Source organism: Nocardioides sp. Root240 (assembly GCF_001428825.1).
GTDB lineage: Bacteria > Actinomycetota > Actinomycetes > Propionibacteriales > Nocardioidaceae > Nocardioides.
Window position 1 is genome coordinate 567,790 of the sequence record NZ_LMIT01000010.1, and the last position, 115,343, is coordinate 683,132.

The window sequence follows — 115,343 nt, forward strand, 5'->3', positions numbered from 1 at the left end:
ACTTGCGGTCGGCGAGGACTGCGGTGGCCTGCTCCTGGTCGAAGGTGGTCTCCTCCGTCACGACGCGGGCCGGGACCTCTTCGCCGTCGATGACCTTCTTGGCCAGGTCCATCAGCTGGTCGCCGAGGAGCGGGTTGCACTCGACGATGAAGTTGATCTTGCCCTCGGACAGCGCGGTCATCCCGTCCTTCACGGCGTCGACCGTGATGATCTTGATGTCCTTGCCGGGCTCGAGGCCCGCGGCCTCGATCGCCTCGATGGCACCCAGGCCCATGTCGTCGTTGTGGGCGAAGACGACGTCGATGCCCTTCTCCGAGTTGAGGAACGACTCCATGACCTGCTTGCCGCCGTCGCGCGTGAAGTCGCCGGTCTGCGACTTGCTGATCGCGATCTTCGAGTCGGACTTGATCGCGTCGGCGAAGCCCTCCGCACGGTCGATCGCCGGAGCTGCGCCGGTGGTGCCCTCGAGCTGGACGACGTTGATGTCACCGTCACCGTCGACGTCGGCGTCGGCCGCGTTCTCGACCAGCCACTCGCCGGCCTTCTTGCCCTCCTCCACGAAGTCCGAGCCGAGGAAGGTCTTGTAGAGCGAGGTGTCCTCGCTGTCCACGGCGCGGTCGGTCAGGATGACCGGGATGTTCGCGGCCTTGGCCTCCTGCAGGACGGCGTCCCAGCCGGTCTCGACGACCGGGCTGAACGCGATGACGTCCACCTTCTGCTGGATGTAGGACCGGATCGCCTGGATCTGGTTCTCCTGCTTCTGCTGGGCATCGGAGAACTTCAGCTCGATGCCCGCTGCCTTGGCCGACGCCTTGATCGAGTCGGTGTTCGCGGTCCGCCAACCGCTCTCAGCACCCACCTGGGCGAAGCCCATCACGATCTTGCCGTCGTCACTCCCCTTGGAACCGGAGTCGTCGCTGCCGCACGCGGCGAGCGCCGCTGCACACATGAGGACCGCGCTGGCGGCGGTCACGGTCTTCTTCACCACTGGGTATTCCTCCACAGTCCGTCGGGCTTGTCCGCCCTGTGACCGGTGTCACTGGTGAAGAGTGTGAGCGCTAACATTCTGTGGCGTCAAGAGGTTCAGGACCACGAATCCAAAGAAATGTGAACGCTCACCTTCGAACCCACGGAAACCCCACCGGATCTCGAAGGACGTCCCCCGAAAGGCACCACCGTGACCACGCTGCTGCGCACCGAGCGCGCCCGCCGCGGCCTCCGGGCCACCGACCTCGCCGAGGAGATCGGGGTCCACCCGATGTCGATCCTGCGCTGGGAACGACGCGAGCGGCTGCCCGGACCGGTCCACATCCACGCCCTCGCACGGGTGCTCGAGCTCGAGCCCGCACGGGTGGCCGGGTTCTTCGACGACGCACGCTCCTCCGTCCCCGCCCCGGCCACGGAGGTCGGGCACCGGGGGCAGGCGCTGCGCGACCTGAGGTGGCGGGCCGGCGCAACGGCCGCGGGAATCGCGCGCCGGCTCGACCTGCCCGTCTCGACGGTCTACAACTGGGAGGCCGGCCGGGCCCGGATCCCGGCCGCCCGCATCGAGGGCCTCGCCGAGGTCCTCGGCCTGTCCGCCGAGACGCTCGTCGCCCGCCTGGCGGCGCCCGCGACCGGGATCGGCCGCCCCGACCTGCCGATGAGCCCGTTGCGTCGGCTGCGCCACCGCGCCCGGCTCAGCCAGGCCCGCGCGGCGGCGGCGGCCGGCGTCGACCGCCATGCCCTCGGCGCCTGGGAGCGCGGCGCGGGCAGTCCCCCGCTCGCAGCGCTGCGCCACCTCTCCCGCACGTACGGCGTCCCGGTGTCCCACGTCGCCCGCGCCGCCGGCACCGAGCCGCCCCACCTGCTCGACCGCGGCCGCTGGCGCCCCGGCGACCTGCCGGCCGTGATCCGGACCCTCCGCGAGTGGGCGGGCCTCACCCAGGGCCAGCTCGCCGACCGGTGCGCGTGCAGCACCGCCGCGGTCCGCACCTGGGAGTCCGGCCGAGTCGTCCCCAGCGCCCGGATGCGCACCCGGCTCGAGCGGGCCTTCCGCCTGCCCTCGGGGACCCTCGACGCCGCCCTCTGACGCCGCCGAAGTGTTAGTTCGTGCACGCCGAAGTGTTAGTTCGTGCGCGTCCAAGTGTTAGTGGGTGCACGTCGAGGTGCCAGCAGAACTGCCNNCCGTTTCGGCGGTCAGGGGAGGGCGGAGAAGAGCCAGGCCATGCGGTTGACGTAGGTGTCGCCGGGTCGGAGGACGGCGGAGGGCCAGTCGGGGCCGGGGACGTGGTTCGGGGAGTCGGGGGCGAGCTGGGGCTCGAGACAGAGGCCGTCGCCCTGGCGGAGCAGGCGGCCGGTGCGGTCGAGGGAGGTGCCGGCGAGGAAGTTGCCGGTGTAGACCTGCAGGCCGGGCTGGTCGGACCAGAGCTCCATCCGGGTCCGGGTGGCGGGGCCGTCGAGGACGGCGACGCGGCGCCAGCCCTCGCCGTCGAGGACGAGGTTGTGGTCGATGCCGCGGGCGTCGACGACCTGGGGGTGACGGGTGCGGATCGGGTCACCGAGGGGGGTCGGGTGCCGGAGGTCGAACGGCGTCCCGTCGACGGGTGCGTGCTCGCCGACGGGGATCGCGGCGGCGTCCACAGGGGTGTAGCGCGACGCGTCGACGTGCAGCAGGTGGTCGTCGATGGTGCCGGTGCCGTGCAGGTTGAGGTACACGTGGCTGGTCAGGTTGACGACCGTCGCGGCGGTGGTGGTGGCGGTCAGCTCGAGGTGGACGCCCTCCCCCTCCACCCGGTACGACGCCCGCACGGTCAGCTCGCCCGGGTACCCCGCGTCGCCGTCGGGGCTCACCAGCTGGAAGGTCACGGCGTCCTCGGCCTGCGCGACGACGTCCCACGTGCGCGTGTGGAACCCGGCGGGACCACCGTGCAGGTGGTGGCCACGATCGTTCTCCGGCACCTGGTGGTCGGCTCCGTCGAGCGACCAGCGACCGTGCGCGATGCGGTTGGCGTAGCGGCCCACGACGCTGCCGATGTAGTCGGTCGAGGCGCGCACGGCGTCCCCGTCGGCGAGGCCGAGGGCGACGTCGCGGCGCACGCCGTCGCCGCCGGTCACGACCAGGCGCTGGATGGTGGCACCGACCGGGAGCAGGTGCAGCTCCGGGCCGGGGGCGCGGCCGACGACGACCACGGGCGAGGCATTCTCCGTCACGATGTTAACGCTAACATCCAGCCGCTCGTCAGCGCGTGCGGTTCTTGCCCGTCGATCCGCGCACGAGCATCACCGGCTGCGCGAGCTCGGCCGCCGGACGGTCCTCGCCGCCGAGTGCACGGACCGCGAGCTCGACGGCACGCCGCCCCAGCTCGGGGAAGTCCTGGGCCACGGTGGTCAACGCCGGCCAGTAGTAGCCACCCTCCGGCACGTTGTCGAAGCCCACGACGCTGACGTCGTTGGGCACGGCCCGGGCGGCCTCGTGCAGCGCCCTGAGGACGCCGAGCGCCATCGAGTCGTTGGCGACGAAGATCGCCGAGAGGTCGCGGTCCTTCGCGAGTCGCTGGCCGGCGTCGTAGCCACTGGCCGCCGACCAGTCGCCGGGCAGCTCCGGCCCGGGCAGCAGGCCGCGCGCCTCGTGGGCCTGGCGCCAGCCCTCACGGCGCTGCTCGGCCTCGGTCCAGTCGCGCGGACCGCTGACGTGGGCGACGGCGTGGTGCCCGAGGTCGAGCAGGTGGTCGGTCGCCAGCCGGGCGCCGGCGACCTGGTCGATGCCCGCAGCCATCGCCTCACCGGGGCTGACGCCCTGGGCGAGCACGACGGGGATCGGCAGGGACAGGCCGCGCACGAGATGGTGCGCGTCGCGGTGGGCGACGGCGACGACGAGGGCCTCGACGGCCTGGTCGAGCAACCGGTCGACCGCGCGCTGCAGCGCCTCCTCGGTGAGGTCCAGGACCCCGACCACGGCGACGTCGTAGCCGGCCTCGCGGCCGGCCTCCTGGACGGCCTCCGCGATCATGCTCGGGCCGTAGAGCGCCAGGTGCGCCGACACCATGCCGATCCGGCCGGAGCGGTTGGTCACCAGCAGACGCGCGGCTGCGTTGCGGCGGTAACCGAGCTCCCGGATCGCCGCGTTGACCCGCGTGCGGGTGTCCTCGCGGACGAGCGGCGAGTCGTTGAGCACCCGCGACACCGTCTGGTGCGAGACACCGGCCAGCGCGGCGACGTCCGCCATGCTCGGCGAACGCCGCTTCCCGTTGTCCCGCTGCCCGCGCTCCACCGCCATGGCGGCCACCCTAGTGCCGCGTCCCGGCAGTTCTGGGCGCTTCGCGCACACACAGCACGCACCTCGCGGCGTTGCCGACGCTTGCGAGACGACCCGGTATGGCTGCGCGCCGGCGCCTTGCGATGCACGCACCGTGCGCACGCCAACCATCCAAGAACTTCCGGGACGCGACCCTGGATCAGCGGCCAGCCGCCACGGCGGAAACTTGTTGAGCGCTCACACAACCTGTGTGACTACCGGACGGTCACCACCCGCTTCGCACCGGAGCCCGCAGCCACCGGGGACGACGCCGTCGTCGCCTGGACCGACCAGGTGCCCCGGGCCAGCCTCGGCAGTCGCCAGGTCACCCTGCCGCTCGCCGGCACCACCACGCTCGCCCGCCGGACCACCTTGCCAGCGCGGCTGAGGACCAGGCCGAGCTTGCCCACAGCGACGCCGGACGGGCTGGTCGCGACCCGGACGGTCGCCACCGCACCGCGGCCCGCGCGGTCAGGCGCCTTGAGCACCAGGCTCGTCGAGGACCTCGCCCGGGTCAGGGTGACCGGCACCTGGTCCTCGCCGACGCGGTGGGTCGCGTCGCCGTCGTACCGGATGACGATCGTGTGGGCGCCGAGGCCGGAGAGACGGCCCGTGTCGACGACGATCCGGGCCCGCCCGTCGGCCAGGTTGGCCGAGGCGAGCACGGTGCCGCCGGCGATCGCCCGGACGCTTCCGGTCGCCACCCCGTCGGGCGTGCTGACCCGCACCGAGATCGGCAGGTCGGTTCCGAAGGCGAGCTTGTCCGCCGCGGCGAGCGCCACCACCGCGGTCGGCGACAGCTCGTCGCCGAGCGCCGGCACGACCAGCGTGTTGGCCTGCTCCTCGGAGCCGGCCCGGTCGACCGCGCGGTACTCGATGTCGACCGCGTCGTCGCCGACGGCGAACGGGGCGGCGTACGTCGCCCAGGTCCCACCGTCGAGGCGGTACTGGACGGCGCCCACTCCGGACGTGGCGTCGGCCGCCCGCACGGTGACCGTGCGGCCCACCCGGGAGGCGCGGCTGACCGGCGCCTCGGTGTCGACCTTGACCGAGCCGGTCACGACCGCCGAGGTGTTCCCGGTGACGTCGTGGGCGCGGGCGCGGACCTCGTGGACGCCGTCGCCGGTCACGGGGAAGGACGCCGTGGTCTCGTCGACCGACACCCAGGACCCGCCGTCGACCGAGTAGTCGACGCTGTCGACGCCCGTGTCGTCGGTGGCGGTGACCGACACGGCGGCCGGCGAGGAGACCCACCAGCCGTCGTCGCCGTCGGCCGCGGACGAGACCGCCACGACCGGGTCGGCCGCGTCGGTGACGGTCACGGTGGCGACCGGGTGGTCGGCGGAACCGCTGGCGACGGTGCCGTTGACGGTGAACGTCCCGGCGACGCCGTACGACGCCGGGGCGATCGCGTCCCACTCGACGGCGACCTGGCCGGTCGAGCCGTCCCCGAAGGTCGCGGAGACCTTGGCGGGCAGCGTCGGAGCCGTGCCCACGCGGGTGGTGGCGTTCACATCGTCGACCGACTCGACCAGCAGCTCCGGCTGGTAGCCGGCGCGCAGGGTGTCGAGCTCGGCCTGGGTGACCGGCAGGACGGTGCCGTGGCGCGGGCTGCTCGGCAGGTCGGCCGTGGGGACCGAGGTCCAGCTGCCCGATGCGATGTCGTCGGTGGTGAAGGCGAGATAGCCCTGGCCACCGTGGTAGCTCGGCTGGTCGATGAAGAGGTACCAGCGGTCCGGGTCCTCGTTGTCGCGGAACACCGTCGGGCCCTCACCGCCGGTGAACGTGCCACCCCAGGGGTTGGCCTGGCCGTAGCCGACCTTCTCCTTGACGAGCTGCCAACCGGGCGTCGAGCTGGTGGTCGGCAGCGAGCCGGTCACGGTTGCACGGAGGTCCGTGGACCGCTCCTGGCGCGGGATCATGTAGGCCTCGTCCTTCACCAGCCGGTAGAAGGTGCTGCCGTCCTTGACGATCGTCGCGTCGATCATGCCCTTGCCCGCGCCGCGCTTGACGTTGATCCAGGGCTGGGGCGCGGAGAAGGTCACGAAGTCGCGGGTGGTCGCGTACATCATCTGCTGGTACTGCGTACCGATGTCGCGGCCCGAGGAGTCGGTGGTCGGGTACAGGGCGGAGGCCCAGTACACGACGTACTCGCCGGCCGCCTCGTCGTAGAAGGCCTCCGGCGCCCAGGTGTTGCCGGCGAAGTCGGACGACACCTTCACGTGGCGCTGGTTTCCCCAGTGCACGAGGTCGGTCGACTCCCAGACCTCGAGGTACTTGCTGCCGGTCTCCTGTGCGGTGCCGAAGTCACCACCGCCGTAGATCTTGAGGTCCGTGGCGAGCAGGTAGAAGCGGTCCCCCTCGTGCGAGCGGATCACGAACGGGTCGCGCAGGCCCTTCTCACCGAAGGTCGACGCCAGCACGGGAGCGCCGTCGTTGAGCTCGTCGTAGTCGAGCGGGTCGTTGCCACGGCTCGCGCCGAGGTAGATCTTCTCGCCGTCATCAGTGCTCTCACCGGCGAAGTACGCGAACGCGTAGCCCTCGTAGTCCGGTGCCTCCGGTGCGGGCTGGACCCGCACGACGACGTCACGCGTCGCGGTCGCCACGCCCTTGTGAGCGGTCACGGTCAGCGTCACGTCGACCGCCGTCCCGCCGTACGCCGGGCGCGTGACCTCGCCCGTCGGCGTCACCACGCCAGGAGCGTACGACGCCCACGACAGGGTCGATCCGTGTAGGCCCGAGGTCGGCAGGGTCAGGTTGCCGCGGACGTCGTCGGCGTGGACCAGCGCCACGGCTGCGACGGCCTCCTGCGCCTTGCCCGCGTCGTCGAGCTCCTCGGGGAGCACGGTGACGTCGAACGTCCGGGTCCGTGTCTCGGCGCCCCGCACGATCGTGGCGGTCAGGGTGACGGCCGCGGAGGGGCTGCCGTACGCAGGGCGGGCGACGACGCCGCTGGTGCTGACGCGCGCCGGGTCGCTGCTGCTCCAGGTGACCGACGTGGTGGTGGACGCGCCGGCCGCCGGCAGCGCCAGGTTGCCGACCACGGCGCTGGTGTCGCCGAGGGTCAGCGCGGCGGCGTCGGCGTCGATCACCGGGTCGACCACGTCGCCGGCCAGCTCGGCCGACTCGGTGGCGGTCAGGACCCTGTCGTAGAGCCGGAAGTCGCGCAGCCTGCCCTTGAAGGACAGGTCGCCGGCGTATGCCGAGCGGCCGAGCTGGTTGAGGGTGGTCGTGCCGTCGGGCGTCCCGAGCAGCGACGGCTTGGTCGTCAGGTTGGTGTTGGAGGCCACCAGGACGCCGTCCTCGTAGAGCCTCGCCGAGCCCGGCGCACCGACGACGCCGCCCGTGATCGTGTAGGTCACGTGCTTCCACACGCCCGCCTGCAGCTTGGTCGGCCGGGACGTGCTCTGCTCGCTGGAGTAGGCGGCCTCGGCGATCGTCGAGCGGTAGCGCCCGCTCGAGTCGTTGGTCGTGAACAGGTAGCCCGTGCCGTTCGGGAAGACCGCCGAGTTGCCGAGGTTGTACATGAACCAGTTGCCCGACAGCGTCGGGTCGACCCAGACGTCGAAGTCGACGGTCAGGTCGTCGACGCCGGCCAGCAGGTTGTCGGGCAGCTTGATGTAGCTGCCCGAGCTGTTGGACCCACCGGAGAACGTGAAGCCCTCCCCCGCGTTCCATGCTGCCGTGCCGTTGACCGTGCCGTTGCGACCGTGGCCGGACGAGTCGGCGGCGACCGTGCCGCTGGCCTCGTCCAGCTTCCACCAACCGATCAGGCCGGTGTCGAGCCCTGTGTCCTCGGCGTGCGCGACGGGTGCGGGCCCGGTGGCCGCCGCCGCGAGGCCCACGGCGGCGGCCAGCCCGGCGACCACGAGCCGCCGGATCGGGTGGGTTGTCGTCAGGTTCATGCTGCTGGTCCTCACGGGATCCGCACCGTGGTGCGCGTCGTGGACGGGTCAACGGTCGTCGAGCCGGCGTAGCGGGCGACCACGACGTGGCTGCCCTTCGGGAGGCGGGGCAGGCGCACCTGCCCGCGACCGCCGGACAGGCGCACGGTCCGGGTCAGGACGGTGCGGCCGCCGCGCTGGACGAGCACGGCCACCGTCCCCGCCACCGGTACGGCGGCCTGGACCCGCACGGTCACCAGGGGCATCCGCGTCGCGGCCTTCGTCACCGACAGGCCGGTCGTCGAGGACGCCTTCACGACGGTGATCGCGACGGTGTCGGACGAACCCGTGTGTGCGGCGTCGCCGGCGTACTCGACCGTCAGCATGTGGGAGCCCCGGCCCAGCTTGGAGGTCGCGACCTTCAGCGTGGCCCGGCCCGACGCCAGGGTCGCGCTGGCGAGCAGCGTGCTCCCCCGGCGCAGCACGACCGGACCGGTCGGCGTCGTACCGGCCCCGGACACGCTGACCCGCACCGACACGGTGGCGCCGAGCCGGACCGTCGACGAGGCGACGGTGGCCGCGGTGGTCGAGGCCTCCAGGGCGCCGACCGCGGGGATGTCGAGGCGACCGGCGTCCTCGGCGTTGCCGAACACGTCGGTGGAGCGGAACTCCAGCACGTGCGCGGCTCCGTCGGCGACGACCGGCTGGTCGTACGACGACCAGGCAGCACCGTCGAGGCGGTACTCCGTGCCGCCCTCGGCCACACCGGCCCCGGAGTCGACGGCCGTCAGCGTCACACTGCGCGCGGCCGTGGAGAAGGACGCCTTGGTGACCGGGGCCGCCGCGTCGACGCCGACGGTCAGCGGGCGGACCTCGCCGACATTGCCGGAGGTGTCGACCGCACGGACCGCGAGCTCGTGGCTGCCGTCGCCGGCGACCTCGACGTCCGCCTCGTCGCCGTCGACCTCGTGCCACGCACCGCCGTCGAGCGACCACTCGAGATGGTCGACACCACGGTTGTCGCTCGCCGCGACGTGCACGGACGCGGGGTCGCGGTACCAGCCGCGGACACCGCCACCGGATACCGACAGGTCGTCGACAACAGGCGGGACCGCGTCGGTGGTGTGCATCCGGAGGAAGGTGACCGAGGAGGCCGGGAACTCGTACTCGAAGTCGCTCGAGAGTCCGGAGACCTGCCGCGCCTTCGGCCAGATCAGCTGGGGGTTGGCCTTCGTGTTGGTCGAGCCGAGCGACGGCGCGCTCAGCGTGGTCACCGTGCCGGTGGGCTCGATGCCGGCGTCGGCCACGTGGACCTGCGTCCGGACCGGGCTGGTGGCAGTGTTGACCACCTTGGCGACGAGGTCGCCGGTGGCGTCGTCCTTGGTGACCACCTGGAACAGCTGCTCGCTGGTGTCGACCTGGTCGTAGGTCAGCTTCAGCACACCGTCCTGGTAGAGCCGGATCGTCGTGCCGTCGACCTCGATCTTGAGGTGGTACGTCGTACCGGTGGTGACGCTGTCACCCTCGAGCGCGACGACCTCGCTCGCGCTGCCGCCGTCGGCCCGCTGGAGGACGGAGCGACTGTTGCCCCAGCCGCCGATGTTCCACCAGTAGAAGTTGTTGGCGCCGGTCGCACCGAAGCCGACGAGGAAGCCCTCGGCGCCGGACAGCTTGGTCGCGTCGAGCTCGAGCGTGTAGTTGCTCCAGCCCTTGTCGTAGGCACCCGTGATGATCGAGCGGGCGTCGGTCGTGCTGGTCGAGGACTGCACGTAGCGACCACCGCTCACCGCCCAGGAGCCGGCCTGGGAGGACCACTTCGAGGCGTCGGAGAAGTTGTCGCTGAACAGCGTCTCGCCGGTCGCGTCGTTCGTGACCGACACGTTGTCGTAGGCCGCGCTGGTGTTCCAGGTCGACAGGAAGACGCCGCCCTTCACGTCCTGAGGGTCGTTCACGGAGCCGTCGAAGGTGCTCGGGACGACGCGGTCGCCCACGTTGTTGCCGAACATCTTCTGCACCTGCCAGTCGGCCGACTCCCACGACTCGTCGTTGTCGAACCAGATCGCGTCCGGCGACCACTGCACGTGGTTCTCGTTCGCGAGCAGCGGCGCGTACGACGCCAGCCGCACGACGTCGCCGTTGCGCTGGAGGCCCGTCATGTAGGCCGCCTCGACGAGCGCGTTGTTGAAGGTGTTCCCCTGGCTGGCGTACTCACCGAGGAAGACGCCCGGGCCCTCGCGGTCGTAGTCGTCGTACCGGTGGGTGTTGTCGGTGAACCACGACGGCGCGTTGTAGTAGTGCTCGTCGACGAGGTCGACCTTCTGCGCGCGGTTGAAGCTCCACAGGGTGTCGAAGCGCGTGCCGGTGTCGTCGGGGCCCGAGTTCGAGATGATCGTGATGTCCGGGTACGCCGCCTCGACGGCCGCCTTGAACTTCGGGAAGTTCGCCTCGAAGGTCGTCGTGTTCTCCTCGTTGCCGAGGCCGATCATCTCGAGGTCGAAGGGTGCGGGGTGGCCGAGGCCGGCGCGGACCGCGCCCCACTCGGTGTCGACGCTGCCGTTGGCGAACTCGATGAGGTCGACGGTGTCCTGGACCCAGCGGTCGATCGACGCCTGGTCCCTCATCTCGGGGATGGTGCTGCCGCAGCCGTTGGCGCCGACCGACAGGACCGGCAGCGGCTCGGCACCGAGGTCCTCGGCGAGCTCGAAGTACTCGAGGTAGCCGATGCCGTAGGTCTGGTTGTAGCCCCAGAAGTTCTTGTTGGTCGGGCGTTCCTCGACCGGACCGATGGTCTCCTTCCACTGGTACGTGCGCTGCCGGTCGACGTAGCCGCTCTCCTCGTAGGACTTGAACGTGCCCACGTTGGTGACGCAGCCGCCGGGGAAGCGGACGAAGCCGGGATCCATCGCGGCGACCCGCTCGGCGAGGTCCTTGCGCAGCACGGTGCGGCCGTTGACCGGGCCGACCCAGGTGTCGCGCGGCATCACGGAGACCATGTCGACCGCCAGCGTCGACGCAGCGCCCGCCAGGACGGCGATCCGGGCGTTGTTGCTCGTCGCGGAGGCGGTGATCGGCACCTGCACCTGCTGCCAGGTGTCGTTGCCGGCGACCTGCACCGAGCCGGAGCCCAGCGCGGTCGCGCCGTCCGCGCTCTCGAGGCGGACGGTGAGCGACTGGGCCGTCGTGGTGCGCACCCAGACCGAGGCGTCGTACAGGTCACCGCTCCTGACGGCGACGCCGTCGAAGCCCGCGTTGACCACGCCGTCACCGGCGGCCGCGGCCACCAGCCGGAGGTAGTTGCGGTTCATGGCGTTGAGGCGGCCGCCGTCGTCGACGACGGCCGCGCTGGACGCGCCGCCGCTGCGGTTCGCCAGGCTCCACGCGGTCATCGCGTTGTAGGACCCGTTGTCGGTGCTGTTGAACTCGAACGAGCGGTTGCGCACCAGCTCGGCGTAGATGCCGCCGTCCGCGGCGTAGTTGATGTCCTCGAAGAAGATGCCGAACATGTCGGGGTTCAGCTCGGCGCCCGACCCGTCCGCGTCGATGTCGAGGGTCGCCGTGGTGTCCTCGACCTCTGTCAGGACGAAGCGCACCGCGTCGGCCTCGCTGCCGGCCACGAGGTGGCCATCGCCGTCGACCGCGACGTGGTCGGCGCCGTCCGCCGCACCGTCGATGCGTACGACGACCTTGCCGCCGCCCGCGTCGGTGATCCGCAGCGGCGTCGGGTCTGCGGCGCCGTCGCCGACGGTGAGCTCACCGCCCACGACGACGACCGCGCCCGCGCCCGTCACCAGGCCGAGCGCTCCGCCGCCGAGGTCGGTCGCCTGCAGGCGCATGCTCGACGTGGGCTGGTCGGCCGAGAGCGCGAGGGCGTCGCCGTCCCGCACCAGGTACGGCGACGCGTGGTCCGCCTGCAGCGTGAAGCTGCCGGCCGGCGCCACGTCGGCGCCCCGCGCGTGGGTGATCTCGAAGGAGTCGAACGCCGCCTCGGTCGTGGTCCCGTCCTGGGCAGCAAGGGCGTAGAGGCCCACCTGCGTGGTGTCGAAGGAGACCGTGGTGGTCGCGGCGACGACCCAGCTCGCCCCGTCGAGGTAGCTGGTCGTGATGGTGTCGCCGGTGCGCTGCAGGCGAAGGGTCTCGCCCGTCGACGCCGGCCGGTCGGCGAACGCCACCGCACCGAAGGTCGCACCGGACTCGCGGTCGGTCTCGACCGCGATGCCGGACGGCGAGAGCGAGCCGACGTAGGTGAGGCCGGCGCGGACGTAGTTGTCCATGTCCTGCCAGGCGATCAGGCCGGCACCCTGGTAGACCTTCGTGACCGGCGCCGAGAGCTTCGCCGTCGCGGTGAAGTCACCGGCCGGGACGTCGAGCATGACGACGTTCTTCGCGGTGTTGTTGCTCTGCCACGTGTCGCCGGGCTGCCCGCTGAGGTGCAGGGCGCCGGCGCTGACCGAGAGCGCGGCGGGCTCCGGATTGACGACGTCCCAACGTCCACCCAGGGCGCTTCCGTCGAACGCGTCGGACCACGTCACCGTGTCCGCGGCCGAGGCCGGCGCGGGGGTGAGGCCGAGTCCGGCAGTGCTCGCCAGCAGGCCGGCGAGGAGGGAGAGGGAGGCGGCGGCCGCTCGGGTTCCGCCCCGCCGTCGCGAGCGTCGCGATGCGCGTGCGATGCCAAGGCGCCGGCGCGTGGCCAGACTGGGCGTCTCGCGAGCGACGGCAACGCAGCCAGCGTGCGTGCAGCGCGGCGCGCAGCAGGCGGGGAGGGACTCGAGGGGACGCCGAGCGGCGGTCCTGCGACGGCGGCCGGGGCGGGGCTGGGGTGATGTGACGGGCGACACAGAGAGATTGTTAGCGCTAACATCCGTGCCGCGTCAAGAGTCTCGCTCGGACTTTCCTCGACCTTTGTCGCGCCTGTGAGACGGGGTTGACGGCGTCCGTGACCGCAGTCACACTCCTGTGTTAGCGCTCACACACGGAGGAACGATGCCCCACCCATCGACGGCCCTGCGCCGTCTTCCCGCCCTGCTGGCACTGGCCCTGATCGGGTCGCTGCTCCTGCTCGTCCCGATGGCCCGACCGGCCGCCGCCGCCGACGTGACCGACGGCCTGGTGCTCCGCTACGACCTCGACCAGGTCAGCGGCTCGACCGTCACCGACAGCTCCGGGCACGGTCGTGACGGCACGCTCGTCGACGGCACCTGGGCTGACGGATCGCTCACGCTCGACGGCGTCAACGACCACGTGAAGCTGCCCAACAACGTCGTCAACGGGCTCGACGCGATCACCGTCCACCTCGACGTCCTCGTCGAGTCGAGCCAGGCCACGCCCTTCTTCCTCTGGGGCCTCGGCAACGCGGCGACGTCCAGCACCGGGACGGGCTACCTGTTCGCCAGTGGCAACGCCTTCCGTGCGGGCATCACCACGGGCAACTGGTCGGGCGAGAAGGTCACGTCCCGCGCCAGCGGGGGCAACCTGGCGCGCGGCGTGTGGAAGTCGGTGACCTACACCCAGACCGGCACGACGGGCACCCTCTTCGAGGACGGCGTCCAGGTCGGCCAGAACACCGCCGTGACGGTGAAGCCGGGCGATCTCGGCGGGGGCACGACCGTGAAGAACCTGCTCGGTGAGTCCAGCTACGACACCGACAACAGCCTCAAGGGCAAGATCCGCAACTTCCGCATCTACGACCGTGCGCTGACGGCCGGGGAGGTCGCCCAGATCTCGCTCACCGACGCCAACCGGGTCGCGTCCGACCAGGCCGGCCTGAGCCTCGGCGACCTGTCCGCCGTGTCCGGCAACCTGACGCTGCCGACCGCCGGTGCCTTCGGCTCGACCATTGCGTGGGCCTCCTCCGACACCAGTGTGATCGCCACCAACGGCGCGGTCACCCGTCCCGGCGCCGGCGAGGGACCGGCCGAGGTGACGCTGACCGCCACCCTGACACGGGGCGGTGAGACGGCCACCCGCACGTTCATCGCGACCGTGACCCCTGACGACAGCGACCAGGCGAAGGCCGAGGCAGCCGCGGCAGCGATCGCCCTGGTCCACCCGGACGACGTCCGCGGCAGCCTGACCCTGCCGACCACCGGCAGCAACGCCGCCACCGTCACGTGGGCGAGCAACCAGCCCGCCGTGGTGGCGCCCGACGGCGTGGTCCACCGCCCGGCGCACGGTGCCGGCGACACCACCGTCACCCTGACCGCGACCGTCACCGTCGGCTCCGCCACGGCGACCCGCGCGATCGAGCTGACCGTGCGGGAGCTGCCGGCGGCAGCGCCGTACACCGGCTACGCGTTCAGCTACTTCACCGGCAACTCGATCGCCGGCGAGAAGATCTACTTCGCGGCCAGTCGCGGCAACAACGCGCTCAAGTGGGACGAGCTCAACGGCGGCCAGCCCGCGCTCGAGTCCACGATGGGCGAGATGGGCCTGCGCGACCCGTTCCTGATCCGCTCCCCCGAGGGCGACCGGTTCTACCTCATCGCCACCGACCTCTCGATCGGCCGCAACGGGGACTGGGACCGCTCACAGCGCACCGGCAGCCGCTACCTCGAGGTCTGGGAGTCGACCGACCTGAAGAGCTGGTCCGCGCAGCGGCACGTGCTCGTCTCCCCGCCGACCGCCGGCAACACCTGGGCACCCGAGGCCTACTGGGACGAGGACCTCGACCAGTTCGTGGTCTTCTGGGCCTCGAAGCTCTACGCCGAGAGCGACACCAACCACACCGGCAGCACCTACAACCGGATGCTCTACGCGACGACCCGCGACTTCGTGACCTTCAGCGAGGCCAGGATCTGGCAGGACCGCGGCGAGTCCCGCATCGACTCCACGGTCATCAAGGACGACGGCCACTACTACCGGTTCACCAAGGACGAGGGCGGGGGCGGCACCGGCTGCTCCGACATCATCCAGGAGACCGCGGACGAGCTGACCGCCGTCGACCTGCCGGGCAACCCGGCCTGGACCATGCAGGACTCCTGCATCGGCAAGAACGCCGGCACCTCCGCGGTCGAGGGCCCCTCGATCTTCAAGGCCAACCCGGGTGACACCTCGGGCAGCGCCTACTACCTCTTCGTCGACGAGTACGGCGGCCGTGGCTACATCCCGCTCGGCACCGACGACCTCGATGCTCCCGACTGGCAGGTCCCGGCGACCTACGACCTCCCCGGCAGCCCGCGCCACGGCACGGTGATCCCGGTGACCCAGGCCGAGCTCGACAGCCTGCGCGCCGACCTGCCCGCCCCGCCGACCCCGGTCGAGGCGAACGCGGACGGCCTGGTCGCGCACTACGCACTCGACGAGACCACCGGCACGACGGCCGCGGACTCCTCCGGCCACGGGTACGACGGCACCGTCTCCGGCGACACGACGTGGGCCGACGGCGGGCTGACCCTCGGTGGCACCAACGGCCACGTGAAGCTGCCCGACAACATCATGGCCGGCCTCGGCGCGATCACCGTGTCGACCGAGGTCTGGGTCGACCCGACGCAGCCCACGCCGTACTTCGTCTGGGGCCTCGGCAACACCGACGGCTCGGGCACCGGCAACGGCTACCTGTTCACGACGGGCAACAACGCGTACCGGACCTCGATCGCGAGCGGCAGCTGGACGACCGAGCAGACGGTGACCGCCGGCTCCGCCCTGGGCCGCGGCGCGTGGAAGACGCTCACCTACACGCTGCAGGACGGCACCGCGACGCTGTACCTCGACGGGGTGAAGGTCGGCACGAAGACCGGCGTCACCATCAAGCCCGGCGACATCGGCGACGGGCGCACGACGGCCAACTACATCGGCCGCTCGGTCTACACCGCCGACAAGTACCTCAAGGGCAGGGTGCGGGACTTCCGGCTCTACAACCGGGCCCTCACGGGCTCCGAGGTGCGCGACCTGGCGGCCGACCCGACCGCGATCCTGGGCGTCACCCTCGACTCCCTCAAGGTCCCCGCGATCATCGACGCGGCCAGCTCCACGGTGACCCTGCCGGTCACGCCCGGCACCGACCGCACGGCCCTCGACCCGACGTACGACGTGAAGGCCGGCTCGACCCTCGACGTCGAGGGTCCCGCCGACTACGCCACGCCACGCACCGTCACGGTGACGGCTCCGGGCGGTGCGACGCGGACCTGGACCGTGCGCGCGGTGGAGATGAGGTCGCCGGTCCTGCCGGGCCTCTACGCCGACCCGAACATCGCGGTCTTCGACGGGGTCTACTACCTCTACGCCACCACCGACGGCGTCGCCGGCTGGGGAGGCAAGGACTTCTACGTCTGGACGTCGACGGACCTGGTCGATTGGGAGCGCTCACAGCAGCCCTTCCTCACCCTCGACGGCGCCAACGGCAACGTGCCGTGGGCCTCGGGCAACGCGTGGGCGCCGACGATCATCGAGCGGAACGGGAAGTTCTACTTCTACTTCTCCGGCCACAACCCGACCTACAACCGCAAGACGATCGGTGTCGCGGTCGCGGACAGCCCGAAGGGTCCGTTCACGGCCCAACCGACCGCGATGATCCTGAACAACGAGTCGGTCACCTCCGGCCAGGCCATCGACCCGGCAGCCTTCGAGGACCCGGCGACCGGCAAGTTCTACCTGTTCTGGGGCAACGGATCACCGGTGTACGCCGAGCTGTCCGACGACATGCTGTCCATCAAGCCGGACACGATCCACGCGATCAGCGGGCTGACCAGCTTCCGCGAGGGCTCGTTCGTCAACTACCGCGACGGGACCTACCACCTGACGTACTCGATCGACGACACCGGCTCGACGGAGTACCGGGTCGGCTACGCGACCGCCACCAGCATCGACGGCCCGTGGACCTACCGCGGCGTCATCCTGCAGAAGGACGCGTCGCAGGGCATCCTCGGCACCGGCCACAGCTCGATCGTGAACGTGCCCGGCACGGACGACTGGTACATCGCCTACCACCGCTTTGCGATCCCTGGCGGCGACGGAACCCACCGGGAGACCACGATCGACCGGCTCACCTTCGGTGAGGACGGCCTGATGCAGACGGTCACCCCGACCCTCACCAGCGTCGACCCGCTCGAGGATCCGGAGCCCCCGGTGGTCGCGCCGGTCAACACGGTGAAGCCGGCGATCACCGGCACCGCGCAGGTCGGTCGCAGGCTGACCGCCTCGACCGGGACGTGGGACCGGGCCGGCCTGGGCTTCACCTACCGCTGGCTGCGCGACGGCACGGTGATCGCGGGAGCCACCTCGGCGGCGTACGTCGCCCGTGGGGTCGACGCCGGCCACCGGCTGTCCGTCGAGGTGACCGCGAAGCCCGCCACCGGGCCGACCGGCACGGCGACGTCGCTCCCGACCAGGGCGGTGGCCAGGGCCGGCGCGGGCGTGCGGCTCAGGCTGTCCGACATGACCCCGAAGGCCCGCCAGCGACTGGTCCTGCGGATCACGGTCACCTCCGTGCCCGCCGGCACCACCGCGACCGGCAGGGTCACCGTGCTGGTCGACGGCCGCCGGGTGTCCGTGCCGACCCTGCGAGCCGGCGTCGCGACGGTGACGCTGCGGCTGGCGAGGGGAAACCACACGATCCGCGCGTCGTACGGCGGCTCGTCCTCGGTCGCAGGAGGTTCGGCGCTCCTGCGCGTGAAGGTCCGCCGCTAGGTCGTCCCACCTGGCGCGTCTTGAGGACGTCATGCGAAGTGGTCGCTCGGGCGACCGGTTCGCATGACGTCCTTCTTCGTTGCTGGCCCGGGCCCGGCCAGTTGCCGCCGGGTGCAGACCGAGCGTTCGCGGCGTCGGCTCCGAATCACTGGTACGCCCACCGCGGGCGCGACACCTACAGCAGTGGAGTGACGCCATGGAACCCAACGCAGCCGCCCGGCCCGTCCGGAAGCACCTCACCCCTCCCGTGGCGCTCGCCCGGGCCGTCGTCAGGGCGGCGGGCCCGTCGGAGGCGACCGGTGCTCACCGGTCCACCGGCAACGGGGTCCGGGTCCACGCGATCTGGTTCGCCGCGCTGTCGCTGGCCGCGCTCCTCGCCGTCCTCGCGGCGGCAGCCCTGGCCACCCTGCGCTGATCGGCACGCCTGCCGGTCCCGAGAAGGACAGCCGCGCCCCACGCGACCGCGCCGCCCACGAGCAGGCCTCCCAGGACGTCGCTCGGGTAGTGCCGGCCGAGCAGGACACGGTCCGCGCCCACCAGGGCGACGACCAGGACAGCAGCCACCGAAGCGACGCGGACCACGAGCGGCCGCCACCCCCGCTGCCGGGCCACCGCGGCCGTCGCGAGCACGAGGGAGAGGACCAGTGCCGTGGTGCCGGACGTGTGGCCGGACGGGAATGCCGGACTGTGCAGCAGGTGCGCGGTCACCTGCCACGGCGGCCGCGGGCGATCCACGAGCGTCTTCAGCGCGCTGGTGAGCACGACCGTCGCGGGGGTGGTGAGCGCTACCAACGCCGCGGCACGCCGCACGCGGAGCGCCAGGAGCACCGCCGCCACGACGGCCGCGCAGGCGACGAGCGGGCGCTGTCCGAGGACGACCTCGACCGCGTGCAGGAAGGGCACCAGCCCGTGGTCGACCGCCCACTCCGACGCGGGACGACCGAGCCGGTCGAGCCGGTCGAGGCTCATCCGAGCGCCCCGAGCAGGTGGTCGAGAGCGCCGGACTCCTCCTGCTGGTCCGGCGACGGCGCGCGGACGGCGCTGAGGACGGCGTCGATCTCGTGGTCGACGTAGGTCCAGGTGACGCAGTCCTTCGCGACCAGGCGCGACTCCGCGTCGTCCCACGCCGTCTCGAGGTCGGTCGCGCGGGATGCCGCCCCGGCCTGGTCGCCGGCCCCGACGAGGGCGCGGGTGTCCTTCGAGATCGTGCGGAAGCTCGCCACGTCACCGGCCGGGAATGCCGAGATGTCGGGGTTGCCGCTGTCCGAGCAGGTCGGCGCGGCCCCCTCCTCGGCAGCCAGGGCGTCGGTGTGCGGCTGCGCGTTCGCCCAGGTGAGCAGGCCGAAGGTCGCGATCGCGGTCGCGGCGAGGACCGCCAGCGAGACCCGCTCGCGGCGCGGCGTGCCCGTCGACACCGTGGTGGTCGCGGTCTCCTCGGTGATCACGTCGGCGCGGGAGACCGACAGGTAGACCACGGCCGCGAGGATCGCGCCGAGGAAGAGCAGGCTGGTACCGAGCGTGCCGAGCCCGAGGCCCTGCTCGTCGGAGGGAGAGGCGAGCCAGTCGCCGATGTTGGCGCCGAGCGGGCGAGTCAGGATGTAGGCCAGCCAGAAGGCGAGGACCGGGTCGGCGCCGTACCGCCACACGGCGGCCACGACCGCGATCAGGGTGAGCGGCAACAGCACGGACTGGCCGGGCGCCCAACCGGTCAGCTCGAGGGTCCAGTCACCCGTGGCCGTGCCGAGGGCGAAGGTCACCAGGACGGCGAGCCAGTACCAGGCCTCGCGCGGGGTGGTCACGATGCTGTGGATCGAAAGGGTCCGCTCGCGGGCGTACCAGGCGCCGAACACCGCGGCGAGCAGCGCTGCGAACACCGTGGTGCTGATCCAGAGCGGCACGCCGAGCTGGTCGGTCAGGATGTCGGTGTAGAGCGTGCCCGTCACGCTGACCACCACCACCGTCAGCCAGTACACCGCCGGGACGTAGGCGCGCAGGCGCATCTGGACACCCAGCACCACCGCGAACACGACGGTGAACAGCACCGCGGTGGGGACCAGGCCGAAGCCGAGTGTCTCGTTGACGTAGTCCGCGAAGCTCTCACCGACGGTCGTGCACAGGATCTTGATGATCCAGAACCAGACGGTGACCTCGGGCACCTTGTTGAGCAGCTGCCGCGGCAGCGCGCGGCGCTGCGGAGTCGGAGAGGTCGTCATGGGTCCGAGGATCGGCTGGCGAACCTGACAGGGACCTGACCATGCCCGCTACGGGGTGGGGAGCACGATCTCGACGCGGGTGCTGAGCGGGCCGTCGGCGACGGTCACGTCGCCACCCGTGCTGCGGGCGATCCGGCGCGAGAGCGGCAGCCCGAGGCCGGCGCCGTCGCCCGTCGTACGACCGGGCTCGAAGACGCGCTCCCGGTCGTCGGCCCCGATGCCCGGGCCGTCGTCGTCGACGCGTACCGCCACGAACCCGGTCCGGTACGGCGCCGCCGACACCACCACGCGCCCGGCGACCGCGCGGGCGTTGTCGAGCACCGGACCGAGGGCGCGCGCGGCCAGGCCGACCGGGAGCAGCAGCCGGAGCTCCGGGTCGACGTCGACCTCGACCGCCGTCCCGTCCGGGGATCCGAGTGCCTCGCCGATCGCGTCGACCAGCCGGCAGGAACCCGACAGCGCCGAGGCCGACGCGGTCCGGGCGAGCTCGAGCAGGCTCTCGATGGCGGCACCCATCCGGCGCGCGGCACCGGCGATCTCCTCCGCCTTCTCCCGGCCCGCGGCGGACAGTCCGGGGTCGAGCAGCAGCAGGTCGGCATTGAGCTGGACGGCGGTCAGCGGCGTGCGGAGCTCGTGGGCGAGCTCGGACGTGAGGCGCTGCTCGGACCGGATCGCATGCGCGACGCGTCCCAGCAACCGGTCGAGGGTGCGGCCCAGGGAAGCCAGCTCGTTGCGACCGGGGCCGGGATCGAAGCGCGATGCCAGGTCGTGCTCGCTCCAGTCGTCGGCGGCCCGCGTCATCGCGACGACGGGAGCCAGCGCCCGCCGGCTCACCCAGAACGCGAGTCCTGCCGCCAGCAGGACCATCAGCCCGCCGGCACCGACGCAGACCAGCACCGCCAGCCGCTCGCCCCGTTCGTACGGCGCCTGCCGCTCCGTCACCACCACCACACCTGCGGCACCGTCGGACGTCGTGAAGGGCTCCGCCCGGATCCGCGACTCGTCCCCGTCCCCAGTCCGCTCCACCGTTCGGACCCTCCGGGTCGTCGACAGGTCCGCGTAGGCATCGCGCTGGGAGGCCGGCGGACTGCCCGCTGCGAGGCGACCGGTGACGTCGTAGACCGCGACACCGGCGTCGAGCCGCTCCTCGGGCACGACGAGCGAGCCGCCCGGGCCGGCGGACGCCGACCCGATCACGGCCTCGGTGCGGTCCTCCAGCACCGTGTCGAGGCTGTGCGTCGTGGCGCGCTCGAGGACCAGCTGGACGACGATCGTCAGCACCACGGCGGCCAGCGCGGTCACCGCGGCGGTGAGCACGACCAGCTGCGTGCGGAAGGAGCCGCCACGTGCGGGCAGTCCCCCGGTCACGACGGGGCGTCCGTGCGGAGTCCCAGCCGGTAGCCCACGCCGCGCACCGTCTCGACCGACGCCGGGGCGTCCGCCTCGACGAGCTTGGCGCGCACCCGGCGCATCAACGAGTCCACGGTGTTGTCGCTCACCATCGCGCCGTCCGGCCAGGCCGCGGCGACGACCGCGGCGCGCCGCACCACCTCCCCGGGGCGTGCCGCGACGGCCGCCAGCATCCGGAACTCGGTCGGCGACAACGGCACCTCACCGCCGTCGGTGCGCAAGGTGTGCGTCGCGGGGTCCAGCACCAGGCCGCTGTCGTCGCGCTGGACCGCGAGCTGGCGACCGCGGCGACCGAGCACCGCGATCCGGGCGAGCAGCTCCTTCACGTCGAACGGCTTCGCGACGTAGTCGTCCCCGCCCGCGCTGAAGCCGGCCAGCCGGTCGTGGACCGCGCCGAGCGCGGTCAGGAAGAGCACCGGTGCCGCCTGGCCCTGCGCCTTCAGCGCCTGGCACACGTCGCGTCCGTCGGCGTCGGGCAGCCCGACGTCCATGACGATCACGTCGAGGTCGGCCGCCGCACCGAACAGGCGCAGCGCCTCGGCCCCGGTGTGAGCGATCACAGCCTCGTGTCCCGCATACCCGAGGGCGCTGCGGAGCGCCCGGCGCAGCGCCGGATCGTCCTCGCAGATCCCCACCCTCAGGTCCATCCCGGCCATCATGCCGGGTGGATCGTCACCAGCGCGGGTGGATCGCCTCACGGAGGTCGCGGTCGTAGATCGCCCGCACGCCGTCGAGGAAGTCCGCCGGCAGCGCACCGACCAGGCCCGCGGCCGCGTTGGCCTCCGCCTGCGCGACGCTGCGCGCGCCGGGGATGACCGTGGTGACGCCGGGCTGCTGCCAGCACCACGCGATCGCGGCCTGGGCCGGCGTGACGTCGCCACCGAAGGTGGCGTCCACGAGCCGCGTGAAGTCCGCGGCCGCCGCGATCCCGGTGCGGTAGTCGACCCCTGAGAAGGTCTCACCCACGTCGAAGGCGCTGCCGTCGCGGTTGTAGCTGCGGTGGTCGTCGGCGGCGAAGACGGTCGACTCGTCGTACCGGCCCGACAGGAGGCCGGACGCCAGCGGGACCCGCGCGATGATCGCCGTCTCGGCGGCCGCAGCGGCGGGGAGCACCTCGTCGAGCGGCTTGAGGCGGAAGGCGTTGAGGATGATCTGCACGGACTGCACGCCCGGGCGCGCGATCGCGGACAGCGCCTGGGCGCACGTCTCGACGCTGACGCCGTACGCCGCGATCACGCCGTCGGCGACGAGCGTGTCCAGCGCGTCGTAGGTCGCGTCGTCGTCGATGACCTCCGACGGCGGGCAGTGCAGCTGCACCAGGTCGATCGTGTCGACTCCGAGGTTGCGGCGCGAGCGGTCGAGCCAGGCGCGGAAGTTGTCGAGCACGTAGCTCGCGGGCACCTGCTCGGCCCGGCGGCCCATCTTGGTGACGGCGGTGAAGCCGGCCCCCTCGTCATCGGCGTGGTCGGCGAGGAAGCGGCCGACGATCTGCTCGCTGCGGCCGTCGCCGTAGACGTCGGCCGTGTCGTAGAAGGTCACGCCGGCCTCGGCAGAGGCCTCGAGCACCGCGCGGGCGTCGGCCTCGCTGACGTCGCCCCAGTCGGCGCCGAGCTGCCAGGTGCCGAGTCCGACGACGGAGGCCGCGCGGCCGGTGCGGCCGAAGGTTCGCTGTTCCATGGGTCCTTCCAGTGGGGGTGTCCGCGCCGTCAGGCGCGGGAACGGGACGCCAGCCGGCTGTCGACGGCGGCGGGGCTGAGGACGGCCTCGAGCGCGAGGGCGGCGCAGCCCACGAGGCCCGCCTTGTCGCCGTACGTCGCCGGGAGGAACTGCAGCTCACGTGTCGCGAGCGCGGAGGCACGGGCGTAGACGGCCTCGCGCACACCGGCGGCGTAGACGTCGTAGGCACCGGCCATGTCCCCGCCGAGCACGACCGCGCGCGGGTTGAGCAGGTTGATCGCGACCGCGAGCAGCTCGCCGACCTGGCGGCCACTCTCGCGCAGCATGTGCTTGGCCTCGGGGTCGCCACTCAGCGCCTGGGCGACGAGGTCGCGGATGTGGTCGACCGTTCGGCCCTCCTCGCGCAGCCGCGCGACGAGCGCCCAGCCGGCGGCGAGGGTCTCCAGGCAGCCGACGTCGCCGCAACGGCACGGCCGCCCGGCCGCCTCGGGGACCTTGGTGTGGCCGAGGTCGCCCGCACCCCCGCGGGCGCCGCTGACGATCCGTCCGTCGGCGAGCACGCCGAGACCGATGCCGGTCGACGCCTTGACGACGAGCAGGTCGCGGATCTCCTTCGCGTGGCCGAGGAACTCCGAGCGGGCCATGGTGTCGGCGTCGTTGGCGAGGAGGAGCGGGGCGTCCGCCACCCCCTCGAGGTACGGCGCCAGCGGCACCCCGTCCCAGCCCGCCATCACCGGGGTGTCGACGCTGACGCCGCGGCCGGGGTCGACGACACCGGGCAGCGAGATGCCGATCCCCAGCACGGGCGGCAGGTCGGGGCTCATCAGTGCGCGCAGGTGCTCGGCCACGCCGGGCATCACCTCGTCGGGCCCGGCACCGATCTCGTGGTCGACCGCCGACGACGACAGCTCGGTGCCACCGAGGTCGAAGACCGCGACCTGGGAGCGCGAGCGCCCGATCGCGGCGGCGAGCACGATGCCGGCGTCGGTGTTGAACACGAGGCTGCCGGGTGGGCGGCCGCCGGTGGAGGCGAGCTCGGCACCGAGCAGGAGCAGGCCACCCTCGGTGAGGGCGTTCACACGGGCCACCACCGCGGTGCGCGACAGCCCGGTCAGCGTGCGCAGGTCGGCGCGGGTGGAGGCGCGCCCGCTGCGGAGCAGCGCCAGGAGGTCGCCGGCGGTCGCGGACTCCCGCACCACAGGGGGAACCCGCACGTCGACCATGACGCGGAGTCTAAGCCCCGCCACTTCAGTCCGAAAAGTACCTAAGCAGGGCTTCCGAAGAACAGGGTTACGCACTACCGTTCTCGTTGTGAGCGCGAACATTCCCGACCTGGCTCTCCCGGCCTGCGACTTCACCGTCTTCGGCGGCACGGGCGACCTCGCCCTCCGCAAGCTGCTGCCGGGCCTCTACGAGCGCGAGCGGCAGCGCCAGCTGCACCCCGACACCCGGATCGTCGGCGTCTCCCGCCACGACCTGGACGACGCCGCCTACCGCGACCTGGTCACCCACGCGCTGTTCGAGCACGTGCCCGAGGACCACCTCGAGGCCGGCGCCGTGCACCGGCTGACCAGCCGCCTCCACCACCTCGCCCTCGACGCCCGGTCCGGCGAGGACTGGCACCGGCTCCACGGCCTGCTCAAGGACCACCCGGACCGCCTCGCGCGTGCCGAGGCCCACGACTCCACCCGCGTCTTCTACCTCGCCGTCGCCTCCGAGCTGTTCGGCCCGATCTGCGACCGGCTCGACGACCTCGGTCTCGTCGACGCGGAGAGCCGCGTGGTCCTCGAGAAGCCGATCGGCTCCGACCTCGCGTCCTCGCGGGTCGTCAACGACGCCGTCGGCCGGGTGTTCGAGGAGCGGCAGATCTACCGGATCGACCACTACCTCGGGAAGGAGAGCGTGCAGAACCTGCTCGTCACGCGGTTCGCCAACACCTTCCTCGAGCCGATCTGGAACTCCCGCTGGGTCGACCACGTGCAGATCACCGTGTCCGAGACGCTCGGTGTCGGCGGTCGCGGCGGCTACTACGACCAGGCCGGCGCGATGCGCGACATGGTGCAGAACCACCTGCTGCAGATGCTCTGCCTGGTCGCGATGGAGCCGCCGACGTACGTCGGCGGCGACCCCGTCCGCGACGAGAAGCTCAAGGTCCTGCGAGCGCTCACACCGCTGACCGGGGCGGACGTGGACCGGTTCACCGTGCGCGGCCAGTACACGTCGTACGGCGAGGAGATCGGCCACCCCAGCACGACCGAGACCTTCGTGGCCCTGCGCGCCGAGGTCCAGAACTGGCGCTGGGCCGGCGTGCCCTTCTACCTGCGCACCGGCAAGCGGCTCGCCCGCAAGGAGTCGACGATCGAGATCGTCTTCAAGGAGCCGCCGCACGCGATGTTCCCGCACAGCGAGGGCGTCACCACGCCCAACCGGCTCACCGTCCGGATGCAGCCCGACGAGGGCATGCAGCTGCACCTGACCGCCAAGCACCCCGGCCCGGGCGGCATCCGCCTGCACCCCGCCTCGCTCGACCTCAGCTACGCCGACGCCTTCGACGAGCGCAGCCCCGACGCCTACGAGCGCCTGCTGATGGACGTCATGCGCGGCATCCCGACCCTTTTCATGCGCCGCGACGAGGTCGAGGCCGCGTGGGCGTGGGTCGAGCCGATCCTCGACCGGTGGGACGAGGCCGGCGTCGAGCCGGTCCGCTACCACCCCGGAACCCCTGGCCCCGCCGCCGCGACGAAGTTGATCACGCGCGAGGGCCGCACCTGGCAGGAGAGCACCGATGCCTGAGATCCCCCTCCACCCCGTTCTCGCCGACGTGACCCGTCGGCTGACCGAGCGCAGCGCCGCGACCCGTACGGCGTACCTCGCTCGTGTGCGTGAGGCGGCCACGCGCGGACCCGCGCGCGGCCGCCTCGCGTGCGCCAACCTGGCGCACGGCTTCGCCGCGTCCGAGGGCCCCGAGAAGGTCGAGCTGGCCCGCGGCCAGAAGCCGAACCTCGCGATCGTCACCAGCTACAACGACATGCTCTCGGCCCACCAGCCCTACGGCGAGTACCCGCCGGTCCTCAAGGACGCGGTCATCCGCGCCGGCGGGCTGGCGCAGGTCGCCGGCGGGGTGCCGGCGATGTGCGACGGCGTGACGCAGGGCCGCGACGGCATGCAGCTCTCGCTCTACAGCCGCGACGTGATCGCGATGTCGACCGCGATCGCCCTCTCCCACGACATGTTCGACGGCGCGCTGCTGCTCGGCGTCTGCGACAAGATCGTTCCCGGCCTGCTGATCGGAGCGCTCTCGTTCGGCCACCTCCCGGCCGTGTGGGTGCCCGCCGGGCCGATGGCCTCGGGTCTGCCCAACAAGGAGAAGGCCCGCGTCCGGCAGCTCTTCGCCGAGGGCAAGGTCGGCCGTGAGGAGCTGCTCGAGGCCGAGTCGGCGTCGTACCACTCGAAGGGCACGTGCACCTTCTACGGCACCGCCAACTCCAACCAGCTGCTGATGGAGGTGATGGGCCTGCACCTGCCGGGCTCGTCCTTCGTCAACCCCGACAACCCGCTGCGCGACGCGCTCACCCGCGAGGCCGCGGCCGTCGCCGTGCGCCGCACCCAGCAGTACGACGCCAGCCCGGCGCTCGGCGAGATGGTCGACGAGAAGGTCATCCTCAACGCCTGCGTCGCGCTGCTCGCGAGCGGTGGGTCGACCAACCACACACTGCACCTGGTCGCGATCGCCCGCGCCGCCGGCGTCCTGCTGACCTGGGACGACCTGGCGGACCTGTCGGCCGTCGTACCCCTGCTGGCGCGGGTGTACCCGAACGGCGCCGCCGACGTGAACCACTTCCACGCCGCCGGCGGCATCGGCTACCTCGTCCGCACCCTGCTCGACGCCGGGCTGCTGCACGAGGACGTCGAGACGATCGTCGGGCACGGCCTGCGCCGCTACACCGAGGAGCCGGTGCTCATCGACGGTGAGCTGACCTGGCGGCCCGGTCCGGCGCAGAGCCTCGACCTCGACGTCCTGCGTCCGGCCACCGACCCGTTCTCCGCGGACGGCGGGGTCAAGGTCGTGCGCGGTCCGCTCGGCACCGGCGTCGTGAAGACCTCGGCGGTCGCGCCCGAGCACCGCTTCGTGTCCGCGCCGGCCATGGTGTTCGACGACCAGCACGACTTCCTGCTCGCGTTCGCGGACGGCAAGCTCGACGGGATCGACCTGGTCGCGGTGATCCGCTACCAGGGTCCGGCCGCCAACGGGATGCCCGAGCTCCACAAGCTCACGCCGGCGCTCGGCGTCCTGCAGGACCGCGGCCAGAAGGTCGCGATCGTGACCGACGGCCGGATGTCCGGCGCGTCGGGCAAGGTCCCCGCGGCGATCCACGTGACCCCCGAGGCCGCGCTCGGCGGTGCGCTCGCGCGGGTCCGCGACGGCGATCTGGTCACGCTCGACGCCGACGCCGGCACGCTGAGCATCGAGGCCGACCTCGCCCACCGCGAGCCCACCGGCGCCGCCCCCTCCGGCGCGGCCTGGGCCGGCACCGGCCGCGAGCTGTTCGCCGCCTTCCGCGCGACCGTCGGCCCCGCCGACGAGGGCGCGTCCATCTTCCCGATGCCCGCCGCTGCTGCCGACCTGGAGGCACCCCTTGTCCGCTCCTGAGCCCGTCGGGGCCGTCGGTTCCGTCCTCGACGTCGTCCCCGTCATGCCGGTCGTCGTGATCGACGACCTCGCCACCGCGGTGCCGCTGGCCCGGGCACTGGTCGACGGCGGGCTGCCCGCGATCGAGCTGACCCTGCGCACCGCCGTCGCCCTGGACGCGCTGCGCGCCATCGCCGCCGAGGTGCCGGAGATCGTGCTCGGCGCGGGCACGATCACCACCCCCGCGCAGGCCGCGGCCGCGGTCGAGGCGGGCGCACGCTTCCTCGTCTCCCCCGGCACCACGCCGGCGCTGCTCGAGGCGATGCTCGAGACCGGCGTGCCCTTCCTCCCCGGCACGTCCACCGTGTCCGAGGTGATGACGGTGCTCGACGCGGGACTCACGGAGATGAAGTTCTTCCCGGCCGAGGCGGCCGGCGGGGCGCCGTACCTGAAGTCGGTGGCGGGTCCCCTCCCCCAGGCCCGCTTCTGCCCGACCGGCGGCATCACCCCCGCCTCGGCGCCCGGCTACCTCGCCCTGCCCAACGTGGGCTGCGTCGGTGGCTCGTGGCTGACGCCCGCCGACGCGGTCGCGTCCGGCGACTGGGAGCGGATCAGCAAGCTCGCTGCAGAGGCTGCCGCCCTCCGCTGACCGCCGCCGCGTCGTACCGGGCGGTGCGCCCGGTACGACGCCGGGCTCAGCGGTTGGCCGTCCGGGCGGTCGACCTCGGCAGCACGTAGGTCACCGCGGCACTGCCGGTCGGCGCGTACAGCGCGTTGATGCTGCCGCCGTAGGTGTAGCTGCCGGCTCCGGTCTCCTTGGCCACCAGCGAGATCGTGTGGGAACCCTTGGCCACCTTCACCGTCACCGTCGCGGAGCCGTTCTCACCGTGGTTCTCGCTGTTCTCGCTGCCGTACTGCAGGCGCCGGTAGTCACCGGTGTTGATGATCTTGCCGTCGACCTTGATCGTGTAGAAGAGGCTGCCCAGGCCCGCGCCGCTCGCCAGGTCCTCGGCGTACAGGTCACCGGTCACCTGCAGGTAGCCCGCGCGGGGCACGGAGACGGCCCGGCTGACGATCGGCGTCCACTCGGTGGCGGTGAACGGGCCCTTCGGGGTGGTACTCGTCTTGCCCCAGGCGCGGCTCTCGTCGAGCAGGTCGGCCGCAGTGAGGCTGTTGTTGCGGATGTCGGCGCCGGTGACGGTGCCGTCCTTGATCTTGGCGCCGGTGATCAGACCGCCGGCGACGGCGCCGCCGGTGCCGACCGCGAGCATGCCGACGGCGACCGCGGCGACGGCAAAGGGGGACAGGCCGGTACGCCGGCGTGAGGAGTCAGACATGGTGGGACCTCCGAGGGGGGATCGGGTGTTGGGGGACACCTGACGCTGCACCCGCCGGGTCGCTCGCCGCTGGACTTCGACGATTTCTTTAACTTGCGCCCGTCCCGGCCGATGAGGGCGACCCGGCGCGACGGCCCAGCAGGGCGAGCAGCTCGACCAGCGGCGGCGCGCCCTCCGGGACGGGCAGCGGGTCTCCGAACGCAGGCGCCCGGCCGGCCGCGGCCTCCGGCGTCGAGAACGGCCGGGCGAAGCCCAGGCAGGCCTCGACGTCCGCGTCGGTGACCTCGTAGGGCACCCCGAGCGCGGTGGCGAGGTCCCAGCCGTGCACGACGACCTCGTTGAGCGCGACCGCGGCGGCGACCGGGCCCGGCAGGTCGACACCGCCGGCGGCGGTCATGCCGTCGTACGCCGCCGGGGAGCGCCAGGCCTCGGCCAGCTCGGCCAGGCTCGCGGTGGTCCGCTCGCGCCAGCCCGGCTCCAGGCGGGACGCGTCCCCGCTGCCACCCTGCGCCGACCCGGGCGCCGGCTCCTTGCGGGCGGCGCCGACGAAGGCGACGGCGAGGCCGCCGACGTGCTCGACGAGGTCGCCGACGGTGTACTCCGTGCAGGGCGTCGGCAGGACGAGCTGCGCGTCGGTCACCGAGGCGACCAGGTCGGCCAGGGTCGAGGTGGCAGGTCCGAGATCGAGGGTCGTCATGTCAGGTACCGACCAGCGCCGGGCGGCGTACTCATCGGCCCCGCCGCGGTGGTCCCGGGTCGCCCCGGACTATCGCCGATGGGTGGCGAAGAAGGCGTCGAGCAGCGCCACCGAGTCGTCGGCCAGCACGCCCGCGAGGACCTCGGGCCGGTGGTTCAGCCGACGATCGCGGACGACGTCCCACAGGGACCCCACGGCCCCCGCCTTCTCGTCGTAGGCCCCGAAGACGACGCGGTCCACCCGCGACTGGACGGCGGCGCCGGCGCACATGGTGCACGGCTCGAGGGTCACGACGAGGGTGCAGCCGGTCAGCCGCCACTCGCCGCGGACGTGCGCGGCGGCGCGCAGCGCCACGACCTCGGCGTGGCCGACGGGGTCGCCGTCCTGCTCCCGGACGTTGCGGCCGGTGGCGATGACGCGAAACTCCTCGTCGAGCACCACCGCCCCGATCGGTACGTCGCCGAGGCGACCTGCCTCGCGGGCGTGCTCGAGCGCCTCCCGCATCGCGGGAAGCCAGCGGGTCTCCGCGCTCACGCGGAGGTCAGGCCGACCACGTCGTCGAAGAGCTCACCGAAGCCCATCCCGCGGGCGATCTCGGAGAGCATCTCGTCGGGGTACAGCTCGTCGTCGTCGAGGATCTCGGCGAGGAACATCGCGTCCACCCCGAGGTCGCTGAGCAGCTCGAGGTCGCCGGCGGGCTCGGGGTCGTCCTCGTCGTCGACCACGGGCAGGCCGAGGTGGTCGACGACCTCCGCGGCCAGCTCCCACTCGGTGGCGGCGCTGATGTCGGAGAGCATCACGCGGGTCTGCTGGCCGGAGACGCGGACCACGACGAAGAAGTCCTCCTCGACCGCGACCAGGCCGACGACACCGCCGTCACCGGGGAACCGGCGCAGCGCGGAGACGAGCGTCTCGACGTCGGTGGCGTGGTCGGGCGTCAGCTCGGCGACCTGCCACACGCCCTCCTCGCGGTAGGCGGCGAGGGCGAAGTCGACCGATTCGGTGGTGGGGCCGGCTGCGGACATGCGTCAAGCGTGACACGGGAACCCCCACGGGGCCAGAGGAATTGCGACCGCCCCTCCGCACACCGCCCGAGGTTTCGCCAGCAGGCGTCACCGCAGGCGCAACCTCTAAGGTTCTGCCATGCGCACCCTGGTCGTGGACCACCCCCTCGTCGCCCACAAGCTGACCGTCCTCCGCAACCAGGAGACGGACTCGCCCACCTTCCGCTCCCTCGCGGACGAGCTGGTCACCCTGCTGGCCTACGAGGCGACCCGCGACGTGCGTGTCGAGGAGTGCGACATCGTCACGCCGGTCGCGCCGACGACCGGGGTCCGGCTCGCGTCGCCGCGGCCGCTCGTCGTCCCCATCCTGCGGGCGGGGCTCGGCATGCTCGACGGCATGATGCGGCTGCTCCCGACGGCCGAGGTCGGCTTCCTCGGCATGGTCCGCAACGAGGAGACGCTCGAGGCGGTGACCTACGCCGAGCGGCTGCCCGAGGACCTCACCGGCCGGCAGTGCTACGTCGTCGACCCGATGCTCGCGACCGGCGGCACCCTCGCCGCGGCGATCCGCTTCCTCGTCGACCGCGGCGCCGACCACATCACCGCCGTCTGCCTGCTCGCCGCGCCCGAGGGCTGCGCGCGGCTGGAGCAGGACCTCGCCGACCTCGACATCCCCGTGACGGTCGTCACGGCGGCGATGGACGAGCGACTCAACGAGAAGGGCTACATCGTCCCGGGCCTGGGCGACGCGGGCGACCGGCTCTACGGCGTCGCCGGCTGAACCCCGGCCCCGAGCCGGTCCGCTGCGGGGAACCAGGGACCGAATTGGAACGTTCACGGGCGACAAGGATCGGCGACGTAGACGTACGTCACACATAAGACGGGGTCCGTGAACCGGTGAGGTCTGTGTAGTTTGACCAGCGCTGTGCCCACGTCCGGGCACCTTGTTTTGTCCACCAACGCTGGAGGCTCGATGCTCATCGGCATCCCGCGCGAGTCGAAACCGGGCGAGACCCTGGTAGCGGCAACCGCCAAGACCGTATCCCAACTGACCAACCTCGGTTACGACGTGATCGTCGAGTCGGGTGCCGGCGTCCACGCCGACCAGCCCGACAGCGCCTTCATGGAGGCCGGCGTGCGCGTTGGTACGCCGGAGGAGGTGTGGGCCGCCGACGTCGTCGTCAAGGTCAACGCCCCGTCCGACGAGGAGATCGGGCGCCTCCGGCAGGGCGCCACGATCATCTCGATGATGGCTCCTGGCCGCAGCCCCGAGCTGCTCGAGAAGCTCCAGGCGCAGGGCGTCACCGCCCTCGCGATGGACGCCGTCCCGCGGATCTCGCGCGCGCAGTCGATGGACGTGCTGTCCTCGATGGCGAACGTCGCCGGCTACCGCGCCGTCGTCGAGTCGGCCCACGAGTTCGGCCGCATGTTCACCGGCCAGGTCACCGCTGCCGGCAAGATCCCGCCGGCGCGCGTCTTCGTCGTGGGTGCCGGTGTCGCCGGACTCGCCGCGATCGGTGCGGCGTCCGCGATGGGCGCCATCGTGCGCGCGTTCGACGTACGCCCCGAGGTCGCCGAGCAGGTCGAGTCGATGGGCGCGCAGTTCGTCCACGTCGACATGGAGCAGGAGGTCTCCTCCGACGGCTACGCCAAGGAGATGTCCGAGGCCCAGGTCGCCGCGACCGCCGCGATGTACGACGAGGAGGCGCGTGCCGCCGACATCGTCATCACCACCGCGCTGATCCCGGGACGCCCGGCCCCGTCGCTGCTCACCGCGGAGACCGTGGCCGGCATGAGGAACGGCTCGGTCATCGTCGACATGGCGGCCGCCAACGGCGGCAACGCCGCCGGCACCGTGGCCGACCAGAAGGTCGTCACCGACAACGGCGTGACGATCCTCGGCTACACCGACCTCGCCGGCCGCCTCGCGGCCCAGACGTCGCAGCTCTACGGCACGAACATCGTCAACCTGCTCAAGCTGCTGACCCCGGAGAAGGACGGCAACCTCGGCCTCGACTTCGAGGACGTCGTCCAGCGCGGCATCACCGTCGTCGACGGGAGGAGCGAGTCGGCCCAGATCACCTGGCCGCCGCCGGCCGTGCAGGTCTCGGCCGCCCCGGCCGCCGCTGCCCCGGCTGCCGCCGCGGCCGCGGAGCCGAAGGCTCCGATGTCCGCGGGCACCAAGGTCGGCCTGGTGCTCGGTGCGATCGGCCTGTTCTGGCTGGTCAACGCCCTCGCCCCGACCGACGAGCTGCGTCGGCACTTCACCGTGCTGATGCTGTCGATCGTGATCGGCTACTACGTCATCGGCAAGGTCGCGCACGCGCTGCACACGCCGCTGATGTCGGTCACCAACGCCATCTCCGGCGTCGTGGTCGTGGGCGCGCTGCTGCAGGTCGCGGCTGGCGACGACCTCGTGCTGGGGCTGTCGTTGGTGGCGATCCTGCTCGCCTCCATCAACGTGTTCGGCGGCTTCGCGGTCACCCGCCGCATGCTCGCAATGTTCAGCAAGGGAGCCTGATCCATGGACATCGACTCCATCACCGGCGCGGCGTACATCGTCGCTGCCCTGCTGTTCATCCTGTCGCTGGCGGGCCTGTCGAAGCACGAGACCGCGAAGAGCGGCCTGACCTTCGGCATCGTCGGCATGGCCGTCGCGCTCGTCGCCACCATCGTCGGCGTCATCGACGTCAGCGAGTTCCTCGACAACCGCGCCCTCGTCATCATCCTGATGCTGGCCGCGGTCGGCGTCGGCGGTGCGATCGGCCTGTGGCGCGCGAAGATCGTCGAGATGACGGGCATGCCCGAGCTCATCGCGATGCTGCACTCGTTCGTCGGTCTCGCGGCCGTCGCGATCGGCTGGAACGGCCACGTCCTGGGCTCGCACGAGTCGATGGACAGCCTCGTGAACATCCACGAGGCCGAGGTCGCGATCGGCATCTTCATCGGTGCGGTCACCTTCACCGGCTCGATCGTCGCCAACCTCAAGCTCTCGGCGAGGATGAACTCCGCCCCGCTGATGCTGCCGGGCAAGAACTTCATCAACGTCGGCTCGCTGGTGCTGTTCGCGATCCTCACGGGCGTCTACGTCTCGATGGACACCTACGACAACACCTCGGCCGACATCCTGCTCGGTGTCATCACCCTGCTGGCGCTCGCGCTCGGCTGGCACCTGGTCGCCTCGATCGGTGGCGGCGACATGCCCGTCGTCGTGTCGATGCTCAACTCGTACTCCGGTTGGGCCGCGGCCGCGTCGGGCTTCCTGCTCAACAACGACCTGCTGATCGTGACCGGCGCCCTCGTCGGGTCCTCCGGTGCCTACCTGTCCTACATCATGTGCAAGGCGATGAACCGCTCGTTCATCTCCGTCATCGCTGGTGGCTTCGGCATCGCCGCCCCCGCGGGCGACGACAAGGACTACGGCGAGCACCGCGAGATCCAGGCCGACGCCGTCGCCGAGCTGCTGTCCAACGCCAGCTCGGTGGTCATCACGCCGGGCTATGGCATGGCCGTGGCGCAGGCGCAGTACCCCGTCGCCGACCTGACCGCGAAGCTGCGGGCCAAGGGCATCGACGTCCGCTTCGGCATCCACCCCGTCGCGGGTCGCCTCCCGGGCCACATGAACGTGCTGCTCGCCGAGGCCAAGGTGCCCTACGACATCGTGCTCGAGATGGACGAGATCAACGACGACTTCCCGGAGACCGACGTCGTCCTGGTCATCGGCGCCAACGACACGGTCAACCCGGCCGCATCCGAGGACCCGACCTCCCCGATCGCCGGCATGCCGGTGCTCGAGGTCTGGAACGCCAAGGACGTCATCGTCTTCAAGCGGTCGATGGCCGCCGGCTACGCCGGTGTCCAGAACCCGCTGTTCTTCCGCGAGAACAGCCAGATGCTGTTCGGTGACGCGAAGGACCGGGTCGAGGACATCGTTCGCGCCCTCGGCTGACGTTCGTACGACGAAGGGCCGGCTCCGCTGCTGCGGGGCCGGCCCTTCGGCGTGTCAGGAGAGGACGATCTCCGCGAGCGTCTCGTAGCGCGGCGAGCGCCGGGGGCCCTCACCGAGGTGGGACGCGATCACCTCGACGGACCGCAGCGGCCACGCGGGGCCGGCGTAGGTGTCGAGGAGGCGCACCCAGCTGGTCATCTCGGTCGGCCGGCCGCCGGTGCGCGCGACGGTGACGTGCGGCCGGAAGCGCTGGCCGTCGACCTCGATCCCGCAGACGACCGCGGCGTTGCGCGCCCGGACCGACGCCGTGGCCAGCACGTCGGCACCGGTCACGCCGGTGGCGAGGACCCGCCCCTCGGCCACGTTCGGGAACACCACCGCGCCGGCCAGGGAGAGCTCCGCGGAGGGGAGGTCGTCGAGGGACTCGGCAAGGCGGTCGACGTAGTCGTCGACGCGGAGCTCGGCGACCTGGGCCATGAACGCGAGCGTGACGTGCAGCTGCTCGGGTCGGGTCCAGCGGAACTCCCCGGCCGCGCGCCGCGGCTCGAGGAAGGCATCGAGGTGCTCGACGGCGTCAGCGGGCGGCACGACGGCCGCGAAGACGCGCATCAGACCTGGGTGCCGACCAGCTGGCCGATGCCGTGGGTGACCGCCATCGCGAGCAGCCCGCCGAGGACGTTGCGCAGCACCGCCATCCGCGGCGAGCCGTAGCCGAACCGGGCGCTCGCCCAGCCGGTGAGCGCCAGCGCGGCGACGACCGCGGTGACGGTGACCGCGACGCGGAGGTCCTGCGACGCGAGCAGGATCGTCAGCAGCGGCAGCAGGGCGCCGAGTGTGAACGACAACATCGACGCGAAGGCGGCATTCCACGGGTTCGTCAGGTCGTCGGGGTCGATGCCGAGCTCGACCTCGGCGTGGGCCGCGAGGGCGTCCTTCTCGGTCAGCTGCTTGGCGACCTCGAGGGCGAGGTCGGGCTCGAGCCCCTTGTCGACGTAGAGGCCGGCCAGCTCCGCGAGCTCGTCCTCCGGGTCCTCGCGCAGCTCGCGCCGCTCCTTGGCCAGCAGCGCCTCCTCGGAGTCACGCTGGGTGCTGACGGAGACGTACTCGCCCGCCCCCATGCTCATCGCGCCCGCGGCGAGGCCGGCGATGCCCGCGATCAGGATGGCCGTGCGGTCGGTCGTCGCACCGGCGACGCCGAGCACGATGCCGGCCGTCGACACGATGCCGTCGTTGGCCCCGAGCACTCCGGCCCGCAACCAGTTGAGCCGGTTGTTCAGCCCTTCCTGGTGGGGCTCGTCGTCGTGGGGCCCGATCGCCTCCCCTGCCGTTCCTGCATCCATGTCAGCGCTCACACGACCATGATCCCCGATCGACGGATCCTCATGCGAGGGGGATTCCGGGACGGTGTCAGATGACGCCCGTCCGGACGGCGTGCACGACCACCTCGATCGACGTGTCCACGCCGACCTCGTCGGCGAGGGCACGGAGCCGGCGACGCACGGTGCGCTCGGACAGGTCGAGCCGGCGGCCGACGACCTCGATGGTCAGGCCGGCGGCAGTGAGGCGCAGGATCTCGACGTCGACCGACTCGGGCACCCAGTGGGCGTCCGAGCAGGTCGCGCGCCGACAGCTCATGCCGGCTCGTCCACCACGATCACGTGCAGGTGGCGGGGCCCGTGGACGCCCTCGACCCGGTCGAGCTCGATGTCCGAGGTCGCGCTGGGGCCGCTGACCCAGGTCAGCGGACGACGGGGGTCGAGCAGCGGGAAGGCGTCGGGTACGTCCGCGACGACCTGGTCGGCGTACACGACGCAGACGTGGCGGTCCGGCACCAGCGTGAGCGCGCGACGCCCCTGGTCGGGCTCGTGGTCGAGCACGATGGTGCCGGTCTCCGCGATGCCGACCCGGCAGCAGGTGACGACGGCGTCGACGGCGTCGAGCTCGGCGGCCGAGAGCCCGGCGTCCCGCACCGGAGCGGTGATGCCGGCGAGGACGGCGTCCGGCAGTCCGTCGGGCACGACGACGCGGGCGCCCTCGGGGAGGGCGGCAGCAACGGCCGCGGCGAGCCCGTCGGGCGGGCAGTGCACGACGACGGCACGGTAGTCGGCGACCCGCTCCGCGAAGTGGTCGACCAGGCCGACGGAGGCGGGGGCGGCCGCACCGGGCGGCGCGACGACGGGGGTCGTGACGGGCTCGACGCCCTGCAGGGCGGACCGGACCCGACCGAGGATCTCGTCCCTGGCGGAGGCTCGCGGCGCTCGCACCTCACCCATCGCAACGCCCTCCGTCCGTGCGCTTCCACCAGTCCCGGAAGGACTCGGCCGGCGGGACCGGCAGGTCCCGGGCGTCGGTCCAGGCACCACCCGGACCGGGCAGCCGTCCGAGCGACGTCCGGCCTCGCCGGCGCAGGACCCGCCCCGCCACGGAGGAGAGTCGCTCGGCGCGGTCGAGCCGGCGCGCGTCGGCGAACGCCCAGGCGGCGCCGCGGAAGGCGACCGCCTCCGGCTTCGGGACCCGGTCGTCGCGGTGGCTGTCGACGACCTTCGAGCGCAGGTGCACCAGCACCTCGGGGATGTCGATGCGGACCGGGCAGGCCTCGAAGCAGGCGCCGCAGAGCGAGGAGGCGTACGGCAGCGAGTCGGTCTGCGGGTCACCCGTGCCCTTGAGCAGCGGGTTGAGGATCGCGCCGATCGGGCCCGGGTAGACCGATCCGTAGGCGTGCCCGCCGGTGCGCTCGTAGACCGGGCACACGTTGAGGCAGGCCGAGCAGCGGATGCAGCGCAGCGCCTGCCGGCCCACCTCGTCGGCGAGGGCGCGGGTGCGGCCGTTGTCGAGCAGCACGACGTGCACCTCCTGCGGCCCGTCGCCGGGCGTGATGCCGGTCCAGGTGGAGGTGTAGGGGTTCATCCGCTCGCCGGTCGAGGAGCGCGGCAGCAGGCGGAGCAACGGGTCGAGCTCGGCCCACGTGGGGACGACCTTCTCGATGCCGACGATGCTGACCAGCACCTCGGGCAGCGTCAGGCACATCCGGCCGTTGCCCTCGGACTCGACGACCACGAGGGTGCCGGAGTCGGCGACGGCGAAGTTCGCGCCGGACACGGCCATCCTCGCGCGCAGGAACTTCTCGCGCAGGTGCTCGCGCGCGGCCCCGGCGAGGACCGCCGGCTCGTCGGTCAGGTCGTCGGGCGCGGGCCGGCCGACCTGGCCCATGCGGCGGCGGAAGACGTCGCGGATCTCCGCACGGTTGCGGTGGATCGCCGGCACCAGGATATGGCTGGGCAGGTCTCCGCCGAGCTGGACGATCAGCTCCGCGAGGTCGGTCTCCCACGCCGCGATGCCCGACGCCTCGAGGGCCTCGTTGAGGCCGATCTCCTGCGTGACCATCGACTTGACCTTCACGACCTCGTCGACCGCGTGGGCACGGGCGACGTCGATGACGATCCGGTTGGCCTCCTCGGCGTCGCGGGCCCAGTGGACGACGGCACCGCGGGCCGTCAGCGACTCCTCCAGCTGCACGAGCTGGGCGTCGAGGCCGAGCAGGGCCCGCTCCTTGACGGCCGCACCGGCGAGGCGCAGCTCCTCCCAGTTCTCGACCTCGGCGACGACCGCGGCCCGCTTGCCGCGGATCACACCCGTCGCGTGGGCGAGGTTGTGGCGCAGCTGCGTGTCGGCGAGCGCGGCACGGGCCGCCTCCGGGAATCTCGGCATCCCGACGAACGTGTGGGGAGTGCTCATGCCGGTTGCTCCTCCGTCGAGGCCAGGATCTCGGCGAGGTGCATGACCCGGACGCCCGAGCGCCCCCGGTCGAGTACGCCGCCGATGTGCATCAGGCACGAGTTGTCACCGGCGACGAGGACCTCTGCGCCGGTCTCGCGGACGTGGCGCGCCTTGTCGGAGCCCATCGCCACGGAGGTGTCGGAGTTCTTCAGCGCGAAGGTGCCGCCGAAACCGCAGCACTCCTCGGCCTTCGGCAGGTCGACGAGCCGCAGCCCGCGGACGTTCTCGAGCAGCTGCCGCGGACGGTCGCCGACGCCGAGCATCCGCAGCGAGTGGCAGGTCGGGTGGTAGGTCACCGAGTGCGGGAAGTAGGCACCCACGTCGGTGCGGCCGAGCACGTCGACGATGAACTCCGTGAGCTCGTGGGTCCGCGGCGAGGTCTCCGCGACCGCGGCGGCCAGTCCCGCGTCACCGGACCGCGCGGCGACCAGCTGGTGCTGGTGGCGCGCCGAGCCGGCGCAGGAGCCGGACGGGGTGACGATCGCGTCGTACCCCTCGAAGGCTCGGACGAAGGACCGCACCGCCGGGACCGCCTCGTCGAGGTAGCCGGTGTTGACCATCGGCTGCCCGCAGCAGGTCTGCGCCTGCGGGAAGTCGACCTCGACACCGAGCCGGCGCAGCAGTCGCACGACGGCCTGCCCCGTGCCCGGGAACATCGCGTCGTTGACGCAGGTGACCATCAGTGCGACGCGCATCAGTGGTCCTCTCTGGAAGTCGTGCGTAGGTGCTCCGTGCCTCGGGTGCGTGCATGGCAAGGCGGCGGAGCGAAGTCGTACCTCGTCGTCCCACGAGCGACGCCAACGCCGCCAGGTGCGTGCCCGAGGTGCAGAGCACCCGCAGGACTTCCAGAGAGGACCACTAGGCCATCATCCTCGCCTCGTCCGGCAGCGGGTCCATCAGTTCGGGACCACCGTCTCCACGTAGGGCACCAGCCGCACCGGGCCGACCAGGCCGTAGCTCTGCCGGGTCGCGACGCCGTAGACCGACGGGGTCACGGTGCGGAGCCGGTTGAGCAGTGTCGAGGCCACCTCCACCTCGATCACGTTCGCACCGGGCACCAGGGCGTGGCCGAGGTCGACGACCGCGTCCATCGGGTCGCACGGCGGCAGCAGCTCGCCGTTGACCCGGACCCGGAAGGTGTCGTTGACCTCGCCGAGCTCCAGGTAGGCGCCGTCGTCGCCGGTCCAGTCCGCGCCGAGGTCGACGGTCGTGCGGTAGCGACCGATGCCGGAGACGTCCTCGAGGCCGCTGACCTTCGACCACGCCTGCGGCGACGGGAGGTCGAGGGTGACGACTTCCTTGGCCGTCGCCAGGTCCTTCGGGTCGGCCGGGTTCGCGGGCTTCCAGTCCTCGAGCTCCAGGCTCCACGCCGCCGGTACGACGGGCTGCCGGACCCGCGCGACGCTGACCCTGGCCGTGCGCCCGTCGGTCCGGGTGAGCTCGAAGGTGCCGGCGGTCGTGGTGCGCAGGGCGGCGTTCGCCCCCCGGGCCACGACGGTCTGGCCGGCCGTCGCGACGGGCAGCACCGCGCGGGCGACGCCCTTGCCCGGGGCGGCCAGCGCGACCACGGTCGACTGCCCGGGGACCAGGTCGACGCGGACGCGGACCCGGTCGCCGGAGCGTTCGAAGGCGGCGATGCGAGTGACCTCGCCGGTCCACGCGTCGAGCAGCCACGGCACGGCGTCGCGGTCGGTGGCGGTGAGCCACAGGTCCTGGTTGACGGCGTTGAGTCGCCGGTTCTCGGCGTGCCGGGCGTTGGCCAGGTAGTAGAGGTCGACGTCGCCGGTCACCCGGCGCACGTGCATCACGGTGGAGTCGGCGTGCTCGACGTCGCGGACCACGCCGAGCGCCGCGAGGGCGTTGCCGACCTCGGCCTCGACGACCGTGCGGGTGGTCGGCAGCGCGGCGATCTGTGCGACGAGGGCGCGCACCTCGGTCGTCGCCGCCGCGTCGTCCCTTCCGACGGGCGTCACCTGCGACCAGTCGCCGATCAGGACGATCGGCAGGCCCTTGCGACCGAGCGCCAGCAGCCGCCTCGCCCCGTCGATGTCCATCGTCACCGCGTTGCTCCGCAACGAGTCCGGGCCGACGACGACGGCCTTGTAGGCCGGTCCGTCGGGCGCGAGCCGGCCCCGGGCGAAGTCGACGCCGTCGAGCGCGAGCAGCGAGGCGCTGACGAAGGAGTGCGACCAGCCGAGCTTGGTGCCGTTGTTGGTGATCCACTGCGGGCCGATGCCGGTCGAGGCCCAGCCCTTGTGCCGCCAGAACGCGACGTCGTACTTGGGCGCACCGGTCTGCAGGACCAGCTGGGTCCGGGCGAGGTACGCCGCGATGCCGGGCACGTGCTCCCACTGCGGGGTGCGCGGCCCCCACGCCTCGCCGAAGCCGATCGCGTTGTTGTAGTACGGCGAGAAGGCGGCGAAGCCCGGCCAGGTGACGTCCGGCGCCTGGGCGTAGGGGAAGCCGTGCACCTGCAGGTGGTTGACGCCCGCGGCATAGATGCTGTTGATCGTGAAGAGCGCCTGGTTCTGCGCGGTCGGGCTGACGGTGTTGGCGCCCCAGGTCGTGTTGTAGGCGGCGCCGTTGTAGCAGATCGCCTCGCAGGACAGCACCTTGTGACCGGCCAGGTCGCGGCCCGAGGCCATGATCCGGTAGTCGTCGAGGTTCTTGAACCCGAGCGACTCGGTCTCCGGTACGTCGACGACGGCGGAGTGCTGCATGGTGTCGGTCTCCAGCCCGTAGGGCTGGATCCGGATCCCCATGCCGAGGGTGCGGGCGAACTCCTGCATCGGGCGGAGGTGCTCGTCGCGGTAGAGGTCGGACAGGACGATGTTGTAGTCGTCGCGGACCTCGTTGGTGCGCAGGTTGTCGGCGGTCGCGGGGTTCGCCGCGGCCAGCGAGAACTGGTACTTCTCCTTCTTCTCCAGCACGAACGGGAGGAACGGGCGCAGGTCGTAGCCGTGCCTGGCCTCGAACACGTCGAGGAAGTCGCGGGTCCAGATGGTCGCCTCGGTCTCGATCTCCAGGGAGTCCTCGAAGAGGTACCCGCCGGCAGCCCGGAGCAGCGCGCGCAGCTCGCCGTCCAGGATCCGGTCCTGCCACAGGTCGATGACCTTCTGGGCGCCCCGGCTGCTGAAGTGGTCGACGACGTAGGCCCGCGGCGAGGTGTGCGGGCCGGCCTCGGGCTCCTGGCCCGAGCCCCGCTGCCAGGTGGCGAGCAGCACCCAGGTGGCATCCGCCGGCTCGGCGGGCGCGGTCCAGGTGAGGTGCTCGCCGTCGGCCCCTCCCACGTGGTCGCCCAGGTCGGTGTACGACGCCGGGTCGAGGATGGTGCTGGTGACGACGCCCTTGCTGTCCTTCACGTAGCCCGTCACCCGGTGCGCCTGCACCGTGACCAGCTCGGCGCGGGTCACCGCGGACGCGGGCTCGACGACCGGCTCGGGCAGCGCGGCGTCGTACGTCGCACCGGCGGCGAGGACGGCCTGGCCGTGCACCAGCTCGGTGCAGGCGGCGTCGTCGTCGGGCGTGATCGTCGGGACCGCGGCGGGCCAGGACGGGCCGACGGTGAGGTCGACGCGCACGCCGCGCTTCGCCGCCTGGGCGAGGGCCGCCTTGACGCCGGCCACCCAGGGCGCCGTGCCCCACCCGCTGGTGGCGACGTCGATGTCGATGTCGCGGGCACGCAGGCTGTGCGTCACGTCGGCCACCTCGAGCACGCCGAATCCGGCGTCGGCGACCTGGTCGACCTCGCGGGCGATCTCGACCGGGTCGACCAGACCGTGCGGCCACCACCAGCGGAAGCCAGCGGCCGTGGCGGCGCCCGGCTTGCGGAAGGCCTTCACCAGGTCGTCGGGCAGGCCGGCCGATCCGGGCGCGGCCTGGGCGGCGGGGACGACCGCGGCGGTGCCGGCGGCACCCACGACGGCGGCCGTGCCGAGGGTGGCGGCAGCGGCGCCGAAGAGGGCGCGGCGGTTGAGGCGGGGAGCGGGGAGGTCGGTCATGGTGGGCCTTCCGGGCGAGGTGGGAGGGGTGGAAGGAGCGGGTTCAGCGGAGGGCGCGGGCCTCCGCGGCGTCCCAGTCGATCCCGTCGCGCGGCTCGAAGCGGCGCACGTCGTACGAACGCCGGACGAGGTCGCGCATCGCCGGCAGGTCGGGCAGGTCGGCCCCCAGCGCACGGCCCTGGACGAGGACGTTGCCGAGGGCGGCGGCCTCGACCGGGCCGGCGAGGACCGGCAGCCCGCACGCGTCGGCGGTGAGCTGACAGAGGACCTCGTTCTGCGACCCGCCGCCGACCACGTGGACCACCTCGGGCGACGTACCAGCGAGGGCAGCGGCCGAGCGGACGTGGCGGCGGTAGGCGACCGCGAGGCTGTCGACGATGCAGCGGGTGATCGCGACGGGCGAGTGCGGGACGACCTCGCCCGCCTCGGCGGCCAGCGCGGCGATCCGCTCGGGCATGGGGTCGGCGGCGGTGCTGGGGAACAGCAGCCGCGGGTCGTTGATGTCGACCACCGTGCGCAGCGGCTCGAACTCCGACGCGGCCGCGATCAGCGAGCGCAGCTCGACGTCCTTGTAGCGCCGCTCGCTCCACGAGCGCAGTGACTCCGAGAGGACCCAGAGGCCCATCACGTTCTTGAGGAAGCGGACCGTGCCGTCGACGCCGATCTCGTTGGTGAAGTCGGCGAGCCGCGCCTCCTCGGTCAGCACCGGCTGGTCGAGCTCGAGGCCGACCAGGGACCAGGTGCCGGAGGAGATGTAGGCGAAGTCCTTCGCCTCGGCCGGGACACCGACGACCGCCGAGGCGGTGTCGTGCGAGCCGACCGCGACCACGGGTACGTCGGCCGCGACGCCGAGCTCGTGGGCGACGTCGGGCAGCAGCGGCCCGAGCAGGGAGCCGGGATCCCGCAGGGGAGGGAGGATCCCCCAGGGGAGCCCGAGCTCCCGGCACAGGTCGACCGCCCAGGTGCCCGAGCGGACGTCGTACAGCTGGGTGGTCGAGGCGTTGGTGCGCTCGGCACCGACCACGCCGGTGAGCCAGTACCCGAGCAGGTCGGGCAGCAGCAGCATCGTCTCCGCCGACTCGAGCGCGGCCGAGCCGCGGGCGGCGACCAGCTGGTAGAGCGTGTTGAACGGCAGCTGCTGGATGCCGGTGGTGCCGTAGAGAGCGGCCGCACCGACCTCCGCGACGACCTTGTCGGCGACGCCGTCGACGCGGGCGTCCCGGTGGCTGAAGACCTGGCCGAGGAGCTGGCCGTCGCGGTCGAGCAGGCCGTGGTCGATCGCCCACGAGTCGATCCCGACGCCGTGCAGCGGTCCGGTCCGGGCCACCTCGCCGATGCCCCGGAGCACCTCGCGGTGGATGCCGAGGACGTCCCAGAACAGCGAGCCCCGCACCCGCACCGCCCCGTTGGGGAAGCGGTGCATCTCGTTGATCTCGACGCGCTCGCCGCTGATCCGGCCGGACATGACCCGACCGGAGGTCGCGCCGAGGTCGACGGCGGCGACCCGGACCGCGCCGCTCATCGCAGGAAGGCGGCGGCCACCCCGGCGTCGACCGGGATGTGCAGGCCGGTGGTGTGGGACAGCTCGTCGGTGCAGAGCACGAAGACGGCGTTGGCGATGTTCTCCGGCAGCACCTCACGCTTGAGGATCGTGCGCTGGGCGTAGAACTTGCCCAGGTCCTTCTCCTCGACGCCGTAGACCGCGGCGCGGTTGGCGCCCCAGCCGCTGGCGAAGATGCCGGAGCCGGCGACCACGCCGTCGGGGTTCACGCCGTTGACCTTGATGCCGTGCTCGCCGAGCTCGGCCGCGAGCAGCCGGACCTGGTGGGCCTGGTCGGCCTTCGCGGCGCCGTACGCGACGTTGTTGGGACCGGCGAAGATCGAGTTCTTGCTGGAGATGTAGACGATGTCGCCGCCCATCTGCTGCTCGATCATCACCTTCGCGGTCGCCTTGGCGACGAGGAAGGAGCCCTTCGCCATCACGTCGTGCTGGAGGTCCCAGTCCTTCTCGGTGGTCTCGAGCAGCGAGCGCGAGAGCGAGAGACCGGCGTTGTTGACGACCAGGTCGACCCCGCCGAAGGCGAGGACCGCGGCGTCGACGGCGGCCTGGACCGCGGCCTCGTCGCTGACGTCGACCTGGACGCCGACGGCGACGTCGGCGCCGCTTCCCAGAGAACCAGCAATGTCCGACGCGGCCTCCTGCGCCTTCTCCAGCGACAGGTCGGCGATGACGACGCACGCGCCCTCGGCGGCGAGCTTGGCCGCGGTGGCCTTGCCGATGCCGGACGCAGCGCCGGTGACGAACGCGACCCGGGTCGCGAGCGGCTTCGGCTTCGGCATCCGCTGGAGCTTGGCCTCCTCGAGCGCCCAGTACTCGATGCGGAACTTCTCCGCCTCGTCGATCGGGGCGTAGGTCGAGAGGCCCTCGGCGCCGCGCATCACGTTGATCGCGTTGACGTAGAACTCACCGGCCACGCGGGCGGTCTGCTTGTCCTTGCCGAAACTGAACATGCCGACGCCCGGCACCAGCACGATGAGCGGGTCCTTGCCGCGGATCGCGGGCGAGTCCGCGACGGCGTTGCGGTCGTAGTAGCCCTGGTAGTCCTCGCGGTAGGCCACGGCCAGCTCGTGCAGGCGCGCGATGCTGTCCTCGACGGAGGCGCTCGGAGGAAGGTCGAGCACCAGCGGCTTCACCTTGGTGCGCAGGAAGTGGTCCGGGCACGACGTGCCGAGCGCGGCCAGGCGCGGGTGCTCGCTGCTGGCGAGGAAGTCGAGGACGACGTCGGCATCGGTGAAGTGGCCGACCATCGGGCGGTCCGCACTGGCGATGCCGCGGATCGTCGGGGCCAGCGCGGCGGCACGGGCCCGGCGCTCGGCGTCCGGCAGGGCGGCGTACCCGTCGAGGGCGGGACCGAACGGCTCGGCCTTGCTGTGCGCGGCGACGTGGGCGGCGGCGGTGTCGATGATCCACAGCGAGTTGGCCTCGGCCTCCTCGCTGGTCTCGCCCCACGCGGTGATGCCGTGGCCACCGAGGATGCAGCCGATGGACTGCGGGTTCTGGGCCTTGATCTCGGCGATGTCGAGGCCGAGCTGGAAGCCGGGCCGGCGCCACGGGACCCAGACGACCTTGTCGCCGTAGATCTCCTTGGTCAGCGCCTCGCCGTCGGCGGCGGTCGCGATCGCGATGCCGGAGTCGGGGTGCAGGTGGTCGACGTGCGCGGCGTCGACGAGGCCGTGCATGGCGGTGTCGATCGACGGCGCGGCGCCGCCCTTGCCGTGCAGGCAGTAGTCGAACGCGGCGACCATCTCGTCCTCGCGCTCGACGCCCGGGTAGACGTCGACCAGGCTGCGCATCCGGTCGAGGCGGAGCACGGCGAGGCCGGACTCCTGCAGGGTGCCGAGGTCGCCACCGGATCCCTTGACCCAGAGGAGCTCGACGGGCTCACCGGTGACCGGGTCGGTCTCGGTGCCCTTCGCCGAGGTGTTGCCGCCCGCGTAGTTGGTGTTCTTGGGGTCGGCGCCGAGGCGGTTGGAGCGCGCGATCAGCGCGGCAGCGGCGGGGTTCGTCATCATCTTCCTCAGTTCCACGAGAGCTGGGTGCCGCCGACACGGGCGGCCTCGATCTGCGCCTGGTAGCCGGACTCGGCGTACGCCTTCATCGGGTCGCCGGGCAGTCCGCGCTCCTCGCGCCACGCGGCGAGGTCGCCGCGCACGTCGGTGTAGAAGGCGTCCATGAACACGGCGTTGGCGCCGAGCACGTCTCCGGACGACTGCGCGGCGTCGAGCGCCTCACGGTCGACGAGCAGCGCTCGCGCGGTCATCTCCTGCACGTTCAGCACGGAGCGGATCTGGCCGGGGATCTTGTCCTCGACGTTGTGGCACTGGTCGAGCATGAACGCGACGTCGCTGTCGGGGCCGTAGCCGCCGCCGCGGATCACCTCGAAGACGATGCGGAACAGCTGGAACGGGTCGGCCGCGCCGACGATCAGGTCGTCGTCGGCGTAGAAGCGCGAGTTGAAGTCGAACGAGCCGAGCTTCCCCAGGCGCAGCAGCTGCATCACGATGAACTCGATGTTGGTGCCGGGCGCGTGGTGGCCGGTGTCGAGGCAGACCACGGCCCGCTCGCCGAGGGCGCTCACCTGGGCGTACGACGTACCCCAGTCCGGGACGTCGGTGTGGTAGAACGCCGGCTCGAAGAACTTGTACTCGAGGACGAGCCGCTGCTCCTCGCCGATCCGGTCGTAGATCGCGGACAGCGACTCGGCCAGCCGGTCCTGGCGGCCGCGGAGGTCGGCCTGGCCGGGGTAGTTGCTGCCCTCGGCGAGCCAGATCTTCAGGTCGCGCGAACCGGTCGCGTGCATGATGTCGATGCACTCGAAGTGGTGGTCGATGGCCTTCTGGCGGACCTTCGGGTCGACATGGGTCAGGGCGCCGAACTTGTAGTCGTCGTCCTGGAAGGTGTTGGAGTTGATGGTCCCGAGCTCGACGCCCTGCTCGCCGGCGTAGGCGCGGAGCGCGGCGTAGTCGTCGACCTCGTCCCACGGGATGTGGAGGGCGACCTTCGGCGCGAGGCCGGTGAACCGGTGCACGGTGGCGGCGTCGGCGATCTTCTCCTCGACCGAGCGCGGGGTCCCCGCGCTGCCGAAGACCTTGAAGCGGGTGCCGGAGTTGCCGAACGCCCAGGAGGGGAGCTCGATGGCCTGGCCCTCGAGCCGGGCCGCGATGGCGGCGAAGCCAGTCTGGCTTGTCATGATCAGTTGCCTTCGGAAGAGACGCGAGCGAGCTGGTCGTCGAGGTGGAAGACCTCGTTGAGGGCGACGAAACCCTCGTCGGGTGCGCCCTCGAGCTGGGTGAAGTACGGCGCCATCTCGGCCTGCCACCGGGCGTTGACCTCGGTGGCGGCCATGGCTGCCTGGGCGGCGACCAGGTCGTCGGACTCGACGTACCCGATCAGCAGCCCGTCCTCCCGCAGGAACAGGGAGTAGTTGCGCCAGCCCGTCTCCTCGAGTGCGGCGAGCATGTCCGGCCAGACGGCACGGTGGCGCTCGGCGTACTCCTCCATCCGGTCAGGACGGACCTGGAGACTGAAGCAGTAGCGGGGCATGGGTGAGCCTCCTTCCTGTTCCTGCGAGTGGTGATTGGTGGAGTGGTGCGGACGGATCCGCGGCGCTGACGACTGGGTTTCGAGACGGGATCCGGCTGGCCCTCACTTCGTTCGGGCCTGCCGGTCCCTCCTCAACCTGATCGGCTATTCAGGTCCTCGCTTCGCTCGGACCTGACCGATCAGAAGTCGAAGTCGTCGATGTTCTCGGCGTTGAAGCGGTACGGGTCGCCCAGCAGGACGGAGCCGTTCTCGCCGACGGTGAACTCACCGAGGTCGCCGGCGGTGAACTTGTCGCCCTCGGCGCCGGTGATGTCGCCGTCGACGAGCGCCTTGGTGGCGTACGCCGCGAGGTAGCCCAGGTCGGCCGGGTTCCAGAGCGCGAACTCCTTGACGGTGCCGTCCTTGACGTAGTCACGCATCTGGTTCGGGGTGCCGAGACCGGTCAGGAAGACCTTGCCCTTCGACTTCGAGGTCGAGAGGTAGCGCGCAGCGGCGGAGATGCCGACCGTGGTGGGCGAGATGATGCCCTTCAGGTTCGGGTGGTCGGCGAGCAGCGCGGCGGTCTTGTCGAACGACGTCTGGTCGTCGTCGTCGCCGTAGACGGTGTCGACGAGCTTGATGTCCGGGTGGCTCTTGAGCTCCTCCTCCATCAGCTTGATCCAGGCGTTCTGGTTGGTCGCGTTGGCCGCGGCGGAGAGGATCGCGATCTCGCCGGCGTCACCGATCTGCTCGGCGATCATGTCGACCTGGACCTTGGCGATGCCCTCGGACGTGGCCTGGTTGATGAACAGGTCGCGGCACTCGGCGTCGGTGTCGGAGTCGAAGGTGACGACCTTCGTGCCGGCGTCGCGAGCAGCGTCCAGCGAGTCGCAGAGCGCCGTCGGGTCGTTGGCCGAGACGACGAGGCCCTTGATGCCCTGGGCGGCGGCGGTGTCGATGAAGCTGACCTGCGCGTCGGGACCGGCCGTGTCGGGGCCGACCTCGTCGTAGGTGCCACCGAACTCCTTGACCGCCTTCTCGCCACCGGCGTCGCTGGTGTCGAAGTAGGGGTTGCCCAGGTTCTTGGGGAGGAAGGTCACGGTGATGTCGCCACCGTCGCCGCCGCCCGAGCCGTTGTCGTCGCTACCGCAGGCGGCGAGGCCGAGGGAGGCGACCAGCGCCAGCGCGGCGCCGGCGGCAAACCGCTTGGAGTTGATCCTCATTGACTTACCTTTCGGGTTTCGTCGCCGGTTGCCGGCGTCTGTGGTGCGGTCGTGGAGGCCGCAGCCCGCCGCGGGATCAAGGCCCGGATACGCGGCAGGAAGTTGGAGGCGATCACCGAGCCGACCAGCAGGAGGCCGATGATGATCTGGATGACCTCGGAGCCCTGGCCGTCGAGCTGGAGCGCCGAGTTGAGAACGGCGATGAGGAGCACGCCGGCGACGACGCCGTGCAGGGCCCCGCGGCCGCCGAAGATGGAGACACCGCCGAGCAGCACGCCCGCGATGACCTTGAGCTCGAAGCCGTTGCCGGTGTCGGTGGCCACGGAGTTCGACTTCAGCGCGACGTAGACGCCGGCGAAGGCGGCGACCGCGCCGCTGAGCGTGAACAGGACCAGTTTCGTCCGCGCTACGTTGACGCCGGAGAAGTGCGCGGCCTCGTCGCTCAGGCCGATCTCGAAGACGCCCCGGCCGAAGCTGGTGAAGTGCAGCAGCAGCGCGAAGAGCACGACCAGGACCGCGATCGGGATCAGGATGTTGGGGTACTGCGACGTGCCGATCCGCTCGGTGGGCCAGTCCTGCCAGCCCTCCGGGAAACCGGAGATCCGCTTGTCCTGGATCAGGCCCTCGGCGAGACCGCGGTAGAGCGCGAGGCTGCCGATCGTGACGGCCAGCGACGGCAGCCCGACGTAGGCGACGAAGAAGCCGTTGAGCGCTCCCAGCAGGGCACCGACGAGGATCGCGACCAACGCGGCCAGGGGCAGCGAGAGGTCGTGCTCGACGACGAGGACGCCGGTGATGGCAGCGCTCGCACCGAGCGTGCTGGCGACGGAGAGGTCGATCTCGCCGGTGATGATGATCAGCGTCATGGGCAGCGCCATCAGCAGGATCGGCGCGTACTCCTTGCTGAGGTTGAAGATCGTCAGCGGGCCGTCGAAGAAGGGCACGTTGCCCATCGCGTAGAGGTAGACGGCGACCAGGCCGACGATCACCGCGGCCTCCCGGTTGAGCAGCAGGCGGGCGGCGAGGTTGCGGGAGTACGCCGGGTAGGTGCGGGCCTCCGTGGCAGTGGCCGTGCTCATGCGTGGTCCCTCGCTTCCACGAGCTTGTGCGTACGTCGGATGCTCAGCACGCGGTCCAGAACGATCGAGCCGATGATCAGCGCCCCGACGACGGCGCCCTGCCAGAACTCGCTGATGCCGAGGATCGGGAGCGCCCGGTTGATGGTGACGAGCAGGAAGGCGCCGATGGCCGCGCCCCAGACGGTGCCGCTGCCGCCGAAGATGGCGACCCCGCCGATGACGACGGCGGCGACGGCCTGGAGCTCGATGCCGGAGCCGGTCCCGGAGAACGCGGTGGCGTAGCGCGCGGCCGAGAACACCCCGGCCAGGCCGGCGAGCGCACCGCAGAGGACGAACGCGCCGAGGACGCGGCGGCCGGACGGCAGGCCGTAGAGGTCGGCGGCGTCGGGGTCGGACCCGATCGCGTAGAGCTCGCGACCACCGCGGGCGGTGTGGAGGTAGTAGCCGACCAGGGCGACCACGACCAGCGCGATGATCGTCAGCACCGGGATCGTCAGCACCTGCTGGTTGCCCAGCTTCTCGAAGTGGGCCGGGTAGTCGCCGGCCGTCATCCGGTCGCTGCCGACCTCGTGGGTCAGCGCACCACGCAGGACGTACATCGTGCCGAGCGTGATCACGAGCGCCGGCACCTTGAAGACGGTGACGAGCAGGCCGTTGAGCGCGCCGACCACGGCGCCGAGCGCGAGGCCGGCGGCGAAGACCACGAGGACCGAGGTCTCGGGGTTGCTCACGAAGATCTTGCCGGTGGCGTAGGCCGTGATGCCGAGCGTGGAGCCGACGGACAGGTCGACGTTGCGGGTGACCACGACGACCATCTGGCCGACCGCGAGCAGCAGCAGGATCGACGGTGCCAGCAGCGTGTCGCGCCAGCCGTCCGCGCTGAACACGAAGGAGCTGCGGCGCGTGGTGGCGACGACCAGGATCAGCGCCAGCACGATGACGATGGCCAGCTCGCGCGAGCGGAGCAGGGTCTGCACGACGCGGGTGGCGGCGCTCTCCTGCGACGGGTGGAGGGTGGCGGTGCTCATGAGACCGGCTCCTTGGTGGGCGGGGCGGTCGGGGCCGACCGGGTCGCGGCGGCCATGACGTTCTCGGGGGTGGCGTCCTCGCGGGCGATGTCGGCGGTGAGCCGGCCCTCGCACACGACCAGGACGCGGTCGGCCATCCCGAGCACCTCGGGCAGCTCGGAGGAGATCATCAAGATCGCGAGGCCCTGGCCGGCCAGGTCGGACAGCAGGCGGTGGACCTCGGCCTTGGTGCCGACGTCGATGCCGCGGGTCGGCTCGTCGATGATCAGCAGCTTCGGGTCGGTCGCGAGCCACTTGGCGATGACGACCTTCTGCTGGTTGCCGCCGCTCATCGTGGCGGCGCGCATGTCGAGGGCGCTGGTCTTCACCTGCAGCCGGGAGGCCCAGGGCGCGGAGGCCTTGTTCTCGGCGGCGGCGGTCAGCAGGCCGCCCTTGGCCAGTCCGCCGCGGATGACCGAGGCGATGTTCCGGGCGACCGAGCCCTCGATGACCAGGCCCTGCTGGCGGCGGTCCTCGGGGACGAAGGCCATGCCGGCACGGATCGCGGCGCGGGGCTGCTTCTTCGGGACGGCCTTGCCGTGGAGCGTGACCCGGCCCTCGTCGTACCCGTCGACGCCGAAGACGGCCCGGGCGATCTCGCTGCGGCCGGCGCCCACGAGGCCCGCCAGGCCGACGATCTCGCCGGCGCGGACCTGGAAGGAGATGTCGTGGAACTCGCCCGTGGACCCGAGGCCCTGGATGTCGAGGACGACGTCGCCGATCGCGGCCGGCGTCTTCGGGAAGAGCTCGGCGACCTCGCGGCCGACCATCCTCGAGACGATCTCGGCCTCGGTGGTCTCGGCGACGAGGTGGGTGGAGACGTAGGCACCGTCGCGCATCACGGTCACCGTGTCGCAGAGGTCGAAGACCTCGTCGAAGCGGTGCGAGATGAAGACCAGCGCGCGACCCTCGTCGCGCAGGCTGCGGGCGACGGCGAAGAGCCGCGCGACCTCGTTGCCGCTGAGGGCCGCGGTGGGCTCGTCCATCACGAGCAGCTTGGCGTCGAGCGAGATGGCCTTGGCGATCTCGATGAGCTGCTGGTCGGCGATGGAGAGTCCGTTGGCGACCCGGCGCGGGTCGATCGTGACGCCGAGGCGGGCGAACAGGGCGTTCGACTCGTCGTACATCCGGGTGCGGTCGATGCGGCGGCCACGGCCCAGCGGGTGCCGGCCCATGAAGATGTTCTCGGCGACAGACAGGTCCGGGAAGAGGGTCGGCTCCTGGTAGATCACGGCGACGCCGGCGGACTTGGAGTCGGCGGTCGAGCCGAAGTCGACGTCCTCGCCCAGCAGGCGGAAGACGCCCGAGTCGCGGCGGTGCACGCCGGCGACGATCTTGACCAGGGTCGACTTGCCCGCGCCGTTCTCGCCGACCAGCGCGTGGATCGAGCCCGGCGCCACCTCGAGCGTGCCGGAACGCAGCGCCGCGACGGCGCCGAAGGACTTCGCGACGCTTCGCAGCTCGAGGGTCGGCGCGGTGCGCCCCTCGGTGCCGGTTGCTGTCGTCATCTCACTCCTCAAGCTCTTGACATCGGCGATTGAAAGGTTTCAATAGCGGATAGCAGGACGGTAGGTGACTGCCGTCACAAGCGTCAAGACATCCACCGAAACTTTCTTGAAACGAATCAAATCCACAGGTTCGGGTGCCCTGCGGTCCTAGTGTCGTGTCCCAGGAGTTGTTGGATGGTTGGCGTGCGCATGGTGCGTGCATCGCAAGGCGCCGGCGCGCAGCCACACCAGGTCGTCTCGCAAGCGTCGGCAACGCCGCGAGGTGCGTGCTGTGGGTGCGCGAAGCGCCCAAGAACTCCTGGGACGCGGCACTAGGGTGACTCCACACGGAAGGAGGGACAGGTGTCCACCATCGCGAACGCCCGATCGGGCGAGCAGGGGCGCAGCGTCTCGGTCAAGGACGTCGCGTCCGCGGCCGGCGTCTCGGTCGGCACGGTCTCCAACGTCCTCAACCGGCCCGACAAGGTCTCCCCCGCCACCCTCGCCCACGTCCAGCAGGTGATCGGCGACCTCGGCTTCATCCGCAACGACGCCGCCCGCCAGCTGCGCGCCGGCACCAACCGCGCCGTCGGCATGGTCGTCCTCGACGTCCGCAACCCCTTCTTCACCGACGTCGCCCGCGGTGTCGAGCTGCGCCTCGGCGAGCACGGGCGCCCGCTCATCCTCGGCAGCTCCGGCCAGGACGCCGGCCGCGAGTCGACCTACCTCGACCTGTTCGAGGAGCAGCGCGTCAGCGGGCTGCTCATCTCCCCCGTCGGCAAGGTGCTGCCCCGGCTGCGCCGCCTGCGCGAGCGGGGTACGGCGGTCGTGGTCGTCGATCGTCGTACCGGATCACGGGAGTTCTCCTCCGTCGCCGTCGACGACGTCCGCGGCGGCCGGATCGCCGCCACCCACCTGATCGAGGCCGGCCGCAGGCGCATCGCGTTCATCGGCGGCCCCCAGGGCCTGACCCAGATCAAGCACCGTCTCCGCGGCGCCGAGGCGGTCGTCGCCGAGCACCCCGGCACCGTGCTGCGCTTCGTCGAGACCGGCACCATGGACGCCGATGCCGGCCGCCGGGGCGCGGAGTCCCTGCTGGCACTGCCGGCGCGGGAGCGGCCGGACGCGATCTTCGCGGCCAACGACCTGGTCGCACTCGGGGTGCTCCAGGCACTCACCCTCGCCGGGGTCCGGGTGCCCGACGACGTCGCCATCCTCGGCTACGACGACATCGACTTCGCCGCGTCCGCCGCCATCCCGCTCAGCTCGGTGCGCCAGCCGCGCGAGGAGATGGGCTCGGTCGCCACCGACCTGTTGCTGGGGGCGATGGAGGACCCCGCCGCGCAGGTCCGGGACATCGTGCTCGAGCCCGAGCTCGTCGTACGACGGTCGACGACGGGCTGATCTGCCCGGGGGGGTCGCTGACGGTTTCTTGCGGTTGGTGACGGTTGCAACCGTCACCAAGCGCAGGGATCCCCGCCTAGGCGGGGATCCCTGCGCTTGGTTCGAGAAGGTGACTCAGAGGCCGAGGTCGCGGCCGATGAGCTCCTTCATGATCTCGTTGGAGCCGGCCCAGATCTTCGTGACGCGGGCGTCGCGCCAGGCGCGGGCGACGCGGTACTCGTTCATGAAGCCGTAGCCGCCGTGGAGCTGCACGCAGTGGTCGAGGACCTCCGACTGCACCTGCGAGGAGAACCACTTCGCCTTGGCCGCGTCGATCGCGGTGAGCGTCTTCTGCGAGTGGTTGAGGACGCACTTGTCGATGTACGCCTCGGCCGCCTCGATGCGGGTGACCAGGTCGGCCAGCAGGAACTTGTTGTGCTGGAAGGTGCCGATCGGGGCGCCGAAGGCCTGGCGCTCCTTGGCGTACTGGATCGTCTCCTCGAGGATCTGCTTGGCGTGGGCGATGTTGGCGACCGCACAGCCCAGGCGCTCCTGCGGGAGCTTCTGCATCATGTGGATGAAGCCCATGTTGAGCTCGCCGATGATCTCGGCGTCGGTGAGCCGGACGTTCTCGAAGAACAGCTCGGCGGTGTCCGACTCCTCCATGCCGACCTTGTCGAGCTTGCGGCCACGCGAGAAGCCCTCGGCGGTCGCCTCGATGCCGAACAGGGTGATGCCCTTCGGACCCTTCTCGGGGTCGGTCCGCACAGCGGTGACGAACAGGTCGCCCGAGTAGCCGTTGGTGATGAAGGTCTTGGAGCCGTTGATGACCCACGAGTCACCGTCACGCACGGCCGTGGTCTTCAGCGCGGCGAGGTCCGAGCCGCCGCCGGGCTCGGTCATGCCGATGCCGAGCACGATCTCGCCGGACGCGACGCCCGGGAGCCAGCGCTGCTTCTGCTCCTCGGTGCCGAGCTCGACGATGTACGGCGCCGTGATGTCGGCGTGGATGCCGTGGCAGGTGGGGTACGCGGCGCCGACCTTGGCCAGCTCCTCCTGCAGCACCGCGTTGAACCGGAAGTCGCCGGCGTCGGCGCCGCCGTACTCCTCGGGGATGCACAGGCCGAGCAGGCCCTGCTTGCCGGCGTCGAGCCAGAACTCGCGCGGCAGCGCCTTGGCCTTGATGTGCTCCTCGGTGTGCGGCAGCACGGATCGGTCCACGAACTCCTTGACGGATGCGCGGAAAGCCTCGTGGTCCTCGTCGTAGATCTCACGCTTCATGACGCGGACTCTACTCGCGGGTCACATGCGCGGTCGTTGTCGTCGCGCACAAGAAAACCCGCCGCGGCGTTGGTCGCCGCGCCGCGGTGTGAGCGCTCTCAGGCCGCGGCCGGCTCGAACTTCCTCGGCATCACCAGGCCGGCGACGACGAGCGCCAGCGAGGCGATCAGGACTCCGACGAACACGGCGTGCAGCGCCGGGTCCAGGACGGCGACCGGCAGCGCGTCCAGGTCGGCGTCGCCCGCGTGGTGCCCACCGCCGAGACGGGACGCGACGACGCCGTTGGCGACCGCACCGAACAGCGCGACGCCGATCGCGCTGCCCACCGAGCGCGCGAACATGTTCGTGGCGGTGGCGACGCCGCGGTGGTGCCACGGCACCGCGGACTGGGCCGCGACGATGCCCGGGCTGGCGACGTACCCCAGCCCCAGGCCGAGCACCAGGCAGCCGAGCGCCATGAGCCAGACCGGGCTGCCGGGACCGACGAGCGCGATGATCGTGGTGCCGGCGAGCCCGAACAGGGAGCCCGCGAGCAGGCAGGGGCGGAAGCCCCAGCGGACGTAGACCCGGCCGGCCGTGCTCGCGGCGATCGGCCAGCCGATGGCCAGCGCCGCGACGGCGAGGCCGGCGACGACCGCCCCGGCGCCGAGGACGCGCTGGGCGTAGACGGGGACGTACGACGTCACGCCGAGCATCAGCATGCCGACGATGAGAGCGCCCACATTGGCGGAGTTCAGGACCCGGTGGCGGAACACCCACAGGGGCAGCACCGGGTCCGCCACGCGCTGCTCGACGGCGACGAAGGCGGCCAGCAGGACCGCCGCCGCGGCGAAGATGCCGACGCCGGCGGGCGACCACCAGGCCCAGCGGAGGCCGCCCTCGAGCAGGCCGAGCAGCAGGAGGACGGCGGCCCCGGCGAGCAGCACCGCGCCGGTCACGTCGATCGGCCGCCGCTCGGTCTGGGCAGCGCGGGCGTCACCGGCCGCCGTCTCGTGGAAGCGCCGGGCCAGGACGACGGCTGCGAGCGCTCCCAACGGCACGTTGATCCAGAAGATCCAGCGCCACGACAGCTGCTCGGAGAAGATCCCGCCCAACGTCGGACCGACGACGGCGGCCGTCGCCCACACGCCCGCGACGTAGCTCTGCGCGACGGCGCGCTCCGCGACGGAGTAGATGTCGCCCATGATCGTCACGCCCGCCGGCTGGATCGCCCCGGCGCCGAGGCCTTGGACGGCCCGGAACACGATCAACGCGGTCATGCTCCATGAGAGCGCGCACAACACCGACCCGAGCACGAACAGCCCGATCCCGAGCAGCATCAGCGGCTTGCGGCCGAAGACGTCGGCGAGCTTGCCGTAGATCGGCGTGGTCACCGCCTGCGCCAGCAGGTACGTCGAGAACAGCCACGGGAACTGGGTGAACCCGCCGAGGTCCTCCACCACCGCGGGCACGGCGGTCGCGAGGATCGTCGTGTCGATCGCGACCAGGGCGGTGCTGAGCATCACCGAGGCGAGGATCGGACCACGGTCGCTCCGCAGCCCGACGCTGGCACGGGTGATGGGCGCAGCGGTCGGGGAGGTCACGTGTCCCTGCAACTGCCGGTCCGGGCGGGGCATTCCCGAGACCGATGGCCACGGAATCACTAGCGTGTTCCCGTGACGGAGCACCGACTCGTCGAGAGGGAGACGAGCCTGGCCACCGCGCGGTCCCGGGTCGCCGGGCTGCGCGCGGGCACGGGCGGCGCGCTCTGCCTGGTCGCGCCCGCCGGGGCGGGGAAGACCGCCCTGCTGGGAGCGATCCTCGAGGACACCGGGCCGGTGCGCGTGCTGTGGGCGACCGCGGGAGAGCTCGAGGCGCACGCGCCGTACGGCGTCGTCCGGCAGCTGTTCTCGCGCGCACTGGCCGGCCTGACGACGGCGCAGCTGGAGGCGATCGCGCACGGGGCTGCCCGTCCCGCGGTCGACCTGGTGCTGCACCGGCCGGGGGCGGAGCCCGTCGACCAGTCGGTGATGCTCAACAGCCTGTACTGGCTGCTCGACGGGCTCACCGCCGAGGGGCCGCTCGTCCTCGCCGTCGACGACGCGCACTGGGCCGACGACGCGTCACTGCTGTTCCTGCAGCACCTGCTCGCCCGGCTCGAGGACCTGCCGGTGCTGCAGGTCGTGGCGGCCCGCGACGTGCTGCCGGACCGCCGGCGGCCGGCGCTGGCCGCGGTGCTGGCGGACACCCGCGCCGTACGACTCGACGTCGCGCCGCTCAGCCCGAACGGCGTGCGGGCCTGCCTCGCCGAGCGCTGGGGCGCCGAGGCCGACGACGCCGTGGTTGCCGCCTGCGCAGAAGTGACCGGCGGCAACCCGTTCCTGGTGGTGGCCCTCGGCGACCTCCTCGCCGCCCGCCCCGGTACGACGACCGCCGATGCCGTGCGCACCCTCGTCCCCGGCTCGGTCGTGGACACCGTGATCCAGCGCCTCAGCGCCCTCCCGCCCGCGGAGCAGTCCCTGGCGCGAGCGCTCGCCGCCCTGGACTCCGCACCGCTGCGGACCGCCGCGGCGCTGGCGGACCTGGACGTCGCCTCCGCCGGGGACGCGGCCGACGCCCTGCGCGACGCGGGCCTGCTCGCCACGGACGGGCCACTCGCCTTCCGGCACGCGCTGCTGCGGTCCGCGGTCAGCACCAGCACCGCGCCGGCCGCACGCGACCGGCTGCACCGTCGGGCCGCACGGATCCTGGCTGAGGAGGACGTGCACGCCGCGGCGGGCCACCTGCTCGAGGTCGAGGGCGTCGGCGACGCCTGGGCCGTCGGCCTGCTCCACACGGCGGCGCTGACCGCCTTCGGCCAGGGCGCACCACACGTGGCCGTCGACCTGCTGCGGCGGGCGGTCGCAGAGCCGCCGCCCGCCGCGGACCTGCCCGCCCTGCTGGTCGCCCTCGGGNCGGAGCTGCACGCCGGCGACCCGGCGGCCGTGATCACGCTGGAACGGGCGGGCCAGGGCGTGTCCGACCCCGTCCTGCGGGCGCAGTGCGGGCTGGCCCTCGCGGCGGCCTACCACGTGGCCGGCTTCTACGACCGCACCGTGCCCCTCCTCGCGGACGCCCTCGAGGGCCTCGGCCCCGAGCACGGGGACCTGCGCCTGGTGACCGAGGCGATGCTGGTGGCCGCCGCGCTCACGGTCCCGGCTGCGGTGGCCGACGCGCGTGCCCGGCTCGCCGCCCACGGCCACCTCGCCGGCGACACCCCCGGCGAACGGCTGCTCCTCATCCAGCAGGCGTCGGTGTCGAACGCTTCCAGCGCACCCATCGCCGAGGCCGGCGAGCTGGCCCGCCGCGCGATCGGCGACGGCCTGACACCCGAGCAGACGGCGAGCCCGTTCGACTGGACGATCGCCCGGACCCACCTCGCCTGCTCCGGCGCGTACGCGGCCACGGCCGACCTCTGCGCCCGCGGGCTCGAGCACGCCGCCCGTGAGGGCTCCGTGCCGCTGTACGCCGCCGCGTCGGTCACCCGCGGCTGGGCGCACCTGTGGGCCGGACGCGTCGACGACAGCCTCACCGACTTCGACGAGGCACTGCTGCAGGCCGATGTCGTCCCCGGCGGCCAGGTGCTGCGGCTGCTCGCGGCGGCCGGACGGGCGGAGGGACTGCTCGCCCAGGGCCTGCAGGCCGAGGCGGAGGCGGCCGTCGACGACGTCCCGGACGCGGTGGCGAAGGACCCCTCCAACGCGACCGGCATCCACCTGCTCCGGGCCCGCGGCCTGGTCCGGGCCGCGGCCGGCCGCCACGACGAGGCACTGGCCTCGTTCGAGGCCTGCGCCGAGCGACTGGCAGCGCTCGACATGGACTCCCCCACGTGGTGCGACTGGCGCGCGCCGACCGCCGAGAGTCTCTGGGCCCTGGGCCGGGTCGACGAGGCGTGGGCAGTGGCCCGGGACGGTCTCGAGGTGGCCGAGCGGAAGGCGGCCGCGGGCGTGCTCGGTCACGCGCTGCGGACGATCGGCGAGATCGCGGGCGCGGGGGGCCTCGACGACCTGCGCCGCTCCGTCGCCGTCCTCGAGGCCTCGGAGGCGCGCCTGCAGGAGGCACGGTCCCGGGTCGCACTCGGCTCGGCACTACGTCGTACCGGACAGCGGGCGGAGGGACGCGAGCAGCTGCGGATCGGCCGGGAGCTCGCGCACCGGCTCGGGGCGCACGCCCTCACCGAGCGCGCGAGCGCCGAGCTCGCCCTCGCCGGCGGCCGGGTCGCGCGGATCGACGTGACCGGGGTGGCAGCGCTCACATCGGCCGAGCGACGGGTCTGCGAGCTCGCGGCCGGCGGCCTGCGGAACCGCGACATCGCGCAACGGCTGTTCGTCACGACGAAGACCGTCGAGGTTCACCTGTCCCGCGCGTACCGCAAGCTGGGCGTCGGCCGGGACGAGCTGGCCACCGCGCTCGGCTCGTAGGATCCGGCCATGGCCGCCCACGACACCCGCATGCTGCTGCTGGGTGCCGTCGCGCTCTTCGAGCCGGTCAACGGCTACCAGATCCGCCGCGAGCTGCTGTCGTGGAGCGTCGACGACTGGGCCAACCTGCAGCCGGGCTCGATCTACAACGGCCTCGCCACCCTGACCCGGCAGGGCCGGCTGGTCCGCCACGACCTCGAGGACGGCGGCCGCGAGGTCGCGGTCTACGAGCTGACCGAGTCCGGCCGGGCCGAGCTCGAGCGCCTGGTGACCGCGGGGCTCGAGGACGTCGGGGTGGTCGACCGGAAGGGCTTCAGCGCCGCCTTCGGCCTGCTGCCGCTGGTGCCCCACGAGCACGCCCTCCGTTCCCTGGTACGACGACGCGTGGCCCTCGAGCAGCTCGTCGCCCGCCTCGCCGACCCCGGCGGCCCCGCGGAGGCGCCGCCGCACGCGCTGCGGGGCGTCGTCCTCTGGCTGGACCTGGCCGTGGCCGAGCTGGCCTGGCTGCGCGAGACGATCGAGCTGATGAAGTCCGGCAGCCTCCGCCTCGACAGCAGCACGTGGGTCCCGCCCGCCGACGACCCCGGCTGGCAGATGAACGCCGACCGCGAGCGCTACCGGACGCTGCTCGGTCGCTGACCCGCGCCCACCGGACCGATGAATGTCGGCGGCCGGTGCTGTCGTACTCCGCGGGGCCGAGATGCGTTTGACAACGCCGTGTTCAAGTTTGAATACTGGCGCTGTTCAACCTTGACCACAGGGAGACCGACATGATCCGAGCACGAGGACTCGTGCAGACCTTCCACACCGGGCAGGGCAAGCAGAAGCGCGAGGTGCCCGCGGTCCGTGGCGTCGACCTCGACGTCGCGGAGGGCGAGGTGGTCGGCTTCCTCGGGCCCAACGGCGCGGGCAAGACGACCACGCTGCGCATGCTGACCACCCTGCTCAGGCCGACGGCGGGCACTGCCACGGTCGCAGGCTTCGACGTCGCGACCCAGCCCGTCGACGTACGACGCAGCATCGGCTACTGCTCCCAGGTCGGCTCGACCTTCTCCGGCGCCTACGCCGGTGACGAGGTCGTCGACCACGGGATGCTCTACGGGATGTCGAAGAAGGCCGCCGTCGCCAAGGGACACGAGCTGTTCGACAAGCTCCAGCTCGACGGACTCTGGAAGCGGATGCCGAAGAACATGTCGGGCGGGCAGAAGCGCCGCCTCGACATCGCGATGGCACTGATCCACTCACCGTCACTGGTGTTCCTCGACGAGCCGACGACCGGCCTCGACCCACAGGCGCGGATCAACCTGTGGCAGCACATCGCGGACCTGCGGTCCAAGGAGGGTGCGACGGTCTTCCTGACCACGCACTACCTCGACGAGGCCGACGCGCTCGCCGACCGGATCGTGATCATCGACCAGGGCACGATCGTGGCCAGCGACACCGCCGACAACCTCAAGGCCGCCGTCGCCGGCGACCTGGTCGACCTCGAGGTGACCACCGACGAGCAGGTCGCGGTCGCCCGCGACAAGCTCGCCTCGATCAGCCAGGACGTCGAGGTCGACGGCCACCACGTCCGCGGCCGGGTGGCCCGTGCCGGCAAGGCCGTGCCCGGCCTGCTCCGCGACCTGGACGGCTCCGGCGTCGCGCTCGAGTCGATCGAGGTCGTCCGGCCCACGCTCGACGACGTCTTCCTCACCCTCACCGGCCGGTCCCTGCGCGACGCGGAGGCGGCGGCCGAGGCCGCTGCCGCCCCCGCCGACATCGCCGACACCGCCGACACCGCGCGCACGACGACCGAAGGAGCCTGACCGTGACCACGTTCCTCCGCGAGTCGTGGATCGTCTTCAACCGCCAGCTGCGGATGAACCTGCGCAACCCCGCGTGGGTGATCATCGGGATGCTGCAGCCGGTCCTCTACCTGCTGCTGTTCGGGCCGCTGCTCAAGCCGGTCATCGCCCAGCTCGGGGGCAACCAGTACACGTGGTTCGTCCCCGGCATGCTGGTGCAGCTCGGCATCTTCGGCGCCTTCTTCGCCGGCTTCTCGCTGATCGGCGAGTGGCGCGAGGGCGTCATCGAGGCGGAGCGGGTCACCCCGGCCCACCGCTCGGCGCTGCTGTTCGGCCGGCTCTACCGCGACCTGCTGCAGCTGTTCGTGCAGGCGGTCATCCTCGTCGTGCTCGGCCTGGTGCTCGGCATGGACGCCTCGATCGGCGGCATCGTGGTCGGTGTCGCGCTCACCCTGCTTCTCGGCGGCGCCTGCGCCGCGGCGTCCAACGCGCTCGCCCTCACGGTCAAGAGCGAGGACGTGATGGCGCCGGTCATCAACGTCGTGATGATGCCGGTCCTGCTGCTCAGCGGCATCCTGCTCCCGATGAGCTTCGGCGCGGGCTGGCTCGAGCGGCTGAGCGACTTCATGCCGATCAAGCACGTCGTCGACGCGGTCCGCGGGGCGTTCTTCGGCGACTTCGACGGCTCCATGCTGTGGGGCGTCGGTTGGACGTTCGTGCTGTTCGGGCTCGCGGTCTGGTGGGGGACGGCGGTCTTCCGCAAGGAGAACGCCTGACACGCGGGCCGAGGAGAGGAGAGGGGCGCCGGGCCCGAGGCCACCGGGTGAGACCCCCCAGACCGGTCCCCGGTCAGTCGTCCACGTTCTCCGGCGGCGATCGGCGGGCGCGGCGCACCTCTCGCAACGGACCACTTCCCCCACGGTGCGGTCCGTGCCCCATTGTCGTGACCTGACCGGCTGCGTGGAACCAGTGAAATCGAGGACCTTCCGCCTGGTGTGACCGAACTCCCGCGCCGCCGGGCATTTGCCTCTAGATTCGCTGGAATGGGGCCACGGAGACCGGTCGCGCGCTCGTTCGGCGCCTCCGTCGAACGAGGCCTGCACCTGTCCATCGGCATGGTGATCCTCACCAAGACGCTGGTGTTCGCGGCCCAGTTCGGCAGCTGGGACCGGTCCGACCCGGTCGAGCTGCTGCTCGCGGGACTCGTCATCGGGTGTGTGGGTACGGCGGCGGTGCGCTGCCTCGCGAGCGTGCCGACCGGCTTCGACGTCTTCCTGTGCACGGTCGCGCTGGTCGGTGGATCGCTCATGCCACGCGACCACGTGCCGCTGTCGGGTGCCGCTGACTCGCCGATCATCCACCTGGTCGAGCCGATGCTCATGGTGATCGCCGTACGGCGGCACCGCGCCGTCGTACCGATGCTGCTGCTGGCCGGGCTCTTCGTCGGGCTGCGCTGGGCGACGGGTGACACCGAGGGCCTGCGGTACGGCGCCCAGGAGGTGGTGCTGATCTGCGGCACCGCGTTCGCGGCGCTCTACCTGGTCACCCAGATGCGGCGGGCGTCGGCGCGGGCCGAGGAGGTCATCGCGACCAACCGCGAGGTGCACCGCGCCCACCTGTCGGTCGCGGAGCTGGACACCGCCGCCTTCCTGCACGACGACCTGGTCCCCACCCTGCTGGCCGTCGGCAGCATGCCGGGCTCGCCCGACACCCGCAGCGCGGCCGCCTCGGCGCTGGCCCGGCTGACCGGGCCCTCCCACGGCGAGGACGTGTCGGACGTGGTGGCCGCCCTGCGCGCCGCGGCCGGCCGGGAGATGCTCGACGTCGAGGTCGTGGTCAAGGGCCCTCGCACGCACCTGCCCGAGGCGGTCCGCGAGGCGATGGTCGGTGCCGCCACCGAGGCGCTGCGGAACGTGGCCCGGCACAGCGGCCAGCGCCACGCCACCCTCACCGTCGTGCGACGCCCGACCGGCCTGCGCATCCGGATCGAGGACCCCGGCACCGGCTTCTCCGGCAAGCCCGGGGTCGGCATGCGGGTCGCGATCATCGGCCGGGTCGAGTCGATCGGCGGCACCGCGCGCGTCGACGGCATTGCCAGCGGCACCGTGGTCGAGCTGGTGTGGCGGGCGCGGATCGTGTCCCGCCTGCTGGGCCTCGCCCCCGAGCACGACCGCCTGATCCGCGCCGCGGTGATCGACCCGGGCCGGGTGGCCCGGCACGCGTGCGCGGTGCTGGCCGCCGGCTACCTCGCGACGGCCGCGCTGCTGACGCTCGACATCCCTCCGCAGCCGTGGCTCTACGCCGGGGCCGCGCTCATCGTGGCGATGGTGCTGGTGCTGACCGTGGCGATGTCCCGGGGACCGGTGCACCCGGTGGTGCTGCTGGTCGTCGCCGTCGTACCGCCCGGGGTGTTGGCGCTCACACTGCCGTCGGTGTCCGCCGAGGGGATGGGAGGTGCGGAGTCCTGGATCATCGAGTTCAGCACGCTGCCGGCGCTCGCGCTGGCCTGGGTGGTCTCGGTCCGGATGGTGCTGCTCCTCCTGCTGCCGAACGCCGTCGTGATCACGTTGGTGGCGCTCGACGTCGGAGCGCCGGCCGCCGACCTGCCGCACATCCTGTTCGTGCAGCCGCTCAACGCGATGTTCGTCGCGGTCATCGTCTCGGTCTGCCGCCGTGCGGGACGCGTGCTCACCGAGCCGGCCGCCCCCGAGGTCACCGCGCGGGCGGCGGCGGTGCTGTCCGCGCTCGGGCCGACCCTGCGCCCCGTGGTCGTCGCGCTGCGCGCGGTGGGCGCCCCGGACGCGCCGACCGAGCCGTCACCGACCCGGCTGGCCCAGGCCGTCCGCGACTGCCTCTACCTGCCGGGGCCCGGCCACGAGGCGCTGCGCACCGAGCTCGACATGCTGCGGCGAGCCGGTGTTCGCGTTCACACCATCCTCGCCGAGTCGCCACCGGCGACCCGGACCCTCGCGGCCGCGCTGGGGGCGGTGCGCGGCACCGGCATCCAGGAGGTGACGATCTCCGGGACCTCCGAGGAGGTCACGATCGTGGCCGTCCCGGGGCCGGCGCCGGAGGTCGCCGAACGACTGCCGCGCCTGCTGCCGGTGGCGTGGCAGGTGACGGCCGAGCCCGAGGCGAGCGTGCTCTCCGGCCCGCCCGACCTCGCCACCCTCATTCGTCGAGGTGGCCGTCAGCCCGTGCGCGGCTGATGAGCCCGTGCACGTTGCCGATGTCGACGCCGCCCTCGCGGTAGGCCTTGGCCGCGCGCGACAGGTGCTCGCGGACGGTGACCTCGCTGATGCCGAGCTGGCGGGCGACGAGCCGGTACGGCAGCCCGGTGCTCACCGCCTGGAGGATCTCGATCTGCCGCTCCGACAGCCGGGTCGACAACGACGCGTCGGTGAGCAGCGCGGCGGCCACCTGGCCCGAGCACGCGAGCTCGCCGGCCAGTGCCTCGCGGATCGACCGGGCGATCTGCTCGACGGGGTCGACCTTCAGCACGAGTCCCGCGGCGCCGGCGGCGATCGCCCGTCGTACCGGGACGGGCTTCTCCTCCGCCGTGAACAGCAGCACGACCATGCCCTTGTCGACCAGCTTGGCGACGGACTCCTCGGCCGCCGCCTGGCCCGGCATGTGCAGGTCGAGCAGGACGACGTCGAGCCCGTCGGGTGCCGCGGCGATCAGCGCGTCGGCCGAGTCCGCGATCGCGACGAGCTGCAGGTCGGGGGCGAACTGGGTCAGCGCCGCGCCCACACCGGAGAGCACCACCGGATGGTCATCGATGGCGCCGACCCTGATCACTGTCCCCACGAGAGCAGTATGTCCACCTGACAAGGGTCGTTCGGGTGGAATCGAGAGATTGCGACCCCTTCTCAGACTCCGGCGGGAACCCTGTCGACGGGGGCGGGGTCCTCGTCGGCCCCCTCCCGGAAGCCGTAGCGCTCCCACCAGCGGGCCAGCGGAGCGGGCGCCCACCAGTTCCAGCGCCCCAGCAGCTTCATCGTCGCGGGCACCAGGAGGGCCCGTACGACGGTCGCGTCGACCAGGATCGCGACCAGCATGCCGAGGCCGAGCATCTTCATGAACACCACGCCGCTGAGGCTGAAGGCGCCGATGACGACACCCAGCAGGAGGGCGGCGCTGGTGATGATCCGGCCGGTCTTCTGGACACCGGTCTGGACGGCGAGGTCGTTGTCGCCGGTGGCGTCCCACTGCTCGCGGACCCGGGAGAGCAGGAAGACCTCGTAGTCCATCGACAGGCCGAACAGCACCGCCAGCATCACGATCGGGTTGGTCAGGTCGAGGAAGCCCTGCGGGGTGAAGCCGAGCAGGTCGGCCAGGTGGCCGTCGCTGAAGATCCACGTCACCACGCCGAAGGAGGCGGTGATCGAGAAGGCGTTCATCAGCACCGCCTTCAGCGGCAGCACCACCGAGCCGAAGGCCAGGAACAGCAGCACCAGCATCACGCCGACCACGATCAGGCCCATCAGCGGCAGGTGGTCGCCGACGGACTCGGCGAGGTCGACGGTGTCCGCGGTCAGGCCTCCGACGAGCGCCTCCGCCCCGTCGGGGGCGTCGACGGCGCGCAGGTCGCGGACGACCTGCTGCGACGCGGACGACTGGCTGTTGCCCTCCCACGCCGCGCGCAGCAGCGTGGTGTCGCCCTCGGAGGCCACCGGACGGACGTCGACGACGCCGTCGACACCCTCCAGCGACCGGGTGTACGACGCCAGCGCGGTCTCGTCCGCGCCCTTCACCAGCACGTTGGCCGTCGACCGCTCGCCACCGAACTCGGTGTTGAGGCGCTCGGAGGCCTGGTGCGACGGGGTGTCGTCGGGCAGGACGCGGTAGTCGACGCTGCCCCACTTCACGCCGAGGAAGGGCGAGGCGACGACGAGCAGCAGGGCGACCACGCCGAGCGCGACCATGACCGGGCGGCGCATCACCGCGCGGGCCAGCCGGGCCCACGCGCCGTGGTCGCTCTCGACCCCGCCGGCGCGCTGCAGGAACGGGATCCGGAGCGAGTCGATGCGCTTGCCGAGCAGCGCCAGCGTGGCGGGCAGGACCGTCAGAGCGGCGACCATCGCGATCAGCACGGCCGCGATGCCGCCGTACCCGATGGACTTGAGGAAGGTCTGCGGGAACACCAGCAGGGAGCTCATCGCCGCCGCGACCGTCAGCGCGGAGAAGGCCACCGTGCGGCCGGCCGTCGCCATCGTGCGGACCAGTGCCTGGCGGGTGTCGTCGGGCGTGCGCGCGATCTCCTCACGGAAGCGGGAGACCACGAAGAGGGCGTAGTCGATCGCGAGGCCCAGCCCGAGCAGGGTGATGATGTTGGGGGCGAAGATCGAGACGTTGACCAGCTCGTTGAGGCCGGCGATCGTCGCGCGGGCGCCGACCACGGCGACCAGGCCGACCAGCAGCGGCATGAGCGCGGCGACCACGCTGCGGAAGATGACCAGCGAGAGCAGCAGCACGATCGGCATCGAGACGAGCTCGGCGCGCAGGAGGTCGGCCTTGGTCTCCTCGTTGACGTCGACGTAGACGGCGTAGGGACCGGCGAGGTCGACGTCGAGCGAGCTCTCCTCGACGACCGGCTCCATCCGCTCGAAGGCGTCGGCGAAGTCGTCCTGGGTCTCGCCCTCGAAGGAGACGTAGACCGCCGTCGCGTGGCCGTCCTTGCTCAGCATCGAGGGGTCCTGGACGTCGTACCAGGTCTGCGCGGACTGGATGGTGCCGTCCGGCACGTCGGCCATCGCGCGCTCGACCTCGGCCCGGAAGCCCGGGTCGGTCACCTTGGCATCCTTGCTCGAGAAGATCACGATCGCGTCGACGGAGCGGTTGCCGAAGGTGGCGCGCTCGTCCGCGAGCTCCCGTGCCGACTGGCTGCTGGGGTCGTCGAAGCCGCCCGCGTCCAGCTTGTCCTCCAGGCCGATGCCCGCGATCGCCGCCGCGGCGGTCAGGCCGAGACCGACCAGCAGGACGACGACGGCCCGTCGTACGACCAGGGCGCCCCATCGCTCGATCATGGCGGTTCCTCCAGCAGTCAGTGAAACTCCGTCAGTTTCGTTAACACCATTCACGGTAAACGGTGTAAACTTAACCCGTCAAGTGCTCGGACGTCTCGGGCAGTCGCACTCTCGAAGGAGTTCCGTGGGCCCTGTGCGCGCGCCCGCCACCCGACGCGAACGCCAGCGGGAGGCGACGTACGACGAGATCGTGACCGTCTCCGCCCAGCTGCTCGCCGAGGGCGCCGACCTGTCCCTGCGCGCCGTCGCGGGACGGATGGGGATGACCGCGCCCGCGCTGTACCGGTACGTCGCGAACTACCAGCAGCTGGTCGACCTGGTCGCCTTCGAGCTCGACAAGGCGGCCACGGCGGAGTGGGCGGCGGCAGCCGAGAGGTTCCCCGAGGACGACCCCGCGGCCCGGCTGACCGTCGCCTGCGTGCGCTTCCGCAACTGGGCCCTGACGAAGCCGCGCGAGTTCGCGCTGGTCTTCGCGAACCCCATCGCCGAGGCCGACACCCAGCGGCGCGAGCTGCTCACCGTGTCCACCTCGGGGCACTACTTCACCGACCTGCTCTGGCAGATCTGGGAGCAGCGCCGCTTCCCGTTCCCGGCGCTCGACGAGCTGGTGCCGGTGATCCGCGACGCCGTGCTCGACCCGCTGATCCCGGCGAAGGCCGAGCACATCCCGACCGAGGACCGCGGGCTGCTGTGGATCTACATGCGCTCGTGGTCGGCGCTCTACGGCGTGGTCACGCTCGAGTCCACCGGCCACTGCGACCCGCGGGTGATCGAGTCGGGGCAGCTGTTCCGTGCGACGCTGCTGGACTGGCTGGGGCCGCTCGGGCTGGACGAGGACCGGGAGCGGCTCACCGTGATCCTCGACGAGGAGCTCGCGGCGCGGTAGTCCGCCGCTGACGTCATAGGCTCCGTGGGCTGGAGCCCACGGAGCCTATGACGCAAGATCCGTCAAGAGCAGATCAGCTGCCGAGGGTGCCCAGGTCGACGACCTCGTCGTCCGCAGGCTTCTGGACGTCGAGCGGCTTGTCGAAGTCGCTGAACGTCATCGAGCCCTCCTTGGGGACGTCGATGCGCACGAAGTAGTGCGGGTCGGTGGCGGCGACGTACGCCGTGCCGGGGTTGCCGTCGTCGGACGTGAACGACACCGAGACCGTGTCGACGCCGTTGACCTTCTCCGTGCCGGTGACCTTGGAGTTGTCGTCGGTGACGTCGCCGGAGTCCATGTCGGACAGGAGCTTGTCGAGGTCGCAGAGCTCCGCGAAGCCCTCGTCGTCGGTCGAGTCGGTGGCCCACTTGTCACCGATCATGCCGGTGATCATCGAGGCCTGCTCGCCGGCCTGGCTCTTCCAGAAGGCGTCGTCGGCCTTGAAGTAGGAGGCGCCGTCGACGGAGATGATGTCCATCGAGCCCTGGCCCTTGATCTCCAGGTGCCCCTCGCAGTCACCCTTGCTGACGGTGACGTCCATCAGGATCGTCCGGCCGTCGTCGTCGACGTTGCCCGACAGGTGCACCGCCTCGAGGCCCTTCATGGCCTTGTCGACGTCGTCGGCGATGGTGTCGATCGAGCTGTCCGAGTACGACTTCGCGTCGTCCTTGCTGGAGTCCGAGGCCTTCTTGTCGTCGTCGCCGCAGGCGCTGAGGCCGAGGGCGAGGACGGGAACGGCGAGGATCGAGAGTGCTGAGCGCATGACGGAACCGTACAAGGACCGGGCCGTCATCCGCCTCAGGTCCAGAGGACCTCGCGGGCCCAGACCGGCACCAGGTCGCCCGCGCGGCCGTGCCGCGCCTCGTGGAAGAAGTGGGTGCCCTCGCTCGGCTCGAGGTTGAGCTCGAGGGTACGGGCGCCGTGCCGGCGGGCGTGCTGGACGAAGCCCGCGGCGGGGTAGACCGCGCCCGACGTACCGATGGAGACGAAGTGGCTCGCCTCGGTCAGGGCGTCGGTGATCCGGTCCATCTCGTAGGGCACCTCGCCGAACCACACCACGTCGGGCCGCAGGTCGGGCTCGCCGCATCCCGGGCAGGCCGGCTCGTCGAGCAGCGTGCCCTCCCACGGCGAGGCGATCCCGCACGAGCGGCACAGCGCCTTCAACAGCTCCCCGTGCATGTGCACGACCCGTTGCGATCCGGCGCGTTCGTGGAGGTCGTCGATGTTCTGGGTGACGACGAGGAGGGCGTCGCCGAGCGTCTCCTCGAGCTCGGCCAGCGCCCGGTGGGCCGGGTTCGGCTCGACGCCGCGCAGCGCGGCCCGGCGCTCGTCGTAGAAGCGCTGGACCGTCGCCCGGTCGCGCTCGAAGCCCTCGGGCGTCGCGACGTCCTCGACCCGGTGGCCCTCCCAGAGGCCGTCGGCGTCGCGGAAGGTCGGCACCCCGCTCTCGGCGGAGATGCCGGCACCGGTCAGGACGACGATCTGGGGCACGACCGGAGGCTACCCGCCGGACGGGTGACGGGGGTCACGGGTCCACCACGGACCGGGGCCCACTCGGCCCGCGCGCGTCCGCGCATGGGGTGGGCGGGGGTAGTGTCGACAGGACTGCAATCGGTGGGACCCACCCACGATCCACGATGCAGCTCCCCGAGGCGGTGGCCGATGGCCACTCGAACAGCTCCCTTCCTCCCCGCGCCCGGCCCGGAGGCACCGCAGCCGCCGACCGGCGCCTACGCAGAGCTGGTCCGGGAGGTCCGTGAGCGGGGCCTGCTGCGTCGGCGCCCCGGACCGTACGCCGCTCAGGCCGTCGTGCTGGTCACGGCACTCGCGGCCGTCGTCACGACGATGCTGCTCCGGCCCGACGCCTGGTGGCTGGTGGCGCTCGCGCCCGCCATGGCGGTGATCACCACCCAGACCAGCTTCCTCGGCCATGACATCGGGCATCGCCAGGTGGCCCGCAGCGCCGTACGCAGCCGGGCCCTGGGCCTGCTGGCCGGCAACCTCCTCAGCGGCCTGAGCTACAGCTGGTGGGTGGGTAAGCACAACGCCCACCACGCCCACCCCAACGACCTGGCGCGCGATCCCGACGTGGCCGTCGGAGCGCTCGTGTGGGATGCCGACCAGGCACGCAGCCGCCGTGGGGCGGCCGCGTGGTGGACCCGGCACCAGGCCGCCCTGTTCGTTCCCCTCCTGACGCTCGAAGCGGTCAACCTGCACGTGTCCAGCGTCCGCGCGCTACTGCGCCCGGGCGCACGATGGCGCCTCGCGGAGCTGACCCTGCTGGCGACCCATCTCCTCGGCTACGCGCTGCTGCTGGTCACGACGTTGACCTGGGGCCAGGCCCTGGTGTTCCTGGCGCTCCACAAGGGCCTGCAGGGCCTGTACCTCGGCGCGTCCTTCGCGCCGGGGCACAAGGGGATGCCGGTCCTCGTCGCCGACCAGGCCCGGGACCCGTTGCTGCGTCAGGTCCTCACCTCCCGGGACGTCCGCGGCGGGTGGTGGACCGACGCGGTCCTGGGCGGCCTGAACTACCAGATCGAGCACCACCTGTTCCCCAGCATGCCGAGGGCGAACCTGCGCCACGCCCAGCCGGTGGTCCGCGACTTCTGCGCGAGGAACCACATTCCCTACGCCGAGTGCTCGGCGTACGCGTCCTACTCCGCGGGCCTCAGGCACCTGCGGCGCGTGGGGTCCGCCAGCACCTGAGGTGGATCAGGGCCAGGGGAGTAGCGTGGAGGACGACCACGCTGCTACGCGGGCCCGTCCGGCACGCAGGACAGCACGGAAGGGGACGTCATGACGACGTCGACCACCACCGTCACCCGCCAGCCCGCTCAGCGCGCCCCGCTGCGCCTGGCCGCCCACCACGGATCGCGACTGCATCCGCTCGACGGCGCCTGGTGGCCGCAGTCGCGTGACCTCCAGGTCGAGTGCGCAGACCTCGTCGACCACTTCCCCGACGGGATCGGCCGGATCGCCCGGCTCCTGTTCTCCCCGCCGGACTGGGACCTGCCGTGGAGCGCGGACGGGACCGGGACCTACCCGCGGAAGGTCAGCGTCGGCCGGGGTCCGGTCAAGGTCGGCTGGTTCCCGCACGACGACACCCATGTCATGGTCCTCGTCCTCTCGACCGGCGAGCGACTCCACGTCCTCGTCGTCCCCAGCGCGACCGACCAGCGCGCGGCACTCGCCCTGATGGAGCGCGCCGCCGACGAGCGCAACACGCAGGACGCGACGGCGCTGCTGGCGCTGATCACCACGCCCGCCCATCCGTGGACGGAGCGGGACCAGCGCGGTCTGCTGCTCGACTACAGCGTCTGGGACGACGAGGGCGGTTCCATCCCCCGGTCAGCGGAGTGACGGACCGCCCGGCCTTCCGGGCGATCCGCGTGCACCGAATCGGTGGAGGTGTCCGGGGAAGGGACGGCCCCACGTCGTGGGACGCGATCAACCCCGCGGTGATCCCCTGGCGCACCGCCGCGGCCCTGTCGCTGCGCGCGCTCCGTCGCCACGACGAAACCGTCCCGCTCGTCGACGAGGAGTTCCGCCTCGCCCGCAGGTACGGCGCCCCGCGGCCCATCGGCATCACACTGCGGGCCGCTGCCGCGACCACACCCGCCGACGCCGTACCGATCCTCGAGGAGGCGGTCGCCGTCCTCGAGGACTCGCCCTCCCAGTTGGGCGGGCCGGCGTGCTCGCCGTCCACTCCGGCTCCAACCGCCTCGCCGCCCAGGCGCACGGCGAGCTCCTCGCCGCCGGTGTCCGCCCAGGCCGCGTCGCGGTCACGGGCGGGCCATCGCCGAGCAGCTGTTCATCAGCGAGAAGACGGTCGAGGGCCACCTCGGCAAGGTCTACGACAAGCTCGGCGTGCGCTCGCGCGGACAGCTGCCCACGCTGATCCCGGCCTGACGCGCGGCTCCCGGCGGCACTCCGGTCAGTCCGGGGGCTCCGGGTACGACGCCTCGCCACCGCTCAGGAACGGCGCGGCGGCCGACGTACCGACCCCACCGGCGCACGCCATCGACGACTCGAGGTGCTCGAGGATGCGCTGCGCCTCGTGGAAGGTGCACGGCTGACGCACCTGCTGGGCGATCACAGCCGGACCAGCAGGCGGGCCGCCCGGGGCCGGAGGCCCATCGTGCGACGACGGGCCCGCTCGGTGTCGACCGGCCGCTGCCGGAAGGCGGTGAGCTCCTCGTCGGTCGGGGCGTGCCCCATGAGCCGGATGAAGTGGTGGACTGCGGCTCGATCCTCTTCGCGCGCCTTCTCGACGACCTGCGACATGACGACTCTCCTCGGGTCGGTGCGCCGCGAGCGGCGCGATCGAACAAGCCCGCCGCTTCCTGGCGAGGCTCGTGCCCGGTACCCCTGGCCCGTCCGGTCATACCGCCTCCCTCGGAACCGTCACCTGAGAATGACCGATCGCCCCGGGGGTACCACCGGCGTGCCGGCAGGCCGCCGGCGACAAAGGGGGAAGACGCCATGACCGTGCAGGACCACCATCCCGGCCCCAGCGATGCCGACGAGACGGCAGGACTGGCCCTCGTCCTCGTCGTGCTCGCCATCGCAGCCGCACTCGTCCTGGTCCTGACCTGACCGACACCACGAGCTGGGGGCACGTACTGGGCACACGCTGCTCAGCGCGGCACTGCGCCCGGTCCGCGATCTCTCGCCGACCGGGCGCAGTGGTCCTTTCAGTCGAGCAGGCCCGTCACGGTGCCGGCGGCGACGGTACGACCGCCCTCACGGACGGCGAACCCCAGGCCGGCCTCCATCGCGACCGCCTTGCCGAGCTCGACGGTCACCTCGACCGTGTCGCCCGGCAGCACCAGCTCGACGTCCCCCAGGTCGATGCCTCCGGACACGTCGGTGGTCCGGAAGTAGAACTGCGGGCGGTAGTCGGCGGCGAACGGCGTGTGCCGCCCGCCCTCCGCGGTGCTGAGCGCGTGGAGGTTGGCCGTGAACCGCGCGTGCGGCCGCACCGAGCCCGGTACGACGAGGACCTGGCCCCGTCGTACGTCCTCCCGGCGGATGCCGCGCAGCAGCACCGCCGCGTTGTCACCGGCGCGGACCTCGTCCAGCGTCTTGCCGAACGTCTCCAGGCCGGTCGCCACGCTGGCCACCGTGGGCCCGAGCCCGACCACCTCGACGGCGTCGCCGACGCGGAGCGAACCCCGCTCGACGGCACCGGTCACGACAGTGCCGCGACCGCTGATGGTGAGCACGTTCTCGATGGGCATCAGGAACGGCTCGCCCAGCTCGCGCTCGGGCACCGGCACGTAGTCGTCGACGGCCTGCAAGAGGTCGGCGATCGACTGCGTCCAGCGCGGGTCGCCCTCGAGCGCCTTCAGCGCGGACACCCGCACCACCGGCAGCTCATCCCCGGGGAAGCCGTACTCCCCGAGCAGGTCACGGACCTCGAGCTCCACGAGGTCGAGCAGCTCGTCGTCCTCGACCGCGTCGGACTTGTTGATCGCCACCACGAGGTACGGCACGCCGACCCGCTGGGCGAGGAGCACGTGCTCCCGCGTCTGCGGCATGGCGCCGTCCTGCGCCGACACGACCAGGATCGCGGCGTCTACCTGGGCGGCGCCGGTGATCATGTTCTTCACGTAGTCGGCGTGGCCGGGCATGTCGACGTGCGCGTAGTGACGCGTCGCCGTCTCGTACTCGACGTGCGCGATGTTGATGGTGATCCCGCGCTGGACCTCCTCCGGCGCCCGGTCGATCCCGTCGAAGGCGACGAAGGTGTTCTGGGTCGGGTCGGCGTCCGCGAGCACCTTGGTGATCGCAGCCGTCAGCGTGGTCTTGCCGTGGTCGACGTGACCCATCGTCCCGATGTTGAGGTGCGGCTTGGTCCGCACGAACTGGCTCTTGGCCATGGGTGTTGCTTCCTGTGAGTGAGTCGTTGGCGTACGACGGTGCGCGGCGGCATGCCAGCGCCGCCCGCCCGGGACCGGAGAGAGGGACGACCCTCCTCCTTCGGTCCCGCTGGGGCGGGAGGAGGGTCAGCGTCGCGCGCCGGCCAGCACGACGTTCGCCGCGTCGGCGCACGGCGCTGCGATCGACAGGACTGCTGTCGGGAGCGAGGTGCGGGCGGCGAACATGGTGATCACGGTAGGGGTCGAACGCCGGGTGGGGCCACCGGATTCCCGGGGCGTCCGGTCGCGGGCGGTTCGCGCTAACGCTGGAGAAGCACCCCGGGGCTGAAGATCGCTGGGCCGAGGCCGAACCGCGACGCCAGGGCGACACACGGGTGGCACGGATCGCCGGCGCTGCCCTCTGGCAGGTAGCCCGCCCCCAGCGAGAGCGCGATGCCGCCCGGGCCGATCCGGCCCTGCAGGTTGATCGGCCGCGGCCCCAGCTCACCCCGCTCGTCGAGCGATGTGATCAGCTGGTTCAGGACGCCCGTCGTCGCACAGGCCGAGTTGTCCCACTGGCTCCACACGCCACCGCGCAGTGCCGATTCCAGCCAGTCGTCGTACCACTCGGAGAAGGTGGGTGCGACCTGCGTGAAGGTCTCGTCCGCTCCCGCCGCGTCGACCCACACCTCCCCGCGATGGTCCGGGTCGAGGCGCAGGATCCAGGTGACCCCGCACCCGGCATGGGCAAGGGGTATCACCCCGTCACCGACGACCGCCGGCCGGATCAGGCCGTAGCCCGGCCCCGCGCCGCTGCCGGCGACGTCCACCAAGAAGGCCCTGTAGTCCGGTGGCAGCTGACCTGCGGCCGCCTCCAGCGCACGGACCTCGGCAACGTCCAGCGGCCGCCCGAGCGCACCACGATGTGCCGACCACCCCTGCCAACCGTCGGCCCGCCAGGGCTCGGCCGTCGCGGGTTCGAAGCCGTCGAGGGTGCGCTGCAGGCTGTCGCGCCGGAACGGGACCGACCGGGCCACGCGACCTCCCTGCGGCACCAGCACGGCGAGCTCGCGCATGAGGGTCGCCGTCCCCTCAGCCCCCACGTGAGGGCCGGCGAACGCATCGAGGTTGCTCGCCACCCACTCTCGTCCGTTGACCTTCACCTCGACGGTTCGATGGTCCGAGAGCTCCATGACGAAGGCGCTCAGCACGGTGGCGGTGGCCGTCGAAACGAGCGGCAGCGTGCCCGAATCGAGGACTTTGCGCGTGAGCCAGCGGTCGTCACCGACCAGCGCCTCCCGCGTCCGACGGATGACGTCGCCCGGCTCCCCGATGCCGGGCGTACCCATCAACCGGTTGAGGGCGGCCACGTGCGCCCGGAAGGGCCGGCCGTCGAGCGCGACGTCGAAGGTGTCGACGTCGGGCTCCGGTTCGTCGGCCAGCGCCGATCTCAGCACAGGCCCGAATGAGCACGACCAGGCGCAACCGCCCTCGACGATCGCCTCGAGGTCGGACGTGCCGTACCCGCTGCTGGAGGCGAAGATCGGCGCCGTCCCGAGTGCGCCGCCCGAGATGTTGAAGAACAGGGAGGCAGCCACCTGCCCGTTCGTCGGGACGAGCTGGTCGACCCGGCAGTCGATGATGACCCCACCGAGCCCGATCGCCGCCGCGCTGCCGCTGACCTCGGCACCCTCGAAGTGCCGTGCGATCGTCTGGGCCAGCACGACGTCCGGGTTGTCGGGACCGGCCGCCCCAACGGACTCGCTCGTGGACCGGGCCTGCTCGCGTCGGCGTCGTCCGAACATGACGGGATCATGCCACCAGGGTCAGCACCTCGCGCGTGCAATGCGCCGACCGACGAGCCCTACCAAGCGCGCACCGTCCACGCCTCCGTGGATGTGCTCCCTCGCCCCTCGGGCGTCAGCGCCGGCCTGATCTTGGGCGCCGGTCACCGTGGCTCGATCCCGGTCAGGATTTGAGTCGAGCCCAGCCGCGAGAACGCCAGTTCGGCAGGGCCGAGTCCAGCCACGCTGTCACCGCAGTCATCCACGATGCGTCGGGACTCGAAACGGCTTCCTCCCAGACGTCGCGGGCGTAGTCCTCGTCGATCGTGAGCAGGTCGAGGTAGGCGTCCCAGCTCTCAGCGACCTCGCCTCCCATGTTCGTGCGGTTCAGACCCGTCCACTCCGGGAGCCCGTGGACGAAGGCCCAGACCTTGCCGCGCGTGCCAGGTCGAAGGTCGACGTACAGGCACGAACCTCCACCGTCATTCGCGACTTCCAGCAGTCCGTGCGGGAGGTGGTCCGCCATGAAAGTGGCCGGGAAGTCGGCCCAGCGACGGGAGAGGCTCCAGTCGCCACGCAGGCCGGCGAAGCTGCTGAACTCGATCAGGTGGCCTGCCTCGTCCCCGGGCGGCAGCCGGACCGCGTACGGCAACGTTCCCCCGTGGGCCACGAGGAGAAAGGCTCTGAAGTCGTCGGGAAGGCGCTCACCGATCTGGTCTTCAACACGATCCAGATCGGCAGCGTCCACGTCCTCGAACGGGCCCCAGAGCACCAAACCTCGGTGCCGGCGAGTCGGCGTCACATTCACAGGGACCGACGCTAGCGGGCCGCGCTACTCGTATCCGGTCGCGGCGGCAATCAGCTCCGCGAACAACTTCCAGGATGGCTGCTCCTGATCGTCGTCCGAGCGGCCGTTGACGCGGGCGAGCGCGAACGCGCTGAGTCCGTCCAAGAAGCGACCAAGCGTGTTGTTCTCCCACTCGATGTCGCCCGACTCGTCGAAGTCCGCCAGTACTCCCAGAACGAACTCGCCGAACTCGTCGCGAGAAGTGGCTTGCCCAGGCTCGACGTAGGTCGAGCGGCCCGTGACCAACGAAGACCTGGCTAGAGACTCAGCGAGCGCGCCGAAGTGCGACGCGAGCCGCTCGAAGATCTCGTGCGGCCCACGCAGCTCGAACGGAACCATCCCAGCGCGCTCGGAGATATTCCGGATCGCGAGCACCTCAGCACGGGCGAGTCGGACGTCGGCGAAGCCGTCGCCAACCGACGAGATCTCCATCCCCGGAGTCTGTCACCGAAGGACAGGTCCGCGAGCTCTCGACGCGATCATCGATCGCGATTCATGCCACGCGCCTGCCACGCACGAGGCCCCACAGGCCCCTGACCTGCGCAAACGCGACGATTCAGTAGTACCAGGGGGAGGATTCGAGGGCTTCCTGGGTGTCGGCGACTAATGCGTGCCATTGCTTGAAAAGTCCTTCTGACCTGCACAAACGAAGCATCGGTGCTGCTTGTCGTTGCTGCGACCTACGGCCGTTACCCAACGTCGTGCGGACTTTCTGCGGACTGCCTGCACCTGTTCAAGCTCCGCCAGTCGAGAGTCGCCGCGGCGATCCTTCTTCGTTCTGCCTCGCGCGCCGTAGTGTTTTCGCGATGCTCATGACATGTCCTCATCCAAGGGGAAGCCTGGAGGCTCCAGTCAGGCGCAGTACGACGCCCTGACCCGATCATGGCGACGACGCAACCGCAAAGTCTTCTTGGCTCTCGGGGCGGTCTGCGGCTCGGTGATCGCCGGCTCCTTCGCCATCGCCACCGTCTGGCCGTCCCTCGCCTGGATCGCCGGCGTGTTCGGCGGCGCGGCCTTCTGCTTCAACCTGTTTGCCCGCATGAGCCCACCGGGGTGGATCGAGAACTGGCAGACCGGCGCTTGGGGCGAAGAAGCGACCGCTGCTGCCCTCGCACCGCTCGAAGCCGAAGGATGGATGGTGACACACGACCTATCCGCCCACCACGGCAACATCGACCACCTCGTCGTCGGACGGGGCGGGGTGTTCCTCCTCGACTCAAAACGGCTCAGCGGCACTGTCACCGTCAGCGACGGCCGGGTCACCGTCCAGCGGTTCGACAACCCGGCGCTCGGGTACACCCACCCCGGAGCAGGACATGCGATGGCCCTGGCAAAGGAAACACACGACCGGGTTCTAGCCGCATCACGCCTTAACGTCTGGGTCATGCCTGTCATGGTCTTGTGGGCGGACTTCCCCCAGGGCGTGACCGAAGATCGGTGCATCTTCGTGCACGGCGACCGATTGGCCGACTGGCTCCGGACGCGACCGTCGAGGATCTCGGCGGACCGCATCGAGCAGGTGTGGGAGATGGTGATTCGGGCCCTCGCCTCCTGAGGGATGGCTCGGAGCCGGTGCGGTCTAAGGCGGCGGAAGCGCCGCTATCTGGTGTGCGGTCGACCGTCCGGGGTCGCGCCCGCGGGGATTGCGAACTCCTCAACGTCGGTGCTGCGGACAGCGGCTTTCGGGACACAGCACCCCATCGTGCAGAAAGGACTGCGACATTATTTGAGACAGCAATCATCGGCTACGCCGCGGGCGTTTCAACCGTTGCTCGTACTCGCTCAGCCACTGCGGCCCGCGGCGCCAATGGCTGGGCGATCGAAATTCCTTCGCTCCCCAGACCATGCACGCCAAACCGGCCGCCACGATCACCAGCGCGCTAATACGAATCCACCCAGCGCCTGTCTCGTAGTACAACCGGGCGCCCAGCGCACTGCCTAGCGCCATCAGACCCATTCCGACGGTAAACGGCATCACCGCAAAGACGAGCCGCGCCAAGAACTCGCTCCAAGGCGCACCCGGCACCAAGCGGGACGAACGTCCTCCCCCTCCCGGATCGGACACGCCACATCGCTGCGACCCCAAGGACCGCTGGCACGAGGGTTACCAAGGCGACCTCGACCCAGGTCAGCGGTGGCGTCGAACCTGCGGTTTGCAAGCCTGCTCCCCTACGTCAAAAATCAGAGTGCGTGGGCTCGACACGTGCGATTCGTAGTCGCCCGAGTCACGGCGCACCCATTGGGGCGCACGAGGCTTCACCCTCCGAGACCAACTGCGGAGAGGAGATCCATCCAGTACTGATCGGCAGGCTTCTCCCACTCATGCTCGGAAAACATTGCCTCCAAGGCTGAGCGATCCGCTGAGAGCCCGGCGGCTTCGGCCCAGGCGATGGCCTCACGGACGGCGACCTCCGGTGCAGCGAACTCCGGAACGACCACGTCATACTCCTCGGCGAGACCCTCCTCGCGATAGTCCTCGGCAGCCTCCCGGTCAACGACGCCGTCCCAAAGTGAGCCCTCGACAGTCCGACCGACGACGCCGAGGAAGTCACTGTCCAACGTAAGCCCCAGCAGTGCCGGCCGCCCTGTGGCCTCGACGATCCTCCTCAGGATCTCTTCGCGCGCCCAGAACAGGTCCTCGTCGACCAAAGCCGACCACCACACGACGTGCCCTGCTCCGATCCTCTCCGCGTCCTCAACCTCTCCCAAAAGCGTCAGCGCCTCTGGATCCACGGCCGCGAACAGAACGAACCCAGAAGTCATACCCACCAGATCACAACCTCACCTGTAGTTCTCTGCGAGCCATTCGCGAATGAAGGCAACGAACTTCTCGTCGGCCTCACGCCGCTCCGGGTCGTTTCCGAGCCCTGCCAGCATCTCGTCCAGTTCGATTGACGGACCTTGCGCCGCTAGAAGCGCAGGCACCACCACCTCGCGACGGGCGGTGACGCCACGGGCCTCGCTGCGCGGTTTACGGCTGTAGTTCAGCAGATTGGCCTGATCAAGCAAGGGCAGCTGCTCCAAGAGCTTCTGCTCGATTGCTTCTCGTAGTCGCGCACCGGCTCGCTCGTCAGCGACGTCAAACGACCACTGTGAGTCCCACGGTGTGCCGTCGCCGACGCCACGTAGTCGCTCAAACCAAAGGTGAGCGCCCTGTATACCGTTCGCGCACAACTGGTACTCAGCCCAGACTCTGGGTGAGACGAAGAAGTCGACTTGGAACTCGGCCTCGTGCCTTCCTTGTAAGGATCGGACAACCTCGATCTCGCCCGTACTGCCGTCGGGGGCTTCGATAGAGAACTTGCGTCCTTTTCGCGTGAAACCGGCATCCACCAACACAGGAGTGATCCACCGCTGAATTGCTTGGTCGAGAGGGTTCTTCATTGGGCTCTCTTTCCGGTCGCGGCAGAATCTCGTCCGCGCTGGTGACGGCTACCGCGCAGTCAATCGCGAGCTTTCGTTGAACTCGGCGAAACCGACTACGCAACGGCAAGGGAGATCCAACGACCGCTCGCGGATCGAGATCTTCCCGCAACGCGTGCCGATGGGCGGCGCAGCAGATCGATTCACGAGCAGCGAACGCAAGTCACGTTGACATCCGTCGCGGTCGCGTTGCTCAACGCCTCGCTCGGGCTTCGTACTCCCGCAGCCACTCTGGCCTGGGACGCCAACGACTGGGCGATCGGAACTCCTTGAGTCCCCAGGCGAAGCAAACGAAACCAACCGCGAAGGCGATCAGCCCGGCGATACGGATCCACTCGGCTCCGGTGTCGTACGCCAGCCGGGCACACAACCCGCCCCCGAGCGCCACGAAGAAGGCCGCTATGGCGAACGGCATGGCCGTGAATACGACCTTCACAAGAAACTCACTCCAAGGAGAGCCTTGCGTTAGTTGGGACGCTCGTCCACCCCAGCCGGAACGGACGCGCCATGCCGCAGCGAGGCACGCCGCAGCTGGCAGGAAGGTCAGGGCCACCTCAAGCCACGCTAAAGGTGGCGCAGATACTTGGGTTTGCATTCAGTTCTTCCTGACTCGCTCAGTCCCCAAAGAACAGGTAGTTGAGACCGTCGCCCACCCAGCCGCCGCACAGATCGCGTTGACATCCGTCCCCGTCGCGCCGCTCAACGCCTCGCTCGGGCCTCATACTCCCTCAACCATTCAGGCCGACTGCGCCAACTGCTCGGCGACCTGAACTCCTTCACCCCCCAACCCATGCACGCCAAGCCAACGACAACCGTCACCAGTCCGGCAATACGGACCCACCCAGCTCCCGTTTCGTAAGACAACCGTGCGCCCAGTCCGCCGCCAAGGGCCATCAGGAACATGCCGGCAGTGAACGGCATCACCGCGTAGACCAGACTCACCACGAACTCGCTCCAAGGCGCGCCTTGGACCAACCTGGACGACCGTCCTCCCCACCCGGAACGAATACGCCAGATCGCAATGATGCCGAGCGCCACCGGCGCGCCCGCTATCAGGATGACCTCTGCCCACGTCACCGGCGGGCCCGATGCTGCAGCTTGTAGCACGATTTCGTCTCCAATCTCAGTCGCCGAAGGCGATAAAGTTGATGAGATTCCCCACGGCTCCGCCGACCTTTTCGCCCACGAGAGCGCCACCCGTCGCGCACAGAGCTGAGAGAACGACGCCCGGGCTGCAAATAGTTCCTCCGACAGCGGCAAATCCAGTGCCGAACGCTACCTTGCTGGTGGTGGAGATGACAGTCCGCCCCGTGCGTTCGCCGGTGTCCTTGTCACTATTACCTTCCCATTCTTCCTTGCCGGTGTCGTAGGTGCCGTAAAGGACCCCCGCTATACCGAGCACCTTTACCGCTTTTCGGAATTTGGAGACGTCTGCCGCAATATTTGCCTTTTCGTTGCGACCATTCCCATAACCCAAACTAACGGCGAGGGCTCGGCCACTTTCCCGAAGGGCTCTCTTCTCCTCGCTGCCGCTTCCACCCAGGAACAGCAGGTTGAGCGCCAAGATGCGTGGGCCGATGTGCTTGTTCTCAAGGTTCGACCTCGCATGCTCGAACGAGTACTCAATCGCGAGACCGCTGAGGCCGATGATCAGGTTGGAGTATGCGTCTGGTCCCGACAGAATTCCACCGCGCTTCTCCTGCTGGCTACCCGACCCAGACTTGCTGGACGACGTGCCTCGGCTTGACCCACTGGGTGCAGGACTGGACGAAGGGGTCGAATCCTTCGGTCCTGTCACAATCGGTGCCCCGCCGGCGGGATTGGAGGTGTAGTTGCAGGTCCCTTCCAAGATGCAGACCGAAGCCAAGCCTGAGGCGTCTGCAAGCGTCATAGGGTTGTTGTTCGCGTAGCTGTAGCCGAGGGTTTGTGCCGGGTCGTCCGCGATCAGGAGAGGATCTGCGGAGATGAAACGCCCGCCGGACGGGTCATACTCTCTGGCTCCCACGCTAACCAAACCCGTATCTGCGTCGGCTGGCTTGTTCAAGAACCCCCGGGTGTCAGGCCATACCGCGGGCTCTGCACCTCGCCGTTCGCCATAGGGAGTCTGGAACCTGTACCGCGGCTGCAACGTAGTGGCGTCAAGCGAGATGCTCGCCGTCCCTTGCGGATCTGCAATCTGCAACGTGAGGTCGCCAGGGTCGTCACCATGACGCACACCCAAGATTCCCAGCCCTGACGAATAAAGCCGCTTCGCAGTGGTTACGTTGCCGCTCTTGCTGTACGTGACCTCGGTGTCGCCGGCGAACAACGTCCGTTCCGTACTCGACTCGCGCACGAGCAAGACGTCGTCTACGCCGTACACGTAGGTGGTTTCATGGCCGTCGGCGTCGGTGATCTTCGTCAGGTTGCCTTCATTGTCCCATTCGAGAGTCTGAGCTGTGCCCGCAGCGTCGGGGCGGCTGAGCGTGTTCCCCGACTGATCAGGCGAGTACGCGAGAGTGAAATTGGTTCCGCCTGCGGTGCGGGTCACGCTCGAGGCAAAGTTCCGATGGGGATCGCTGCTGGATGGGTACTCGTAGTTGTCCTGCACCGTGCCGGCGGGGCTTGTGGTCGTCTGGGTTTCTCGCAGGCCGCTGTTCTTGAACGACCACGTCTGACGAAACGGCGCCGGCCCTCCCAGGGGCGACGAGCTGGATGCCGCGGCGCAGTCTCCACCGTCCGGTGTCCACGCCTCAGACAGGCGACGATGGTCGTCGTAGCGGAAACACTGGGTGTCCTCCGTGACGGAGTCGCTGACCCGGGTCGGGTTCCCGGCATCGTCGTAGCTGTAGTGAGGGTCGGCAATGCCCGCACTCGAAAGATTGCTGGTGACGGCGGCGCGGGCGAGCCGATTGGTTCCTTCGTCGTATTCGCGCGTCGAGTAGAGCTGATAGCCCGCCCCGCGGCCAGCGACGACTTGCTGAGGCTGACGCAGCTGGTCGTAGGTGACATCTTGAATGAAGCCGGTCAGTCCGCGGATCTGCTCCACCAGGCCGAGAGAGTCGTATTCATAGGCCAGCGGTTCCGTCGACAAGATGGTTGTGGATCCAACCGTGACTCGTGGCAGGTAGTTGACGGCGACGGACTGATCCACGTTGTAGACCAGGTTTCGGCTCAGCACTGTCGGCAAGCCGGCGAACCGGCTGGACCCTGCCGCGCCAGTCAAGGTCATCTTGGTTTCCGACGGCTGGTACGCCGCGGTGTAGGACACGACCTTGGTTTCGATGCGGTCGCCCGTCAGGCCTCCGATGTAGCGAGTCTGGCTAGAGGGATACCCCTTGGCGACGGTGTCGTAGGTCCACGCTTTGACGAGCTTGCTCGAGTCGGCGGTGGTTGCGGCGTATTGGCCGGTCATCCGATCCAAATTGTCGTAGGTGTTGTAGAGGGATTTACCGCGAGCGTCGGTGGTACTGAGGACCTTGTCTGAGTCGGTATAGACAGTGGTCGTGGAACCGGTGTCCGGGTCGGTCGCCTCGATCTTGCGTCCACGCAGGTCGAATCGGTAGGTCGAGCTGCCCGCGGGTGACGCCAGACCGACTAGATGGTCGTTGAGGTCATAGGTGTAGTTGGTCGTGAGGTCCGGAGTGCCATGCTCGACTGACCTGATCGTGCGGCCGCGCACGTCGACAACCACGGTGGTCGGCGGGGCGCCGTTGGGCGGAATCGTCTTGGTTACGTCGGAACCGTCGTAGGTCGTTGTAGTGGACCATCGTTGTGTGTTGTTCGTGTAGAGGGTGCTCTTCGTGTTTCGGCCCAGCCCGTCGAAGGTGAGTTTGGTCAGCTGTGGCACCGCTCCGTCGGGGAATTCCACCAAGCCGCCCGATGGCGCACCGGAGGCATACACGTCTGCGATGGCCTGATTCTGTTGGCCGCGCGAGTCATAGGTGGCACCGGAGATGATTCGGCCGCCAGCGGGGGTGGGGTCCTGCTCTTGGCGGGGCCGGAGCAAGGCGTCGTAGACCTCGAAGCTGTCGACGTAGGCTTGCCCGTCAGCTGTCAGAGTGCTGGTCTTCACCGACGACGCGGACATCTTCGACAACGTATAGGTGTACTTAAGGCTCGGCGTAGCGGTTCGCGCGCGGTTGGTGAGCCAGACCGAGGCCACGCGCCCGCTGGGGTCGTAGGCGATGTCTGTCGACTTGTTGTTGGGATCAACGATTTTGGTCGCAACCCCCCATTCCGGCGCGTTGCTAGTAGTGGTAGCGAAGGCCTTGCCTCCGGCGTCCTGGGTGTTGACGGTCGTCGCGAGGGTTCCATCAGCCGACATCGTGTAGGCAACGGTGTTCTTGATGGTTGAGGAGGTGCCTTGGGCGCTCGGCCGGGTTACAGACTTCGGGCGGCCGAAGGCGTCGTATTCGTTCACTGCTGTGACTTGATAGGTCGGAGCAGCCGACACAAATTCCGCAAGTCGCTCGGTCTTGGTTGGGAGGCCCTTGGTTGGGGCGGTGCCGACGGTCAGGCCGTCGTAGCTAGTTCGGTCGTCGGAGAGCACCGTCGACTCGGTGGGGTCGAGTGCGGAACTGTCACAAAGTCCTTCGCTGCGGACGACCCGTGCGGGGAACCCGACGAACCATGCCCCAGACGTCGACTGCGTGTCTGCGTAGCTCGTGGCCGTGCATGTTTGGTCGTTTCCGGTTGAGAGATCGCCGGAGTCGGAGACGCGGGTGACCTGGCCGGTATTGCCGTCGAACTCTCGTGTCACCGTCCGACGTCGCCACTGGCCGTTCGCGAGAATGGACCGCGCCCGCGTCTCGGCGTCGCCGACGAACCATGCGGCCTTGAGACCGCCGCCTGCCGTCGCCTTGACCCATGGAATGGTGATGATGCCCTGGTGAGCCGTGCCACCTTCCTTGGTGTACTTGATGATTTCGAGGGGACGTCCGGCCAAGGCTCGCTCGTCTGTGACAGAGGTTCCATCACTTGCTGTCACCGATGCCGTACGTGGTACTCCGGAAGACTGTTTGTCCCCTGACATTCCTTGGAAGTATGTCGTGGTGGTCTTCGGTCGCTCGACGGTGTCGCTGGGATCTCCGACTACGGTCGTGACTTCTTGGAACCCGCGCCATTGCGACCAGGTTCGGTAGCCGTCCGGGATGATCTTGTTGTCGTTGTAGGCCCAAGCGGCGCCGCCGGCGTAGGTGTAGTAGGTCTGCACGGCAGGCGCCAGACCCGTCGTATCGGCTGTTGAAACGCTGGCGACGACGTACTTGTGGAACCAGTCGGTTCGAGGCGACGTGTTGCCCTCAGGCGTCCACTTCTGTGGATAGCAACGCATGGTGTTGCTGTCGGGCGTCGGCAGGTTGCCCGCCACGCATTGGGGGTCGCTGTAGTTGACCGTGGTGACGGCTCCGGTCTCGCTGGTGATGGTCCGTACGCGGTAGCGCGGAAGGCTGGAGATTCCGTCGGCGACGGTGTTGACGCGGTTCGTCAGCTGTACGGAGCCGAAGGTCACCTCGGGGTCAGTGACGGTCCCTCCGACCAGGCCGGCGTGGGTGATGCCGGCAAGCCAGAGCGTCCCGTCGGAGACGTCGCCCGAGTTGAGGAACTCGTGCGCGAAACTCCAGGATTCGACGTCGGAGTAGGCGGCGCTCTTGCGGATCTTGGTGGTGATCTTGCTCAGGCGGTAGCGGGTGAAGAAGGTGGGGGCGAACTTGCCGGTGCAGGCAGCTGTGCCTACACAGATCTGGTCGTAGGGCGTGTCTGGCCACTTGGCCTTGGAGTAGGTGTCACAACCAGTTGTTGCCAAGCATCGCAGTGAGCCGGTGAATGCGACCTGAAAGGGTGCAGCGGCGGTCGAGCCGGCGCGGAGGCCGTAGTCGATGCGGGTCAGGCGGCCGCCGCGGATGTACTGCGTTCCGGGGGATGCGACCTGGTTTTTCGCGTAGTAGTTGGCCTCAGCCGTGTACCAATAGGACATGGCGTTGCCGTGGGGGTCGACGATGTAGTCGAGGTTCCAGCGCCACGCCTGCTTGCAGAAGCGGGTCGCGTATGTGGTGCCCGAGCTGTAGCACGGCTCGCCTGAGTTGTTGCCATTAACCGGCACCCACCAAACGGACTGCGGATCGCCGGTCTGGTCGGGGATGGCCGTGCGGCCGAAGTAGTACTTCGTGCCATCCGACGAGGTGAGCTCCCAGTACTCCTTGTCGTTGTCCTGGTTGCCGACCGCGGTGCTCGTCAGGCGTCGGACGCGCGACCCGTCGTCGTTGCTCAGCCGCCAGGTGCCGTCACTTCGCTTGATCAGCTCTGCGCTCTGTCCATTGAGGACGATCTGGGCGTTGTCGGACTTCCAGCAGAGATCGTACTTTCCGGCGACGCCGTCGTCCTTGCAAGTTACGTATCCGCGCTCGATGTAGGAGTTGCCGGCGTCCCAGCCCTCGCCGAGCTGGGAGGCTTGGTTGTTACTGGCGGCGGTCCGTCCATCCACCGTTTGAGAGGAGTAGTTGAGCGCGAGGGTGGGGGCCGGGCCGTTGTTCGCGGGGATGGCCCGGATCGGATAGTTCCAGGCGAAGTTGCCGGAGGACCCGCCGGCGCTCCACGTGGCGCTCTGAGCGAGCGGCGTGGCGCTGAAGTCACCCGTTCCTGACGTCGATGCCGCGGTGGCTGCGAGGGCGACCACGGTGGTTTGGCGTGCCTGACTGTCAGCGAGGGTCGCTGTGATGGCGTGTGCATCGGTGTCGACCTGAGACTCCACGGGAGTGGAGACCTGGCATGCGGGGCGCTTGGGCGTGGTAAGGAGACAGGCGGGGTAGGCCCTTGCCTGGAGTCTGTTTGGCCAGTCCGCTCCATATGCGTGCTCGAACCCGCGGAGGTCGATCTCGATCTTTGTCGACGACGGCTTGGCCGATGTGACCTCGGAGGTCGGAACGCCGCCGACTTCGACGAGCACTCCGTCGACGCCGGCGCGGTCAGTAACGTCTCGATCGATCACGCGAATTGTCCGCTCGCCCGTGTCGGGCTCCGCTTCGATGGTGACCGGGCCGAGCTTCACAGATGATCCGTGAGTGCCACCGACGGCACCTTCTGCGGAGTTCGGCCAGGCAACGGGCCGGTTCGCAATGGTTTGCGACCGGCGGCTGGAAGCCTTGTGCTGTGATGACTTGGCAGGCAGGCGTCTGCGGGCGACGTCCTGCGTCGAAGTGGCGTCCGCCTTCTCGACTTCTGGGCGGCCGGGGCGCGGCTTGGCAGCGGTGCTGTCAGCCTGCGTTACGCCAATCAGCGTGATCGCGAGTGCGAGGGTCGCGATCATCGCCCACAGGCGCCGCCAGATGATAGCCCGAGAGGTGTTCTTCATTGCCAGATCCCGTTGTCGTAGGTGAGGGCGTGGAGTTCGTCGAAGGCGCCGGCGAAGACGTCGATCCGCTCGATCTCGCCCTTGAAGGCCGCCGTGGTCCCGCTGAGGGTTCCGTTGCCGACTTGGAAGTCGCCGCGAGCTGCCCACGGCGTGCTGTACGGCATCTCCTGGACTTCGTCGACCAAGGGATCTTCACCTTGGGTAAAGCTGAAGCCGTTGACGAAGAGGCCGATGTGGTCGGTCTTCCGGTCATAGGTTCCGATGACGACGTTGAGCTCTTCAGATGCGTCGGGAACGATCGGGGATCGAACCTCAACGACGCTCGTCCCCGAAGCGTCCGAGACGGTTCGATGGAAGACCCAGCGACCGCCACCTCCGGAAATGGCCTTGTAGGCGAGAGTCCAGGACTCGCGGTTTACGCCGCGCTGTTGTGCGATGACCATGGAGATCGATGGGTCGGTCGGACGTACGTTTGCTGCGATGGTGAACGAGCCAGTGGCGTCGACGACCGGTCGGCTCACCTTGGCCTGTTGCGTTGACGCACCCGGGAGCTGGAGCGCCCGGAAGATTCCATCGGCGGTGGCGCCGAATCGCGGTGTCGGCAGATCGGTGAGGGCCAAGTTGGCGGCATAGCAGGTCTCGGCCGCCAAGGTGGCGTCGTCGGCGTCGTCCATGGACCAAGCAGCGGCAGGCGTCACGATGGGGCTCAGGCTGTCGTCCGGTACGGGGTCAGCCAGGTCCTGGATCTCGTCGGTTCCCAGGGTCGAGGGGAACAGATTGATGTCGTCGAGCAACGCGGTTCCGCAACCCGTGGGAGTGCCGCCGACGTAGCCGCAACCCAGCCTCCACGTAGAGCTGACCCACGCAGCGGACGGGTACACAACCGTGCCCACGGAGCGGCCGTTGACGAACATCGCGAGGGTCTTGGTGGTCGGGTTGTAGGTCGCAGCCAGATGTGTCCACACGCGTGGGACCGCCGTGGCGGATCCGACCAAGGAAACGCTGGTGGCGTTGCGCCTCCCCGCCGTCCACTTGTTCGTTGCGGGTTCGTAGCCGAACTCGAACACGTTGCCTTCGCTGTAGTTCGCGGAGATAAGCGTCGTTGTCGTGCCTTGAGCTGCTGCCTCGACGCGTACCCAGGCACTGATCGTGAATGCTGCGGTCGCAGACACTCCGCTCGTTCCCGTGATCGGCGACGTGGACGGGGTGTTGCCGCTGTGGGACAGTGCGCTGCCCACGCGGCCCAAGGGTGCGGCGGACGCTCCGGTGGCCACGGTCAGGGGCGCGGCCTGCGTCTGACTGCTGTCGGCGCCAAGATCGCCTGGGGCGTCGAAGTTCCACCGAACGCTCGGGCTTCGGCGGTTGACCTTGAACGAGAAGAACTTCTCGAGGCTTTGGTTGCCAGCACCGTCGACCGTCCACACCTTCAGCGTGTTCAGAAGTGCCGTCGGCGTGACGGTGATGTCCGCTGCGGCACCACCGGTTGCGGACACTGGTGACGATGTGGCACCGCCGTTGAGGCTCCAGTAGTACCACTTGGCGTCCGTCGACGGCGTGTCGATGCTGAACGAACCTGGCACACCGGCTTGGCCGACCGGACTGCACTCAGTCGTCGCATCTGGGCTGAGGCACTCAGCAAAGGAGCTGGTGTCAACGGTCGGCGGGTCGGGACGAGTGGTGTCGACCTTGAAGTAGCACAGCGAGGTCGTGTTCCACGCTGAGTCCAGGTAGTACTGAGTGCCGCTGTACGACCAGTAGACGCGGTTCTTAGCGAAGAACCGGTAGGTGCGACCGTTCTGGACGCTCCAGGTAGAGGTCGAAGTCCCGCCGCTGGCAACGAGTGTTCCGGCGATGTCAGCGAGATCGGTTCCGGCAGTCACGTCGCGGCGCCTGAAGACGCCCCGCAGCGACGCGGACGCACCATCTGCGCTCGTGACCCTGACGGCCATCGTGATGGACGTTGATCCGACGATCGCTGGTGCGCTCGAGGTGCCACAAGGAACGCTTGCACTGGAAGTCTTTAGCGTGACGCCAGCCGGGACTACTGGCTTGCTGACGTAGGTGACAGAGAGCTCGGCGCCGGCATCGTCGAACTGTTTCCAGGCGATCCTGTCGCTCTCGTCTCGGGCCCGGAGCATGAAGGTGCCGGTCGCCGAGTTGGCATCAGCCAAGGTGGTCGCACCGTTCGTCACGTTCCACCCGACCATTGCCGTTCCGGTACCGCAGCCAGCTGTCGAGCTGTTTGAGCCTTGCTGCGTATAGCGGGCGGGTTGGTTGTTCCACGTCGTGCCGGTCCCGATGGCACCAGTGCGGTAAGCATCTGTAGGTCGTGCCTGACACGATGCCGCGTGGATCTGACGAACATTGAGTTCGGCAGCAATGATCTTTTTGCCGCGGATCCCGGTGGTGTCGAATCGGAAGTAGGACCGCACGATCTTGTTCTGTTCGAAGCCTTCGTACCCGGCACCCAACGAGTGATCGGTCTGCCAGAACGACTTCGTTGGGAAGTTGTTCCACACGGCGGTCCAGCCGTTGCGGGTCTTGTCGTAGGTCATCGCAGGGTCGATGACGACCGGAAAGATGGTGTCGGGAGAGTCGAGCAGCGTCGTGTCGGGCGTGAGGGTCATGTGGCCCTTCGCGATCGAGGTCGCGACACCGCTGATCTGGTCTTCCATGTCTGGGCCTTGCTCGACAGCCGCGAGTGGTGTCACGTCAGACTCGCCGGTGGTGGTGTTGATCAACTCCGCACCGGAGGAGTCCCACATGGTCGGTGTCGGGGTCCAGAATCGGGACAGGCCGTCGCTGTCCACGAATGAATAGCCGCCTCGTTCAGGGTGGGCGGTGAGTCCCGTGAGTTCGACAGGCAGGCTGAGTTTGCGTACGCGAGGGTCGTCGGCGGCGGCGCGGTCTTTGACCACCCAGTTGAAGGTGAATCCAGTGGTGGTCGAGGCGGTCACGAGGTCAACGCCTGGCAAGACCTCGCCGTAAACGGCCGTGTCGCCGTGCAGTGTCGGGGCCGGCAGATCGAACGGTGTCCGGATAAGCGCGGACACGCCGTCGTGGCCGATCGTCGCCAGAACGGAGTTGGCGTCACCGCCGCCGGAGAGACGGATGTCGCCGATCGCGTGCGCGGGCTCCACCATGCCGTCGGAGCGCTCTGTAAGCGTTGGGTCGAGTTCAATCCACTGGCTGCCCTCGCGTTCGCGCACTGGAGAAGTGGCGATGGTCGCTCGAAAGTTGCCGGATGGCAGGGCGGAGATCTTGGTCGTTTCCGTCGTCCACTCGTCGACTATCACGGGGTTGCCCGTGCGTGCTGCCTCGTCGAGTTCAGTGCTGCCGTCGGTGGAGCCCAAGGCCGCGGAGGGCTCGGGTCTGACGGATGTGTCGGTCGCGCCAGCCGCGAACGGAATCTGCGACGCCGTCGCTCCGACAAGCGCAAGGGCGGTGAGCAGCGAGGTCGCTATTGCCCTGAAGCTGGGAAGTCCCGCCTTGCCAGCCAACCGTCGGTCCATTGCGATCTCCCTTGTCGTGACGGTGGCCGTCCCACGCCGCCACGCAGACTGTAGATCATTCTTGGCACATCTTTCGGACAAATTTAGACATCCAACGCTTGGTGACCCTCAAACTGCAGTCATGGATAGCCACCACGCTGCGTTGAGTCGGGCCGTTGCAGCAGAGGACATTGGGCGAAGGATCCGCGCTGCACGCTTGGCGGCGGGGATGACCCAAGCTGAGGTCGCAGCGGGCGAGGTGACTGCTGCCTATCTTTCGCGCGTCGAGCGCGGGCAGCGGAGGTTGGCCGCTCCCCTGCTCGAGAGGATCGCTGGACGTCTGCACACCACGGCGGCCGAACTGCTGGCCACCCATTCCCTCAACGAAGCGCGCACTCGAGCGTTGCGGGTGGAAGAGGCTGCGGTGCTAGTGGCGATCGGCGAGTACGCTCGAGCCGAGGAGGTGGCAGCCGGAGTCCTCGGCCGGCTGGATGCTGGCGAGGATGGCGCCCTGCGGGCATCGGCCGTTCGCGTCCGCGCCGAGGCGCTGCTGGCGCTCGGTGATCACGAGTCAGCGGTCAGTGTCACCGAGCCACTCGTCGACAGCAATGACCTCAACGCGGTGCGAGCATTGATCCTGCTGGGCCGCTGTCATTGCGCGCTTGACGCGCCTGCTCGAGCCATGAAGGTGATCGACCTAGCCGAGCGGCTGATCAGCACCTTGGGAGTTGAAGGCCTCGGAGAATCCTTGTGGCTGGCCGCAGTGAAAGCAGAGGCGCAATGCCAGCAAGGGCGCTTCCACCGCGCCAGCCAAATCTGCCGGGACGGACTTGCCGCCTCCGCTCACCTGCCGGTCGACGCAGATGCGAGCAGGTACCTCCGAGCTGCCGCGGCAGAGTCAATGACGGGGGGAGCGACCCCTGCTGCAATGGAACTCACGACAGCGGCATTGACGATCCTCGATGCGCGCAACGGCTTGACCGCCCTGCGCTCAATTCAGACGCGAGCTGAAGCACTGACTTGATCCCCATAAGACGGAACCGGCCGAACGCAGAAGCCGGCGACGGCGCCGGTATCCAGCAACGACTCCGTCCAGGAATGAGGGAGAGGCACAATGGGACATGTGGACCTTCACCTGGCTGAACTGAGCCGCACGATCGACCCCGCGGCGCTGGGCCGGCGACTGCGAACTGCGCGAGTCGCAGCGGGCATGACCCAGGCCCAGGTGGCGGCAGAGGACATCACTCCTGCCTACCTCTCGCGGATCGAGGACGGCCAGCGGCGCCCGGAGGCGGGCCTGCTGGAGCGGATGGTGACGAGGATGGGGGTGACTCTCGAGGACGTCCTGCTCGAGGTCACCCGCGATGAGCAGATGGAGTTGCAGCTCGCCGTCGACCACGCGGAACTCGCCCTAGTGTCCGGAAACCCTCAAGGCGCCCTGGCCGCGATCGATGATGTCCTCGCCAACCCGGCGACAGAGAAGGTGCCTCACCTGCTGAAGGCAGCTCGCCAGATCAGAGCCGGTGCGCTGGAAGGGGTCGGTGACCTCGATGGCGCGATCATCTTGCTCGAGGACCTGACGGCCTCGCCCACCCCGGATGCGACGTGGTTGAAGTCCCTGATTGCGCTGTGTCGTTGCTACCGCGATGCCGGGGACTTCACGCGGGCTGTCGCGGTCGGCGATCGAGCAGCCAGCATCATCCGTGACCTTGAGATCGATGGGCTCACCGAGGCGATCCAACTGACCGTGACCGTCGCCGGTGCCCATCTGCTGCGGGGTGACCCGACGGTCGCAATGCGAACCTGCCGGAGGGCCATCGAGGTCGCCGAGCAGTACAACTCGATCATGGGCAAGGCGTCGGCCTACTGGAACGCCAGCGCGATCGAGGCGAGCCGCGGACAGACCGAGGCCGCCCTGGGGCTTGCCCGCAAGGCGCTGGCTATGTTCGAGTTGAGCGACGATGGGCGCAACCTCGCCAAGCTGCGCACCGAGCTGGCCAACCTTCACCTCATGCAGGACCCGCCCGACCCCATCGCTGCGCTCGAGATCCTCAACAACCTCGAACAAGAGCTGGCCTGGTCCGGCGGATCCGCATGGGACATCGCGTTCATGCACCTGCTCACAGCACGAGCCCAGTTCATCCTCGGCGACATCGACGCCAGCAGGATCAGCCTGGCCAAGCTCGAGCAGTCCAAGCCGGAGAAGGCGCCGTTGCTCGAGGCACAATGGACCGTCCTGCATGGACGCATAGCCTTCGAGGCAGGCGACCAAGACGAAGCACGGCGCCGATTCCGAGAAGGGGTCCACCTCCTGACCGGCGCAGGCACCGACCGAGGCGCTGCACAACTCTGGTTCGAACTGGCCGAGCTCCTCACGCAGGTCGGCGACACCGACGGCGCCGTCCAGGCCTTCCGCTCAGCGGGCGCATCGACCGGACTGAGGCCGCTGGCCAACACCACCACCGCCAGCTCCATCTGACAGCGGACCCGCCCACCGGACCCGGACTCAAGTTCGCCGCTCCGCGAGCGACACACCGCTCCCAACCAGACGGCGGAGCACCCACCCGCTCTGCCGCAGAACCAACGACCCCGACACCCGGGTCTCCGAGCCGACCACTTCGCAGCGCCGTTTGCATTCCCTTCCTGCACAAGCGGCTGCCCGCGCCGGGAAACTGTGTCCCCGACGCGAGCGCGCGCATCACCGCACCCGAGGTCGGCGAGCCCGGTGCCGGCAAACCGTCAGCAGCACAGGCCGTGGTCGGCCCGGACACCACCCGCAGCCCCCGGCCCTTCGGCAACCGTCACACCGACGCCGGTCACGGCGACGAGAATGAGAGCACCCAGGCGAACAGCAACCTTCTTCGAGAACATGGCAAAGCTCCTTCGATGTCAGACACATCCGGACAGATGTGCAGACATATTTAGGAAGCTTGCGCGAGCGGTTCGTATGCGAATCGCTCGTTTTGTTAACTAGAGTTGCCAATGAGGCGCCCGGTGGCGCCCGGAGACGCACGGCGCGCCATCCCGCGATCGCCTCTCCAAGCGGACAGGTATAGGCACTACACTGTTGCCAACCAACGAATGTTGGATCTGGAGGTGACCGGCTGTGGGTATCGCCCGAGACGCGCTGAACCGCGCTCAGTCAGCGCCCGGCCCGAGGGCGCGCGGAAACACTCCGCCAACGCTGCGCAATCGGTCGGTGGGCGATCGAATTGCGTGCAACCTCAGGCATACGGGTCGACGCAACACGGCGCCCCTCCAGGCGCGGGAGTCGAGGCTCCCTGAACGTGGTCGCTTGCGAAGGCACGACCCCTTGGCGGGGCTGCGGTCCGAACGTTCACCGTGTCGGTCGTCGGCGCTACGAGCAGTGCGGGCCGCTCGCCCCACGGCCGACCGGCCGTTCCTTGCCGAGTCACAAACCTGACCACTAAGCCGTCTGGTCGCGACGCACCTGTCCCCCTACGAAGAAAGCAACCCATGCTGCACACCCTGCGCTTGCGCATCGCGCTGATCAGCGCCGCTCTCGTCCTCGGCCCTATGCTCGCGGCCGTCGCCCCCGCCGAGGCCAACGCCCTGGTCTGTCGAGCATCCATGTCGGACTCGACACCGAAGCAGTACAGCAACGTCACAGTGCGCGTACGCACCGCGGCGTACGCCAAGGTCCGCACTGTCGCGCACTACAAGACCACCAACACCACCAAGCCACGGACCGCCAACTCCGCCGGCCGCGCCAACGTCGGCTACTACATCTCCGGCGCCACCCCCGGCTACCGCGTCCGAGTCAACGTCACCGTCACCAAGAACGGACGCACGAGAACTTGCGCGACCTCGTTCGTCCCGCATCGCTAGTCCATTTTCAGAGACGTCTTCGACTGTCGCATTCGCCCGCTCGGTCGACCGAGTTGCACTAAACAGAGGAGCTTCCGTGCCCTATTACTGCGTCAACAAGAACAGCCAACCGTCGACCGGCGACCACGAAGTCCACGACGTTGCGATCGGTCGGGCGCAGGGTTGCCTTCCGTCGGAGGTGAACCAGGTTGACCTCGGTTACCACGCCAATTGTGGCGCCGCTGTCACAGCTGCAAAGCGCACTTACTCTCGTAGCGACGGGTGCCGTTGGTGTGTGCCGACTTGCCACACAAGCTGACCAGCGGGCGACGCACGCGCGAGCCTGTCATGCAGAACTATGCGGGCATTCTCGACGGGGCCTGGACCGCCGACACAGCCGCCCAACGACACGACAACGCCGAGAAGCTCGCCCCATCGTGCCTAGCACAGGTTTCAGCGCTCGGACATCGAGATGGGTGACGCTTCCACCACCCTGAGCGTCTTGGTCCACGACTTCGCGTGCTCACCCTCAGTAACCGGGTTGTGCGCAGGGTACGAGGACGGAACGTGGCGCCTCGAGCATTTGGCGCGCAGCATCGTGAAGGCCATCCCCGAGTTCGCCCTCACGTACTCCGAACTGCAGCACCTTGACGGCGACACAGCCGTGGAGATGCTTGGCCGAGCCGTGCGAAGCCTGTACTCAACAGACAAGTACGAAAAGCGGGGCGAGTTCGGCGAGGTTCTTCTGCACCTGGTGCTGCGAGAGGTTTTTAGCACAATCCCCGCCATCAGCAAGATCTACTTCCAGGACAACGACAACCATGTCGTGAAGGGGTTCGATGCAGTTCACGTCGTCGCATCATCGGACGACCTTGAGCTTTGGCTCGGCGAAGTCAAATTCTACGACAACCGCAGCAGTGCCGTCTCCGCGGTCAAGGCAGAGTTGCATCAGCACACGGACGGCAACTACCTCCGGCGCGAGTTCGCTGCCATTACCGGCAAGATCGACCCGGCATGGCCTCATGGCGACCGTCTAAAGCTGCTGCTTCACGAAAACACCTCCCTAGACGACGTATTCGACCGGATTGTCATTCCCGTGCTGCTCACCTACGACAGCCCAGTCGTCGCCGATCGAATCGTGCAGCTCTCGACGGCGACCGACCGAGGCAAGAGCACGGCAAGTCGGTACGCCGAGGACTTCGAGAAGGAGATCAGAGACGGCCTTTCCACGTTCGCCGAGGGCATTCCGACCGGTGTACTGATCCGACTCATCCTCGTACCTCTCCATCAAAAGAAGGCGCTCGTCACGGAACTCCACACCCGCTTGAAGAGCATCCAGCGAGCCACCCAATGACCCCAGTTGAGATCCGAAATCATCTGACTCAAGAATCGGTCAAGCCCGCCGATCAATTCAGAATCCTGCGCGCCATTGCAGCCATGTACAACGGCCGAGAAGCCGACGGCCGCGAATCACTGATCCGGGTCCTCGACAGACGCGAACTCTTTGAGCCGCTCGAAGCGATGATCAACAGTCTGTTGGCCCGATACGGGCTCTATCCGTACATGGCCGGCGTTGACGACACGGCAACCACGGCAGACGCGCTCCTCTACGAGCTCCATCGTCCGCTGGACTATGACAACGACGTCGTCCTGCACCGAGTCCAGGCCGACATCTACCGACGGATCCTTGACGGTGAAAGCATCATCCTCAGCGCGCCCACAAGCTTCGGCAAGAGCTTGGTGCTCGATGCCGTGGCCGCGTCAGGCCGTTTCGAAAATATCGCCGTCGTGGTGCCAACGCTGGCGCTCATCGATGAGACCCGGAAACGTCTGTCACGTCTCCGCGACACCTACAAGGTGATCACACACCCATCCCAGACGCTCGATGAGCGCAACATTCTGGTGATGACCCAGGAACGCCTGCTGGACGTCGCGGAGTTGCCGCGCCTCGACCTCTTCATGATTGACGAGTTCTACAAGCTCGACAGCCGCAACGAGGAGAACAGGCCCGTACTTCTCAACCACGCGCTACATCGCCTGATGACGCACAGCCGCGCCTTCTACATGGCGGGACCCAACGTGCGTGACCTCGCGGCCGCCCTGCCAGCTCAGTTCACTGCGACGTTCACATCGACCGACTTCAAGACGGTCGTGTCGAACCTGCGGGTCATGCCCAAGCCCGCTCGAGGCGACGAGATTGCCGCGCTCGTCGAAGTGTGCCGCGAGCTCGAGGGACCGACTCTGATCTTCTGCAGCTCCCCCGAGAAAACCAGGAAGGTCGCTGAGGCCCTCCTGACGGCAGGTCTAGGCGACCAGAGCCCAGAAATGGCACCAGTCGCTACATGGGTAGCCGAGGAGTATCACCCAGACTGGCTGGTTGCCCGCGCCTTGACGAACGGGGTCGGCATCCATCACGCCCGGCTGCCGCGCTGGCTCGGGCAGTACACGGTCGGGGCGTTCAACAGCGGCATCCTGCAGTTCTTCGTCTGCACCTCCACCATGATCGAAGGAGTGAACACTTCAGCGAAGAACGTCGTCGTGTTCGACCACAAGATCAAGAACAGAAACATCGACTACTTCACCTACTCCAATATCGCCGGTCGATCGGGTCGGATGCGTCAGCATTTCGTGGGCGAGGTCATCGTCTTCCGTGAACCACCCGCGGAGGAACTGCCAATAGTCGACGTCCCTGTGTACAACCAGGCTTCCGACACCCCTTTGAGCCTTCTCATACAGCTCAGCGACGAGGAACTCACTGAGGAGTCAAAGCGGCGCCTTGAGGGGATGCTGGCCAATGCGACACTTCCGCTGGCCGTACTCCGCGAGAGTCGAGGCATTGATCCCGAACGCCAACTCGCGCTTGCTCGTGAAATCGCACGGATGGCGCCCAGCGAGGCAGTTCTGCTGGCATGGAACGGCTACCCAACATGGGAAGAGCTGCTCGCATGCTGCCAACTGATCGTGACTCACCTAAGACCCATCAGAGGACGCGAGAACGGGGTCTCAAGTGCGCGGCAGCTAACGTTCCGTCTTCGGCTGGCACAGACGACACAAGGCGACGTTCGACAGCTGGTGAACAATGAGCTCAGCGGCACGAGCTCTACGACTCGCGACGATCCAGACGCGGCCGTTGAAGAAGTGCTCGGTTTTCTACGCCAGTGGGTCGGGTTCGACATGCCCCGCCTCTTGTCTTGCCTGCAACGAGTGGTCAACCACGTGCTCCCGCAGCGCGGTATTGCCCGACGCGCCAACTACTCGCCGTATGTCGCAGCCTGCGAGTCGATGTTCCTTCCAGCCCACGTCGCCCTCCTTGACGAGTTCGGGATGCCCCCAAGCCTCGTCGACAAACTACGACCTCACCTGCCTCCGGCTGGCTCCGGGATCGACGCCGTCCTTGCTGAGATTCGACGACTCGACGTCAAGTCCCTCCAACTCGACCAGACCGAACAGTCATTGTTCGACGAGCTCCGTCGAACCATCTGACCTAGTGGCACCTGCGAGGTCACGAAGCCAGCGAAATCCTGCGGCGAGTGGGCGTCCCGACGCTGTACGTCTCCCTTCCAACGACGCACTGTCTGAACTTCAGCGCGTTCTGCAACTGCTGACATAGAAAGCCGAGCGATGACATGACACAACCTCTTTCGAGCCCGCCCGATGGCCCGCCGCCTTCCGGACCTCCATCCTTAGGACCGCCACTCTCTGGCCCACCCAAGCGTGGCAGGATTCGTGCATCAAAGGCCCTGATCGCTACAGGAGCTGTTCTCTCGGCTGCTGCGGCCGTCGGTCTCGCGTTCCTAGTTGGTCGGATCAGCGTGGACCCCACCTCCAGCGACCAATACGAAAGCCAAACCGAGAAACTTGAAGCGGCAGGCCGCGATCTCGATAGCGCACACGAAGAGATCAACACGCTGAGCGACCAAGTCAGCGACGCCGAAGCGCAAGTCGACGCCCTCCTCGCCGACCAGCCGCCAGGCGAGGGCGCGGACGAGCCCGCCCTCAGCGACGGCGTCGCCATCGCACCCAAGAACATCAAGATCGCCCTGCGTACCCGTTCGAAAGAGTGCTTCGGCTCGGCAGGATGCCTCGTAACTGTTCAAGCCGACCCGAACTACGTGGGAACCCAAGATGCATCGACCGGATCATGGGAGATCACCTACGAGATCCGTGGCGGGGAAGACGGCCCTGTCATCGAGACCATGACACTGACTGACGGCACCTTCACCTTTCCGGAAGAGCAGTCACTCGAAACGGCATCAAGCGGAACGAGACTGCAGGCCGTGGTCACCGAGGTCTACGCGCTCGACTGATATGTAGGGGTCACTCCTGTCAGGAGGCAAGACGAATCGCCGCCACCAGCCGCGGTGGCAGCGACCTCCTTCGGGTTGAGGCCCTGCGACGCGTCGTCACCGTTCCGGGATGGTCTGTCGTACTCCAATACGCGCCTCGTCGTGCCCTGTACACGACAGACCAACCCGCCGGCGTGCACCCGCCAAGCGCCATGATGGCCGATCGGCTACAAGGGATTGGGTAGGTGTCGCGCTTTGACCGCAACTCCTTGCCGAACGCACCGATGGACCGAACACGTCGACCTCAAGGCACCGCTCGCCGCTGGGTGCGAGCGCTTTCCCGTAGGTCAGCTGCCAGCTTCGGCACGACCCAGCCCAACAGTGTTCACGGCCCGCTCTCCAAGGGCCCCGTCGTACCGCCGGTTGACGACTCTTGAAACCGCTGGTCCGGGCGTAGCCCGTAGCCACGTCATTCGAGCGGCACGCATGCTACGAAGGTTCGTAGTTCGGTCCGTCTCCCTGAGACGGACCGCGCGCCGTTTTCGGGGTGATTGACGAGTAGTGACGGGCGGTGAACCGGACCGTGCACGGTGGCGTGAAGTTCTACCGCGGCTGCGCCAAAGAAGCCCGGAACTACGTCGAGGCGGACCGGTCCCGTGCTGATGACTACTACCTGGCAGAAGGATCCGGGATCGCGCAGTTGTACGTCGCCTGCCCCGGGAGCCCGGTGACCGACGGGGGGACGCTGGACGGGGACGCCTACGAGGCGTGGGTCGCGGGCTACGACACCCTCGGTGGCGCGAAAGGCCGCCTGCGGACCGACGAGAAGGGGCTGCGGTTCGTCGAGGTCGTCGTCAACGGACCCAAGACCTGGTCCCTCGCCGCGTCCCTCCACCCCGAGATCGCGGACGCCTACGACGCCGTCCAACCGCGCGGCGGTCGAGATAATCGGCTGGCTCGCCGCGCACTCCACCACCCGCGTCGGCCCTCGCGGCCTGCAGGTCCAGGTCCCCGTCGAACGACTCGAAGCTGCGGTGGTGCGGCACTACACCTCCCGCGCTGGGGACCCGCACCGTCACCTCCACCTCCACCTCAACGCTCGCGTCTTCGCCCACGGTCGGTGGCGGGGTCTGCACTCGGTTGGGGTCGTGGACTCGATCGGGGCGATCAACGGGATCGGGCATGCCGCCGTCATGTGCGACCCCGACTTCCGCCGCACACTCGCCGCGTACGGGTACACCCTCGCCCCCGAGACCGGTGAGGTCGAACAGCTCACCCCGTTCGCGGCTGGGTTCTCCCATCGGGCCGCGCAGATCGGCCGACACGTCGATCGCTATGAAACGCAGTGGCGTAGCGAGCATCCCGGCCAGGAGCCCGGCCCCGCGTTACGCCGGTCCTGGGACCGGCGTGCGTGGGCCCAGGCCCGGCCCGACAAGGTCGTCCCGACCGACGGCGCCGCCTTCGTCCACCGTGGGCGACGAGCCGCTCTACGACAACGCCATCCACTGGCGATGGCGAGCCACCCGCTCGGCGGCGCGGCTCACCCGAGTCCGGCTCCACGACCTCCGGCACTTCTACGCCTCGGGCTGATCGCAGCCGGCTGCGACGTCGTGACGGTGCAGCGGGCGCTCGGCCACTCGACCGCGACAACCACGCTCAACACCTACAGCCACCTGTGGCCGACCGCCGAGGACCGCACCCGCGCCGCGGCCGCAGACCTCATGAAGCAGGCCCTGGGGCAGTCCGCAGCGAGCCCCGCCGAGGGCACCGTCGCGGGACCTCTCTCGAATCTTGCGGACTATTTGCGGACCAGAGAGGGCCCGCAACGCTCTGACCTGCGGAAGCAGGCCGATTCAGTAGTACCAGGGGTACGGCGACCAGTCCGGCTCGCGCTTCTCGAGGAACTGGTCGCGTCCCTCCTGGGCCTCGTCGGTCATGTACGCGAGCCGCGTGGTCTCGCCGGCGAAGAGCTGCTGGCCGACGAGGCCGTCGTCGAGCAGGTTGAACGAGTACTTGAGCATGCGCTGGGCGGTGGGGCTCTTGCCGTTGATCAGGCGGCCCCACTCGAGGGCGGTGGCCTCGAGCTCGGCGTGGGGAACGGAGCGGTTGGCGGCGCCCATGCGGACCGCGTCGTCGGCGGAGTACTCCTGGCCGAGGAAGAAGATCTCGCGGGCGAACTTCTGGCCGACCTGGCGGGCGAGGTACGCCGAGCCGTAGCCACCGTCGAAGGAGCCCACGTCGGCGTCGGTCTGCTTGAAGCGGGCGTGCTCGGTGGAGGCGAGGGCGAGGTCGCAGGTGACGAAGAGGCTGTGGCCGCCGCCGGCCGCCCAGCCGGGGACGACGCAGATGACGATCTTGGGCATGAAGCGGATCAGCCGCTGGCACTCGAGGATGTGGAGCCGGGCGAGACGGGCCTTGTCGATTGCGCTCGGTTCCTCGGCGCCGGTGTCGTCGGCGCCGATGGACTTGTCCTCGTACTGGTAGCCGGCACGACCGCGGATGCGCTGGTCGCCGCCGGTGCAGAAGGACCGCTTGCCGTTCTTCGCGCTCGGGCCGTTGCCGGTCAACAGGACGCAGCCGACGTCGGCGGACTGGCGCGCATGCTCGAGGGTGCGCAGCAGCTCGTCGACCGTGTGCGGGCGGAAGGCGTTGAGGACGTCGGGCCGGTCGAAGGCGATCCGGACCGTGCCGTGCGCCTTCGCGCGGTGATAGGTCAGGTCGGTCAGGTCCTCGAACCCGGGGACGACGTCCCACTGGCTCGCGTCGAACGTCTCGCTCACGCCCTCGATCGCACTCATGGCACCGAACGCTAGCCCCTCGCCGGTCCCGCACTTGACCTTGACCCCAGGGTCAAGGTCTACCGTCGGACCCGTGCTCATCAAGGACCTCGCCGAACGGGCCGGCGTCAGCGTGAAGGCGGTGCGCTACTACGAGTCGCGCGGGCTGATCACGCCCGAGCGGGCGGCCAACGGCTACCGGGAGTACGACGACGGCGACGTCCTCGTCGTCCGCGAGATCCGGGCGCTGCTGTCCCTCGGGCTCACGGCCGACGAGACGGTGCCGTTCGTCGAGTGCCTGCGAGCGGGCAACGACCGGGCCGACGTGTGCCCGGCGTCGCTGGACGCCTACCGACTGCGGATCGCCGAGATCGACCGGCGCATCGAGGAGCTGAGCAAGCTCCGCGGCGAGCTCTCGGGACTGCTCGACGACGCCGAGAGCTACCCGACCACCACCCACCAGGAGAAGCCATGACGCTGCAAGAGATCACCGACGCCGACTTCGAGGCGGAGGTGCTCGGTTCCGACGTACCCGTGCTGGTCGAGTGGTGGGCCGAGTGGTGCGGACCGTGCCGCCAGTTGGCCCCGGTGCTGGAGAAGCTGGACGACGAGCGGGGCGAGGCGCTGCGGGTCGTGCGGATCAACCAGGACCTCGAGCCGCTGCGGGCCGCGGAGCACCGGGTGCTCGGGTTGCCGACGATGATCCTGTTCCGCGACGGGGCACCCGTGCTGCAGCTCGCCGGGGCGCGCACGAAGTCCTCCATCGAGCGGTCGATCGACGCCGCGCTGGAATAGCCGCCGCCGGCGTGCTCTTGTGGAGGACATGACTCTTCAAGGTGAGTACGAGCCGAGCAGCCAGCAGTGGGTCCGCGACCAGGTCGCGGCGTACGAGGCATCGGGCGGCCAGGAGGCCAACACCCTCCGCGGCAGCAACGACCCGATCGTCGTGATCACGAGCGTCGGCTCGAAGTCCGGCAAGCTCCGCAAGAACCCCGTCATGCGGGTCGAGAAGGACGGCGTGTACGTCGCGATCGCGTCGAAGGGCGGCGCGCCCGACAACCCCAGCTGGTACGCCAACTTCGTCGCCCACCCCGAGGTGGACCTGCAGGACGGGCCGGTGGCCAAGCCCTACCGGGCGCGGATCGCGCAGGGCGAGGAGCGGCAGCAGTGGTGGGACCACGCAGTCGCCACCTGGCCGACCTACGCGTCGTACCAGGAGAAGACGGACCGCGAGATCCCGGTGTTCCTGCTGGAGCCGATCGAGGCTTGACGGATCTTGCGTCATAGGCTCCGTGGGCTCCAGCCCACGGAGCCTATGACGTTACGTCGGGAGATTCGCCGGATCAGCTGTTGGCGATGGTCACGGCGAGGCCGCAGAGGTGGCCGAGCCGGGCGATCTCGGAGTCGGCGAACTCCGGTCCGCCGCGGCGGCCGATGACGACGATCTCGTTGCCGTCGAGGCGGCTGGCGGCGTAGAGGGTCACCTCGTCCTCGGGCATCTCCAGCCGCACCGGGCTCTCGATCTCGACGAACTCGATCTCCTCGGGAGCGGCGCTGGTGCCGTAGACGACGCCCTTGGCGCGGTGCACGCGCGCGGCCCAGTCGACGCGGAAGGTCGCGGGCAGCAGATCGATCAGCTTGTCGAACGCCTGCTCGGGCGAGGCGGTGAGCTCCTCGACGGCCTCGAGGTCCATGACGAGGTTGCCGCCCGCGGGGTAGCGGCTGATCCAGAGCACCTCGACGCCCTCGAGCGCGCTGCACGCCGAGACCACCGAGTCGGGCATCATGCCCTGCGCCACCTCGAGCAGGACATCGTCGACCGCGGTGCCGTCCTCGCGCTTCTCGACGATCTCGATCGCCTCGATGTCGCCGCCCGCCATACCGATCGCCGTGGCGACGCGACCCAGCGAACCGGGGACGTCGGGCAGCAGCACTCGAAGCAGGAACGGCATGAACTCGACACTAACCCGCGCGGGTTTCCGGCTCGTTGCGGGCCCACCGGTTGAGCCGGCGAGTCGTCAGGAGGGTGCGAGTCGCTGGCGCAGGCCGGTCGCACGTTGGGCCGTCGTCTCCACCGCTGCTCGTACGGCGGCGGCCGAGCCCACGACCGTGACGTGCTCCTCGGCACGGGTCACCGCGGTGTAGAACAGCTCGCGCGTCAGCAGCCGCGAGTCCGCGTCGGGGAGCAGCACCGCGATCCGCTCGGCCTGGCTGCCCTGGCTCTTGTGGATCGTCATCGCGTGCATCGTCTCGATCGCGCCGAGGCGGCCGGGCGCGAACGGGCGGGGCGCACCGGCACCGGCGATCCATGCACGGGCCCGGCCGGCGGCGTCGGGGACCACCACGCCGGTCTCGCCGTTGTAGACGTCGAGCGCGTAGTCGTTGGTGGTGACCAGCAGCGGCCGGCCGGCGTACCAGGCGGAGCCGAGCGGGGCGCCCAGCTCGGCGGCGAGCCACTGCTCGGCGTGCCGGTTCCACGCGCGGACGCCGTAGGGCCCCTCGCGGTGGGCGCAGAGCAGCCGGAACCGCTCGAGCGCGGCGAGGGCCTCGGGCGGTCCGGCGTCGACGGCGGCATTCCGTACGGCGAGTGCCGCGCCGGTCACCGGGCCGCGGAGCGCCTCCACCGGATTGTCGGTCTCGACGTAGTCGACCTCGTCGGTGCCGGCCCGCAGCACCTCGAGGACGCGGTCAGCGGCGTCCGGCCCGTCGTCACGCAGGGCGGCGGCGAGCGCCTTGATCTCCTCGGTGGAGCGGTGGTTCTCGGTCAGCGCGACGACGGGTGAGTCAGGGTGGCCGGCGAAGCCGGCGACCAGGTCGGAGAGCACCGCGCCGGCGCCGACCGAGGTGAGCTGGCGGGGGTCGCCCACGAGGACCAGCCGGGTCTCGGGACGGACCGCCTCGAGCAGCCGGGCCATCATGGTCAGGTCGACCATCGACGCCTCGTCCACCACGATCAGGTCGTGCTTGAGCCGGTTGGACCGGTCGTGGCGGAACCGGGTGGAGTTGTCGGGCCGCCACCCGAGCAGGCGGTGCAGGGTCATCGACTCGGGGATCGCGATCTGCCCGGCGCCGTCGCCCAGCGCGTCCAGCTCCGCCAGCTCCCGGGCCACGGCCTCCTGCAGCCGGGTCGCGGCCTTGCCGGTCGGAGCAGCCAGGGCGATCGACATCCGGCGGTCGTGGAGCGGGGCGAACTGGTCGGCCAGCGCCAGCACGATCCGGGCGACGGTGGTGGTCTTGCCGGTGCCGGGGCCGCCGGTGAGGACGGTCGTGCGGTGGCGGGCGGCGTGCTCGACGGCCGCGGCCTGCTCCCGGCTGAGGTGCTCGCCGCTGACCCGTTCGAGGGTCGCCGCGAGGACGGCCTCGTCGACCGGCGGCGGGCCGAGATGCCCCCGATGGCTGATCCGGCCGCCGAGGTCGTCGGCGACCTGCCGCTCGAGGCGGTGGTAGCGGTCGAGGTAGACCAGGCCGAGCTCGTGGTGGACGACGCCCTCGCGCAGCAGCGGCGACGCCGCGAGGGCGGCCGACCACTCCTCGAGGGCCGGCCAGGAGGCGTCGATGCCCAGGTCGGCGAGGTCGGGCAGCGCGTCGAGGTCGAGCCCGACGGAGCCGCCCCGGACCGAGCGGACGGCGAGCGCGACGGCCAGCCGGACCCGGTCGTCGGTCTCGCCGCCGAGGTCGGCAACCCGCTCGGCGACGCGGACGTCGGCCGCGTCGACCAGCCCCGCGGCGTTGAAGGTCGCGAGCAGGCCCGACGCACCGCGGGCGACGCGCGGGTCGTGCGGGGAGGTGGCCTCGAAGAGATCGGTCACGGCTTCATCCCGTCGAGGAGGTCCGACAGCTCGGTCACCAGCGCGGCCGGCGGGCGCCAGCTGAAGATGCCCGCGGGCGAGCCGTCGACGACCGGGGTGTCCGGTCCGCACATGCCGCGCAGGTAGAGGTAGGCGACGCCGCCGAAGTGGACCTCGGGGTCGTAGCCCGGCTGGCGCCAGCGCAGGAAACGGTGCAGCACGACGGCGTACAGCAGCGCCTGCAGCGGGTAGTCGGAGTGCCCCATCGCGTCGTGGAGCGCGGCGGTGTCGTAGGACGCGGCGGTGAGCGGCTCGTCCATCGGGCCGAGCCAGTTGGTCTTGTAGTCGACGATCACGTACCTCGGATCGCCGGTCTCGGAACGCACGCGGAGCACGACGTCGACCGAGCCGGTGAGGTAGCCACGCAGCACCTGGCCGCCGAGCAGCGGGTTGGCGAGCGACTCGGCGTACGCGCGGACCGGGTCGCCCTCGGGCAGGTGGCGGTGGAGCAGCGTGGCGATGTCGCCGAGCAGGACCGCCTCGTCGTGCGGGTCCCAGTCGTCGCCCCCGGCGAGCGGCAGCTCGAAGTCGAGCTCGCAGAGCCGGTCGCGACCACCCACGCGACGCAGCGTGGCGTCACCCATCAGCGGACCGAGCGGCGAGTCGAGCACCGCGACGAGGGCGTCGGCGAGCACCTCGGGATCGAGGTCGACCGGCCACCACGTCAGCTGGTCGTCGATGTGCGCGAGCAGCTCGGCGCGCAGGTCGGCGGCCGCGGGGTCGGCGTGCTCGAGGACGGCGTGGACCAGGGACCCGAAGGTGGCGCCGACGGGGAGGTCGGCCATCGGCGACGCGACGGTGGACGCGGGGCTCGGCTCGCGCGCCGCCCGCACCTCGACCACCGCGACGTCCTCGTCGTCCTTGACCCCGAGCTCGGGCTCGCTCGCGACCCCGGGCTGGCCGTGGGCGACGACGTCGACCTTGCTCAGCGCGGAGTACGACGTGCGCCGCCACTCCACGTCGACCGACCGCGTGAACGTGCGGGCTGCCAGGTCGGGCAGTTCGCGGGGGAGGAGCCCGCCGGCGTGGTCGGCGGGGACGGCCATCTCGGGCTGCGGGCCACCCCGGTCGCGCCACGCGCTGAACAGCGCGGTGGCGCTGTCCTCGTCGGGCAGGCCCGGGTTCGGCGGGACCGTGGGCTCGAGGCCCGCACTGCCGGGGAGGGGCCGACGCAGCAGCAGCCGGTGGAGCGGCGAGGCCTCGGCGTTGCGGGTCGGCGCCCACCAGGCAACGACCTGACTCTGCGCGCGGGTCAGGGCGACGTAGAGCAGGCGCAGCCACTCGCCGGCCTCCTCCTCGGCCCAGCGGCGGCAGTGGTCGCCCCACTCGGGACCCGAGCCGCCGACGTCGAGGCAGCGACGCCCGTCGGCGTCGTGGAAGAGCGGACGGGTCGGCTTGCCGACGTGGCGGTCGGCGAGCGCGGGCACGTAGACGACGGGGTACTGCAGGCCCTTGCTGGCGTGGATCGTCACCAGCTGGACGGCGGCCGCGTCGGAGTCGAGGCGGCGGGTCCGCTCGGCGCCGCGGCCGTCGCGGGCCTCGACGACCTGCTCGCGCAGCCAGGCCAGCAGCGCCACCGCGCCCATCTGCTCACGCTGGGCGACCTCGTGGAGCACCTCGCCGATGTGGCGGACGTCGGTCAGGGTCCGCTCGCCGCCGACGAGCGACAGCATCCGGGCGGGCATCCCGCCCGAGCTCGCCGCCTCGACGACCGCGGCGACACCGCGTCGGGCCAGCGCCTCCGACCACGACCTCAGCCGGTCGCCGAGGTCGTCGGTGAGGTCGTCGCCGCCCGCGTCGAGGCTCGCGGCGTCGTAGCCGAGGAAGCAGGTGAGCGCAGCCGCGTGGACGCGCGGGGTGCGGTGCGGCTGCTCGAGCGCCTCCAGCAGCGAGAGCCACTCGGCCGCGGCCGGCGTGGCGAACACGCTGCCGCCGCCCGCGATCACCGCAGGGACGCCGACAGCGAGCAGCGCCGCGCGGGCGGCCGCGAGGTCGGCATGGCGGTAGCAGATCACCGCGATGTCGCTGGGCTCGAGCGGGCGCCCCTCGAAGGTGGCGTCGCTGGTGACCAGCTCGCGGATGTCGTGGGCGAGGTCCTGGGCGACGTGCGGCCGGACCTTGCCGACCGGCAACGCCGAGGAGCCGCCCTTGCCGAAGGTCTCGCGGCGCACCACCCGGATCCGGAAGGGCGCCGGCCTCGGCGCCCCGACCAGCCGCGACTCCTGGTGGTGGGCCGTCACGTCGTGGACCACGATCTGCGGGTCGCCCAGCTCGGCGCCGCGCAGCAGCGCCTGGAATCCGTCGAGCAGGCCGGCATCGCTGCGCCGGTTGACACCGAGTGTCTGCTGGGTGGTGGCGGTCGCCGCCGCGGTGAGGTAGGTCGTGACGTCGCCCCCGCGGAAGGCGTAGATCGCCTGCTTGGGGTCGCCGATCAGCACCATCGTCGCGTGGCCACTGAACGCCCGGTCGAACACCTGCCACTGGACCGGGTCGGTGTCCTGGAACTCGTCGACCAGCACGATGCTCCAGCGCCCGCGCATCCGGGCCCGGGCGGGCGAGTCCTCGGCCTCGAGCGCGTCGGCGAGCTGGCTGAGCAGGTCGTCGTAGGACAGCACGCCGAGTCGGCGCTTGCGGCGCGTCATCTCCTTGCGCACCGCGGTGGCGAAGGACACCCGCCGACCCGCGGGGTGCTCGCGCGGCAGATCGGCCGGCTCGAGGCGGGCCTGCGGATCGTTGACCGCGGCCCGGGCGATGGCGAGGGCGTCGGCGTGCGAGAAGGCCGGGCCACCGCCGGTCCCGTGGGCGAAGGCGCGGAGGTAGAGGTCGTCGACGACCTCGACCAGCATGTCGTCGAGGTCCTCGACCAGGCGGGCGCGGGCGTCGGTGTCGCCGGCGACGCCGAGCGACTCCAGCACCAACGAGCAGAACTGGTGGATCGTCGCGATCGTCGCGGCGTCGAAGTCGGCCAGCGCCTGGACCACCCGGCGGTGGCGCAGCATCCGCTCGCCGGGCGAGCAGTCGACGAGCAGGGCGATGACCTCGCTCGCCTCCGCCGTGACGACGGCGTCCGGCGCGAGCGCCTCCTCGGCCTCGACCAGCTGGCGGCGTACCTGCTCGCGCAGCTCCTGCGAGGCCGCGCGGCCGAAGGTCACCACGAGGAGCTGCTCGAGCGGCACACCTTCCTCGGCGACGTAGCGGGTGACGAGGGCGCCGATGGTCCAGGTCTTGCCGGTCCCGGCGCTCGCCTCGAGCAGGGTCGTGCCGGTGGGCAGCGGGCCGCGGATGTCGAAGGGATTCACAGGGAAGCCACCTTCTCGGCGCCGGTGAGCAGGGGCTCCCAGAGCTGCCAGGCGAGCTCGGGCAGGCCGGCGTCGAGCAGTACGTCGACGGGCGCGTCCGGGCCCCAGATGCGGCGGTGCGCGGGCTCGTCGTCCTCGCCCTTGATGCCCCAGTCGTTGTAGGGATCGGTGGTCCACGCCTTCGCTGCGGCCTCGGCGGGGTCGATGTCCATGCCGTGCAGCTCCTTGGCGCGGGCGTCGGCCCAGGCGTGCGCGGTGTCGAGGGGCATCGGCAGCGGCCGGGCCAGCCCGGCGTCGTAGAGGTCGACGATCGAGCGCAGCCAGTCGTGGGCACGGTGGTCGAGCGGACCGACGAGCGAGCGCTGGGGACCGGCCTTCGCCCGCGCGACGGCGTGGCCGGTCCAGCTCTCGTCGGGGTGGGCCGCGCTCAGCGCCAGCACGTCGAGCCAGGAGGCGAGGCGCTGCTTGGGCTTGAGGCGGGAGTACGACAACGAGACGACCTGGTTGCCGTGGACCCGCGGCACCGTGCCGGTCAGCCGGCGTCCGCCCCCGAGGTCGACGTCGACGTCGATCGTGCGCGGGGTGCCCGTGCGCAGCGCGGCACTGCGCGTGAACAGGTCCTGGCACTCGCGCACGACCTTCTCCAGCTGGCCGCGGCCGAGGTCGAAGGGCGGCAGTGAGCCGCGCAGCTGCTCGGCGGTCATCACCGCCTGAGCAGTGGCGCCGGGATCGTCGGCCGCGAGCACCGCGCGCAGGAGGCGGTCGCCGATCTGCCAGACCTCGAGCCCGTTGAGCGTCACCGGGATCGCATCGGCGACCTGGTCGGGCTCGAACGGTGTCGCGACGTCGAGCCGGGTGCGCAGGAAGGTCCGCGCCGGCTTGTGCACGAACGCCACCAGCTCGGCCAGGGTCACGTCGCGCCGCGGCGCCGGGGGCAGGCCGCCGTCGAGGAAGGCCGGGACCGGTGTGCGCTCGCGGACCGACGCCCTCGCACCCGCCAGCGAGGCGCGGTCGAAGCTGAACGGCCCGTCGGTGCCGAGGTCGCCCGCACGGTGGTTGCGCACGTCGTAGGACTGCAGCGGGTGGCGGACCACCACGCTGTCGCGCACCGGACCGGAAGCCGTGCGGTCGAGCGCGTCGACCAGCTCCCCCAGGGGTACGGCGGGCGGCCGTTCCGCTCCGGTGTGCTCGGTCGCGCCGGTGTAGGTGATCACCAGCCGCTCACCAGCGGCGAGCACCGCGTCGAGCAGCAGCTGCCGGTCCTCGCCCCGCCGGTCGCGCTCGCCGACCAGCGGGCCGCGGGCGAGCACGTCGTCGCCGTCGATGCCGCTCGTGCGCGGGAAGACGCCGTCGTCGAGGCCGACCAGGCAGACCACGCGGTGCGGGACCGACCGCATCGGGACCATCGTGCTGACCGTGAGCATGCCGGTGCGGAAGTTGGCGCGCGTCGGCCGGCCGGCCAGGCGGGCCTGCAGGAGGGCACGCACGTCGGCCAACCGCAGGGGTACCTCGGGCGCGCTCTGCTCGGCACTCGCCCGGGCCCGGGCGAGCTCGCGCTCGAACTGCGGCAGCTGCCACGCGTCGTCGGCGTCGACCTCGCACAGGTCGCGCACCCCGTCGGCGACGGCCTCGAACCAGTCGCCCGCGGCCTGCGCGGTGTCGAGCGCGGCCAGGCAGTCCCCGAGGCGGGTGACGGCCTCGCTGAGCCGACCGACGAGCTCGATCTCGCCGCTCGCGATGTCGTCGACCGGCAGGCCGCGACCGAGGTTGCGGTGCTCGTCGCCGCTCATCGCGACGCCGAGCAGCAACCGGTCCAGGCCGGCGCTCCACGTGTTGTGGGGGAAGGCGTCCATCGCGTAGGCCGCGCGCTGGGTGCCGTCGATGCCCCACCGCACGCCCGCCTCCGCGACCCAGCGGGTGATCCGCGCGAGGTCGTCGTCGGCGAACCCGAACCGCCGCCGGCACACCGGCCGCGACAGCAGGTCGATCACCTGCGAGGCCGTGGCGCGACCGCCGGCCAGCTCGACGAGGGCGACGGCGACCGACAGCAGCGGGTTGGTGCTGCTGGTGGCCCGGTCGGCCAGCCGCACGCGGAGCCGGTGGGCGGGGTGCAGGGTGTCGTCGGAGCCGTCATCGGCGATCAGCTCACCGAGGCCGAAGCCCGCGGAGACCAGCGGCGCGAAGGTCTCGATGTCGGGGCACATCACCAGGATGTCGCGCGGCTCGAGGGTCGGGTCGTCCTCGAGCAGGCCGACCAGCACCTCGCGCAGCACGTCGACCTGGCGGGCGGCGCCGTGGCAGGCGTGCACCTGGACGCTGCGGTCGCGCGGGCCGAGCACGCGCCCGGCACGGACCGTCGCCGATGGCGCGGCATTGGCCCGCAGGTCGCCCTGCAGCCAGCCGAGCAGGGTGTCGGGGGCGTCCGGGTCGGGCGCGGCGCCGGCGTCGACCGCCTCCCCTGCCGCGATCCGCGCGCCGAGCACGGTCGCCAGCTCGCGGGCGTCGCGCCCGAGCGAGGCGAGCAGCGGGTGGGCAGCGACCTCGGCGTCGGCCTCGGAGCGCGGCCGGACCTCGGCCCCCGCAGCGCTCACGGCGTCCCAGAGGGCGGCCGAGGGCTGCGCCAGCCAGAGGTGGACGTCACGGTGCACGCCGAGCGCGGCCAGCAGGTCGATCTCGGTCTGCGGCAGCCGGGTGTGCCCGAACAGCGAGAGCCGGTCGGGCAGGTCGAGCCCGGCGAGCTCACCCTCGCGGAGCGCGCGGCAGACGCGGAGGTGCCGCTGGTCCGGCGCCTCGTCGTGGCCCGCCGCGGCCATCCGGGCGAGCAGCCGCCGCCACAGCTCGGCCTCCCACAGCAGGTCGTCGGCCAGCGGCGCACCGCAGCCGTCGGTGTCGCGGCCCTCGCGCCAGTCGGTGACGAGCGCGGGTCTCTGGACGGCGTACGACGAGAAGAGCTCCGCCAGCCGCCGCGCCACCGACCACCGGCGGCTCCGGCGCAGCTCGCCCTCGTCACCCGGCTGACCGTGGCCCAGGTGGGTCGCCAGGGTCGCGCACCAGGGCTCGCCGAGGCTCGCGTCGATCGTCGCCAGCAGCGGCCAGACCAGCCGGTCGGGGTGCCACGGGTCGTCGGCCGACCGGTCGAGCAGCAGTCCGACCAGCGACGCCGGCTGCAGGAAGTCGACGCCCGCGCAGACCCCGTCGCCCCCGCGCGGTCCGGTGCCGAGGTGGTGGGACAGGCGCTGGGTCAGCCACCGCTCCACGCCGCGCGCCGGCACCACGACGACCTCGCTGGCGAACGGGTCGTCGGGTGGGGTCGCCAGCAGCGCACCGAGCTCGTCGGCGAGGACGTCGGTACGGGCGGCGCGGTGCAGGTGGAGGGTCATGGCGGAGGCGACGTTAGTCGCGGGGTCCGACCGATTCGTCCCGGCCCAGTGCGGAGTTCATCGTGACCCTCCCCCGCTCGATCGCGTCCGCGATCGACGGCAGGTCGCCGCTCAGCCGGCTGATCTCCGGCGAGCCGAGCGGCGGGCGCACCTCGACCAGGGTGGCGATCGGCGCGGCGCTCGCCTCTGCGAGGTGGAGGTCGTCGGCGGTGTAGGTCTGGTGGCGGTCGACGTGGGCGCGGCCCGCCTTCCACCCGTGCCGCAGGAAGTACGGCGCCAGCAGGATCCGCTCCACCCGCGACGGCGGCGCGGCGTGCTGGTCGGCACGCCGGGTCCGCAGCACCAGTACATGGGTGGCGCCATCGGCGAGCGCCCGGCGGTAGGGCACGCCCTCGGAGAGGCCGCCGTCGACGTAGGTCCGGCCGCCGAGCCGCACCGGCCGACCGGCGAGCAGCGGCAGGCAGGAGGAGGCGCGCAGCGCGGTCTGCAGGCTGTCGCGGTCGGTGACGAAGGGCGCCAGGTCGACGCCGGTGCCGGTGCGGGCGTCGGTCGCCATCGGGTGGAAGCCGATCGGGTTGGCGAGGATCGCCTCGAAGTCCATCGGGGTGATCGACTCGTAGACGTGGTGCACCAGCCGGCGCAGGTCGACGACGGGACCGCCACGCAGCATCCGCCGCGGGTCGGTGATCCGGGCGGCCGCGACCTCGGGCCAGGCCCAGCTGCGCATCCACCGTTGCGCCTCGCCGGTCAGCAGCCAGGCGGCGTTGAGCGCGCCGCCGGACGTGCCGTAGACGTCGTCGAAGGCGTCGGTCAGGCCAGCCTCGTCGATCGCCAGCGCCATCCCGGCGGAGTACGCCGCCCGGTTGCCGCCGCCCTCGACGGCCAGCGCGATCCGGAGACCGTCGGTGCGCTCGCCCGGCCGGCTGCGGGCCTGCTTCCGGGCCTCCAGCGCGGCCAGCAGCGAGACCTCAGTCAAGGGAACGCACCACCCGGGCCGGGTTGCCGAGGGCGAGCACGCCGGCGGGCAGGTCCTTGGTCACCACCGCGCCCGCGCCGACCACCGTGTCCGCACCGATGGTGACGCCGGGACACACGATCACGCCGCCCCCGAGCCAGACGTTGTCGCCGATCGTGATCGGCTTCGCGGCCTCCCACTTGTCGCGGCGCGGCCCGGCCTCCAGCGGGTGGATCGGCGTCAGCAGCTGGACGTTCGGGCCGAGCTGCACGTCGTCGCCGATGGTGATGGCCGCGACGTCGAGCGCGACGAGGCCGAAGTTGGCGAAGCAGCGCGCACCGATCCGGATCTGGGTGCCGTAGTCGACGTGGAAGGGCGGACGGATCGCCGTGTCCTCGCCGATCGCGCCGAGCAGCTCGCGCAGCAGCGACGTGCGACGCTCCCGCTCGCGGACACCGGTCGCGTTGTAGGCCTCGGTCAGCTCCTGGGCACGGAGGTAGGCCTCGACCAGCTCGGGGTCGTCGGCGAGGTACATCTCGCCGGCGTCCATCCGCTCCCGCATGGTGCGGCCGTCGCTGCCGTCGGGCACGGTCACCCCTCCTTGTGGCGCATCCGGTTGCGCTGCTCGTGGGCGTCGTCGTCGGCCTCGTCGATCTTCGACTCCAGGGCGGCGCGCGCCTCGGGCTTCCCGTGGAAGCGGCGGTAGGAGTAGACGAGGAGGCCGAGCGCGATCAGCGACGACAGGATCAGGGTGACGCCCGTCCACGGACCGCCGACCAGCCACCACTTGTCTGCGACCGGCCACCACGACGGCACGTCGGGCTTGACGATCCAGAGCGCTCCGAAGCCGCCGAGCGCGAGCGCGCCGATGGTCGAGCCGACGATGCGCGGCCAGGTCTCGACGCCCTCGGCCGCCGCCCGAAGGGCCCGCAGCAGCACCGGGTCGAGCAGCCGCTCCGCCCACGTGTACTGCTGGGAGAGCACCGCCAGCCCGGCAGCCATCAGCAGCAGGCCGGGCCCGGGAAGCACCATCGCGGCGATGCCGGCGAGCAGCAGCGTCCATCCGACGATCTCCAGGAGCAGCCGCTTCGCGGCGCCGGTCACCGCCCGCCCCCGAACCGGTCGAGCCAGGCGAGGACGTCCTCGTCGGCGTTGCCGTGGGCGGCCGCGATCCGGGCCCACCGCTGGGCCATCGCGTGGAAGCGCAGCGGGTTGTAGACGTCTTCCTCGCGCGAGAACAGACCGTCGCCGGCGTAGGTCATGATCGTGATGTTGGGCTCGGTCAGCATCGTCCCGTCGCCGGGATCGGGCATCGGGTTGAGCACCTCGCAGACCAGCCGGCCCGCGTCGGCGTCGACGACCTGCCAGCTGATCGGGAAGCCCGTCATCACCCGTCCCGGGTACGACGTCATGGTCCGCACCGCCCACGCGCGGATCTCGTCGCGGCCGCGGAAGGTGCCCATCGCGTGCTCGACGTACTCCGCGTCGGGGGTGAACAGGTCGGCGTACCCGGTCCAGTCGCCGGTCGTCGCCATCACCGCGACCTTCTCGTGGAAGGCCGCGTAGGCGTCGGCGATCTCGCCCTCGGTGAAGGTCGCGGTGGGGGTACCGGTCATGGCGACGATCCAATCAGAGGTGGCCAACCAGCACTACGCTTCGGCCATGCCGACGACCACCGCTGCCCGGCGCAGCCCGTTCGGCTCGCGGCTGCTCGGCCCGCGCGACCAGTCCCCGCGGGGGCTGCGGATCCGGATCCAGCTGCTGCTGACCTTCCTGCTGATCATCACCAACGTGATCGGCGTCGTTCTGGTCTTCGCGATCAGCATCTGGGTCATCCCCTCGCCGCCGCCGACCGACGCGATGGTGGTCGCGCTGGCGATCGCGGTGCCGGTGTACGTCGCGGTCGCGGTCGCGGTCGGTACGGCGTGGGGCACCACCACCTCCCTGGGCGCGCTGCGCTGGGCGACCGACCCCA

The 115,343-nt window shown here is 70.5% G+C and carries 86 protein-coding genes and 2 pseudogenes (1 of these 88 running past the window's edge); 32 read left to right on the forward strand and 56 right to left on the reverse strand.

Annotation, left to right across the window (positions count from 1 at the left end; translation table 11 throughout):
- Nucleotides 1-988, reverse strand: a 988-nt coding sequence (locus ASE20_RS25290) for an ABC transporter substrate-binding protein (protein WP_235538813.1), incomplete at its 3' end; no start/stop codon positions are given.
- A gap of 189 nt (nucleotides 989-1,177) precedes the next feature.
- Between ASE20_RS25290 and ASE20_RS12760 the strand changes: the two genes are divergently transcribed.
- A complete protein-coding gene (locus ASE20_RS12760) occupies nucleotides 1,178-2,071 on the forward strand; it encodes a helix-turn-helix domain-containing protein (RefSeq protein ID WP_056894906.1) in 894 nt (297 codons plus the stop codon).
- A gap of 107 nt (nucleotides 2,072-2,178) precedes the next feature.
- On the opposite strand, the gene ASE20_RS12765 is transcribed toward ASE20_RS12760, so the two are convergent.
- The 4 genes from ASE20_RS12765 to ASE20_RS12780 form a co-directional block, all read right to left on the reverse strand.
- Entirely contained in the window at nucleotides 2,179-3,192 is a 1,014-nt protein-coding gene (locus ASE20_RS12765; RefSeq protein WP_056917959.1) for an aldose epimerase family protein, read from the reverse strand.
- 28 nt (nucleotides 3,193-3,220) lie between these two features.
- On the reverse strand, nucleotides 3,221-4,258 hold the full coding sequence (locus tag ASE20_RS12770) for a LacI family DNA-binding transcriptional regulator (protein ID WP_056895186.1): 1,038 nt from the start codon (nucleotides 4,256-4,258) through the stop codon (nucleotides 3,221-3,223).
- A gap of 233 nt (nucleotides 4,259-4,491) precedes the next feature.
- Nucleotides 4,492-8,181, reverse strand: coding sequence for an immunoglobulin-like domain-containing protein (locus tag ASE20_RS12775; protein WP_056894908.1), 3,690 nt, complete (start codon nucleotides 8,179-8,181; stop codon nucleotides 4,492-4,494).
- A gap of 11 nt (nucleotides 8,182-8,192) precedes the next feature.
- Complete coding sequence (locus ASE20_RS12780) at nucleotides 8,193-12,689, reverse strand: alpha-L-arabinofuranosidase C-terminal domain-containing protein (protein ID WP_056894909.1); 4,497 nt, start codon at nucleotides 12,687-12,689, stop codon at nucleotides 8,193-8,195.
- A gap of 451 nt (nucleotides 12,690-13,140) precedes the next feature.
- On the opposite strand from ASE20_RS12780, the gene ASE20_RS12785 reads away from it, so the two are divergent.
- Nucleotides 13,141-17,781, forward strand: a complete 4,641-nt coding sequence (locus tag ASE20_RS12785; protein ID WP_157538515.1) for a family 43 glycosylhydrolase — start codon at nucleotides 13,141-13,143, stop codon at nucleotides 17,779-17,781.
- A 303-nt stretch (nucleotides 17,782-18,084) separates the two neighbouring features.
- On the opposite strand, the gene ASE20_RS12790 is transcribed toward ASE20_RS12785, so the two are convergent.
- From ASE20_RS12790 to ASE20_RS12815, 6 genes are read right to left on the reverse strand one after another with little or no spacing between them, the layout of a single operon-like run.
- Nucleotides 18,085-18,750, reverse strand: a complete 666-nt coding sequence (locus tag ASE20_RS12790) for a phosphatase PAP2 family protein (protein WP_056894910.1) — start codon at nucleotides 18,748-18,750, stop codon at nucleotides 18,085-18,087.
- Nucleotides 18,747-19,994, reverse strand: coding sequence for a hypothetical protein (locus ASE20_RS25845; RefSeq protein ID WP_056894911.1), 1,248 nt, complete (start codon nucleotides 19,992-19,994; stop codon nucleotides 18,747-18,749). Before ASE20_RS25845 ends, ASE20_RS12790 begins: the two co-directional genes overlap by 4 nt.
- Before the next feature lie 48 nt (nucleotides 19,995-20,042).
- Nucleotides 20,043-21,362 (reverse strand): sensor histidine kinase, encoded by a 1,320-nt coding sequence (locus ASE20_RS12800; RefSeq protein ID WP_056894912.1) that lies wholly within the window; start codon nucleotides 21,360-21,362, stop codon nucleotides 20,043-20,045.
- Nucleotides 21,359-22,051 (reverse strand): response regulator transcription factor, encoded by a 693-nt coding sequence (locus ASE20_RS12805; protein WP_056895187.1) that lies wholly within the window; start codon nucleotides 22,049-22,051, stop codon nucleotides 21,359-21,361. The genes ASE20_RS12800 and ASE20_RS12805 overlap by 4 nt, the downstream gene beginning before the upstream one ends.
- Before the next feature lie 25 nt (nucleotides 22,052-22,076).
- On the reverse strand, nucleotides 22,077-23,081 hold the full coding sequence (locus ASE20_RS12810; protein ID WP_056894913.1) for an aldo/keto reductase: 1,005 nt from the start codon (nucleotides 23,079-23,081) through the stop codon (nucleotides 22,077-22,079).
- 29 nt (nucleotides 23,082-23,110) lie between these two features.
- Nucleotides 23,111-24,304: an ROK family protein gene (locus ASE20_RS12815; protein WP_056894914.1), complete on the reverse strand. Its 1,194-nt coding sequence runs from the start codon at nucleotides 24,302-24,304 to the stop codon at nucleotides 23,111-23,113.
- Nucleotides 24,305-24,392: 88 nt separating this feature from the next.
- Between ASE20_RS12815 and zwf the strand changes: the two genes are divergently transcribed.
- Genes zwf through eda form a run of 3 tightly spaced genes read left to right on the forward strand, consistent with a single transcriptional unit; the run spans nucleotide 24,393 to nucleotide 28,360 of the window.
- A complete protein-coding gene (gene zwf / locus ASE20_RS12820; RefSeq protein ID WP_225869107.1) occupies nucleotides 24,393-25,874 on the forward strand; it encodes a glucose-6-phosphate dehydrogenase in 1,482 nt (493 codons plus the stop codon).
- A complete protein-coding gene (gene edd, locus ASE20_RS12825; RefSeq protein ID WP_056894915.1) occupies nucleotides 25,867-27,732 on the forward strand; it encodes a phosphogluconate dehydratase in 1,866 nt (621 codons plus the stop codon). Before zwf ends, edd begins: the two co-directional genes overlap by 8 nt.
- Nucleotides 27,719-28,360 (forward strand): bifunctional 4-hydroxy-2-oxoglutarate aldolase/2-dehydro-3-deoxy-phosphogluconate aldolase, encoded by a 642-nt coding sequence (gene eda / locus ASE20_RS12830; RefSeq protein ID WP_082612352.1) that lies wholly within the window; start codon nucleotides 27,719-27,721, stop codon nucleotides 28,358-28,360. Before edd ends, eda begins: the two co-directional genes overlap by 14 nt.
- Nucleotides 28,361-28,406: 46 nt before the next feature.
- Here eda and ASE20_RS12835 read toward each other — a convergent pair whose 3' ends face one another.
- The 4 genes from ASE20_RS12835 to ASE20_RS12850 all read right to left on the reverse strand — a co-directional run bounded on the left by ASE20_RS12835 (nucleotide 28,407) and on the right by ASE20_RS12850 (nucleotide 30,770).
- Nucleotides 28,407-29,048 (reverse strand): hypothetical protein, encoded by a 642-nt coding sequence (locus ASE20_RS12835; protein WP_056894916.1) that lies wholly within the window; start codon nucleotides 29,046-29,048, stop codon nucleotides 28,407-28,409.
- An 88-nt stretch (nucleotides 29,049-29,136) separates the two neighbouring features.
- Nucleotides 29,137-29,745 carry a TIGR03086 family metal-binding protein gene (locus tag ASE20_RS12840; protein WP_056894917.1) on the reverse strand — a complete coding sequence of 203 codons (609 nt, stop codon included), beginning with the start codon at nucleotides 29,743-29,745 and terminating at the stop codon, nucleotides 29,137-29,139.
- Between the two features lie 69 nt (nucleotides 29,746-29,814).
- Nucleotides 29,815-30,249, reverse strand: coding sequence for a nucleoside deaminase (locus ASE20_RS12845; protein ID WP_056895190.1), 435 nt, complete (start codon nucleotides 30,247-30,249; stop codon nucleotides 29,815-29,817).
- 26 nt (nucleotides 30,250-30,275) lie between these two features.
- A complete protein-coding gene (locus ASE20_RS12850) occupies nucleotides 30,276-30,770 on the reverse strand; it encodes a tRNA adenosine deaminase-associated protein (protein WP_056894918.1) in 495 nt (164 codons plus the stop codon).
- A 118-nt stretch (nucleotides 30,771-30,888) separates the two neighbouring features.
- Here ASE20_RS12850 and upp point away from each other — a divergent pair, with 118 nt between their 5' ends.
- From upp to pntB, 3 genes are all read left to right on the forward strand, one after another.
- Nucleotides 30,889-31,530, forward strand: coding sequence for a uracil phosphoribosyltransferase (gene upp / locus ASE20_RS12855; RefSeq protein WP_056894919.1), 642 nt, complete (start codon nucleotides 30,889-30,891; stop codon nucleotides 31,528-31,530).
- A gap of 192 nt (nucleotides 31,531-31,722) precedes the next feature.
- Complete coding sequence (locus tag ASE20_RS12860; RefSeq protein ID WP_056894920.1) at nucleotides 31,723-33,270, forward strand: Re/Si-specific NAD(P)(+) transhydrogenase subunit alpha; 1,548 nt, start codon at nucleotides 31,723-31,725, stop codon at nucleotides 33,268-33,270.
- A 3-nt stretch (nucleotides 33,271-33,273) separates the two neighbouring features.
- Nucleotides 33,274-34,698, forward strand: coding sequence for a Re/Si-specific NAD(P)(+) transhydrogenase subunit beta (gene pntB, locus ASE20_RS12865; protein ID WP_056894921.1), 1,425 nt, complete (start codon nucleotides 33,274-33,276; stop codon nucleotides 34,696-34,698).
- A gap of 54 nt (nucleotides 34,699-34,752) precedes the next feature.
- Here pntB and thpR read toward each other — a convergent pair whose 3' ends face one another.
- From thpR to ASE20_RS12940, 15 genes are all read right to left on the reverse strand, one after another.
- On the reverse strand, nucleotides 34,753-35,307 hold the full coding sequence (gene thpR, locus ASE20_RS12870) for an RNA 2',3'-cyclic phosphodiesterase (protein ID WP_056894922.1): 555 nt from the start codon (nucleotides 35,305-35,307) through the stop codon (nucleotides 34,753-34,755).
- Entirely contained in the window at nucleotides 35,307-36,050 is a 744-nt protein-coding gene (locus tag ASE20_RS12875; protein WP_225869108.1) for a VIT family protein, read from the reverse strand. Before ASE20_RS12875 ends, thpR begins: the two co-directional genes overlap by 1 nt.
- A 55-nt stretch (nucleotides 36,051-36,105) precedes the next feature.
- Nucleotides 36,106-36,333, reverse strand: coding sequence for a helix-turn-helix domain-containing protein (locus ASE20_RS12880; protein WP_056894924.1), 228 nt, complete (start codon nucleotides 36,331-36,333; stop codon nucleotides 36,106-36,108).
- Entirely contained in the window at nucleotides 36,330-36,971 is a 642-nt protein-coding gene (locus tag ASE20_RS12885; protein WP_056894925.1) for a LutC/YkgG family protein, read from the reverse strand. The genes ASE20_RS12880 and ASE20_RS12885 overlap by 4 nt, the downstream gene beginning before the upstream one ends.
- The gene (locus ASE20_RS12890; RefSeq protein WP_056894926.1) at nucleotides 36,964-38,433 is read right to left on the reverse strand and encodes a lactate utilization protein B; all 1,470 of its coding nucleotides are present in this window, start codon (nucleotides 38,431-38,433) and stop codon (nucleotides 36,964-36,966) included. Before ASE20_RS12890 ends, ASE20_RS12885 begins: the two co-directional genes overlap by 8 nt.
- Nucleotides 38,430-39,170, reverse strand: a complete 741-nt coding sequence (locus ASE20_RS12895) for a (Fe-S)-binding protein (RefSeq protein WP_056894927.1) — start codon at nucleotides 39,168-39,170, stop codon at nucleotides 38,430-38,432. The genes ASE20_RS12890 and ASE20_RS12895 overlap by 4 nt, the downstream gene beginning before the upstream one ends.
- Nucleotides 39,171-39,371: 201 nt before the next feature.
- Nucleotides 39,372-42,476 carry a glycosyl hydrolase gene (locus tag ASE20_RS12900; RefSeq protein ID WP_056894928.1) on the reverse strand — a complete coding sequence of 1,035 codons (3,105 nt, stop codon included), beginning with the start codon at nucleotides 42,474-42,476 and terminating at the stop codon, nucleotides 39,372-39,374.
- A 43-nt stretch (nucleotides 42,477-42,519) separates the two neighbouring features.
- A complete protein-coding gene (locus ASE20_RS12905; protein ID WP_056894929.1) occupies nucleotides 42,520-43,998 on the reverse strand; it encodes a rhamnulokinase in 1,479 nt (492 codons plus the stop codon).
- Nucleotides 43,995-46,064, reverse strand: coding sequence for a bifunctional aldolase/short-chain dehydrogenase (locus tag ASE20_RS12910; RefSeq protein WP_225869109.1), 2,070 nt, complete (start codon nucleotides 46,062-46,064; stop codon nucleotides 43,995-43,997). Before ASE20_RS12910 ends, ASE20_RS12905 begins: the two co-directional genes overlap by 4 nt.
- A complete protein-coding gene (gene rhaI / locus ASE20_RS12915) occupies nucleotides 46,055-47,227 on the reverse strand; it encodes an L-rhamnose isomerase (RefSeq protein WP_056894930.1) in 1,173 nt (390 codons plus the stop codon). The genes ASE20_RS12910 and rhaI overlap by 10 nt, the downstream gene beginning before the upstream one ends.
- A 2-nt stretch (nucleotides 47,228-47,229) precedes the next feature.
- Nucleotides 47,230-47,580 carry an L-rhamnose mutarotase gene (locus tag ASE20_RS12920; protein WP_056894931.1) on the reverse strand — a complete coding sequence of 117 codons (351 nt, stop codon included), beginning with the start codon at nucleotides 47,578-47,580 and terminating at the stop codon, nucleotides 47,230-47,232.
- Between the two features lie 179 nt (nucleotides 47,581-47,759).
- Nucleotides 47,760-48,782 carry a rhamnose ABC transporter substrate-binding protein gene (gene rhaS, locus ASE20_RS12925; RefSeq protein ID WP_056894932.1) on the reverse strand — a complete coding sequence of 341 codons (1,023 nt, stop codon included), beginning with the start codon at nucleotides 48,780-48,782 and terminating at the stop codon, nucleotides 47,760-47,762.
- Nucleotides 48,779-49,861, reverse strand: a complete 1,083-nt coding sequence (locus ASE20_RS12930) for an ABC transporter permease (protein WP_056894933.1) — start codon at nucleotides 49,859-49,861, stop codon at nucleotides 48,779-48,781. The genes rhaS and ASE20_RS12930 overlap by 4 nt, the downstream gene beginning before the upstream one ends.
- A complete protein-coding gene (locus ASE20_RS12935) occupies nucleotides 49,858-50,889 on the reverse strand; it encodes an ABC transporter permease (RefSeq protein WP_056894934.1) in 1,032 nt (343 codons plus the stop codon). The genes ASE20_RS12930 and ASE20_RS12935 overlap by 4 nt, the downstream gene beginning before the upstream one ends.
- Nucleotides 50,886-52,436: a sugar ABC transporter ATP-binding protein gene (locus ASE20_RS12940; protein WP_056894935.1), complete on the reverse strand. Its 1,551-nt coding sequence runs from the start codon at nucleotides 52,434-52,436 to the stop codon at nucleotides 50,886-50,888. The genes ASE20_RS12935 and ASE20_RS12940 overlap by 4 nt, the downstream gene beginning before the upstream one ends.
- A 342-nt stretch (nucleotides 52,437-52,778) precedes the next feature.
- On the opposite strand from ASE20_RS12940, the gene ASE20_RS12945 reads away from it, so the two are divergent.
- Nucleotides 52,779-53,819, forward strand: a complete 1,041-nt coding sequence (locus ASE20_RS12945; protein ID WP_225869110.1) for a LacI family DNA-binding transcriptional regulator — start codon at nucleotides 52,779-52,781, stop codon at nucleotides 53,817-53,819.
- A 114-nt stretch (nucleotides 53,820-53,933) separates the two neighbouring features.
- On the opposite strand, the gene ASE20_RS12950 is transcribed toward ASE20_RS12945, so the two are convergent.
- Both ASE20_RS12950 and ASE20_RS12955 read right to left on the reverse strand, forming a co-directional pair.
- Nucleotides 53,934-55,079, reverse strand: a complete 1,146-nt coding sequence (locus ASE20_RS12950) for an acyl-CoA dehydrogenase family protein (RefSeq protein ID WP_056894936.1) — start codon at nucleotides 55,077-55,079, stop codon at nucleotides 53,934-53,936.
- 98 nt (nucleotides 55,080-55,177) lie between these two features.
- A complete protein-coding gene (locus ASE20_RS12955) occupies nucleotides 55,178-56,662 on the reverse strand; it encodes an MFS transporter (protein ID WP_225869111.1) in 1,485 nt (494 codons plus the stop codon).
- Nucleotides 56,663-56,734: 72 nt separating this feature from the next.
- On the opposite strand from ASE20_RS12955, the gene ASE20_RS25575 reads away from it, so the two are divergent.
- The 6 genes from ASE20_RS25575 to ASE20_RS12980 all read left to right on the forward strand — a co-directional run.
- The coding region (locus tag ASE20_RS25575; RefSeq protein ID WP_235538814.1) for an ATP-binding protein at nucleotides 56,735-58,012 on the forward strand (1,278 nt) is incomplete at its 3' end.
- Nucleotides 58,013-58,912: 900 nt separating this feature from the next.
- Nucleotides 58,913-59,518, forward strand: a complete 606-nt coding sequence (locus ASE20_RS26025; RefSeq protein ID WP_414858377.1) for a helix-turn-helix transcriptional regulator — start codon at nucleotides 58,913-58,915, stop codon at nucleotides 59,516-59,518.
- A gap of 9 nt (nucleotides 59,519-59,527) precedes the next feature.
- Nucleotides 59,528-60,157: a PadR family transcriptional regulator gene (locus tag ASE20_RS12965; protein ID WP_056894939.1), complete on the forward strand. Its 630-nt coding sequence runs from the start codon at nucleotides 59,528-59,530 to the stop codon at nucleotides 60,155-60,157.
- 131 nt (nucleotides 60,158-60,288) lie between these two features.
- Nucleotides 60,289-61,326: an ATP-binding cassette domain-containing protein gene (locus ASE20_RS12970; protein ID WP_056894940.1), complete on the forward strand. Its 1,038-nt coding sequence runs from the start codon at nucleotides 60,289-60,291 to the stop codon at nucleotides 61,324-61,326.
- Nucleotides 61,327-61,328: 2 nt separating this feature from the next.
- Nucleotides 61,329-62,081 (forward strand): ABC transporter permease, encoded by a 753-nt coding sequence (locus tag ASE20_RS12975; protein ID WP_082612353.1) that lies wholly within the window; start codon nucleotides 61,329-61,331, stop codon nucleotides 62,079-62,081.
- A gap of 267 nt (nucleotides 62,082-62,348) precedes the next feature.
- Nucleotides 62,349-64,514 (forward strand): hypothetical protein, encoded by a 2,166-nt coding sequence (locus ASE20_RS12980; RefSeq protein ID WP_157538516.1) that lies wholly within the window; start codon nucleotides 62,349-62,351, stop codon nucleotides 64,512-64,514.
- Here the strand turns inward: ASE20_RS12980 and ASE20_RS25020 are convergent.
- Both ASE20_RS25020 and ASE20_RS12990 read right to left on the reverse strand, forming a co-directional pair.
- Complete coding sequence (locus tag ASE20_RS25020; protein ID WP_162261012.1) at nucleotides 64,477-65,115, reverse strand: response regulator; 639 nt, start codon at nucleotides 65,113-65,115, stop codon at nucleotides 64,477-64,479. The two genes, ASE20_RS12980 and ASE20_RS25020, sit on opposite strands and share 38 nt — an antisense overlap.
- 62 nt (nucleotides 65,116-65,177) lie before the next feature.
- Nucleotides 65,178-67,334 (reverse strand): MMPL family transporter, encoded by a 2,157-nt coding sequence (locus ASE20_RS12990; RefSeq protein ID WP_056894943.1) that lies wholly within the window; start codon nucleotides 67,332-67,334, stop codon nucleotides 65,178-65,180.
- A gap of 124 nt (nucleotides 67,335-67,458) precedes the next feature.
- On the opposite strand from ASE20_RS12990, the gene ASE20_RS12995 reads away from it, so the two are divergent.
- The gene (locus ASE20_RS12995; RefSeq protein WP_157538518.1) at nucleotides 67,459-68,220 is read left to right on the forward strand and encodes a TetR/AcrR family transcriptional regulator; all 762 of its coding nucleotides are present in this window, start codon (nucleotides 67,459-67,461) and stop codon (nucleotides 68,218-68,220) included.
- A 73-nt stretch (nucleotides 68,221-68,293) separates the two neighbouring features.
- Here the strand turns inward: ASE20_RS12995 and ASE20_RS13000 are convergent, their stop codons facing one another.
- Nucleotides 68,294-69,022 (reverse strand): LppX_LprAFG lipoprotein, encoded by a 729-nt coding sequence (locus ASE20_RS13000; protein WP_056894945.1) that lies wholly within the window; start codon nucleotides 69,020-69,022, stop codon nucleotides 68,294-68,296.
- A 35-nt stretch (nucleotides 69,023-69,057) separates the two neighbouring features.
- A complete protein-coding gene (locus ASE20_RS13005; RefSeq protein WP_056894946.1) occupies nucleotides 69,058-69,750 on the reverse strand; it encodes an NAD-dependent deacylase in 693 nt (230 codons plus the stop codon).
- A 171-nt stretch (nucleotides 69,751-69,921) separates the two neighbouring features.
- Here ASE20_RS13005 and ASE20_RS13010 point away from each other — a divergent pair, with 171 nt between their 5' ends.
- The 3 genes from ASE20_RS13010 to ASE20_RS25930 all read left to right on the forward strand — a co-directional run bounded on the left by ASE20_RS13010 (nucleotide 69,922) and on the right by ASE20_RS25930 (nucleotide 72,168).
- Nucleotides 69,922-70,965 (forward strand): fatty acid desaturase family protein, encoded by a 1,044-nt coding sequence (locus ASE20_RS13010; protein WP_082612355.1) that lies wholly within the window; start codon nucleotides 69,922-69,924, stop codon nucleotides 70,963-70,965.
- 90 nt (nucleotides 70,966-71,055) lie between these two features.
- On the forward strand, nucleotides 71,056-71,619 hold the full coding sequence (locus ASE20_RS13015) for a DUF5994 family protein (RefSeq protein ID WP_056894947.1): 564 nt from the start codon (nucleotides 71,056-71,058) through the stop codon (nucleotides 71,617-71,619).
- Nucleotides 71,620-72,054: 435 nt separating this feature from the next.
- The gene (locus ASE20_RS25930; RefSeq protein WP_157538573.1) at nucleotides 72,055-72,168 is read left to right on the forward strand and encodes a helix-turn-helix domain-containing protein; all 114 of its coding nucleotides are present in this window, start codon (nucleotides 72,055-72,057) and stop codon (nucleotides 72,166-72,168) included.
- Between the two features lie 25 nt (nucleotides 72,169-72,193).
- Here ASE20_RS25930 and ASE20_RS24740 read toward each other — a convergent pair whose 3' ends face one another.
- From ASE20_RS24740 to ASE20_RS13040, 6 genes are all read right to left on the reverse strand, one after another.
- A complete protein-coding gene (locus ASE20_RS24740; RefSeq protein WP_157538519.1) occupies nucleotides 72,194-72,355 on the reverse strand; it encodes a hypothetical protein in 162 nt (53 codons plus the stop codon).
- Complete coding sequence (locus tag ASE20_RS13020) at nucleotides 72,352-72,543, reverse strand: hypothetical protein (protein ID WP_056894948.1); 192 nt, start codon at nucleotides 72,541-72,543, stop codon at nucleotides 72,352-72,354. The genes ASE20_RS24740 and ASE20_RS13020 overlap by 4 nt, the downstream gene beginning before the upstream one ends.
- A 410-nt stretch (nucleotides 72,544-72,953) precedes the next feature.
- Nucleotides 72,954-74,141 (reverse strand): elongation factor Tu, encoded by a 1,188-nt coding sequence (tuf, locus tag ASE20_RS13025; RefSeq protein WP_056894949.1) that lies wholly within the window; start codon nucleotides 74,139-74,141, stop codon nucleotides 72,954-72,956.
- 299 nt (nucleotides 74,142-74,440) lie between these two features.
- Nucleotides 74,441-75,925 (reverse strand): SMI1/KNR4 family protein, encoded by a 1,485-nt coding sequence (locus tag ASE20_RS13030; RefSeq protein ID WP_056894950.1) that lies wholly within the window; start codon nucleotides 75,923-75,925, stop codon nucleotides 74,441-74,443.
- A 163-nt stretch (nucleotides 75,926-76,088) separates the two neighbouring features.
- Complete coding sequence (locus tag ASE20_RS13035) at nucleotides 76,089-76,652, reverse strand: SMI1/KNR4 family protein (RefSeq protein WP_200952788.1); 564 nt, start codon at nucleotides 76,650-76,652, stop codon at nucleotides 76,089-76,091.
- An 84-nt stretch (nucleotides 76,653-76,736) separates the two neighbouring features.
- The gene (locus ASE20_RS13040; RefSeq protein WP_056894952.1) at nucleotides 76,737-77,183 is read right to left on the reverse strand and encodes a hypothetical protein; all 447 of its coding nucleotides are present in this window, start codon (nucleotides 77,181-77,183) and stop codon (nucleotides 76,737-76,739) included.
- Nucleotides 77,184-77,568: 385 nt separating this feature from the next.
- On the opposite strand from ASE20_RS13040, the gene ASE20_RS13045 reads away from it, so the two are divergent.
- Nucleotides 77,569-78,306: a nuclease-related domain-containing protein gene (locus tag ASE20_RS13045; RefSeq protein ID WP_082612357.1), complete on the forward strand. Its 738-nt coding sequence runs from the start codon at nucleotides 77,569-77,571 to the stop codon at nucleotides 78,304-78,306.
- Between the two features lie 701 nt (nucleotides 78,307-79,007).
- Here ASE20_RS13045 and ASE20_RS13055 read toward each other — a convergent pair.
- From ASE20_RS13055 to ASE20_RS13080, 4 genes are all read right to left on the reverse strand, one after another.
- Nucleotides 79,008-79,514, reverse strand: coding sequence for a hypothetical protein (locus ASE20_RS13055; protein WP_056894955.1), 507 nt, complete (start codon nucleotides 79,512-79,514; stop codon nucleotides 79,008-79,010).
- 18 nt (nucleotides 79,515-79,532) lie between these two features.
- Complete coding sequence (locus ASE20_RS13060; protein WP_157538520.1) at nucleotides 79,533-80,135, reverse strand: hypothetical protein; 603 nt, start codon at nucleotides 80,133-80,135, stop codon at nucleotides 79,533-79,535.
- Between the two features lie 1,162 nt (nucleotides 80,136-81,297).
- Nucleotides 81,298-87,504, reverse strand: coding sequence for an RHS repeat domain-containing protein (locus ASE20_RS13075; protein WP_082612358.1), 6,207 nt, complete (start codon nucleotides 87,502-87,504; stop codon nucleotides 81,298-81,300).
- Nucleotides 87,501-91,016, reverse strand: a complete 3,516-nt coding sequence (locus ASE20_RS13080; RefSeq protein ID WP_056894960.1) for a LamG-like jellyroll fold domain-containing protein — start codon at nucleotides 91,014-91,016, stop codon at nucleotides 87,501-87,503. The genes ASE20_RS13075 and ASE20_RS13080 overlap by 4 nt, the downstream gene beginning before the upstream one ends.
- 121 nt (nucleotides 91,017-91,137) lie before the next feature.
- On the opposite strand from ASE20_RS13080, the gene ASE20_RS25025 reads away from it, so the two are divergent.
- Both ASE20_RS25025 and ASE20_RS13090 read left to right on the forward strand, forming a co-directional pair.
- On the forward strand, nucleotides 91,138-92,019 hold the full coding sequence (locus ASE20_RS25025) for a helix-turn-helix domain-containing protein (RefSeq protein WP_162261014.1): 882 nt from the start codon (nucleotides 91,138-91,140) through the stop codon (nucleotides 92,017-92,019).
- A 99-nt stretch (nucleotides 92,020-92,118) separates the two neighbouring features.
- A complete protein-coding gene (locus ASE20_RS13090) occupies nucleotides 92,119-93,474 on the forward strand; it encodes a helix-turn-helix domain-containing protein (protein ID WP_056894962.1) in 1,356 nt (451 codons plus the stop codon).
- Between the two features lie 260 nt (nucleotides 93,475-93,734).
- Here the strand turns inward: ASE20_RS13090 and ASE20_RS25850 are convergent, their stop codons facing one another.
- The gene (locus ASE20_RS25850; RefSeq protein WP_263969874.1) at nucleotides 93,735-93,866 is read right to left on the reverse strand and encodes a hypothetical protein; all 132 of its coding nucleotides are present in this window, start codon (nucleotides 93,864-93,866) and stop codon (nucleotides 93,735-93,737) included.
- A 606-nt stretch (nucleotides 93,867-94,472) separates the two neighbouring features.
- Here ASE20_RS25850 and ASE20_RS13095 point away from each other — a divergent pair.
- From ASE20_RS13095 to ASE20_RS25860, 6 genes and pseudogenes are all read left to right on the forward strand, one after another.
- Complete coding sequence (locus ASE20_RS13095; RefSeq protein ID WP_056894963.1) at nucleotides 94,473-94,844, forward strand: hypothetical protein; 372 nt, start codon at nucleotides 94,473-94,475, stop codon at nucleotides 94,842-94,844.
- 451 nt (nucleotides 94,845-95,295) lie between these two features.
- Entirely contained in the window at nucleotides 95,296-96,177 is an 882-nt protein-coding gene (locus ASE20_RS13100; RefSeq protein WP_056894964.1) for a DUF1837 domain-containing protein, read from the forward strand.
- Nucleotides 96,174-98,306, forward strand: a complete 2,133-nt coding sequence (locus tag ASE20_RS13105; RefSeq protein WP_082612361.1) for a DEAD/DEAH box helicase — start codon at nucleotides 96,174-96,176, stop codon at nucleotides 98,304-98,306. The genes ASE20_RS13100 and ASE20_RS13105 overlap by 4 nt, the downstream gene beginning before the upstream one ends.
- Before the next feature lie 329 nt (nucleotides 98,307-98,635).
- Nucleotides 98,636-99,130: a hypothetical protein gene (locus tag ASE20_RS13110; protein ID WP_056894966.1), complete on the forward strand. Its 495-nt coding sequence runs from the start codon at nucleotides 98,636-98,638 to the stop codon at nucleotides 99,128-99,130.
- Nucleotides 99,131-99,704: 574 nt separating this feature from the next.
- Nucleotides 99,705-99,962, forward strand: a pseudogene (locus tag ASE20_RS25855) (hypothetical protein); the annotation flags it as partial.
- Nucleotides 99,904-100,527: pseudogene (locus tag ASE20_RS25860) on the forward strand (relaxase domain-containing protein); the annotation flags it as partial. The pseudogenes ASE20_RS25855 and ASE20_RS25860, both read left to right, overlap by 59 nt.
- A 435-nt stretch (nucleotides 100,528-100,962) precedes the next feature.
- Here the strand turns inward: ASE20_RS25860 and ASE20_RS13115 are convergent.
- On the reverse strand, nucleotides 100,963-101,907 hold the full coding sequence (locus ASE20_RS13115) for a 1,4-dihydroxy-2-naphthoyl-CoA synthase (protein ID WP_056894967.1): 945 nt from the start codon (nucleotides 101,905-101,907) through the stop codon (nucleotides 100,963-100,965).
- A gap of 73 nt (nucleotides 101,908-101,980) precedes the next feature.
- Between ASE20_RS13115 and ASE20_RS13120 the strand changes: the two genes are divergently transcribed.
- Genes ASE20_RS13120 through ASE20_RS13130 form a run of 3 tightly spaced genes read left to right on the forward strand, consistent with a single transcriptional unit; the run spans nucleotide 101,981 to nucleotide 103,156 of the window.
- Nucleotides 101,981-102,361, forward strand: coding sequence for a MerR family transcriptional regulator (locus tag ASE20_RS13120; RefSeq protein ID WP_056894968.1), 381 nt, complete (start codon nucleotides 101,981-101,983; stop codon nucleotides 102,359-102,361).
- Nucleotides 102,358-102,681 (forward strand): thioredoxin family protein, encoded by a 324-nt coding sequence (locus ASE20_RS13125; protein ID WP_056894969.1) that lies wholly within the window; start codon nucleotides 102,358-102,360, stop codon nucleotides 102,679-102,681. Before ASE20_RS13120 ends, ASE20_RS13125 begins: the two co-directional genes overlap by 4 nt.
- 28 nt (nucleotides 102,682-102,709) lie before the next feature.
- Nucleotides 102,710-103,156, forward strand: a complete 447-nt coding sequence (locus ASE20_RS13130) for a nitroreductase family deazaflavin-dependent oxidoreductase (RefSeq protein WP_056895195.1) — start codon at nucleotides 102,710-102,712, stop codon at nucleotides 103,154-103,156.
- 73 nt (nucleotides 103,157-103,229) lie between these two features.
- Here ASE20_RS13130 and ASE20_RS13135 read toward each other — a convergent pair whose 3' ends face one another.
- From ASE20_RS13135 to ASE20_RS13170, 8 genes are all read right to left on the reverse strand, one after another.
- Nucleotides 103,230-103,838, reverse strand: a complete 609-nt coding sequence (locus ASE20_RS13135; protein WP_056894970.1) for an ACT domain-containing protein — start codon at nucleotides 103,836-103,838, stop codon at nucleotides 103,230-103,232.
- A gap of 66 nt (nucleotides 103,839-103,904) precedes the next feature.
- Nucleotides 103,905-105,695 (reverse strand): exodeoxyribonuclease V subunit alpha, encoded by a 1,791-nt coding sequence (gene recD, locus ASE20_RS13140; RefSeq protein ID WP_056894971.1) that lies wholly within the window; start codon nucleotides 105,693-105,695, stop codon nucleotides 103,905-103,907.
- Nucleotides 105,692-109,033 carry a UvrD-helicase domain-containing protein gene (locus ASE20_RS13145; RefSeq protein ID WP_056894972.1) on the reverse strand — a complete coding sequence of 1,114 codons (3,342 nt, stop codon included), beginning with the start codon at nucleotides 109,031-109,033 and terminating at the stop codon, nucleotides 105,692-105,694. Before ASE20_RS13145 ends, recD begins: the two co-directional genes overlap by 4 nt.
- Nucleotides 109,030-112,413, reverse strand: a complete 3,384-nt coding sequence (gene recC, locus ASE20_RS13150) for an exodeoxyribonuclease V subunit gamma (protein ID WP_056894973.1) — start codon at nucleotides 112,411-112,413, stop codon at nucleotides 109,030-109,032. Before recC ends, ASE20_RS13145 begins: the two co-directional genes overlap by 4 nt.
- A gap of 13 nt (nucleotides 112,414-112,426) precedes the next feature.
- Nucleotides 112,427-113,389, reverse strand: a complete 963-nt coding sequence (locus ASE20_RS13155; RefSeq protein ID WP_082612362.1) for a patatin family protein — start codon at nucleotides 113,387-113,389, stop codon at nucleotides 112,427-112,429.
- Nucleotides 113,382-113,963, reverse strand: coding sequence for a sugar O-acetyltransferase (locus ASE20_RS13160; RefSeq protein WP_235538815.1), 582 nt, complete (start codon nucleotides 113,961-113,963; stop codon nucleotides 113,382-113,384). Before ASE20_RS13160 ends, ASE20_RS13155 begins: the two co-directional genes overlap by 8 nt.
- Nucleotides 113,960-114,472: a PGPGW domain-containing protein gene (locus tag ASE20_RS13165; RefSeq protein WP_056894974.1), complete on the reverse strand. Its 513-nt coding sequence runs from the start codon at nucleotides 114,470-114,472 to the stop codon at nucleotides 113,960-113,962. Before ASE20_RS13165 ends, ASE20_RS13160 begins: the two co-directional genes overlap by 4 nt.
- Nucleotides 114,469-114,984: a nuclear transport factor 2 family protein gene (locus tag ASE20_RS13170; protein ID WP_056894975.1), complete on the reverse strand. Its 516-nt coding sequence runs from the start codon at nucleotides 114,982-114,984 to the stop codon at nucleotides 114,469-114,471. Before ASE20_RS13170 ends, ASE20_RS13165 begins: the two co-directional genes overlap by 4 nt.
- A 46-nt stretch (nucleotides 114,985-115,030) precedes the next feature.
- Here ASE20_RS13170 and ASE20_RS13175 point away from each other — a divergent pair, with 46 nt between their 5' ends.
- On the forward strand, nucleotides 115,031-115,343 hold the beginning of the coding sequence (locus ASE20_RS13175; RefSeq protein WP_056895198.1) for an adenylate/guanylate cyclase domain-containing protein. Its footprint extends 1,262 nt past the window's final position; only the first 313 of its 1,575 coding nucleotides appear in the window; its start codon is at nucleotides 115,031-115,033; its stop codon lies off the right edge, out of view.

What these genes read in the sequence shown, in the direction of transcription:
- ASE20_RS12965 (WP_056894939.1), top strand. Translation starts at nt 59,528, where the DNA reads ATGGCCGCCCACGACACCCGCATGCTGCTGCTGGGTGCCGTCGCGCTC.
- ASE20_RS12885 (WP_056894925.1), bottom strand. Translation starts at nt 36,971, where the DNA reads ATGGGTGAGGTGCGAGCGCCGCGAGCCTCCGCCAGGGACGAGATCCTC.
- thpR (WP_056894922.1), bottom strand. Translation starts at nt 35,307, where the DNA reads ATGCGCGTCTTCGCGGCCGTCGTGCCGCCCGCTGACGCCGTCGAGCAC.
- ASE20_RS12980 (WP_157538516.1), top strand. Translation starts at nt 62,349, where the DNA reads ATGGGGCCACGGAGACCGGTCGCGCGCTCGTTCGGCGCCTCCGTCGAA.
- ASE20_RS12850 (WP_056894918.1), bottom strand. Translation starts at nt 30,770, where the DNA reads ATGTCCGCAGCCGGCCCCACCACCGAATCGGTCGACTTCGCCCTCGCC.
- pntB (WP_056894921.1), top strand. Translation starts at nt 33,274, where the DNA reads ATGGACATCGACTCCATCACCGGCGCGGCGTACATCGTCGCTGCCCTG.
- ASE20_RS12990 (WP_056894943.1), bottom strand. Translation starts at nt 67,334, where the DNA reads ATGATCGAGCGATGGGGCGCCCTGGTCGTACGACGGGCCGTCGTCGTC.
- ASE20_RS12835 (WP_056894916.1), bottom strand. Translation starts at nt 29,048, where the DNA reads ATGTCTGACTCCTCACGCCGGCGTACCGGCCTGTCCCCCTTTGCCGTC.
- upp (WP_056894919.1), top strand. Translation starts at nt 30,889, where the DNA reads ATGCGCACCCTGGTCGTGGACCACCCCCTCGTCGCCCACAAGCTGACC.
- ASE20_RS12900 (WP_056894928.1), bottom strand. Translation starts at nt 42,476, where the DNA reads ATGACCGACCTCCCCGCTCCCCGCCTCAACCGCCGCGCCCTCTTCGGC.
- ASE20_RS13115 (WP_056894967.1), bottom strand. Translation starts at nt 101,907, where the DNA reads ATGAGTGCGATCGAGGGCGTGAGCGAGACGTTCGACGCGAGCCAGTGG.
- ASE20_RS12860 (WP_056894920.1), top strand. Translation starts at nt 31,723, where the DNA reads ATGCTCATCGGCATCCCGCGCGAGTCGAAACCGGGCGAGACCCTGGTA.
- recC (WP_056894973.1), bottom strand. Translation starts at nt 112,413, where the DNA reads ATGACCCTCCACCTGCACCGCGCCGCCCGTACCGACGTCCTCGCCGAC.
- ASE20_RS13105 (WP_082612361.1), top strand. Translation starts at nt 96,174, where the DNA reads ATGACCCCAGTTGAGATCCGAAATCATCTGACTCAAGAATCGGTCAAG.
- ASE20_RS12890 (WP_056894926.1), bottom strand. Translation starts at nt 38,433, where the DNA reads ATGAGCACTCCCCACACGTTCGTCGGGATGCCGAGATTCCCGGAGGCG.
- rhaS (WP_056894932.1), bottom strand. Translation starts at nt 48,782, where the DNA reads ATGAGGATCAACTCCAAGCGGTTTGCCGCCGGCGCCGCGCTGGCGCTG.
- ASE20_RS13135 (WP_056894970.1), bottom strand. Translation starts at nt 103,838, where the DNA reads ATGCCGTTCCTGCTTCGAGTGCTGCTGCCCGACGTCCCCGGTTCGCTG.
- tuf (WP_056894949.1), bottom strand. Translation starts at nt 74,141, where the DNA reads ATGGCCAAGAGCCAGTTCGTGCGGACCAAGCCGCACCTCAACATCGGG.
- edd (WP_056894915.1), top strand. Translation starts at nt 25,867, where the DNA reads ATGCCTGAGATCCCCCTCCACCCCGTTCTCGCCGACGTGACCCGTCGG.
- ASE20_RS12845 (WP_056895190.1), bottom strand. Translation starts at nt 30,249, where the DNA reads ATGCGGGAGGCGCTCGAGCACGCCCGCGAGGCAGGTCGCCTCGGCGAC.
- ASE20_RS13130 (WP_056895195.1), top strand. Translation starts at nt 102,710, where the DNA reads ATGACTCTTCAAGGTGAGTACGAGCCGAGCAGCCAGCAGTGGGTCCGC.
- ASE20_RS12920 (WP_056894931.1), bottom strand. Translation starts at nt 47,580, where the DNA reads ATGCCCCGCTACTGCTTCAGTCTCCAGGTCCGTCCTGACCGGATGGAG.
- ASE20_RS12840 (WP_056894917.1), bottom strand. Translation starts at nt 29,745, where the DNA reads ATGACGACCCTCGATCTCGGACCTGCCACCTCGACCCTGGCCGACCTG.
- ASE20_RS12805 (WP_056895187.1), bottom strand. Translation starts at nt 22,051, where the DNA reads ATGGACCTGAGGGTGGGGATCTGCGAGGACGATCCGGCGCTGCGCCGG.
- ASE20_RS13040 (WP_056894952.1), bottom strand. Translation starts at nt 77,183, where the DNA reads ATGGAGATCTCGTCGGTTGGCGACGGCTTCGCCGACGTCCGACTCGCC.
- ASE20_RS13000 (WP_056894945.1), bottom strand. Translation starts at nt 69,022, where the DNA reads ATGCGCTCAGCACTCTCGATCCTCGCCGTTCCCGTCCTCGCCCTCGGC.
- rhaI (WP_056894930.1), bottom strand. Translation starts at nt 47,227, where the DNA reads ATGACAAGCCAGACTGGCTTCGCCGCCATCGCGGCCCGGCTCGAGGGC.
- ASE20_RS12940 (WP_056894935.1), bottom strand. Translation starts at nt 52,436, where the DNA reads ATGACGACAGCAACCGGCACCGAGGGGCGCACCGCGCCGACCCTCGAG.
- ASE20_RS25850 (WP_263969874.1), bottom strand. Translation starts at nt 93,866, where the DNA reads ATGTTCTCGAAGAAGGTTGCTGTTCGCCTGGGTGCTCTCATTCTCGTC.
- ASE20_RS13075 (WP_082612358.1), bottom strand. Translation starts at nt 87,504, where the DNA reads ATGAAGAACACCTCTCGGGCTATCATCTGGCGGCGCCTGTGGGCGATG.
- ASE20_RS13170 (WP_056894975.1), bottom strand. Translation starts at nt 114,984, where the DNA reads ATGACCGGTACCCCCACCGCGACCTTCACCGAGGGCGAGATCGCCGAC.
- ASE20_RS12815 (WP_056894914.1), bottom strand. Translation starts at nt 24,304, where the DNA reads ATGGTCGACGTGCGGGTTCCCCCTGTGGTGCGGGAGTCCGCGACCGCC.
- ASE20_RS12970 (WP_056894940.1), top strand. Translation starts at nt 60,289, where the DNA reads ATGATCCGAGCACGAGGACTCGTGCAGACCTTCCACACCGGGCAGGGC.
- ASE20_RS12935 (WP_056894934.1), bottom strand. Translation starts at nt 50,889, where the DNA reads ATGAGCACCGCCACCCTCCACCCGTCGCAGGAGAGCGCCGCCACCCGC.
- ASE20_RS25025 (WP_162261014.1), top strand. Translation starts at nt 91,138, where the DNA reads ATGGATAGCCACCACGCTGCGTTGAGTCGGGCCGTTGCAGCAGAGGAC.
- ASE20_RS12775 (WP_056894908.1), bottom strand. Translation starts at nt 8,181, where the DNA reads ATGAACCTGACGACAACCCACCCGATCCGGCGGCTCGTGGTCGCCGGG.
- ASE20_RS12785 (WP_157538515.1), top strand. Translation starts at nt 13,141, where the DNA reads ATGCCCCACCCATCGACGGCCCTGCGCCGTCTTCCCGCCCTGCTGGCA.
- ASE20_RS13055 (WP_056894955.1), bottom strand. Translation starts at nt 79,514, where the DNA reads ATGACTTCTGGGTTCGTTCTGTTCGCGGCCGTGGATCCAGAGGCGCTG.
- ASE20_RS12895 (WP_056894927.1), bottom strand. Translation starts at nt 39,170, where the DNA reads ATGCGCGTCGCACTGATGGTCACCTGCGTCAACGACGCGATGTTCCCG.
- ASE20_RS12950 (WP_056894936.1), bottom strand. Translation starts at nt 55,079, where the DNA reads ATGAAGCGTGAGATCTACGACGAGGACCACGAGGCTTTCCGCGCATCC.
- ASE20_RS12770 (WP_056895186.1), bottom strand. Translation starts at nt 4,258, where the DNA reads ATGGCGGTGGAGCGCGGGCAGCGGGACAACGGGAAGCGGCGTTCGCCG.
- ASE20_RS13100 (WP_056894964.1), top strand. Translation starts at nt 95,296, where the DNA reads ATGGGTGACGCTTCCACCACCCTGAGCGTCTTGGTCCACGACTTCGCG.
- ASE20_RS13010 (WP_082612355.1), top strand. Translation starts at nt 69,922, where the DNA reads ATGGCCACTCGAACAGCTCCCTTCCTCCCCGCGCCCGGCCCGGAGGCA.
- ASE20_RS12905 (WP_056894929.1), bottom strand. Translation starts at nt 43,998, where the DNA reads ATGAGCGGCGCGGTCCGGGTCGCCGCCGTCGACCTCGGCGCGACCTCC.
- ASE20_RS12810 (WP_056894913.1), bottom strand. Translation starts at nt 23,081, where the DNA reads ATGGAACAGCGAACCTTCGGCCGCACCGGCCGCGCGGCCTCCGTCGTC.
- ASE20_RS13095 (WP_056894963.1), top strand. Translation starts at nt 94,473, where the DNA reads ATGCTGCACACCCTGCGCTTGCGCATCGCGCTGATCAGCGCCGCTCTC.
- ASE20_RS13030 (WP_056894950.1), bottom strand. Translation starts at nt 75,925, where the DNA reads ATGTTCGGACGACGCCGACGCGAGCAGGCCCGGTCCACGAGCGAGTCC.
- ASE20_RS26025 (WP_414858377.1), top strand. Translation starts at nt 58,913, where the DNA reads ATGGACTCCCCCACGTGGTGCGACTGGCGCGCGCCGACCGCCGAGAGT.
- ASE20_RS13045 (WP_082612357.1), top strand. Translation starts at nt 77,569, where the DNA reads ATGTCCTCATCCAAGGGGAAGCCTGGAGGCTCCAGTCAGGCGCAGTAC.
- ASE20_RS13080 (WP_056894960.1), bottom strand. Translation starts at nt 91,016, where the DNA reads ATGGACCGACGGTTGGCTGGCAAGGCGGGACTTCCCAGCTTCAGGGCA.
- ASE20_RS12790 (WP_056894910.1), bottom strand. Translation starts at nt 18,750, where the DNA reads ATGAGCCTCGACCGGCTCGACCGGCTCGGTCGTCCCGCGTCGGAGTGG.
- ASE20_RS13060 (WP_157538520.1), bottom strand. Translation starts at nt 80,135, where the DNA reads ATGAAGAACCCTCTCGACCAAGCAATTCAGCGGTGGATCACTCCTGTG.
- ASE20_RS25845 (WP_056894911.1), bottom strand. Translation starts at nt 19,994, where the DNA reads ATGACGACCTCTCCGACTCCGCAGCGCCGCGCGCTGCCGCGGCAGCTG.
- ASE20_RS12880 (WP_056894924.1), bottom strand. Translation starts at nt 36,333, where the DNA reads ATGAGCTGTCGGCGCGCGACCTGCTCGGACGCCCACTGGGTGCCCGAG.
- ASE20_RS13015 (WP_056894947.1), top strand. Translation starts at nt 71,056, where the DNA reads ATGACGACGTCGACCACCACCGTCACCCGCCAGCCCGCTCAGCGCGCC.
- ASE20_RS13020 (WP_056894948.1), bottom strand. Translation starts at nt 72,543, where the DNA reads ATGTCGCAGGTCGTCGAGAAGGCGCGCGAAGAGGATCGAGCCGCAGTC.
- ASE20_RS13125 (WP_056894969.1), top strand. Translation starts at nt 102,358, where the DNA reads ATGACGCTGCAAGAGATCACCGACGCCGACTTCGAGGCGGAGGTGCTC.
- ASE20_RS12930 (WP_056894933.1), bottom strand. Translation starts at nt 49,861, where the DNA reads ATGAGCACGGCCACTGCCACGGAGGCCCGCACCTACCCGGCGTACTCC.